This window comes from Sphingosinicella ginsenosidimutans, from assembly GCF_007995055.1.
Classification (GTDB): Bacteria; Pseudomonadota; Alphaproteobacteria; order Sphingomonadales; family Sphingomonadaceae; genus Allosphingosinicella; species Allosphingosinicella ginsenosidimutans.
This window is the reverse complement of record NZ_VOQQ01000001.1, coordinates 1,325,178-1,438,690: the sequence shown is the minus strand read 5'-3', so window position 1 is coordinate 1,438,690 and position 113,513 is coordinate 1,325,178. Positions and strand designations below refer to the sequence as shown.

General features: G+C 67.3%; 105 protein-coding genes and 1 tRNA gene (2 of these 106 cut by a window edge). 48 read left to right on the top strand and 58 right to left on the bottom strand.

Annotated elements, in window-relative coordinates; all coding sequences use genetic code 11:
* Positions 1-759 carry the 5' portion of a LysR family transcriptional regulator gene (locus FRZ32_RS07135; RefSeq protein WP_147042863.1) on the bottom strand. 153 nt of this gene lie to the left of the window's left edge, so only the first 759 of its 912 coding nucleotides appear in the window; the start codon lies at positions 757-759; the stop codon falls past the left edge of the window.
* 382 nt (positions 760-1,141) lie between these two features.
* Between FRZ32_RS07135 and FRZ32_RS07130 the strand changes: the two genes are divergently transcribed.
* From FRZ32_RS07130 to FRZ32_RS07115, 4 genes are all read left to right on the top strand, one after another.
* Positions 1,142-1,546, top strand: a complete 405-nt coding sequence (locus tag FRZ32_RS07130; protein WP_243445218.1) for an RNA polymerase sigma factor — start codon at positions 1,142-1,144, stop codon at positions 1,544-1,546.
* The gene (locus FRZ32_RS07125; protein ID WP_147042861.1) at positions 1,543-2,526 is read left to right on the top strand and encodes a FecR family protein; all 984 of its coding nucleotides are present in this window, start codon (positions 1,543-1,545) and stop codon (positions 2,524-2,526) included. Before FRZ32_RS07130 ends, FRZ32_RS07125 begins: the two co-directional genes overlap by 4 nt.
* 81 nt (positions 2,527-2,607) lie before the next feature.
* Positions 2,608-5,514, top strand: a complete 2,907-nt coding sequence (locus tag FRZ32_RS07120) for a TonB-dependent receptor (RefSeq protein ID WP_147042860.1) — start codon at positions 2,608-2,610, stop codon at positions 5,512-5,514.
* Positions 5,515-5,609: 95 nt separating this feature from the next.
* The gene (locus FRZ32_RS07115) at positions 5,610-7,922 is read left to right on the top strand and encodes a prolyl oligopeptidase family serine peptidase (protein WP_158635859.1); all 2,313 of its coding nucleotides are present in this window, start codon (positions 5,610-5,612) and stop codon (positions 7,920-7,922) included.
* 542 nt (positions 7,923-8,464) lie between these two features.
* Here the strand turns inward: FRZ32_RS07115 and leuD are convergent.
* The 3 genes from leuD to FRZ32_RS07100 are packed head-to-tail and all read right to left on the bottom strand — an operon-like array spanning position 8,465 to position 11,636.
* Positions 8,465-9,106 carry a 3-isopropylmalate dehydratase small subunit gene (leuD, locus tag FRZ32_RS07110; RefSeq protein ID WP_147042858.1) on the bottom strand — a complete coding sequence of 214 codons (642 nt, stop codon included), beginning with the start codon at positions 9,104-9,106 and terminating at the stop codon, positions 8,465-8,467.
* Entirely contained in the window at positions 9,106-10,503 is a 1,398-nt protein-coding gene (locus FRZ32_RS07105; RefSeq protein ID WP_147042857.1) for a 3-isopropylmalate dehydratase large subunit, read from the bottom strand. The genes leuD and FRZ32_RS07105 overlap by 1 nt, the downstream gene beginning before the upstream one ends.
* Positions 10,500-11,636, bottom strand: coding sequence for a CaiB/BaiF CoA transferase family protein (locus FRZ32_RS07100; protein ID WP_341536576.1), 1,137 nt, complete (start codon positions 11,634-11,636; stop codon positions 10,500-10,502). The genes FRZ32_RS07105 and FRZ32_RS07100 overlap by 4 nt, the downstream gene beginning before the upstream one ends.
* 93 nt (positions 11,637-11,729) lie before the next feature.
* Here FRZ32_RS07100 and FRZ32_RS07095 point away from each other — a divergent pair, with 93 nt between their 5' ends.
* Genes FRZ32_RS07095 through FRZ32_RS07080 form a run of 4 tightly spaced genes read left to right on the top strand, consistent with a single transcriptional unit; the run spans position 11,730 to position 15,209 of the window.
* Positions 11,730-12,683 (top strand): hydroxymethylglutaryl-CoA lyase, encoded by a 954-nt coding sequence (locus tag FRZ32_RS07095; RefSeq protein WP_192901880.1) that lies wholly within the window; start codon positions 11,730-11,732, stop codon positions 12,681-12,683.
* Positions 12,683-13,363 carry an isochorismatase family protein gene (locus tag FRZ32_RS07090; RefSeq protein WP_147042854.1) on the top strand — a complete coding sequence of 227 codons (681 nt, stop codon included), beginning with the start codon at positions 12,683-12,685 and terminating at the stop codon, positions 13,361-13,363. The genes FRZ32_RS07095 and FRZ32_RS07090 overlap by 1 nt, the downstream gene beginning before the upstream one ends.
* Positions 13,360-14,286: a polysaccharide deacetylase family protein gene (locus tag FRZ32_RS07085; RefSeq protein ID WP_147042853.1), complete on the top strand. Its 927-nt coding sequence runs from the start codon at positions 13,360-13,362 to the stop codon at positions 14,284-14,286. Before FRZ32_RS07090 ends, FRZ32_RS07085 begins: the two co-directional genes overlap by 4 nt.
* The gene (locus FRZ32_RS07080) at positions 14,283-15,209 is read left to right on the top strand and encodes a polysaccharide deacetylase family protein (protein ID WP_147042852.1); all 927 of its coding nucleotides are present in this window, start codon (positions 14,283-14,285) and stop codon (positions 15,207-15,209) included. The genes FRZ32_RS07085 and FRZ32_RS07080 overlap by 4 nt, the downstream gene beginning before the upstream one ends.
* 6 nt (positions 15,210-15,215) lie before the next feature.
* Here FRZ32_RS07080 and FRZ32_RS07075 read toward each other — a convergent pair whose 3' ends face one another.
* The 4 genes from FRZ32_RS07075 to FRZ32_RS07060 form a co-directional block, all read right to left on the bottom strand.
* Positions 15,216-15,524 (bottom strand): hypothetical protein, encoded by a 309-nt coding sequence (locus FRZ32_RS07075; protein WP_147042851.1) that lies wholly within the window; start codon positions 15,522-15,524, stop codon positions 15,216-15,218.
* On the bottom strand, positions 15,524-16,645 hold the full coding sequence (locus tag FRZ32_RS07070) for a class I SAM-dependent methyltransferase (RefSeq protein WP_147042850.1): 1,122 nt from the start codon (positions 16,643-16,645) through the stop codon (positions 15,524-15,526). Before FRZ32_RS07070 ends, FRZ32_RS07075 begins: the two co-directional genes overlap by 1 nt.
* A 47-nt stretch (positions 16,646-16,692) precedes the next feature.
* On the bottom strand, positions 16,693-17,625 hold the full coding sequence (locus FRZ32_RS07065; protein ID WP_147042849.1) for a VOC family protein: 933 nt from the start codon (positions 17,623-17,625) through the stop codon (positions 16,693-16,695).
* Between the two features lie 75 nt (positions 17,626-17,700).
* The gene (locus FRZ32_RS07060) at positions 17,701-18,483 is read right to left on the bottom strand and encodes a GntR family transcriptional regulator (RefSeq protein ID WP_147042848.1); all 783 of its coding nucleotides are present in this window, start codon (positions 18,481-18,483) and stop codon (positions 17,701-17,703) included.
* 98 nt (positions 18,484-18,581) lie between these two features.
* Between FRZ32_RS07060 and FRZ32_RS07055 the strand changes: the two genes are divergently transcribed.
* A complete protein-coding gene (locus FRZ32_RS07055) occupies positions 18,582-18,989 on the top strand; it encodes a GlcG/HbpS family heme-binding protein (protein WP_147042847.1) in 408 nt (135 codons plus the stop codon).
* 8 nt (positions 18,990-18,997) lie between these two features.
* Here the strand turns inward: FRZ32_RS07055 and FRZ32_RS07050 are convergent, their stop codons facing one another.
* From FRZ32_RS07050 to FRZ32_RS07015, 8 genes are all read right to left on the bottom strand, one after another.
* On the bottom strand, positions 18,998-19,849 hold the full coding sequence (locus tag FRZ32_RS07050; RefSeq protein ID WP_147042846.1) for an SDR family NAD(P)-dependent oxidoreductase: 852 nt from the start codon (positions 19,847-19,849) through the stop codon (positions 18,998-19,000).
* A 14-nt stretch (positions 19,850-19,863) separates the two neighbouring features.
* Entirely contained in the window at positions 19,864-21,843 is a 1,980-nt protein-coding gene (locus tag FRZ32_RS07045; RefSeq protein WP_147042845.1) for an oxidoreductase, read from the bottom strand.
* Complete coding sequence (locus FRZ32_RS07040) at positions 21,840-22,142, bottom strand: hypothetical protein (protein WP_147042844.1); 303 nt, start codon at positions 22,140-22,142, stop codon at positions 21,840-21,842. Before FRZ32_RS07040 ends, FRZ32_RS07045 begins: the two co-directional genes overlap by 4 nt.
* A 63-nt stretch (positions 22,143-22,205) precedes the next feature.
* Entirely contained in the window at positions 22,206-24,572 is a 2,367-nt protein-coding gene (locus tag FRZ32_RS07035) for a TonB-dependent receptor (RefSeq protein ID WP_147042843.1), read from the bottom strand.
* Positions 24,573-24,763: 191 nt separating this feature from the next.
* Positions 24,764-25,603 carry an alpha/beta fold hydrolase gene (locus FRZ32_RS07030; RefSeq protein ID WP_158635858.1) on the bottom strand — a complete coding sequence of 280 codons (840 nt, stop codon included), beginning with the start codon at positions 25,601-25,603 and terminating at the stop codon, positions 24,764-24,766.
* Positions 25,600-27,042, bottom strand: a complete 1,443-nt coding sequence (locus tag FRZ32_RS07025; RefSeq protein WP_158635857.1) for an FAD-dependent oxidoreductase — start codon at positions 27,040-27,042, stop codon at positions 25,600-25,602. Before FRZ32_RS07025 ends, FRZ32_RS07030 begins: the two co-directional genes overlap by 4 nt.
* Before the next feature lie 162 nt (positions 27,043-27,204).
* Positions 27,205-28,539, bottom strand: a complete 1,335-nt coding sequence (locus tag FRZ32_RS07020; RefSeq protein WP_158635856.1) for an MFS transporter — start codon at positions 28,537-28,539, stop codon at positions 27,205-27,207.
* A gap of 58 nt (positions 28,540-28,597) precedes the next feature.
* Positions 28,598-29,806, bottom strand: a complete 1,209-nt coding sequence (locus FRZ32_RS07015; protein WP_147042839.1) for a class I SAM-dependent methyltransferase — start codon at positions 29,804-29,806, stop codon at positions 28,598-28,600.
* A 123-nt stretch (positions 29,807-29,929) separates the two neighbouring features.
* Between FRZ32_RS07015 and FRZ32_RS07010 the strand changes: the two genes are divergently transcribed.
* From FRZ32_RS07010 to FRZ32_RS06990, 5 genes are read left to right on the top strand one after another with little or no spacing between them, the layout of a single operon-like run.
* On the top strand, positions 29,930-31,123 hold the full coding sequence (locus tag FRZ32_RS07010; protein WP_147042838.1) for an FAD-dependent oxidoreductase: 1,194 nt from the start codon (positions 29,930-29,932) through the stop codon (positions 31,121-31,123).
* Positions 31,120-31,875, top strand: a complete 756-nt coding sequence (locus FRZ32_RS07005; RefSeq protein ID WP_147042837.1) for a maleate cis-trans isomerase family protein — start codon at positions 31,120-31,122, stop codon at positions 31,873-31,875. Before FRZ32_RS07010 ends, FRZ32_RS07005 begins: the two co-directional genes overlap by 4 nt.
* Positions 31,872-33,347, top strand: coding sequence for an aldehyde dehydrogenase (locus tag FRZ32_RS07000; protein ID WP_147042836.1), 1,476 nt, complete (start codon positions 31,872-31,874; stop codon positions 33,345-33,347). The genes FRZ32_RS07005 and FRZ32_RS07000 overlap by 4 nt, the downstream gene beginning before the upstream one ends.
* Positions 33,344-33,835, top strand: coding sequence for a YybH family protein (locus FRZ32_RS06995; protein WP_147042835.1), 492 nt, complete (start codon positions 33,344-33,346; stop codon positions 33,833-33,835). The genes FRZ32_RS07000 and FRZ32_RS06995 overlap by 4 nt, the downstream gene beginning before the upstream one ends.
* A 9-nt stretch (positions 33,836-33,844) precedes the next feature.
* Positions 33,845-34,399 carry a glutathione peroxidase gene (locus FRZ32_RS06990; RefSeq protein ID WP_147042834.1) on the top strand — a complete coding sequence of 185 codons (555 nt, stop codon included), beginning with the start codon at positions 33,845-33,847 and terminating at the stop codon, positions 34,397-34,399.
* Here the strand turns inward: FRZ32_RS06990 and FRZ32_RS06985 are convergent.
* The gene (locus FRZ32_RS06985; RefSeq protein ID WP_147042833.1) at positions 34,396-35,367 is read right to left on the bottom strand and encodes a methyltransferase; all 972 of its coding nucleotides are present in this window, start codon (positions 35,365-35,367) and stop codon (positions 34,396-34,398) included. The two genes, FRZ32_RS06990 and FRZ32_RS06985, sit on opposite strands and share 4 nt — an antisense overlap.
* Positions 35,334-36,224, bottom strand: a complete 891-nt coding sequence (locus tag FRZ32_RS06980; RefSeq protein ID WP_147042832.1) for an iron-containing redox enzyme family protein — start codon at positions 36,222-36,224, stop codon at positions 35,334-35,336. The genes FRZ32_RS06985 and FRZ32_RS06980 overlap by 34 nt, the downstream gene beginning before the upstream one ends.
* 146 nt (positions 36,225-36,370) lie before the next feature.
* Between FRZ32_RS06980 and FRZ32_RS06975 the strand changes: the two genes are divergently transcribed.
* Positions 36,371-37,690: a phosphoribosylglycinamide synthetase C domain-containing protein gene (locus tag FRZ32_RS06975; protein ID WP_158635855.1), complete on the top strand. Its 1,320-nt coding sequence runs from the start codon at positions 36,371-36,373 to the stop codon at positions 37,688-37,690.
* A gap of 13 nt (positions 37,691-37,703) precedes the next feature.
* On the opposite strand, the gene FRZ32_RS06970 is transcribed toward FRZ32_RS06975, so the two are convergent.
* Genes FRZ32_RS06970 through FRZ32_RS06960 form a run of 3 tightly spaced genes read right to left on the bottom strand, consistent with a single transcriptional unit; the run spans position 37,704 to position 39,801 of the window.
* Positions 37,704-39,038, bottom strand: coding sequence for a hemolysin family protein (locus FRZ32_RS06970; protein WP_147042830.1), 1,335 nt, complete (start codon positions 39,036-39,038; stop codon positions 37,704-37,706).
* Between the two features lie 36 nt (positions 39,039-39,074).
* Positions 39,075-39,509, bottom strand: coding sequence for a nucleoside deaminase (locus FRZ32_RS06965; protein WP_147044376.1), 435 nt, complete (start codon positions 39,507-39,509; stop codon positions 39,075-39,077).
* 55 nt (positions 39,510-39,564) lie between these two features.
* Positions 39,565-39,801: a hypothetical protein gene (locus tag FRZ32_RS06960; protein WP_147042829.1), complete on the bottom strand. Its 237-nt coding sequence runs from the start codon at positions 39,799-39,801 to the stop codon at positions 39,565-39,567.
* A 168-nt stretch (positions 39,802-39,969) separates the two neighbouring features.
* Between FRZ32_RS06960 and rpmB the strand changes: the two genes are divergently transcribed.
* Positions 39,970-40,266, top strand: a complete 297-nt coding sequence (gene rpmB, locus FRZ32_RS06955; RefSeq protein ID WP_147042828.1) for a 50S ribosomal protein L28 — start codon at positions 39,970-39,972, stop codon at positions 40,264-40,266.
* Here the strand turns inward: rpmB and FRZ32_RS06950 are convergent, their stop codons facing one another.
* Positions 40,267-41,271, bottom strand: a complete 1,005-nt coding sequence (locus FRZ32_RS06950; RefSeq protein ID WP_158635854.1) for an esterase-like activity of phytase family protein — start codon at positions 41,269-41,271, stop codon at positions 40,267-40,269.
* A 137-nt stretch (positions 41,272-41,408) separates the two neighbouring features.
* Here FRZ32_RS06950 and FRZ32_RS06945 point away from each other — a divergent pair, with 137 nt between their 5' ends.
* Positions 41,409-41,786: a glycine zipper 2TM domain-containing protein gene (locus FRZ32_RS06945; RefSeq protein WP_147042826.1), complete on the top strand. Its 378-nt coding sequence runs from the start codon at positions 41,409-41,411 to the stop codon at positions 41,784-41,786.
* Between the two features lie 79 nt (positions 41,787-41,865).
* Here the strand turns inward: FRZ32_RS06945 and FRZ32_RS06940 are convergent, their stop codons facing one another.
* From FRZ32_RS06940 to FRZ32_RS06925, 4 genes are read right to left on the bottom strand one after another with little or no spacing between them, the layout of a single operon-like run.
* A complete protein-coding gene (locus tag FRZ32_RS06940) occupies positions 41,866-42,531 on the bottom strand; it encodes a Fe2+-dependent dioxygenase (protein WP_147042825.1) in 666 nt (221 codons plus the stop codon).
* A gap of 16 nt (positions 42,532-42,547) precedes the next feature.
* Positions 42,548-44,380, bottom strand: a complete 1,833-nt coding sequence (cobT, locus tag FRZ32_RS06935; protein WP_147042824.1) for a cobaltochelatase subunit CobT — start codon at positions 44,378-44,380, stop codon at positions 42,548-42,550.
* 9 nt (positions 44,381-44,389) lie between these two features.
* Positions 44,390-45,394, bottom strand: a complete 1,005-nt coding sequence (gene cobS / locus FRZ32_RS06930) for a cobaltochelatase subunit CobS (RefSeq protein WP_147042823.1) — start codon at positions 45,392-45,394, stop codon at positions 44,390-44,392.
* A gap of 20 nt (positions 45,395-45,414) precedes the next feature.
* On the bottom strand, positions 45,415-46,002 hold the full coding sequence (locus FRZ32_RS06925) for a J domain-containing protein (RefSeq protein ID WP_243445217.1): 588 nt from the start codon (positions 46,000-46,002) through the stop codon (positions 45,415-45,417).
* 39 nt (positions 46,003-46,041) lie between these two features.
* Here FRZ32_RS06925 and FRZ32_RS06920 point away from each other — a divergent pair, with 39 nt between their 5' ends.
* From FRZ32_RS06920 to FRZ32_RS06860, 13 genes are all read left to right on the top strand, one after another.
* Positions 46,042-46,326 carry a BolA family protein gene (locus FRZ32_RS06920; protein ID WP_147042821.1) on the top strand — a complete coding sequence of 95 codons (285 nt, stop codon included), beginning with the start codon at positions 46,042-46,044 and terminating at the stop codon, positions 46,324-46,326.
* Positions 46,327-46,400: 74 nt separating this feature from the next.
* Positions 46,401-47,300 (top strand): pirin family protein, encoded by a 900-nt coding sequence (locus FRZ32_RS06915; protein ID WP_147042820.1) that lies wholly within the window; start codon positions 46,401-46,403, stop codon positions 47,298-47,300.
* Positions 47,301-47,400: 100 nt separating this feature from the next.
* Positions 47,401-48,300 carry an alpha/beta fold hydrolase gene (locus FRZ32_RS06910; protein WP_147042819.1) on the top strand — a complete coding sequence of 300 codons (900 nt, stop codon included), beginning with the start codon at positions 47,401-47,403 and terminating at the stop codon, positions 48,298-48,300.
* Between the two features lie 14 nt (positions 48,301-48,314).
* On the top strand, positions 48,315-48,770 hold the full coding sequence (nusB, locus tag FRZ32_RS06905) for a transcription antitermination factor NusB (RefSeq protein ID WP_147042818.1): 456 nt from the start codon (positions 48,315-48,317) through the stop codon (positions 48,768-48,770).
* A gap of 100 nt (positions 48,771-48,870) precedes the next feature.
* Entirely contained in the window at positions 48,871-49,818 is a 948-nt protein-coding gene (thiL, locus tag FRZ32_RS06900) for a thiamine-phosphate kinase (protein ID WP_147042817.1), read from the top strand.
* Between the two features lie 115 nt (positions 49,819-49,933).
* Positions 49,934-52,060, top strand: a complete 2,127-nt coding sequence (locus tag FRZ32_RS06895) for a sodium-translocating pyrophosphatase (RefSeq protein WP_147042816.1) — start codon at positions 49,934-49,936, stop codon at positions 52,058-52,060.
* A gap of 116 nt (positions 52,061-52,176) precedes the next feature.
* Positions 52,177-54,168 carry an alpha/beta hydrolase family protein gene (locus FRZ32_RS06890; protein ID WP_147042815.1) on the top strand — a complete coding sequence of 664 codons (1,992 nt, stop codon included), beginning with the start codon at positions 52,177-52,179 and terminating at the stop codon, positions 54,166-54,168.
* 32 nt (positions 54,169-54,200) lie between these two features.
* A complete protein-coding gene (gene infA, locus FRZ32_RS06885) occupies positions 54,201-54,419 on the top strand; it encodes a translation initiation factor IF-1 (protein WP_147042814.1) in 219 nt (72 codons plus the stop codon).
* Positions 54,420-54,473: 54 nt separating this feature from the next.
* Positions 54,474-55,040: a Maf family protein gene (locus tag FRZ32_RS06880; RefSeq protein ID WP_147042813.1), complete on the top strand. Its 567-nt coding sequence runs from the start codon at positions 54,474-54,476 to the stop codon at positions 55,038-55,040.
* A gap of 6 nt (positions 55,041-55,046) precedes the next feature.
* Complete coding sequence (locus tag FRZ32_RS06875) at positions 55,047-56,027, top strand: ribonuclease (protein WP_147042812.1); 981 nt, start codon at positions 55,047-55,049, stop codon at positions 56,025-56,027.
* A complete protein-coding gene (locus FRZ32_RS06870; RefSeq protein ID WP_147042811.1) occupies positions 56,005-56,196 on the top strand; it encodes a DNA gyrase inhibitor YacG in 192 nt (63 codons plus the stop codon). Before FRZ32_RS06875 ends, FRZ32_RS06870 begins: the two co-directional genes overlap by 23 nt.
* A 26-nt stretch (positions 56,197-56,222) precedes the next feature.
* Positions 56,223-56,298: transfer RNA gene (locus FRZ32_RS06865), tRNA-Phe, on the top strand.
* An 89-nt stretch (positions 56,299-56,387) separates the two neighbouring features.
* On the top strand, positions 56,388-56,819 hold the full coding sequence (locus tag FRZ32_RS06860) for an OsmC family protein (protein WP_147044375.1): 432 nt from the start codon (positions 56,388-56,390) through the stop codon (positions 56,817-56,819).
* Positions 56,820-56,831: 12 nt separating this feature from the next.
* Here the strand turns inward: FRZ32_RS06860 and FRZ32_RS06855 are convergent, their stop codons facing one another.
* The 5 genes from FRZ32_RS06855 to FRZ32_RS15640 all read right to left on the bottom strand — a co-directional run bounded on the left by FRZ32_RS06855 (position 56,832) and on the right by FRZ32_RS15640 (position 69,361).
* On the bottom strand, positions 56,832-59,924 hold the full coding sequence (locus tag FRZ32_RS06855; RefSeq protein ID WP_147042810.1) for a CHAT domain-containing protein: 3,093 nt from the start codon (positions 59,922-59,924) through the stop codon (positions 56,832-56,834).
* Positions 59,914-66,693: a hypothetical protein gene (locus tag FRZ32_RS06850; RefSeq protein WP_147042809.1), complete on the bottom strand. Its 6,780-nt coding sequence runs from the start codon at positions 66,691-66,693 to the stop codon at positions 59,914-59,916. Before FRZ32_RS06850 ends, FRZ32_RS06855 begins: the two co-directional genes overlap by 11 nt.
* Complete coding sequence (locus FRZ32_RS06845; RefSeq protein ID WP_147042808.1) at positions 66,690-68,537, bottom strand: ShlB/FhaC/HecB family hemolysin secretion/activation protein; 1,848 nt, start codon at positions 68,535-68,537, stop codon at positions 66,690-66,692. Before FRZ32_RS06845 ends, FRZ32_RS06850 begins: the two co-directional genes overlap by 4 nt.
* 91 nt (positions 68,538-68,628) lie before the next feature.
* Positions 68,629-69,153 carry a hypothetical protein gene (locus tag FRZ32_RS06840; RefSeq protein WP_243445216.1) on the bottom strand — a complete coding sequence of 175 codons (525 nt, stop codon included), beginning with the start codon at positions 69,151-69,153 and terminating at the stop codon, positions 68,629-68,631.
* 73 nt (positions 69,154-69,226) lie between these two features.
* The gene (locus FRZ32_RS15640; protein WP_279379215.1) at positions 69,227-69,361 is read right to left on the bottom strand and encodes a hypothetical protein; all 135 of its coding nucleotides are present in this window, start codon (positions 69,359-69,361) and stop codon (positions 69,227-69,229) included.
* Positions 69,362-69,515: 154 nt separating this feature from the next.
* On the opposite strand from FRZ32_RS15640, the gene FRZ32_RS06835 reads away from it, so the two are divergent.
* Entirely contained in the window at positions 69,516-70,292 is a 777-nt protein-coding gene (locus FRZ32_RS06835; protein ID WP_147042807.1) for a metallophosphoesterase family protein, read from the top strand.
* On the opposite strand, the gene galE is transcribed toward FRZ32_RS06835, so the two are convergent.
* Complete coding sequence (gene galE / locus FRZ32_RS06830; protein WP_147042806.1) at positions 70,289-71,290, bottom strand: UDP-glucose 4-epimerase GalE; 1,002 nt, start codon at positions 71,288-71,290, stop codon at positions 70,289-70,291. The two genes, FRZ32_RS06835 and galE, sit on opposite strands and share 4 nt — an antisense overlap.
* 72 nt (positions 71,291-71,362) lie before the next feature.
* Positions 71,363-72,358, bottom strand: coding sequence for a M48 family metallopeptidase (locus FRZ32_RS15230; protein ID WP_158635853.1), 996 nt, complete (start codon positions 72,356-72,358; stop codon positions 71,363-71,365).
* 87 nt (positions 72,359-72,445) lie between these two features.
* Here FRZ32_RS15230 and FRZ32_RS15225 point away from each other — a divergent pair, with 87 nt between their 5' ends.
* The 3 genes from FRZ32_RS15225 (at position 72,446) to FRZ32_RS06815 (ending at position 75,258) form a co-directional block, all read left to right on the top strand.
* A complete protein-coding gene (locus FRZ32_RS15225) occupies positions 72,446-72,844 on the top strand; it encodes a hypothetical protein (protein ID WP_158635852.1) in 399 nt (132 codons plus the stop codon).
* A gap of 121 nt (positions 72,845-72,965) precedes the next feature.
* Positions 72,966-74,243 carry a nucleotide sugar dehydrogenase gene (locus FRZ32_RS06820; protein ID WP_147042804.1) on the top strand — a complete coding sequence of 426 codons (1,278 nt, stop codon included), beginning with the start codon at positions 72,966-72,968 and terminating at the stop codon, positions 74,241-74,243.
* A 10-nt stretch (positions 74,244-74,253) separates the two neighbouring features.
* The gene (locus FRZ32_RS06815) at positions 74,254-75,258 is read left to right on the top strand and encodes an SDR family NAD(P)-dependent oxidoreductase (protein WP_147042803.1); all 1,005 of its coding nucleotides are present in this window, start codon (positions 74,254-74,256) and stop codon (positions 75,256-75,258) included.
* Here FRZ32_RS06815 and FRZ32_RS06810 read toward each other — a convergent pair.
* The gene (locus tag FRZ32_RS06810; protein ID WP_205008246.1) at positions 75,230-75,895 is read right to left on the bottom strand and encodes a class I SAM-dependent methyltransferase; all 666 of its coding nucleotides are present in this window, start codon (positions 75,893-75,895) and stop codon (positions 75,230-75,232) included. The two genes, FRZ32_RS06815 and FRZ32_RS06810, sit on opposite strands and share 29 nt — an antisense overlap.
* Positions 75,896-75,948: 53 nt before the next feature.
* Positions 75,949-77,361: an exopolysaccharide biosynthesis polyprenyl glycosylphosphotransferase gene (locus tag FRZ32_RS06805; RefSeq protein ID WP_205008245.1), complete on the bottom strand. Its 1,413-nt coding sequence runs from the start codon at positions 77,359-77,361 to the stop codon at positions 75,949-75,951.
* A 290-nt stretch (positions 77,362-77,651) separates the two neighbouring features.
* Between FRZ32_RS06805 and FRZ32_RS06800 the strand changes: the two genes are divergently transcribed.
* The 3 genes from FRZ32_RS06800 (at position 77,652) to FRZ32_RS06790 (ending at position 79,525) form a co-directional block, all read left to right on the top strand.
* Positions 77,652-78,083, top strand: a complete 432-nt coding sequence (locus FRZ32_RS06800; RefSeq protein ID WP_147042801.1) for a glycosyltransferase family protein — start codon at positions 77,652-77,654, stop codon at positions 78,081-78,083.
* Positions 78,080-78,553: a glycosyltransferase gene (locus FRZ32_RS06795; RefSeq protein ID WP_147042800.1), complete on the top strand. Its 474-nt coding sequence runs from the start codon at positions 78,080-78,082 to the stop codon at positions 78,551-78,553. Before FRZ32_RS06800 ends, FRZ32_RS06795 begins: the two co-directional genes overlap by 4 nt.
* A gap of 90 nt (positions 78,554-78,643) precedes the next feature.
* Positions 78,644-79,525, top strand: a complete 882-nt coding sequence (locus FRZ32_RS06790) for a heparin lyase I family protein (RefSeq protein WP_147042799.1) — start codon at positions 78,644-78,646, stop codon at positions 79,523-79,525.
* A gap of 11 nt (positions 79,526-79,536) precedes the next feature.
* Here the strand turns inward: FRZ32_RS06790 and FRZ32_RS06785 are convergent, their stop codons facing one another.
* A complete protein-coding gene (locus FRZ32_RS06785) occupies positions 79,537-80,619 on the bottom strand; it encodes a glycosyltransferase family 4 protein (RefSeq protein WP_147042798.1) in 1,083 nt (360 codons plus the stop codon).
* 219 nt (positions 80,620-80,838) lie between these two features.
* Here FRZ32_RS06785 and FRZ32_RS06780 point away from each other — a divergent pair, with 219 nt between their 5' ends.
* The 3 genes from FRZ32_RS06780 (at position 80,839) to FRZ32_RS06770 (ending at position 84,892) form a co-directional block, all read left to right on the top strand.
* Entirely contained in the window at positions 80,839-82,221 is a 1,383-nt protein-coding gene (locus FRZ32_RS06780) for an O-antigen ligase family protein (RefSeq protein WP_147042797.1), read from the top strand.
* 58 nt (positions 82,222-82,279) lie between these two features.
* Positions 82,280-83,344, top strand: coding sequence for a hypothetical protein (locus FRZ32_RS06775; protein ID WP_147042796.1), 1,065 nt, complete (start codon positions 82,280-82,282; stop codon positions 83,342-83,344).
* Positions 83,345-83,605: 261 nt separating this feature from the next.
* Positions 83,606-84,892: an MATE family efflux transporter gene (locus FRZ32_RS06770; protein WP_147042795.1), complete on the top strand. Its 1,287-nt coding sequence runs from the start codon at positions 83,606-83,608 to the stop codon at positions 84,890-84,892.
* 20 nt (positions 84,893-84,912) lie between these two features.
* Here the strand turns inward: FRZ32_RS06770 and FRZ32_RS06765 are convergent, their stop codons facing one another.
* The 6 genes from FRZ32_RS06765 to FRZ32_RS15220 all read right to left on the bottom strand — a co-directional run bounded on the left by FRZ32_RS06765 (position 84,913) and on the right by FRZ32_RS15220 (position 91,308).
* Complete coding sequence (locus FRZ32_RS06765; protein ID WP_147042794.1) at positions 84,913-86,148, bottom strand: tetratricopeptide repeat protein; 1,236 nt, start codon at positions 86,146-86,148, stop codon at positions 84,913-84,915.
* A gap of 45 nt (positions 86,149-86,193) precedes the next feature.
* The gene (locus FRZ32_RS06760) at positions 86,194-88,416 is read right to left on the bottom strand and encodes a GumC family protein (protein WP_147042793.1); all 2,223 of its coding nucleotides are present in this window, start codon (positions 88,414-88,416) and stop codon (positions 86,194-86,196) included.
* Between the two features lie 13 nt (positions 88,417-88,429).
* Complete coding sequence (locus tag FRZ32_RS06755; RefSeq protein WP_243445215.1) at positions 88,430-89,140, bottom strand: polysaccharide biosynthesis/export family protein; 711 nt, start codon at positions 89,138-89,140, stop codon at positions 88,430-88,432.
* A 61-nt stretch (positions 89,141-89,201) separates the two neighbouring features.
* Complete coding sequence (locus FRZ32_RS06750; RefSeq protein ID WP_147042792.1) at positions 89,202-90,668, bottom strand: O-antigen ligase family protein; 1,467 nt, start codon at positions 90,666-90,668, stop codon at positions 89,202-89,204.
* Positions 90,669-90,683: 15 nt separating this feature from the next.
* Positions 90,684-91,091: a hypothetical protein gene (locus FRZ32_RS06745; protein ID WP_158635850.1), complete on the bottom strand. Its 408-nt coding sequence runs from the start codon at positions 91,089-91,091 to the stop codon at positions 90,684-90,686.
* A gap of 64 nt (positions 91,092-91,155) precedes the next feature.
* On the bottom strand, positions 91,156-91,308 hold the full coding sequence (locus FRZ32_RS15220) for a hypothetical protein (RefSeq protein WP_158635849.1): 153 nt from the start codon (positions 91,306-91,308) through the stop codon (positions 91,156-91,158).
* A 187-nt stretch (positions 91,309-91,495) separates the two neighbouring features.
* Between FRZ32_RS15220 and FRZ32_RS06740 the strand changes: the two genes are divergently transcribed.
* Positions 91,496-92,338 carry a class I mannose-6-phosphate isomerase gene (locus FRZ32_RS06740; RefSeq protein WP_147042790.1) on the top strand — a complete coding sequence of 281 codons (843 nt, stop codon included), beginning with the start codon at positions 91,496-91,498 and terminating at the stop codon, positions 92,336-92,338.
* Here FRZ32_RS06740 and FRZ32_RS06735 read toward each other — a convergent pair.
* From FRZ32_RS06735 to FRZ32_RS06715, 5 genes are all read right to left on the bottom strand, one after another.
* A complete protein-coding gene (locus tag FRZ32_RS06735; protein WP_147042789.1) occupies positions 92,331-93,389 on the bottom strand; it encodes a mannose-1-phosphate guanylyltransferase/mannose-6-phosphate isomerase in 1,059 nt (352 codons plus the stop codon). The two genes, FRZ32_RS06740 and FRZ32_RS06735, sit on opposite strands and share 8 nt — an antisense overlap.
* Positions 93,390-93,428: 39 nt before the next feature.
* On the bottom strand, positions 93,429-94,226 hold the full coding sequence (locus FRZ32_RS06730; RefSeq protein ID WP_243445214.1) for a tryptophan 2,3-dioxygenase: 798 nt from the start codon (positions 94,224-94,226) through the stop codon (positions 93,429-93,431).
* A 109-nt stretch (positions 94,227-94,335) separates the two neighbouring features.
* A complete protein-coding gene (wecB, locus tag FRZ32_RS06725; protein WP_147042788.1) occupies positions 94,336-95,430 on the bottom strand; it encodes a non-hydrolyzing UDP-N-acetylglucosamine 2-epimerase in 1,095 nt (364 codons plus the stop codon).
* A 9-nt stretch (positions 95,431-95,439) separates the two neighbouring features.
* Positions 95,440-97,530: a RelA/SpoT family protein gene (locus tag FRZ32_RS06720; RefSeq protein ID WP_147042787.1), complete on the bottom strand. Its 2,091-nt coding sequence runs from the start codon at positions 97,528-97,530 to the stop codon at positions 95,440-95,442.
* Between the two features lie 78 nt (positions 97,531-97,608).
* Positions 97,609-97,905, bottom strand: a complete 297-nt coding sequence (locus tag FRZ32_RS06715) for a CC_3452 family protein (RefSeq protein ID WP_147042786.1) — start codon at positions 97,903-97,905, stop codon at positions 97,609-97,611.
* 116 nt (positions 97,906-98,021) lie between these two features.
* On the opposite strand from FRZ32_RS06715, the gene FRZ32_RS06710 reads away from it, so the two are divergent.
* Positions 98,022-98,489 (top strand): winged helix-turn-helix transcriptional regulator, encoded by a 468-nt coding sequence (locus FRZ32_RS06710; RefSeq protein WP_243445213.1) that lies wholly within the window; start codon positions 98,022-98,024, stop codon positions 98,487-98,489.
* Positions 98,490-98,549: 60 nt separating this feature from the next.
* Here FRZ32_RS06710 and rpoZ read toward each other — a convergent pair whose 3' ends face one another.
* From rpoZ to FRZ32_RS06690, 4 genes are all read right to left on the bottom strand, one after another.
* Positions 98,550-98,894, bottom strand: a complete 345-nt coding sequence (gene rpoZ, locus FRZ32_RS06705; RefSeq protein WP_147042785.1) for a DNA-directed RNA polymerase subunit omega — start codon at positions 98,892-98,894, stop codon at positions 98,550-98,552.
* Positions 98,895-98,992: 98 nt separating this feature from the next.
* Positions 98,993-100,105: a DNA polymerase III subunit beta gene (dnaN, locus tag FRZ32_RS06700; protein ID WP_147042784.1), complete on the bottom strand. Its 1,113-nt coding sequence runs from the start codon at positions 100,103-100,105 to the stop codon at positions 98,993-98,995.
* Positions 100,106-100,243: 138 nt separating this feature from the next.
* Positions 100,244-100,759 (bottom strand): outer membrane protein, encoded by a 516-nt coding sequence (locus FRZ32_RS06695; protein WP_147042783.1) that lies wholly within the window; start codon positions 100,757-100,759, stop codon positions 100,244-100,246.
* 253 nt (positions 100,760-101,012) lie between these two features.
* On the bottom strand, positions 101,013-101,591 hold the full coding sequence (locus FRZ32_RS06690; protein ID WP_147042782.1) for an outer membrane protein: 579 nt from the start codon (positions 101,589-101,591) through the stop codon (positions 101,013-101,015).
* A gap of 157 nt (positions 101,592-101,748) precedes the next feature.
* On the opposite strand from FRZ32_RS06690, the gene FRZ32_RS06685 reads away from it, so the two are divergent.
* The 5 genes from FRZ32_RS06685 (at position 101,749) to FRZ32_RS06665 (ending at position 107,477) form a co-directional block, all read left to right on the top strand.
* Positions 101,749-102,228 carry a hypothetical protein gene (locus FRZ32_RS06685; RefSeq protein WP_243445212.1) on the top strand — a complete coding sequence of 160 codons (480 nt, stop codon included), beginning with the start codon at positions 101,749-101,751 and terminating at the stop codon, positions 102,226-102,228.
* A gap of 62 nt (positions 102,229-102,290) precedes the next feature.
* On the top strand, positions 102,291-103,478 hold the full coding sequence (rlmN, locus tag FRZ32_RS06680) for a dual-specificity RNA methyltransferase RlmN (RefSeq protein WP_147044368.1): 1,188 nt from the start codon (positions 102,291-102,293) through the stop codon (positions 103,476-103,478).
* A gap of 45 nt (positions 103,479-103,523) precedes the next feature.
* Positions 103,524-104,783, top strand: coding sequence for an SAM-dependent methyltransferase (locus FRZ32_RS06675; protein ID WP_147042781.1), 1,260 nt, complete (start codon positions 103,524-103,526; stop codon positions 104,781-104,783).
* A 103-nt stretch (positions 104,784-104,886) separates the two neighbouring features.
* Positions 104,887-106,449: a hypothetical protein gene (locus FRZ32_RS06670; RefSeq protein ID WP_147042780.1), complete on the top strand. Its 1,563-nt coding sequence runs from the start codon at positions 104,887-104,889 to the stop codon at positions 106,447-106,449.
* The gene (locus FRZ32_RS06665) at positions 106,446-107,477 is read left to right on the top strand and encodes a glycosyltransferase family 2 protein (protein ID WP_147042779.1); all 1,032 of its coding nucleotides are present in this window, start codon (positions 106,446-106,448) and stop codon (positions 107,475-107,477) included. The genes FRZ32_RS06670 and FRZ32_RS06665 overlap by 4 nt, the downstream gene beginning before the upstream one ends.
* On the opposite strand, the gene FRZ32_RS06660 is transcribed toward FRZ32_RS06665, so the two are convergent.
* Positions 107,411-108,139: a class I SAM-dependent methyltransferase gene (locus FRZ32_RS06660; protein WP_147042778.1), complete on the bottom strand. Its 729-nt coding sequence runs from the start codon at positions 108,137-108,139 to the stop codon at positions 107,411-107,413. The two genes, FRZ32_RS06665 and FRZ32_RS06660, sit on opposite strands and share 67 nt — an antisense overlap.
* Positions 108,139-108,543 (bottom strand): GtrA family protein, encoded by a 405-nt coding sequence (locus FRZ32_RS06655; RefSeq protein ID WP_147042777.1) that lies wholly within the window; start codon positions 108,541-108,543, stop codon positions 108,139-108,141. The genes FRZ32_RS06660 and FRZ32_RS06655 overlap by 1 nt, the downstream gene beginning before the upstream one ends.
* A gap of 73 nt (positions 108,544-108,616) precedes the next feature.
* Here FRZ32_RS06655 and FRZ32_RS06650 point away from each other — a divergent pair, with 73 nt between their 5' ends.
* Complete coding sequence (locus FRZ32_RS06650; protein WP_147042776.1) at positions 108,617-110,398, top strand: AcrB/AcrD/AcrF family protein; 1,782 nt, start codon at positions 108,617-108,619, stop codon at positions 110,396-110,398.
* Here FRZ32_RS06650 and FRZ32_RS06645 read toward each other — a convergent pair.
* From FRZ32_RS06645 to egtB, 5 genes are all read right to left on the bottom strand, one after another.
* Positions 110,391-111,008 carry a MarC family protein gene (locus FRZ32_RS06645; RefSeq protein WP_147042775.1) on the bottom strand — a complete coding sequence of 206 codons (618 nt, stop codon included), beginning with the start codon at positions 111,006-111,008 and terminating at the stop codon, positions 110,391-110,393. The two genes, FRZ32_RS06650 and FRZ32_RS06645, sit on opposite strands and share 8 nt — an antisense overlap.
* Positions 111,005-111,892 (bottom strand): bifunctional methylenetetrahydrofolate dehydrogenase/methenyltetrahydrofolate cyclohydrolase FolD, encoded by an 888-nt coding sequence (gene folD / locus FRZ32_RS06640; RefSeq protein ID WP_424141285.1) that lies wholly within the window; start codon positions 111,890-111,892, stop codon positions 111,005-111,007. The genes FRZ32_RS06645 and folD overlap by 4 nt, the downstream gene beginning before the upstream one ends.
* Positions 111,893-111,902: 10 nt before the next feature.
* Entirely contained in the window at positions 111,903-112,205 is a 303-nt protein-coding gene (locus tag FRZ32_RS06635; protein WP_147044366.1) for a YggT family protein, read from the bottom strand.
* 75 nt (positions 112,206-112,280) lie between these two features.
* Positions 112,281-113,246, bottom strand: coding sequence for an L-histidine N(alpha)-methyltransferase (gene egtD / locus FRZ32_RS06630; protein ID WP_147042774.1), 966 nt, complete (start codon positions 113,244-113,246; stop codon positions 112,281-112,283).
* Positions 113,246-113,513, bottom strand: the end of a protein-coding gene (gene egtB / locus FRZ32_RS06625) for an ergothioneine biosynthesis protein EgtB (RefSeq protein ID WP_147042773.1). 998 nt of this gene lie beyond the right edge of the window; the window shows 268 of its 1,266 coding nt (coding positions 999-1,266); the start codon falls outside the window, past its right edge; it ends in the stop codon at positions 113,246-113,248. Before egtB ends, egtD begins: the two co-directional genes overlap by 1 nt.

The following is a 113,513-nucleotide window of genomic DNA, read 5'->3' as shown; positions in this document are numbered from 1 at the left end:
ATAGCGCGCGCCCGACGCGCACTCGCAGATCAGCGTCATTCCGCCGCCGACCCCGAGGAGGCTCAGCAGCGAATCCGGGCTGACATGCTGCATCCGTATCGTCGGGCTGATCCCGGCCACCCCGAAATGGGCGAGGATCAGATCGCGCGTATCGGGGCCGGGGCTTTCGGTGGTCAGCAGCACAGTCTCGTCACGCAGGTCCGTCAGCTCGACATGCTCGCGTTCCGCCAGCGGATGTGAGGCCGGCAACGCCGCCAGCAACCGCTCGCTCCAGAGCGTCGCGCGACGCATCCCCGCATAGCGTGCCTCGCCGCTCAGGATGGCGAGATCCACCACGCCGGCATCGAGCGCGGCAATCAGTGACTCCCGCTCATCCTCGACCCGTTCCACCTCCACGTCAGGATGAGTCTCGCGCCATGCGACCAGCGTGGCGCGCAGATGACCCGCAGAGATCGGATGCTTGTAGCCGATGACAAGACCGCCGGCGCGACCTTGGCCGGCCGCGCGCATCGCCGTGACGAGTTGGTCGGCCTTGGCGACGATATGGCGCGCGGTGCGGATGAACTCCGCCCCGGCGACGGTTGGCGAAGCGCCCGCGCGCGAGCGCTTGAACAGCTTTACTCCGACGATCCGCTCCAGCTTGAGAATGTTGCGGCTGAGCGTTGATTGCTCGATGTCGAGCGCGACCGATGCCCGATGAAAGCTGCGATGATCCGCAGCCGCAATCGCGTAGCGCAACTGGCGAATGTCGAAAGACATGGGCGGATTACTCCATATTGCGTGCCCGTCACCGCAAGAGAAGCCATTCCCAATAGGGCTGAGACAACCGAAGGCCGCTAAATTGTAACCTGATCGCGGCCGTCACCTTCGTTCCGCTCGGTCGGCTCGTGAAATCGGGTTACAAGCATTCGCCGTCCGATTGTCTTGCATTCACGACACGGTTGCAGGCGCAAGGAGAAACCCGACCGGCTAGATGGTGGATGATGGCGCCCTTGAGGAATGGTTCTGCCGGGAGGTCCTTCCTCTCGAACGATCCCTGACGCATTTCATCCGGCGGAACTGGAGGGTGGCGGACGACGTGATCGATCTCAGGCATGACGTGTACGAGCTGGCGATCTCCGGCGCGCGGGACGGGCTTCCGATGGACACGCGCGCGTTCCTGTTCACGATCGCGCGCAACCACCTGATCAATCGCGCCAAGCGGGCGCGCATCGTCTCGTTCGATCTCGTGGTCGATCTCGAAACGGTGCGCCGCGATGTTGATTTGTTCGAGGCCGAACGGCTTCTCGACGCGCGCGAGATGCTGCGCCGGACTCAAGCCGGCCTTGCGAAACTCTCCCCGCGCGTGCGGGAGATCGTGGAGCTGCGCAAGATTGAGGGACTGAGCGCCAAGGAGACGGCCGACCGGCTGGGCATCGGCAAGGATGCGGTCAATCATCAGCTCTCGATGGGGATGAGGGCGCTGGCAGATTTCATGCTGGGCGGCCCCGGCCGGATCGTGCGGCGCAGATATGCGGCACGCCGAAACGGGGAGCGCGAACCATGAGCCGCGCGAACCAGGCCGGCGGCCGCGCGGCAGACTGGATCATCGCCCAGGAGGACGGCGAGTGGAGCGAGGCCGATCAGGCCACGTTCGAGGCGTGGCTGGCCGAATCCGACGGCAACAAGGCAGCCTATTGGCGGCTGAAGCATAGCTGGCGGGAAGCTGACCGGATTGGCGCACTCGGCCGCGGTGCCGGGCCGGATGAAGGCCGAGGGACGGTGGCGCAGTATAGCAGGGCGCGCTGGTGGGTGCCGGCCTCGATCGCCGCCTCAATCCTGCTGCTCGTCGCGATCGGCTATACTCTGTGGCAACCCCTCTCCGCGCCCGCGCCGGCCGTGGCGGTCCAGAGTTTCGAGACGCCGGTCGGAGGCCGCAAGGTGATTGCGCTGGGCGATGGGAGCCGGGTGGTGATCAACACGGCCTCCCGTGTGCGGGCCGCAGTCAACGAGCAAAGCCGCGAGTTCTGGCTCGATCAGGGCGAAGCCTATTTCGAGGTGGCCCACAGTGAAACGGTTCCGTTCGTCGTATATGCCGGCAACCGGCGGGTGACGGTGCTCGGCACAAAGTTCTCTGTGCGTCGTGATGGCGACAACGTTGCGGTCTCGGTCGTCGAAGGGCGCGTCCAGGTCGATGAGGTCGAAGGTGGACGCACCGTCAGGTCCACCGTCATCACGGGCGGCGACATCGCGCGCACCAGCGGCGCGGCCACGCTCGTCACCTCGCGTTCGGACGAGCGCGTTGCGAATGCCCTCGCCTGGCGCGAGGGCATGCTGAACTTCGACCAGGCTCGGCTGTCCGACATCGCGGCAGAGTTCAACCGCTACAACCGCAAGCCAATCGTCATCACCGACGCCGAGGCCGGCGACATGCGGATCGGCGGCAGGTTCCCCGCGAATGATCCGGATGCCTTCGCACGCCTGCTCCGGGACGCTTACGGCCTCAAGGTCGAGGAGACGCCGGAGGCGATCAGAATCTCCAGCTAGGGATTACAAATTTGTGTCGTTCGCTTGTCTTGAATCCCCGACGAGCCGTGTGGGAGCGGCCGGACGAAGAGGGGGGACAACATGAAGATCGGAACCTTGGCGGGGGCATTGGCGTCCAGCGTGTGCATCGTGGCGATCGCTACGCCGGCGCAGGCGCAGGAGCGCGCGTTCGACATTCCGGCCGGAAGCCTCCGCGCCGCGCTCGACGCCTACAATCGTCAATCGGGACGCCCGCTCATCTACCGCGCCGAGGACGTGCGGGGCGCTCGCTCGCCGGGCTATCGGGGCACTGCTTCACCGGAAGCGGCGCTCGATGCCGTTTTGACGGGGACGGGCTTCTCGGCTCGGATGGACAGTTCGGGCGCCATCGCGATCGTTCGAGCTGGTGACAGATCGGGGACAGGCCCTTCGGAGGTAAGGGCGGAGGCACCGCAGGTGTCGGACTCAACTGACATCGTGGTAACTGGCTCCCGATTGCGGAGGATGGGCAATGACAGCCCGTCGCCGGTCACGACATTTGATCGTGCGGAGATCGACCGTCTGGGCAGCGCGACGGTCTCTGAAGTGTTGCGATATTTACCCCAGCAACCTTATGCGCGCGCCGAAACCTATAGTTCGACCGGTGCGCAATTTGTTGAGTTGAGGGGCTTGGGTCTGGATTCCACGCTCGTCCTCCTCAACGGTCGCCGTCTCGTTCCCTCAGCTGCTGATGCCCTCTTCAACGCGGTCGATCTGAATGCCATCCCGCTCGCGGCGGTCGAGCGGATCGAGGTTCTTTCTGATTCCGCTTCAGCGGTCTATGGCGCGGATGCGGTGGGCGGCGTCGTCAACGTGATCCTCAAGAAGTCCATCGATAGGCCTTCAATCACCTTGCGCTATGGCGGCGCCGACGGGGGCGCCAACGAATATCGTGTCTCGGGGGCCGCCGGGATCGACACCGGTACTCTACGCCTCTCTCTGGTCGCCGACTATTTCCGGCGCGATACCCTGTTGGGACGATCCAGATCGCTCTTTTCCGATCAGGACTATCGCCGGTTCGGGAGCATAGACCAGCGCAGCACCTCGGCCAACCCTGGTAACGTTTACTCCCTGTCTGGCGGGAACCTGCCGGGCCTGACGTCAAGTTTCGCCGCCGTTCCGGCGAGCGGCAGCGGGGGCAACCTTACGCCGGCCGATTTCTCCGCGACGGCCGGACAACTTAATCTCGAAAGCACCGGCGTCTACGAAAGCATCATCCCGGCATCCCGGCGGGCATCTATCTTCGCCTTTGGTGAGATCGATATTTCTCCGATCGTCACCCTTTTTGCCGAGGGCCTATATGGCAACCGACGCACGGATTCTCTATACGATCCCTCATCCCTCTTTCAAGAGACCGTTCCGGCGGACAATATCTACAATCCCTTCGGTGAGGACGTGCTTGTCGACTATCTCTTCGCCGGAGTTGGACCGACGGACACCATCAATCGATCGAATATGCTGCGAGGCGTACTCGGGCTGCGCGGCCGGGTGTCCTCCTGGGATTGGGAAGTTTCCGGTCTACGATCCCATGAAGATGGCTACAACGTTACGACAAACAGCGTGGACTTCGCTCAGGCTGACTGTCTACTCACCAATCCCGCCGCGCGCGTCGGCGGCGCCTGCAATGGCATCACCGGTTCCCTTAACGTGTTTCAGAGCGGCCCCGGCGGCGAAGCGACGCTTCTGGCATCACTCGTTGCCAACCCGGCGCGCGTTCACTACTCGTCGGACGGAACCCAACTTCTGGCGTTTGTCCGAGGATCCCTCTTCAGCCTGCCTGGCGGTGCAGTCGAGGTCGTGGCCGGCGGTGAATGGCGTCGTGAAAGCATCTCGAACAGTCGGTCCCTGACGATCCGGCCCGACCGAGAAGCCATAGGCCTGTTCTCCGAAGCACATGTTCCGTTGGTTGGCTCCGGAATGAACGTGCCGGGGATTTATGAGCTGGGCCTAACCGGCGCAATTCGGTACGATCATTATACCGACTTCGGCGACACCCTTAATCCCGAGGTGGGCGTCACTTGGCGGCCGATGCCCGACCTCCTGTTTCGAGGCTCTTACGGCACGAGCTTCCGCACACCCTCCCTATTCGAACTCTATGCGCCGAGAACGACGTTCGTCACGAGCGTGCGGGATCCCCGTCGGAACAATCAGTTGACCAGCGGCGTCACACGTTTCGCCGGCGGCAATCCCGATCTCGACCCGGTGTCCGGCAAGTCCCTGACCGCTGGCATCGTCTGGACCCCACGTTTCGTTCCCCGGCTACGGCTCTCCGCTAGCTATTGGTCGGTGGAAATGAAAAACCGTGTCGGAGCCTTCCCAGTTGCGGTTCTGCTGGCCACTGAAGCCGATTATCCCGATCGGGTGATCCGGGCGGATCCCACCCCGGCGGATATCGCTGCCGGTCTGCCAGGAGTCATCCGAAGTATCGATATCAGCCGGATCAATTATGGCAGCTTGAAGACGAGGGGCCTGGATCTGTCTTTCGATTATGGTGTGATGTCTCGCCTTGGCGACATCAACCTATCGTTGGCCGCAACGCGCGTGTTCGCATTTGACACGATCACACGTCCGGGCGTGGTCGATCTGGAGCGGCTCGGCGTCGCGAGCGGCCAAGGAACCATCGCAAAGTGGCGCGCGACCGGCGGACTGCAATGGTCCCGCGGCGGTATCAGCTTGGGAACAACCACGCGCTTCGTGTCCGCTTATGACGATGTAGATCCGGGGTTGCAGGCGCGCAATGGCCGAATCATTCCTGCCCAATTCTATGTCGACTTCCAATTTTCCGCGGACTTGGAACGAATTTTTACATCTCAAGCCAGTGGGCGTAGCGTGCAGCTCACGGCCGGGCTCGTCAATCTATTCAACAGGCTCCCGAGCTTCTCCGAGGTCGGCTTTAACGTTGGACATGATTTCAGCCAGAGCGACATGCGCGGCCGCTTCGGTTATATCAGCCTATCCTATCAGTTCTGATGCGTGCGCTGAGAGTTGCCCTGATAGCGGCCTGCTTGTGCGGCCACAGCTACGGCGCGCCGCCGATTCTCGCCAGCGATGGGCCTCGTGGGGCCTTGATCCCGCAGGCCGCTGTCGAGACCGCGCGTTTCATCGGCAATCCGCTCGACATCTCGCCCGCCAATCCCGACGGTGCCGTATCGATCTCGCCGGACGGGCGCACTTACGTTTTTCGTCTCCTGCGCGGCGAAGTCAGCCGCAACGATGTGCGGGTCGATATCTATCGCGGATCGCTTGCATCCATGGATGTGGCCGCACATCCTGTCCTGGTCGCCCACCTATATTCCACCGGCCTCGGCGGCGGTGTTGCCAGCTATCTGAGCCCGGTGCTCGATCTGTGGCCGGAGACCAATCCGATCCGCTGGTTGGGCAATGACCGGATCGCTTTTCTGTGGAGCGACGGACGGGGCGTTCGGCAAGTTGTCATGCTCGAACTCTCCAATGGCGCGCTGACGACCCTGACCGACCATTCAACGTCGATCGCCGCCTTTGACGTCAGCACGAAGGGAGATGTCCTGTACAACGCGGCGGCCTACGATGGCGCAGCGGCCACGTCTGCGCTTCGTAGCGACTCGCACGGCATGATTCTGTCCTCGACAGTGGACGCCTACGGCATTCTTATCGGCGATCTGTCTGGGCCGCCCCTCATTGACCGGCGCATGAACACGCGCTGGTTTCTCCGACGAGCCCGCGACCGATCTATCCCTGTCGTGCCTTGGATAGAACGCGAAGACAGGGATGTCAGGCATGTCGTGGCCTTCGCTCCCGACGGTCGGCACGCCGTGTTCGACCCGGTGCCGTTTTCGGTCCCCGCCGGTTGGCGCAACTATCGCGATACCGATCTCGCGTCTTGGGTGGAGGGAGCTCGGACTCGACCCGACCAATGGATGTCGCGTAATGTCCACCAGCTCTATCTACTCAACGTGGCGACCGGGGCGGCCCACCCGCTGCTCAACGCGCCGGTCGTTGCGGCCGAAGTGAAGCTCGCTTGGTCACCCGACAGCCGTTCCGTCTTGTGTGCACCCTGCTTTTTACCCGCCGATACCTCCGACGCCGATCGACCGCGCAGCGGCAGGGCGGCGATCGTCGACGTGCAGTCGGGCCGCGCGATCCCTTTGCCTTTTCAGATCGCGTCCAATCGGACGGTATCCGGGGTCCGCTGGGATTCATCAAGTTCCGTCGAAATTTGGCAGCGGGATGGAACGTCAACGGAGATACACCGCTTCGTCAGAACGGAGCGAGGTTGGGGATTGGCCGCCACACATGGTCCGGGCGTCGCTTTGCCGCTTGGGGTGGTCCTGACGATTGAACAGGACGTACGCACTCCACCGAGGCTTTATGCCGTCGACCGGCGAAGTGGAGGGAGACGACTTGTTCTCGACCCCAATCCCGATCTCGTGTCCAGTTATGCACTCGGTCGGGCACAGCGGCGGGAGGGCCGGGTGGATATCGGCCTTCGATGGACCGGGTCTCTGTTCTATCCCCCAAATTTCATTGCCGGACATCGCTATCCACTGGTGATTCAAAGCGCCTATGGCCAATCCACGGATGGAGTTTTCTCCCTCTATGGCGATGCAATTGGAACCGGGCCTTCCGCAATTGCCGCCTATGGCGGTCGCCTGCTTGCGAACCAGGGCATGTTTGTCCTGCATATGAATCTCACCGGCAATTCGGGGTTCGGCACAGAGCGGGAAGGTGATGCGCGCCGTCGGGCTTTTGAGGACGCCGCCGAGCAACTTGTAGCCGCGGGCCTAGTCGACCGCGAGCGAGTCGGGCTCCTCGGGTTCAGCCGTAATGGCTATTATGTTGAATATACCCTAACCCATTCAGACTTTCCCTTCGCGGCTGCGGTCGCTGCCGACAATTGGGATCCCAGCTACTTCCAACAAACTCTGCTGGGCTATGGAACCGGAGCCGAAATGGTGAATGGTGGCGAGGCGTTTGGTGAAGGCCTGTCGCGCTGGCTTCGCAATGCGCCCGGATTCAACATCGAACACAATCGCACGCCACTGCGCTTGATCATCCAGTCCAGCGGACGCTTCGGCGTTCTCACGCACTGGGAGAATTTTAATCGCCTGCGCTATCTCAACCGTCCAGTCGAACTTTATGTGATGCCGCAGGCTGAGGCTCATGGGGCTCACAACAGCCAGAATCCCCGGCAGATCATTGCGGTGCAGCAGGGCGTCATCGACTGGTTCCGTTTCTGGCTACAGGATTATGAGGATCCGGATCCCGCCAAGGTGGAGCAATATGCGCGCTGGCGGGCCATGCGGAGCGAATGGCGTCGTCAGCAAGCATGGGAGGCCGCCGGCCATTCCGTCGGCTCGACACCCTCGTCCGACTTCCAGCCGGCGTCGGCGCTGCGATAGCCGGGCATTGTCCACGATAAGGGAATTTCGATCGGCTCGATTTCCTGCCGTTTGGAGCGAGAACGACATGCCTAATCGGCCAGCCGAATATGCCCGCTGGCGAGCATGGCGTGACGATCAGTACCGTCGGTCGCCGCGTTAGCAAAGGAGTGCGCCGCCGCCTCAAAATGGTGCGCTGAAGAGGGTCGGGAAGCGGTCGATATGCTTGAGCGAATCGTCACCAGCGGTGAGCGTTCGTTGGGCTCGCTGTGCGGTCGGCGGGCGGTGGGGCGTCTTAGAGGGGGAGGTGTCAGCTTGCGGCTTTGGAGAACTTAATCTGCTGAATGTTGCCGTAACCCGCGCGAAAGAGGTTCTCTACGTCATCGGCAATCGCGGCCTCTGGCGAACGGCCGGGGTATTTAGCGACTTTGATGCGATGCTTGTCGATAAGGGTAGCGCTACAGCGAAGACGTAGTGCTCGTCATCATCTGGCGCGGCCCGCCACTTGGCCAATTCGCGCAAATGTCTGCCCTTGCGCCGGCACTGGCGGGGACGGCCCTCGTCTAGCGTCCCGCGTCCGCCTCGACGGGCGCGTAGAGCCAGGGTTGTTGGCGCCGATGCTCTTCCCGGAAGGCGCGGATCTGGTCTTCGGCGCGAAGCGTCCGGTCGATTGGGTCGAGGCCGGCGATCAGGGACGCGCGTGCTTCGGGGTCGATTTCGAAGGCCCAGTGGGCGCCGTCATCGATCTTCACCTCGCGGGCCGGCAGGTCGACTGTGACCACCGCGGCGGGGTGGCGTTCGACATGGGCGGCGAGCGCGTGCACCAGATCGTGCGGCAGGATGGCGGGGACCAGCCCGTTGGCGACGCAATTCGCCTGGAAGATCGGCGCGAAGGAGGGCGCGATAATGGCGCGGATGCCATATTCGGCCAGCGCCCACACGGCATGCTCCCGGCTCGATCCGCATCCGAAATTGGCGCCGGCGATCAGGATCCTGGCGCCTTTCCGGGCCGGATCGTTGAGAACGAAGCCGGGATCGGGATCGCGTCCGCCGATCTCGCGATAGCGCCAGCCGGCGAAAAGGCCGTCGGCGAGCCCCCTCTTGGAAACGGTCCGCATCTCGCGCGAGGGGATGATCGCGTCGGTATCGATATTGTCGCGCATCAGCGGCAGCGCCGTCGCGCTGAGCGTGGTGAACGGTTCCATCAGGCCACCTTGCGCGGATCGGCGATCCGCCCGGCGATGGCGGAGGCCGCCACGGTTTCGGGCGAGGCCAGATGGGTGCGCGTGCCGGGCCCCTGCCGGCTCTCGAAATTGCGGTTGGTGGACGAGATGACGCGGGCCTGCGGCGCGAAGCTTTCGCCGCCCGCATAGAAGCACATCGAGCAACCCGATTCGCGCCATTCGAAACCGGCCGACAGGAAGATCTTGTCGAGCCCCTCCGCCTCGGCCTGTTGCTTGACCTGCGTCGAACCGGGCACGCAGATTGCCTTGATCCCGGCCGCGACCTTGCGCCCGTCGAGCAAGGCCGCCGCGCGCCTCAGATCACCGATCCGGCTATTGGTGCACGAACCGATGAACGCGGCGTCGATCGGAAGATCGGCGAGCGGAGTGCCTGGGGTCAGGCCCATATAGGCGAGCGCGCGCTGGCCATTTTCGTCCGATCCCTGCCCGACCCCCGGCTCCGGGACGGCGCCGTCGATCGGCACGACCTGCTGCGGGCTGGTTCCCCAGCTGACCATCGGCGCGACCTCGCGCGCGTCGAAGGCAAGCTCACGGTCGAACACGGCGTCATCGTCGCTGGCGAGCGCGCGCCAGCTTTCGACCGCCCGGTCCCACGCCTCTCCCGACGGCGCGAAGCGGCGGCCCTTCAGATAATCGATGACCGCTTCGTCGGGCGCGATGATCGCGGTGAAGGCGGCGGATTCGGTTGCCATGTTGCACAAGGTGAGCCGGCTTTCGACATCGAGCGCGCGCACCGCCGATCCGGCATATTCGACGACATGGCCCTTGCCGCTGCCCACACCGAACCGGCCGACGAGGGCGAGCGCGAGATCCTTGGCGGTGACGCCGGGCGCCAGCGCCCCATCCACAGTGACGCGCATCGTCGGCGGCCGCCGCAGCCGCAGCGTCGAGGTGGCGAGCGCATGTTCGGCCTCGGTCGATCCGATCCCCCAGGCAAGCGCGCCGAGCGCACCTTGCGAGCAGGTGTGGCTGTCGGGGCAGACCAGGGTCGCGCCGGGCAGGACGAGCCCAAGTTCGGGCGACATCACATGGACGATTCCCTGCGCGGGATCGTCGAGATCGAACAGCCGGAGTCCCGCCGCCCTCGCCCCCTCGCGCGTCGCGCGGATGAAATCGGTGCCGGTGGGCATCAGCGTCCGGTCGGTCCGGCCGGGGCGCGTGTCGACGATATGATCCATGACCGCGAAGGCCTGATCCGGCGCAAGCACCCTGCGGCCGCGCTCGGCGAGGCTCTTCAGCGCGACGCCGCCCGTCCGCTCGTGCAGGAGGATACGATCGATCAGGATGAGATCGCCACCACCGGCGTTGGAGGCGATCCGGTGGGAGTCCCAGATCTTGTCGAAGATCGTCCGGCTCAATGCGCGCCCGCCCCGCCAAAAACGTCCGCATCATGCTGCCCCGCTTTGGGGAGATCGCGGCGCACGCCGGCCTTGCGCCCGTCGATCTCGATCGGGAGCGCGGGCAGCATCGCGGTCGTGCCATCCTCGAGCGTGACCTCGACAAGCCCGTTCGCGGCGCGCAGATGCTCGTCCTCGAACAGGTCCTCCGGCCGCGTGATCGGCGCGAAGGGAAGGGAGATCGCGCTGAGCCGATCGATCAGCTCGTCGCGCGTCATCCCGGCGAAGAGCTCGCGCAGGACCGGGATGATGCGGTCGCGCTGGAGAACCCGATCGTTGTTGAGGGCAAGCGCGGGATCTCTCCCGAACTCGTCGAGGCCGAGCGCCTCGCAGAACGCAGCCCATTGGCCGTCGCTGACCACGCCGACGAACAATTGCTCATCGGGCCGGGCCGTCTCGAACACGTCATAGACGGCCCATGCGGAGACGCGCGCCGGCATCGGCGCGGCCGGCGTGCCGGTGACCGCCTTTTGCGCCATATGCTGGCCAACGAGGAACGCTGTCGTCTCGAACAGCGAGCATTTGACATGGCCGCCCCGGCCGGTGCGGTGGCGCCGCTCGATCGCGGCGAGGATGCCGATCACCCCGAACATGCCGCCGGCAATGTCGATCACCGATGCCCCCGCGCGCAACGGGCGTCCCGGCGGGCCGGTCATATAGGCAAGGCCGCCCATCATCTGCGCGACCTCGTCGAGCGCCGTCCGGTTCTCATAGGGACCCGCCAGGAATCCCTTGGCGCTGCAATAGATGAGCCGCGGGTTGCTCTCGGCGAACGCATCCGGCCCCAGCCCGATCTTTGCCAGCGCGCCGGGGCGGAAATTCTCGATCATCACGTCCGCCTCTTCGACCAGGCGGCGGGCAGCGGCGTTGCCGGCCTCGCTCTTGAGATCGAGGCAGATGCTGCGCTTGTTGCGGTTGAACATCGGGAAATAACCGGCGCCCGAGCCGAGAAGCCGGCGGGTATGATCCCCACCCTCCGGCTCGACCTTCACCACGTCGGCGCCCAGATCGCCGAGGATGAGCCCGACCGACGGGCCCATGACCATATGCGTGAATTCGACGACCTTGAGCCCCTCAAGTGGCAATGGATCCATCATCCCCGGCTTTCCGCTTTATCGCGCCGCCATGTCTCGACAACGTCCGGTGATTTGATATAGATATATGACAATAAAGCAAGCAGAGGTTTGATGCGGACCGATATTCTGATCAGCGAAGTGGGCCCGCGCGACGGTCTCCAGAGCATCTCCGCGGTCATGCCGACGGAGGCGAAAAAGGCGTGGATCGCCGCCGAGGCCGCCGCCGGCGTTCGCGAGATCGAAGTCGGCAGCTTCGTCCCCGCGACGCTGCTGCCGCAGCTGGCCGACACCGCCGAAATCGTCGCCTTCGCCAAGACCATTCCCGGCCTGACGGTCGCGGTGCTGGTGCCCAACCTGCGCGGCGCCGAGGCGGCGATCGAGGCGGGCGCGGACAAGATCACCCTGCCCCTCTCGGTCTCCGAATCGCACAGCATGGCGAACCTGCGCCGCAGCCATGGCCAGGTGCTTGCCGAAGCGGCGGCGATCGCCACCCTGATCGCGGCGCAGCCAAGGGCGAAGCGTCCGCATTTCGAGGGCAGCCTCTCGACCGTTTTCGGCTGCACGATCGAAGGCGCGATCCCGCTGCGCCAGATCCTGAGACTCGCCGAGCAGCTGATGGCCGCCGGCTGCGACGAGGTCGGCCTGTCGGATACGACCGGCTATGCCGATCCCCGCGCCGTCAAGGAGATGATCAGGGAAGTGCGCGGGGTCGTCGGCGCCAACGCGCTGACCGGCATCCATCTGCACAATACGCGCGGCCTCGGCCTCGCCAACGTGCTCGCGGCGCTGGAGATGGACATCGAGACGATCGACAGTTCGCTCGGCGGCATCGGAGGTTGCCCCTTCGCGCCCGGCGCCAGCGGCAATGTCGTCACCGAGGATCTCGTCTTCATGCTGCAGGCGATGGGGCTTCGCACCGGCATCGATCTCGAAGAATTGCTCGGCGTGCGTCGCATTCTCGCGGACGCGCTGCCCGGCGAACCGCTCTACGGCTTCACCCCGGATGCCGGCCTGCCGCTTGGATTCGTCCCGGAGCCGGCTTCGATCCCACTGGAGACCATTTGATGACTCTCGGCACCAAGATGATCCGCGAAGACAAGACCGCGCGCGAGCTGTTCGAGGCGGTGATGGCCAATCCGGCCCGCAACAAGTTCGGGTTCGGCGAGAAGCTCGCGATCGTCAATGTCGACCTTCAGCAGGCCTATACGCGGCTCGACCTGTTCAAGACCGCCTATGAGACCGACCCGCGGCAGATCGAATATATCAACATCATCTCGCGCCTCGCGCGCGCTGCGGGGATGCCGGTGATCTGGTCGCGCGTCGCCTACAAGGAGGACGCCGCGGACGCAGGCGTCTGGGGCACGCGGACCGACACGCCCGATTCGCTCCAGAACATCAAATATGACAGCGAGCGCCACGCCTACGATCCGCGTTGCGACATCCAGGAGGGCGACCTCACCTTCACCAAGCGAATGCCCTCGGCCTTCTTCGAGACGCCGCTGGCAAGCTATCTCGTCTGGCACAAGGTCGACACGGTGGTGGTGACCGGCGGATCGACCTCCGGCTGCGTGCGCGCGACCGCGGTCGAGGCGCTGAGCCACGGCTACCGCACGATCGTCCCGATCGAGACCTGCGCCGACAAGCATGAAAGCTATCATTTCGCGAACCTCACCGATCTCCAGCTCAAATATGCCGATGTCGAGCCGGTCCAGTCGGTGATCGACTGGCTGGAGGCGCGGCAATGAACGAAGGCGCGGCCGATCCCGGCCTTTACGATTTCCGGCCCTATCGCGACCGCGCCCGGATCGAATGGCCGAACGGCAAGGCGGTCGCGGTCTGGGTGTCACCCAATCTCGAATTTTACGAGATCGATCCGCCGGCCAATCCGCAGCGCAAGAGCTGGCCGCGGCCGCATCCCGACGTGGTCGGCTATGGCCATCGCGACTATGCCAACCGGGTCGGCCACTGGCGGATGGCCGAGGTGATGGAAAAGCACGGCTTCAAGGGCTCGGTCTCGCTCTCGGTCGCGCTGTGCCAGCATCATCCCGAAGTCGTCGCCGACGCCAATGACCGCGGCTGGGAGTTCTTCAGCCACGGCATCTATAACACCCGCTACAGCTACGGCATGGACGAGGCGCAGGAGCGCGCGATCATCGAGGATTCGATCCGCACCGTCCGCGAGGCGACCGGGCAGACGATCAAGGGCTGGCTCGCCCCCGCCCTCACCCACACGCCGCGCACGCTCGATCTCATCGCCGAATATGGCATGACCTATACCTGCGATCTCTATCATGACGATCAGCCGGCGCCGGTCCATGTGAAGAGCGGGCGGCTCGTGTCGATGCCCTACAGCATCGAGGTCAACGATCATTACGGCTTCTTCGTCTACAATATGAGCCCGCGCGAATATGCCGAAACGCTGATCCGCCAATATGACCGCCTCGCCGCGGAAGGGGAAAGCAACGGCACCGTCATGTGCATTCCCCTCCATTCCTATCTGATCGGCCAGCCGCACCGGATCGGCCCGTTCGAGGAGGTGCTCCGCCACATCGCCGCAGACGGCCGGGCCTGGATCACTCGCTCCGGCGACATCGCCGATCATTTCCTGGCGAACGGCTATGACGCCGTCGCCGCCGACGCCTCCCGTTACGCAAAGGCCGACGCATGAGCCTCGATCCCGCCTATCTGGAATATCCCAGGCGCCGCCTGGGCATGGACCATGACCTCTATGCCGCCTCGCCGATGCCGACGCGCAGGCCGGTCGCCTGGCCGGACGGCAAGGCCGTCGCGGTCGCCGTGCTGGTCAACCTCGAATGGTTTCCGATCGTGCCGTCGGACAAGCCGTTCCGGGCGCCGGGCCACATGCAGACGCCCTATCCCGACTACCGCCATTATACAGCGCGCGAATATGGGACGCGGGTCGGCTTCTATCGGCTGCTCGACGCCTTCGCAAAGGCGGGCGTCGGCGTCACCGTCGCGGTCAATGCGGCGATCGCCGAGCGCTATCCCACGATCATCGCCGACATCCGCGCCGGCGGCCACGAGATCATCGCCCATTCGACCGACATGAACGGTACGATCGCGACCGGCCTTCCCGAAGAAGAGGAGCGCGCGCTGATCGAGAAGGCGCGCGACACGCTCGCCGCCGCGATCGGAAGCCGTCCGCGCGGCTGGCAGTCGATCGCACGCTCGCAGAGCTGGAACACCCCGCGCCTGCTGGTCGAGGCTGGGTTCGACTATATGTGCGACTGGGTGAATGACGACCTGCCTTACGTCGCGACGACGTCCGCTGGCACGATCGTCAGCCTGCCGTTCAACCACGAGCTTTCGGATCGCCAGCTGATCGCGGTGCAGCAGCAATCGATGGACAGCGTCGCCCGACAGGTGGAGGACGCGTTCGACTGGCTGGCGGCGGAATCGACCCAATATGGCGGGCGCGTGCTGCCGCTGACGCTCACGCCCTACATCACCGGCCTGCCCTATCGCATGGACGCATTCGAAGCGCTGCTGGGCCGAATCGCGGCCCGTCCCGAGGCCTGGTTCGCGACCGCGGGCCAGCTCGTCGACAACTGGCGGGCGCAGCAGGGCTGACGAAGGTCAGTCCTGCCCGCGCGGGTCGAGCATGATCCGCAGCGCGCGCATCAGCAGGGCGTCGGTCGCCGCCTGGCGCTCCTCGGCGACTTCCCCGTCGTAACGCAGGTCGCGCAGCGCCTCGACCGGCTCGCCGCGGAGCTCGGCAACCAGTCGCTCGAGCCGGTCGATCCGGTCGTTGGAGACCGCGAGCTCGATCAGCAGCGCGAGCGTGACGTTCAGCACCTCCTCCGCCTCGCGCGAGGCGAGGCTTTGCGGCCGGTTGCCGCGGGCGGTCGCGATAAGCTGCGAGAGCGCTTCGACGGAGCTGGTCATCAGGCGGGCTTGCGTCCGCTGATCGCATACCAGCGATTGGCGCCGTGGATCGCCGCGAGATCATGCTCGACGATCGTCTCGCCGAAGCCGGCCGCACGCATGTCCGCGATCAGGTCGGCCGTCTGATAGGTGTTCCAGTGGACCTCGCCGTTGAAGTGCGTGTCCCAGTCGCGCTCGACCTCGTGGACGATCGTCGGCAGGTTACGGATGGCGACGTCCTGGTGGATCACGACGCCCCCGGGCTTCGCGACGCGGCGTGATTCGCGGATCATCGCCCGGCGCTTCTCCTCCCCGATCTCATGCATGAGATTGTGCGACACGACGAGATCGAAGCTTTCGTCGTCGAACGCCATGGCGGCGGCGTCCATCTGGTGGAAATGCACGGCGACGCCGAGCGATTCCGCGCGGGCATGGGCATAGCGCAGCATCGCGCTGCCGATGTCGATCGCGTGAACCTCGGCATCGGGGAAATGGTCCGCATAAGCGGCCGACGCAGCCCCCGCCGAGCAGCCGATGTCGAGGATCTTCTTCGGCCGGAAGCCGCCGAACGCCTCGTCGAGCAACCGCACGACGACGCCCGCCTTGCTGTCGCCGCGGCCGATTCCCTGCCCGAAGGAGAAGACATTGCCGCCGCATTCGTAGAGCGCGCCGGCAGCCACGTCATAGCCGCCGCGATCGAAGGCATAGCCGCCCGGCTGGAGATGGATGTCGACCCCCGCCACCTCCGGCGACGGATCGTAGGCGGCATCGAGATTGAGGCTTCCGAGCTTTTCAGGCGCCTCGACCAGTTCGCGCGTCGCCTCGGTCATGCGATCGAGATCGCGATAGACCGGCTCGCCGACCGAAACCCAGATCATTTCCTGGGCCGCGCGGTTGGTCGCGCTCCACAGGCGATAGCTCGGCGAGAGCAGGAAGGCCTGCTGGACCTCCGCGGGGGATTGCGGGGCGCGGCCGTGCAATTCGCGGAAGGCCGGCGCCGCCTCGCTGTCGAACACCTCGACATTGCGCGGCCGGACATGGCGATTGAGCAGGCGCCGCAGCGCGACTACGGCGCCCTGACGGCTGCGCTCTTCGGCGGTGGCGCGGGGCAACACCGCGTGATCAAGATCGCGAACCTTCATGTCCAGGCCTCCTGTGCCGCTGTTTTTATGTCCTAGTTATAATACAATTATTCCGTCTCGATCAACTCGATCAGCTCACCTGCCGGGCCGCGCAGGGTGAAGGCGCGACGGCCGTTATAGGGGGCGCCGGCGCGGCGCGAGGGCGGCGTCAGCGCCAGCGCCGCATGCGGTTCGAGATCGGCGATCTCGATGCTCACCATTGCATTGCCGGGGGGCAGGTGCCCCGGCGCGCGCGGGCGCGGCGCGGCGATCCTGTTCGGGCCTGTCGGGTAGCCGTCCAGCTCGATCAGGTTGCCGCGCTCGCGCATTCCGATGGCGCTGAGCTCGATCGTCTCGTCCGGACCCAGCCCCTGCGCCTGCTGGATGATCTCCACCCTGCTCTGCCGAACCGGGCGCTCGCGAAGCGCGAAGCGGTCCACATACCAGCGTAGCATCGTCGGAAAATCCTCGCCCGCGGCGACGACGATGAAGGTGCGGCCGACAAAGCCGCTCGGCGGCGGAAGGATCGACGTCGCGCGATCGCCGCTTTCCATCGTGAAATAGAGGCATTCACCGGCGCGCCCAGCCACCTGCATGGCCACGATCGACGGCATGAACTGCAGCGCGCGCGGGCCGCCGAGATGGCGAAAGCCCGACTCCGCGAGCTGCGCCGCGAGCGTGTGGACATCATCGACGATGATCTCGAAGGCGTTCCAGCCGAAGGTCGTCAGCGGCCGGTATCCGGGCACCGCAGGGGCCTCGACCAGCCGCATGAACACATCGTCCTCCCCGGCCGGCACCAGGACGCAGGTCCGCTCGCCCGCCGCCGCCGGCGTGCCCCAGCTTTCGGCAAGCGCCGCGTCGACGGTGCCGCGCTCGATCGTCCGGTAGCCGAGCCACCGCGCATAATCGGCTTCGCTCGCGTCGAGATCCGGGGTCGCGACGGTCGTCGCGGCGATCCTGAGCAGCAGCGGATCGGTGGAGGTGGTCCAGTCGCCCAACAGCGTTCCTTTCAGGCCGATGGCTGGACGTAGCAAACGATTTGTTATATTTCTATATCAAAATGACGCGGGCGGTCAGATGAGCTCCGGACCGATGTTGGAGGAGGAATTGAGATCGAGCCTGATCTGGTAGCGGTCCGGCCTGAACTGGCCGAGAATGTGCTGGACGGGCCGCCCCCTGGTGTCGAGCACCGTGCGGCTGACGCGGAGCACCGGCGATCCGATGTCGACGTGCAGGCTCGACGACAAAGCGGCGTCGGCGAGCGTCGCGGAGATGGTCTGCGTCGCCGAACCGATGGTGACCCCGGCCTCGGCGATGAGCGTCAGCATCGGCGTCGACTTGAGCTTGGCGCGGGTCATTCGTGCGCCGATGTCCATCGGGGTGTAGCTGACGAAATGGGCCAGCGGCTGGCCGTCCAGCCAACGGTCGCGGACCACGCGGAGCACGGTCGTGCCCTCCGCGAGGCCGAGCGCCTCGTCGATCGGCGCACGCGCCGGCACGCGATCGACCTCGAGCAGCTTGACCTGCGTCGCGCGACCGAAATTGAGCAGCGATTCGAGCGCCTGGGCGATGTTGCCCTGCAACGGCTTCACCGGCGAGCGGAAGATGACATGCGTGCCCACGCGGCGCTTGCGCTCCACGAGATGATGCTCGGCGAGCTCATCGAGCGCCCGGCGCGCGGTGATCCGCGACACACCGAACTGGGCCGACAATTCCTGCTCGGTCGGCATACGCGAGCCATAGGTCCGCTCGCCGCTCGTGATCTCCTCGCGCAGCTGCAGGAAGATCTGATGATAAAGCGGCACCGCCTGCATGCGGTCGATCGCAACCGCCGATTCGCCTTTTTCGACGAGCACCCTGTTTCTCCCCTCTCGGCTCGCGCGGCTATATCAAAGAACCGCCGGCGCGCTCCTTTTTTTCACCGTTTCCATCCGCCGATCGCAAAGGATTTCCGATGAGACACAAAGCCGTGCTGGGCGAGGCCGAAGCCCGTTCCATTCTCGATGCCGCCGCCGCCGCGGCCCGATCCGATGGTCTCGCCATGTCGATCGCCGTGACCGACGATAGCGGCCACCCGCTCGCGCTGCTGCGCCTCGATGGCGCCGGATTGATGACCCCGAAGGTCGCGGAACAGAAAGCGCGCACCGCTGCCTTGATCCGCGCACCGAGCCGCCGCCTGGCCGACCGGATCGCGGCGGAGCCCGCGCTGCTGCGGCTGACCGACTATCTCCCGATGGCCGGCGGGCTGCCGATCGTCGTCGATGGCCAGTGCGTCGGTGCGATCGGCATTTCCGGCGGCACGCCCGACCAGGACGAGCGGATCGGCGAGGCCGGTCTGGCGGCGCTCGCCGAGACCACGTGATTGTGGCCTCAATGCATTTCCTCGCCGCCCGAGACGTTCATCGCCTCGCCGGTGATGAATTGCGCCTGGCCCGAGCAGAGGAAGGCGCAGGCACTGGCCGTGTCGTCCGGCGTGCCCGTCCGGCCCAGGGGGATGCGTGACCGCATCGCCGCCAGATACTCCTCGACGCTCTGACCGCGCGCCTTGGCCATATATTCGTTCTGCCACGCGCCGAGCCCGGTCGTGACGTGATTGGGGCAGACGGCGTTGACCGTGATCTGCTCCGGCCCGAGCTCGATCGCGGCCGAGCGGGTGAGGCCGACAAGGCCGTGCTTGGAGGCGATGTAGGACGAGGTCAGCGCGGAGCCCGATTTCGAGCCGCGGCTCCCGATCGAGACGATGCGGCCCCGGCCCCAGCCTTCCTGGACCGGCTGGGTCAGCATCTGGCGCACCGCATATTTGGTCGCGAAGAAGGCGCCGCGCAGGTTCACGTTGAGAACGGTGTCCCACATCTCCTGCGTCGCATCGACGAGCGGCCCGAAGAGATAGCCGACGCCGGCATTGTTGATGAGGATGTCGAGCCGCCCGAAGCGCTCGACCGCATGAGCGACAAGCGCCTTCACCTCCTCCTCGACCCGCATGTCCGCGGCGAAGGTGGCGATGTCTGGATGGATCGCGCGCAGATCCTCGGCGACCGCTTCCAGCTCGTCCACCGCCCCGATCCCGTGCTCCGGCGCGAGAGCGCCCTGCGTGCGTCCAAGATCATGGATCAGCAGCCGGACGCCGTCCGCGGCGAGCTTGCGCGCGATCGCCTCGCCAAGGCCCTTGCGGCGACCGGCACCGGTGACGATCGCCACCTTGCCTTCGAGATCGGGATACATGCGCGTTTCTCCTGTCAAAGCTCGTTGCCCGCCCGGTGGCCTTCCATCGTGGCGCTGAGCAGCGCGCGCGGGGCCCGGCAATCCCCGACCACCCTCACCTCGATCCCGGCGGCGCGCAGCGGCGCGGCAAGCGCGTCGTTCGGCACGCGGGCCGTCGCGTAGGTGAGGAAGGCGACATCGTCGATCCGGCCGGTCGCCCCGCTATAGACGTTCGCATAAGCGACCTGCCCGTCCTCAAGCCGCGAGTCCGGCAGCGGCCGGACCGAGGTGAGGATGAGCGCGCCCCGTTCATAGAGCCGTCGATAGACGCCCTGCCGGACGACCAGTGATTCGTCGCTCGCCAGCCGTTCGCGCGGCGTCAGGATCGCCACGCGCTCGAACCGGTCGAGCAGCATTTCCGCCGCATCATAGGTGAAGGCGCCATGATCCTCGTCATAGATCACCGCGGTCCCCGGGTTGCGTGCGCGATGCGCGTCGAACAGCCGCACCGCGGCGCGCAGATCGGGGACGAGCCCCTCGTCCAGCCATTCACGCGGGAAGCAGGCCGGCCAGCTCGGCGTCGCGCCGGTCGCAAGCACCACCGCGTCCGGCGCCAGCGACAGCAGGCTGTCGAGGTCCGCGCTTTCGCCCAGGCGGAGCTTCACGCCATGGCGACCGGCGGCAAGCGTCTGGTAATCATAGACGCTGCTCAGTCCCTCGCCGCCGGGAAGCAGGGCGTGGAGCCGCGTGCTCCCGCCGGGCGCGTCCGACGCGCCGAAGACATGGACGTCGTGCCCGCGCGCCGCGGCGACCCAGGCCGCTTCCAACCCGGCCGGCCCCGCGCCGACGACCGCGATCCGCCTTCGTTCCGGCGCCGGCGCGGGGCGCCAGTCCGCCTCGTCCGCTGCGCCGACACGCGGATTGTTGTCGCACAGGAGACCACGTCCCGACGTGATCATGTGCCAGCAGGTGTTGCACGAGACGCAGTAGCGGATTTCGGCCTCGCGCCCCGCGCGCGCCTTCGCCCCCCAGGCCGGATCGGTGACGAGAGGCCGCGCGAGCATCACGAGGTCGCCGAGACCGTCGCGAACGATCCGCTCGCCCTCGTTCGGATCGGTGATCAGGCCGAGCGCGCCGAGCGGGATTCCGGGCGCCGCCGCGCGGCCGAGCCGGTGGATCGTCTCGACATAGGGCATGCGCGGCCCATGATTGTCGGGAAGGTGCGTGTAGAGCGTGTCCGAATGGCTCCCCCAGCAATAGGTGAGATAGTCCATGTCGCCGGCGGCATGGATCAGCGCGGTGATGCGCTCGGCCTGGTCGAGATCGATCCCGCCTTCCATTCCGTCCTCGGCGGGCAACTTGACGCCGATCAGGAAATCCGCGCCGCAGCGTTCGCGGATCGCGCGAATCAGGAGCAGCAACAGCCGCGCCCGGCCTTCGAGGTCGCCGCCGAACTCATCCTCGCGGCGATTCGATCGGGCGGCGAGGAACTGGTGAAAGAGGTGACCGTGCCCCGCGGAAATCTCGACGCCGGCGAAGCCTGCCCCTGCGAGCGTCGCGGCGGAGGTCGCGAACTCGTCGATCATTCGATGGACCTCGCCGGTTTCCAGGACTTGCGGCACCGTCCAGCTGAGATCGTCGGGCAGGGCGGAAGCGCCGCGCGCCTCCAGGTTGCGGTGCCCGGCGCGAAAGCCGCGGCCATTGTCCTGGATCTGGCCGAGCATCAGGCCGCCGGCCCTCGCCACCGCCTCGGCCCAGCGCGGCAGCAGGTCGGCATTGACGCCCGAGAGGACATGCGGCCGGGTCGGCTGCGCCTGCCAGCTCAGCATCGCCATCGGCTCGCTGACCAGCATCGCCGCGCCGCCGCGCGCGCGATTCACGTAATAATCGATCAGCCGGTCGGTAACGCGGCCGCCCACCGCATAATGGGTCGAGGTCGAAGCATGGACGATGCGGTTGGGAAGGGTGTGGGTGCCGACGCGAACCGGCGAGAACAGGGATGGATAGCTGGTCACGACGCGCCTGGTTCGTGGAACCGCATGACCCGCTGGATGAACGCCTGTGCCCAGGCCGATCGTTCCGCCTCGCCGGCCGCGTCGGGCCGATAGGCTTCAATATCGGCGCGCGCCACAAAACCCCTCTCGTCGAGCAGCCGTTCGATCGTGTCGGTCCGCTCGCGCAGCGCCGTGACCTCGCTCATCAATTCGAGCATGAAGGTCATCATCTGGTCGATGGCGGGATCGTCGAAGAAGCGCGGGCGCTTGCCCTTGCTCACCCGCGGCAGCTTCACGCCGCCTTTGCCTGCATCCGCCATGACACCTCTTCAGCGCGGCGCGGAAGGCCCCTGCCTCCCGCGCCTGCCCATTCGAATGATATCCTAGAACTCGTACCGCGCCCTGACCATCCAGCTGCCCGGATTGTTGAGATAGGGGTAGATCAGGAACGAGGTGATGTAGGTCTTGTCGAAGCAGTTGTTGCATTCGACGCCCAGCGACCAGCCGGAGCCCGACCGGAGCGTCAGGCCTGCGTTGAACAGGCTGTGCGCCGGCTGGAACCCGCGCGGATCGTTCGACGTCGCGACCCAGGTGCCGCTGGTATAGTTCCAGTTGACCGAGGGCTGGAGCGACAGACGGTTGCCGAGATCGAACGAATAATTGGCGCCGAGCGTCGACGTGAAGTGCGGCGCGCGGGTCGGCTTGGCGATGTCGCCGGTCGGCGTGATGATGCCGGCGTTACAATTGTTGACGATGATCCCCGACAGGCAGCGGTCCTGCTGGTCGAGCGTCAGCTGGTTGATGTTGTGATAGCTCGCCCGCTGAATGCCCGCCGACCAGAAGATGTTGAGGCGCCGGATCGGGTTGACCGAGATTTCCGCCTCCAGCCCGTAATTGCGCTGATCGGCGACATTGCGCGTCAGATAGGTGATCGTGTTGGTCGTCGGATCGAAGCCGCCGCCCGGAAGCTGCGTGTCCTGATCATTGTAGTAGAAGCCCGTCAGGTTGACGCGGACGCGGTGGCCGAAGAATTCAGAGCGCAGGCCGCCTTCGAACGACCAGATCGTCTCCGGCCTGAACGCCTGGGCGCCGGTCGCGTAATAAGCGCGCGAGTTCCAACCGCCCGACTTGAAGCCCCGCGTCGCCGAAACGAAGACGTTGATGTCCGGCGTGAAGGCATATTGCAGAGCGAAGCGCGGCGTCCACACCCGCGAGCGCAGCTCGGTCGGGATGCCGGCGTCGATCAGGTCCTGGGTGTCGAACGGCTGGTTGACCGCGGACGAGCGCGGCAGCGGGCTGTCGTTCGGCGTGAAGGCGATCGTCTTCTTCTCGTCGGTATAGCGGATGCCGGCGGTGAAGGTCAGCTGCCGGGTGAGGTGGAGATCGCCCTGGAAGTAGCCGGCATAGGCCTCGGTATCGTTGTACATGATCCGGTCGCCGCTCACGACCGGCTGCCCGGCGAGGGGAATGGAGATGTTGGCGAAGTTGGTCTCGTTGTCCTCGTGGATGTAATAGATGCCGCCGACATAGGTGAGCAGGCCGTTGAAGGCGTTGCCGGAGACCTTGATCTCCTGGCTGAACTGCCGCGACCAGCTGTCGTTCACCAGCGGCGTCGCGGTGCCGCGATTGCCGCCGAGGAAGTTCACGCCGTCGAACGTGACCGACCCCGAATTGAGGCCGGCGAAGCTCTCGGTGATATATTCCTGATAGAGGTGGAGATAACCGGTGATGACGTTGATCGTCGCGTCGCCGGCTTCGACCTCGAGATTCGAGGTGAGCATATAGGTCCGCGCATCGTTGCCGAGCGTGTTGTCGGCGAGCTGGCTCGAGACCAGGCTCGACCCGATCGGGGTATCGGTGCGCAGCGGCGTGAAGCTCACCCGGCGATCGGTGGTCGGATCGTAGAAGTTGGGAAGGTTGGAGCCCCTGGCCCGGATATAGTCCGCGCTGAGATCCCAGTGGACGGTATCGGTGAGGAGGGCGCGAACCGCGCCGCGCACGCCCCAGCTATTCTCGCCGTTGAGGCGCTGCCCGGTCACCTCGTTATGCACATAGCCGTCGGCGGAGACATAATAGCCCGAAATCTTGGTCAGGAGATGGCCGCCGGCGAGCGGCACGTCGACCGAGCCGCGGAGCTGGACGCGGTTGTAGCGGCCATAGGATGCGTCGGCATAACCGCCGAACGTTTCGCCGGGCGCGCGCAGCACGACGTTGATCGCGCCGCCGGTCGTGTTGCGCCCGAACAGCGTGCCCTGCGGCCCGCGCAGCACCTCGACCCGCTCGACGTCGAACAGCTGGAAATTGTTCGCCGCCTGCCGCGAGATGTAGATGTCGTCGATATAGGTGCCGACGGGCGGATCGAAGGTCGAGATCGACTCGGTGTTGGCAAGGCCGCGCAGCGCGTAGGTGTTCGCCGTCGCAAGGCCGGTATTGTTGTGGCCGATCAGGTTGGGAACATAGTTCACCAGATCGAGCGTCGAATTGATCTGCCTGGTCTCGATGTCACGATCGGTAAAGGCGCTGATCGCGAGCGGGACTTCCTGGAGCCGCTCGGACCGGCGCTGCGCCGTGACGACGATGTCCTCGAACCCCTCGCTCTGGGCCGGAGCGGCCGCCTGCCCCGACGTGTCGGCCTGCGGCGCCGGATCGGACGGCGAGGCCGCCGACGGCCCAGCCTGGGCGAAAGCCGATGTCGACGACAAGAGTCCGACGCCGACGAACAATGCGATCCTGGAATTCCGGAGATTCATGATTGCTGCCCTTTCGCTCCCTCAGCCGCGGCCCACACTGCGCCCGATCCCTTGGCCGGATGCGGGCGCCTGCCGTTATAATTGTCATATTTCTATATCAAATAATGCGGCTGTCCACCGATTTTTGCATTGACCTTTCAATCTCGGGGCCGACCATGGTCCGTCCATGCTCGATCGGCGCGGGGGTCGGCTCAACCGGCATCCGGCCGCAGGCCCGCGAACAGCCGGTCCACGAACGGAATCACGACCGCGCACCACTCGTCCGGGCGATCGAGCACCATTCCAGGGCCGCCCGGAAGTTCCGAATATTCCCAATCAGGTCTGACATTTAGCAGGCGTGCGCCGGATCCGAACAGCGGATCGGTGCGGCTCGCGATGACCAAGGTCGGAGCGGCGACTGCCGCCATGTCGGGCGCCGGATCGTGCAGCGGTATCGCGCCGTGGCCATGTTCCTTCCAGGGGCCGTGCGCGAAATAGGTGAGCACGGAAATATGGACCGTCTCGTCGCTCCAGTCCGGGTCGCCGACACGCCGGACCCAGGCCCATCGCTCCACCAAATGACTGCCATCTGGAGCAATATCCTGCCGGTCCGGGAAGCGGCCGATTCGGGCGGCGCGCTCCTCAGCGGACAGATAAGGCGCATTATCGAGCACCAGCCCCGAAACCATTTCGGGATGCGACGCGGCGAGATTCGCCGCCGCCAGAGCGCCGCCGCGATGGCCGATCACCGCCGCGGCGCCGAGCCCGAGGCCCCGCAGGAGCGCGGCGAGGCTCTCGCCATAGGCCGCGATCGACGGGTGGGCCGGCGGGTCCGACATGCCGTGGCCCGGCAGGTCGATCGCGATCGCGCGAAAGCCCGCCGCCGCCATCCGGGGCAGCGCGTGGCGATACTGGATCGACGCCCAGGGCGCCTGATGGACGAGCAGCACCGGCGGTCCTTCGCCGTGGCTGCGATAGTGGATCTGGCCGTCGGGGCCATCGACATAGCCGCGGCGCTCGCCCGGCAGGGCGGTGAGGATCGGCAGAGTCACTTGCGGCCTCCCTTCGCGGCCAGCCGTTCGCCGAGCAGCCGCCCGAACGTCATCGCCGGCGTCACCATCATGCCGCCGCAGGCCGCCTTGCCCATGGTCTGGCTCGACCCGAGCGCCTCGCCCGCCGCGTAGAGATTCGGGATCGGGCTGCCGTCGCGGCGCACGACGCGCAGCTCGCCATCGACCGCGAGCCCGACCGTGCTGGAGATCGCGCTCGCCTGCATCCGGATCGCATGGAATGGCGGCTCCGCGATCGGCCGCGGCAGGTGCCTCCGCCCGAAAAAGTCGGCGCCGGTCGCGACGCCGTAATTATAGCCGGTGACGGCTCGCTCCAAGCCGGCGGCATCGATGCCCGCCCTGGCGGCGAGATCCGCGAGCGTGCCGGAGGTGAGGAAGGCCGGGCCGCCGCGCGCGAAGGCGTCCGCGACCTCCTCCTTCGTCCATCCGACGACGATCGGCGGCGCTTCGGCAAGGATGCGGCTGTCGAGGATGATCCAGTAGCGATAGTCCTGCTGGTGAAACAGCGCCATTTCGCGCGCATCGACGCTGTCGATATCTTCCCGAACGAAGCGGTCGCCGGCAGCGTTCACATAGATTTCCCAGGGCTGGCGCCGTTCCGGGAAGTGCTCGATCCGCCCGGTCGCCTTGGCCGGGAATTCGTCGGTGTCGAACAGGGTCCCGAAATTGACGAACAGGTTTTCGGCGCCCCGCGCGAAGCCGCCCACGGCCTCCCCCAGCTTCAGCGCCGCGCCCCGGCACCAGGGGTAGGGCGCGGCGTTATATTGGGGATAGCCGTTCAGCCGTTCGAACAGCGCCGGATCGCCGGCATAGCCGCCGGAGGCGAGCACGACCGCGCCGGCGGCGAACTCCTGTGTCGCGCCATCGGGTCCGCGCGCCCGAAGGCCGGTCACCGCGCCGCCCTCGTCCTGGACCAGCTCGGTGACCTCATGCCCCAGTCGCATGTCGATCCTGCCCTCGGACGCCAGCCGCTCGACGATCGGGACAAGCACCTCCTTGATGCTGAGCGCCCCCTTCTCGCCCCAATAATAGCGGGCGACACGATAGGGTTCATGGCCAAAGCCGGTGACCGGATGATCGGGCAGCGGCTCGAAACCCTCGTCCATCAGCCAGTCGAAGGTGGCAGCGGCATGATCGACCGCAAGGCGCACGAGCTCGGCATTGGCGGTGCCGCGGCTGATCCGCATCACGTCCTCGAAATGGAGGTCGGGCGTGTCCTCGATCCCGCGCGCCTTCTGCAGCCGGGTCCCGGCCGCGCTCATCTGCCCCGTGGCGACCCACAGCGACCCGCCGGGCTGGTCGGCATGATCCAGCAACAGCACGCGCGCTCCGGCCCTCGCCGCGAATATGGCGCAGGGAAGCCCGGCCGATCCGGCGCCGACGATCGCCACATCCCAACTCTCGCGCGATCCGTCCGCCAATGACTCGTCCTCGTCCGACGAAATGTCCTATCTTTATATCAAATCAGCTGAGCCGCGCGAAATCAAGCGGCATGTTCAGCGGCTCGGGCGATGGGGCGCATGATGATGGATCCGGCGCGTGGGCCGCGATCGTCGCCGGCGTCGTCGGGAGCTGCCGGCCTCCTAGGCCGCCGCCGTCGCAGGCTTGCGATCGAGCCGCCCGGCCAGCTCGGCCGCGGTCTCTCGATAATGTTTGAGGCCGATGCACACGAGGATGAGCGTCGGCAGGCCGATCAAGAGGACAAAACCGCTCAGCACGATCCCGATCGAGGCGGGGTTGCCCGTCCAGTCGGTCGCGGCGCCGATCAGCGGCGGCCCGAGCAGCGGACCGATCAGTGTGATGATCGTGTTGAAGATCGCGACCGTCCGTGTGCGCAGCTCACCCGGCGTGATCAGCGAGAGCGCCGCCGGCCCGCCCGCCGTCGCCGCAGCCTTGCCGATGAAGGCGATGAACATGAGGATGATCGATAGCTGCGCGGTCGGCATCACCGGGTAAAGCGCGCTCGCCGGGACCGTGATGAACAGGCCGAGGATCAGGACGCGCATCGCCCCGTCACCATGCTTGCGCCCAAGCGCGTTGCTGGCCCAGAGCGCGAGCGCCGTCCCGATCGGGCCGGCGGTGAAGTAGAACAGGCCGGTAACCGTGCCGATCGCAACCACGTCCCAGTGGTAGACGCGCTGGAACAGGGGCACGTTCCAGAAGGTGAGCGTACTCATCGCGAAATTGCAGGTGGCGCCCAGGGTGAGCGCGCCGAAGCCGCGCCACCGCGCCATCATGTAGCGCAATGCGCTGACCCGCGCCTCTTCCTCGGCGGAGGTGGTGATCCTCTCGGTGCGCGGCGGCTCGACAACGGTCAGCATCAGGAGCGCGAAGATAATGCCGGGTGCGCCGACCAGCAGGAAGGCCGCCTGCCAGGGCTGGAACGGGCCGAGCCCAAACAGCGTCCTCGGCCCGATCTCGTGGAGCCAGCCCACGAGATGGCCGCCAACCAGGAAGGCGAGGCCGGCGCCGAGATAGGGTCCGGCCATGTAGACGCTGATCGCCCTCGCCCGCCCCTCGCGGCTGAAATAGTCGCTGATCATCGAGACCGAACAGGGGCTCACCACCGCCTCGCCGAGACCGAGGCCGAGGCGGAAGACGAGCAGCGGCACGAAGCTCATCACGAAGCCGCTCGCGACCGTCATCGTGCACCAGATGACGATGCCGGCAATCAGGAGCCATTTGCGGCTCGATCGATCGGCATACCAACCGAGCGGCAAGGTCACCGCGACATTGAACAGCGAGAAGGCGGGGCCGAGCAGCAGGCCGATCTGGAAATCGCTGAGGTGCATCACCTCCTTGATCGGATCGACCAGCAGCGAGAGGATGTAGCGATCGAAATAGGAGAGGATGAAGACGAGCAGGAGAAGGAAGACGACGTACCAGCGATAGACCGCGCTCTTGGTCTGCAAACTCACTTGGATCCTCCCGGGAAGGCGCCGCTGCGCCAATGATCTTGGTCGGCGCCGGCCGGGCTCATTCGGGCAGGCTGCTGCCAAACACGTACCAGCCGCCCTTGCCGTGCCGCGGCCGGCCCGGCTCGTCCCAGCCGAATTCGGCATGACGATCGGGATAGGCGTTCACGTCCGGCAGGATCTGGGCGAAGCTGCGGGCGGCGTCGAACCCGGCCTCGGCGCACAAGGCGATCGGATCCTTCGCGCGAAAGGCGGTGTAGAAGGGCTCGTTATTGTTCTCGGTGTCCCAGTTCCAGAAATAATCCTCCCAGGCATCGACAAGCCCGGTCGCCGGCAGTTCCTGGTGGACCATCATTCCGCCCGGCCGCAGCAGGCGCCGGCATTCCTTCAGGACGTTGCGCGTCGCCGTCGTCGGAATCTCGTGGAAGAAGAAGCTCGAGACGATCAGATCGAAATGCGCGTCCGGGAAATCCATCGCTTCGGCGTTCTGCTGGCTGAAGTGCAGCGGCACGCCCTCATGCTCGGCAAGCGCATGGCCGTAGCGCAGCAGCGGCGCGCCGACATCGACGCCATGCGCCTCAACCCCCGGAAAGGCCTCGACATAGGGAAGCAGGTTCTTGCCCGAGGAGGTGCCGAGATCAAGGATTCTGAGCGGCCGGAAATCCGGCCGGACATGCTTCACCCAGCGGCTGATCACCCGCGCGACGCCGCCCCAGCTGCGATGGTTCATGCTCGCCGTGAACACGCGTGAGCCAAGGCTGACCACCGCGCCCTGCGCGACATCGTCCTCGACCCATTCGGAATGGAAGCAGCCGGGCGTCAGGTGGACGTCCAGCGCCGTCACGTAGCGCGGGACTTCAAGATCGGGGTTCAGCCGGAGCGTGCCGCCGGCCGGGCTGCGCTCCGCCGCGTCGCGCGCAACCGCGATCATCTCGGGCAGCGCGCGTTCGACCGGATCCTGCACCGAAAGGAAGCACATCTCCTGCGCGTTGTAGCGGAGCGTGCTGTAGAAACGGTAGGACGCCCGGCGCTCCATCGCCTCGTCGATCGCCCGCGCATCATCGAAGCGGGCGCCCTTGGCCTCCGCTGCCGGCTTCACCCGCGTTTCGAAATCGTCGCGGAGCCGTTCGGGCATGTCCTGGATCGCGAAGCGGCGCAGGGCGCTGGCGAAGCGCTGCCGGCCGCGCTCCTCAAGGGTCGGGCGGGCGAGCGACTCGATGTCCGGGATGGTGGAATTGCGCCGGTCCTGGGTGACGTTCGTCGAAGCCATGTTCCTCTCCCGCCGCTGCGGCCACCGGGATTATGCGTGCCCCGCATCCTTTTCGGCAAGGCATTTACGCCGGCTGAATAGTCTTATATCTAATACAAATCAGATGGCAAGGGAAGGTGTGGAGTGGGGCACAACGAGCAGGTGGTGATTGCGGGCGCAGGGCCGGTCGGCCTCACCGCCGCGCTGCTGCTGCAGCGGGCGGGCATCCCCTTTGTCCTGTTCGAGGCCGCCGAGACGCTGCCCGAGGATCTGCGCGCCTCCACCTTCCATCCGCCGACGCTCGACATGCTCGATTCGCTCGAAATCGCCGAGCCGTTGAAAGCGCAGGGCCTTGTCGGGTCGACATGGCAGGTCAGGATGCACCCGTCGGGCGAGCGGGCGGTCTTCGATCTCTCCGCCATCGCCGACGCCACCGGCCATCCCTACCGGCTGCAGTGCGAACAATCGAAGCTGTGCCGCCTTCTGCTTGATCGCGTGCTGGCCGGAGGCGGCGATGTGCGGATGGGCTGGGCGATCGAAGACGTGACCCAGGACGCCGACAGCGTCCATGTCACCGTGGCGAACGCCGAAGGACGGGAGTCGGTGTCCGGCGCCTTCCTTATCGGTGCGGACGGGTCGCGCAGCGCGGTTCGGCAGGCGCTGGGCTTTGCGTTCGAAGGCAAGACCTATCCCGAGACGACGATCCTCGCGACCACCCGGTTCCCGTTCGAGTCGCACCTGCCCGGCCTCTCCAACGTCAATTATGTCTGGAAGCAGGGCGGAACGTTCAGCCTGCTGCGCCTGCCGAACCTGTGGCGTTGCAGCCTCTATCCCGATGGCGACGAGACCATCGAGGACGCGCTGGCCCCGCAAAGCATCGCCCGCAAGCTCCAGGAGATCGCGCCGAGCGAGTGCGGCCATTCGGTCGACGAAGTCCGGCCCTACCGGATCCACATGCGGATCGTCGACGATTACCGCGCGGGGCGCGTGCTGCTCGCCGGCGATGCCGCGCACGTCAATTCGCCCTCCGGCGGGATGGGCATGAATGGCGGCATCCATGACGCGTTCGAGCTGGTCGCGACCGTGAAGGAGGTGATGGAGGGCGCGCCGCTCGACCGGCTCGATCGCTATACAAGGCGGCGGCGGCCGATCGCGGAGTCCGAGATCCTGGTCCAGGCGGATCGCAACCGCGCGCGGATGCAGGAGCGCGATCCCGCCCGCCGCCGTGCAATGCTCACCGAGCTGCAGCGGATCGCGGACGATCCCGTGGCGGCGCGCGCGCACCTGTTGCGCACGTCGATGATCGCCGGTCTCCAGCGCGCGGCCGCGATCGCATGAGCGCTCGCCGGGATTATGGCCGCGCCGGCTTCGTCGGCATCGGCGCGCCGCAGGCCAATCCGACCGTCGAGGCGGAAATGCGCATCCTGATGCCGCCGTCGGTCGCGATGGCGGTCGCCAGGCTCACCGCGTCCTCGCCGGACCCGCTGGAACGCCTGAGCCTCTATCTGGAGCGCCTCGAAGATACGCTCGCCCAATATGACAGCCTGCGCCCGCAGGCCTTCGGCTTCGCCTGCACCGGATCATCCTACCTGCTGAACCCCGAGCGGGTCACGCGGATCGTCGTCGGCGCGGAGCAGCGCTTCGGCTACCCCGTCGTCACCGCGACTGCCGCGATCTGCTGGCAGCTCCGCCGCCTCGGCGCGCAGAGGATCGCGCTCGCCTCGCCATATCCGCCGGCGCTTTCGGAAGCCGCAGTCGCGTTCTGGCGCAATGCGGGGTTCGACATCGTCGAGTCGCGGGCGATCGAGACCGGCAGCGGCGACACCCGCAGTATCTATGCGCTTGGCAGCGCCGATGCGCGCCCCGCGGTCGACGCGCTGCGCCGCGCTGAGGTCGACGCGGTCCTGCTGAGCGGGACCGGCATGCCCTCGCTCGCGCTCGTTGGCGGGGAAGCGGGCGGGCCGCCGGTGATCTCGTCCAACCTCTGCCTTGCGCTCCGGCTGTGCGACCTCATCGGTGCGACGCCGCCCGATTCCTCCGATTGGCGCGCACGCCTCACCCAGACCCTCAGTTCGGAAGGATCCAGATGACCAGCCCGGCGGCCGCGATCATTGACGGCGAGAATGTGAGCGGAAGCGGCGGCCCGATCGTCGTGGTCGACCCGTCGACCGAAGAGACGATCGCCGAATTCGCGGAAGCCGAGACAGCGCTGGTCGACCGCGCCGTCGCGTCGGCCCGCGCGACATTCGAGCGCGGGGACTGGCGCGCCGCCAGCGTCGAACAGCGGCAGGCGGTGCTCCGCCGATGCGCCGACGCGATCGACGCCCACGCCGACGAGATCGCCGACATCGAATGCGCCAATACCGGCATTCCCTACGCGCAGATCCGCAACGGCCAGATCGTCCGCGCCGCCGGCAATTTCCGCTTCTTCGCCGATTATATCGGGCAGGCGACGGCCGAGCTCTACGAACAGGAGCCCAATTATCTCACATATGTGCGCCGTGAGCCGGTCGGCGTCGCGGCGCTGATCGCGCCATGGAACTCGCCGCTCGCGCTCGGATCGATGAAGGTCGCCTCGGCGATCGCCTTCGGCAACAGCTGCGTGCTGAAACCGGCCGAGCAGGACCCGCTCGGCCTCACCCGCCTCGTCGAAGTGATCCAGGGCGCAGGCCTGCCGCCGGGAGTCGTCAACCTCGTCAACGGCGGCGGCGCGACCACCGGCGACGCCCTGGTACGGCACGCGGGGATCGACTGCGTCTCCTTCACTGGCGGCACCCGCACCGGCAAGATCATCATGACCGCCGCAGGCGCCGCCCTGAAGCCGGCGGTGATGGAGCTTGGCGGCAAATCCGCCAATATCATCTTCGACGATGCCGATTTCGAAGCCGCGCTGGACGGCGCCCTGATCGGCATCTTCTCGAACAACGGGCAGCAATGCCTCGCCGGATCGCGGGTGCTGGTCCAGCGCGGCATCTACGACCGCTTCATCGAGGCCTTCGTCGATCGCGCGAAGAAGGTCCGCGTCGGCGATCCGCGCGATCCCGCGACCGAGATCGGTCCGCTCGCGACGCGCCGTCATTATGACCACGTCATGGGCTTCGTGCCCGCGCCGGGCGACAAGAGCGCCCGAATCCTTGCCGGCGGCGGCCGTGCGCACGGATTCGATCGCGGTTTCTATTTTCAGCCGACCATCGTCGAGGTCGATTCGAACGCGCAAAGGCTCTGCCAGGAGGAGATTTTCGGTCCGTTTGCGACGGTCATGCCGTTCGACAGCGACGAGGACGCCTATGCCGCCGCGAATGACTCGCGCTTCGGCCTGGTCGGCTATGCCTGGTCGCGCGACATTGCGCGGATCATGGCGGCGCAGGAACGCATCAGCGCCGGCACGATCTGGTGCAACACGCCGATGATCCGCGATCTGCGCGCGCCTTTCGGCGGCTATCGCGAATCCGGTGTCGGCGCCGAGGGCGGCCGCGCCGCCGAAGCTTTCTACACGCGCCAGAAGGCGGTCAGCATTCCGCGCCGGCCGCTCAACCTGCGCAAACTGGGGATGAATGGATGACCACCGAACTGCATCGTGAACTGACCGAATTCCTCGACGCCTATTTCGACGCCTGGAACGTCTATGATCAGGCGCGGATGCGCGCATTGTGGGACACCGACGAAGCAGACGTCCTCTACCTCGCCGAGGAATGCGAGCCGCATATCGGCTGGTCCGCGATCGAATCCTATTGGGGTGTCGACCGGACCAAGGCGGAGCGGCTGCTGACCTGGCGCGATCTCCACGCCGTGCAGGCGGGCACCGATGTCGCCATCGCCTTCTTCCACTGCAACTGGAGCACCTACCTGCCCGGCAACCGGCTCTATCCCAAGCCCTTCGGCGGGCCGGTGAGGATCAGCATGGTCCTGCGCCGCAAGGCGGACGGGTGGAAGGCGATCCACTATATCGAGGCGCCGCTCGCCTCCCTCGTCCAGGTGCGCAAGGCGCATGAGGACGCGGTGGACCCGCGGCTTCACGAGCGGCTGGCCGCCAAGGGCATCACCTATTAGGAGCGCGCCGTGACGAGCATCCAGAACATCCCGCTGAGGACCATCGACGGCCGCGAGGCCAGTCTCGGCGATTATGCCGGCTCGGTCCTTCTCGTCGTCAACGTCGCCTCCAAATGCGGGCTCACGCCGCAATATGAGGGGCTCGAGGCACTCTATCGCGACTATCGCGACCGCGGCCTCGTCGTGCTCGGCTTCCCGGCCAACGATTTCCTCCAGCAGGAGCCGGGGACCGAGGCGGAAATCGCCGAGTTCTGCCGCACCACCTATGATGTCTCCTTTCCGATGTTCGCGAAGATCAGCGTGGCCGGCACGGAGCGCCACCCGCTCTACGCGGCGCTGACCGCCGCGCAGCCCGTCTCGAAAAGCCCCAATGGCTCGGCGATGCGCGATCGGCTCGCGAGCAAGGGCATCCCGATCCATCCCGAGCCGGAGGTACTCTGGAATTTCGAGAAGTTCGTGATCGGGCGCGACGGCGCGGTCGTCGCCCGGTTCGCGCCGGATACGCCGCCGGACGATCCGGCGCTTCGGGCCAGGCTGGAGGACGCGCTCGCGAAGGCCGGCTAGGAGGTCCGCGCCCCGGTCTTTTCGGCAACCAGCCCGACCGCGGCAATCCGATCGACGTTGCGATAGGCGGGGCGATCGAGCTCCTCTCCGAATATGTCGACGTCGATCACCTCGTAGCTGCAGGTGCAGCCGAGGCCGGCGAGCAGGGCGCAAAGCGCCGGCTCCATCCGGTCCTCGCCGCCGACGATCGCGGCGCCGGTATAAAGGATCAACCGCCCGCCAGGCTTGAGGCGCCGGGCCGCCTCCCCTGCCCAGGCGAGTGACAGATCCGCGCCATGCCGGCCACCGCCGTCGCGATAGGCGCGCCCGGCCGCGTCCGCCATGAAGGGCGGATTGGCGATCACCAGGTCGATCTCGCCATCCACGGCCGACAGAGATCCGGCCTCGACGAGGTTCACCGCGAGCCCGGCGGCGCGCGCGTTGATCCCGGCCAAACGCAGCGCCTCCGGATTGCGATCGACCAGCGTCAGCCGCGCGCCCGGGACGTGGCCCGCCAGCGCGATCGCGCCCGCGCCGCTGCCCGCGCCCAGATCGACGAGGTGGGAGACAGGGCGCGGATCGGCCGCCAGCACCTGGCCGGCGAATCGCACGAAGCGATGGGTGTCGGGACCAAAGAAGACGGCGTCGGGGCTGTCGGTCGGAAAGGCCGAGTGAAGGAAGAGGCGATCTCCAAGCCGGGCGACGCGCACCCCGCTGCGCACGCGATCGCCCTCGGCGGCGAGGGACCGCGCGGCCCGCAGCAGGGTCAGCACGGGTACGGGCAGCTGCTCCGGCCGGAAAGCGCGGTTCCACCCGAAAAAGGCGCGCAGCCTGTCGGCCCCGTCCGTCTCGTCGCGGGCGAGGACCCGCTCATGGGTCGCGGGTGTCGTCGCGACGAAATCATATCGCTGCGACTCGAGATGGCGGAGCAGCCCGAGCAGGGCCTCCTCGGCACTCACCAGAGCCAGCCGCGATAACGCTCGAAGCATCGCCGGCCCGCCTCGAGGCGGATCAGAGCGCCTTCGGCGATCGCGACCGCGCGGCGCGGATCTTCGGCCACCAGTGGAGCGATCGCCTCGCGATTCCACGCATCGCTGTGCTTGATGTCGAGCACGGCGTGCAGATCGAAATAATGTCGCGCCTTGCCGCTCACCCCCAATCGTCGCAGTCCGGCGGCCGTATGCGCGGAGCGGCCGGGTGCGGTCAGCTCGATCACGCCGAGCGCGCCGAGCGCATGCCAGGCATAGCGACGCGAGGTCGCCATCGCCGTCATCGCATTGGCGAGCGCAAGGCTCTCCCACACGGTGGTCTCGATCGTCGGCCGCAGCTCGAGCGCCGCGACCAGCTTGTTCAGCATCGGCCCATGCATGCCCTTGGCGGTGCCGCGGCCCATCTCGTCCCAGTAATTGCGGGCAAGCTCCAGCTTGGCGCGGTCCGGCAGCTTGACCTGGGTGTAGGCGACGAGATCGTCGAAGCCGGCCTCGCCGGCGGCCTCCTGGGTCAGGAACCAGCGCATGTCGTCGAGGCTCGCTTCCTCGGCGAGCCAGGGAAACAGGGGGTCGCCCTGGCCCGGTCCCTCCTCCTTCAGCGCTTCGAACCAGCGGACGAAATTGGCGGGATCGCGCGGGGCGGCCGAGGCGCGCTCGCGCACGGGGCCGCGCAGCGCTTCGATGAACGCGCCCTCGAGCTGAAGCATCGCATGATCGTTTGCCAGGGCCCGTTCCCAGTCGGGGCCCGGAAAGGCAGGCGCAAGCCGGCGGTGGTTCCACCGCGCAAGGCGCTGCTGGACATCATCATTGAGGAAAAGGGAACGCGGCTGGGCGTCGAAATCGGGCAAACTCGCCATCGGGATCGGTCCATTTCTGCTGGGCTTGCCCACTCAACCGTCGCCGCGGCGTCGTCGTTCCATCATCGTCCCACGACGATCCCCGTCGGATCGATGCGCCCATCTTCCGCCTTCGAATGTTATCGGCGGATCGAGTCGGAGCGGCCATGCGATTTCTGGGCGTCACGGAGACCTGCGATCTGGCCGCGCTCTACCTGCGCCTGCAGGCGGCGGGGCACGAGGTGCGCGTCGCGATCGCCGAGGAGAAGGCGCGCGGCACCCTCGCCGGGCTGGTCGCCCACAGCCCGGACTGGCGGCGCGAGCTCGACTGGATCCGTGCCGCCGGGCCCGACGGCATCATCCTGTTCGAGGCGGTGTCCGACGGCCTCGGGGCCCTTCAGGATTCGCTTCGCGCCGAGGGCTTCAACGTGGTGGGCGGCAGCGCCTTCGGCGACCGGCTCGAAAACGACCGGGCCTTCGCGCAGCAGCTTCTCGCGGACCTGGGGCTTGCCGTTGCCGGCACCTGGGAATTCTCAAGCGTGGCGCATGCGGACGCTTTCATCGCCGCCCGCCCAGGCCGCTATGTCCTGAAGTTCAGCGGACCCGGCTTCGCATCGAGCGACAACCATGTCGGCACTTGGCCGGACGGAGCGGACATCCGCGCGATCCTCGCGGCGCGCGCGCCCGGGATCGGGGAGGGGACCCGCTTCATCCTGATGGACCGGATCGACGGCCTGGAAATGGGGGTCGGCGCCTATTTCGACGGCCGCGATTTCCTGAGGCCCGCCTGCCTCGACTGGGAGCACAAGCGCTTCTTCACCGGAAATCTCGGCGAGCTGACCGGGGAGATGGGCACGGTCGCAACCTTCGATCGCAGCGACCGCTTCTTCGAGCGGTCGCTGGCCCGGGTCGGGCCGTTGCTTCGCGATCATGGCCATGTCGGCTATGTGAACCTCAACACGATCGTGAACGAGGCGGGGATCTGGCCGCTCGAGTTCACCTGCCGCTTCGGCTATCCGGGCTATGCCGTTCTCGACCCGCTGCAGGCGACGAAATGGGCCGAGCTGCTGGCGATGATGACGAAGGCGCGCGCCGCGGATTTCAGGACGCATCCCGGCTTTTCCGTCGGCGTCGTGCTGACCACGCCGCCTTTCCCTTACTCCCGCAAGGAGATTGACGCCCCCGTCGGGCTCCCCGTCTTCCTGCCGGACGATCTGACGCCCGAAGACCGCAGGCACATCCATTTCGGAGAGATCGGGAGTGCCGGCGGCCGGCTGGTGACCAGCGGCCTTTATGGCTGGACGATGGTCGTGACCGGAACCGCACCGACGATCGAACAGGCGCGCGACGAAGCCTATCGCCGCGTGCGCCGCATCGACATTCCCGATATGCGCTACCGCCTCGACATCGGCGAGGCGCTCATCGCCGGGGAGCATCGCGCGACGCCGGGCGCATCCTGGAGATCGGCCTGCGCGAAATGGTTGTGATAATCGTTGCCCGTCAGCGCGCGGCGCGCCGCGCCCGCGGCGCCTCGCTCGCCAGCAGCTTGTCGATCTTGCGCCCGTCCATGTCGACGACCTCGAACCGCCACCCGTCATAGCTGAATCGCTCGCCGACCTCCGGCAGGTGCTTCAGCACCGACAACGCGAAGCCGGCCGCGGTCGCATAGTCGCGATCGTCGGGCAGGCGGATGCACAGCCGGTCGGCGAGCTGGTCCGCGGGCGCCGCGCCGGCGACCCACCAACTGCCGTCGTCGCGCTCGACGAAGGGCGGATCGGTGTCGACATCCTGGTCGGAGACGAAGGCGCCGGCCAGCGCCGTGAGCAGATCGGTCGGGGTGATGATGCCTTCGAAATGGCCATATTCGTCGTGGACGAAGGCGATCGGCACCTCGGCGTCGCGAAGCGCGGTGAGCGCATCCATCGCGTCGGTCTGATCGGGAACGATCGGCACCGCGCGCGCCATCGCCCGCAGGTCAAGCGGAGCGCCGTCGAGCAGAGCCGCGGCGATGTCGCGTGCCTGGACGACCCCGATCAGCCGGTCCACCGATCCCTCGGCGACCGGGAGGCGGCTGTGCGGCATCGCAAGCAGCGCTGCGCGCAACGCCTCGCGATCCGCGTCGACGTCGATCCAGTCCACCTCCGTGCGCGGCGTCATCACCTCGCGCGCCGGCCGGTCGGCGAGCCGCACGACGCCGGAGATGATCGCCCGCTCGCTCTCTTCCAGCACGCCTGCGCTGGTCGCCTCGGCGACGACCATGTGGAGATCCTCGGCGGTGACCTGGTCCGCCGATTCGCGCGCGAGCCCGAGCAGTCGAAAGATGAGCGCACTCGTCCGGTCGAGCAGCCACACGAAGGGGGCCGTGGCGCGTGAAAGCCACAGCATCGGCACCGCGGCGATCGCGGCGATCGGCTCGGGCGATCGGAGCGCGAACTGCTTGGGCACCAGCTCGCCGATCACCAGCGAGACATAGGTGGTGAGGATGATCACGATGCCGAAGCCGACGGTGCGCGTGGTCTCCGCGTCGAGGCCGAGCCAGGCCAGCCGCTCGGCGACCGGGCCGCCAAGGCTGGCCCCTGAATAGGCGCCCGAGACGATGGCGATCAGGGTGATGCCGGTCTGAACGGTCGACAGGAACCGCCCCGGATCGGCCGCGAGGTCCAGCGCCGTCTGGGCGCCGCGCCGGCCCTGCTTGGCCATCGCCCGAAGCCGCGCCCGGCGCGAGGAGACGATCGCCAGCTCCGACATCGCGAACAGGGCGTTCACGACTATGAGCAGCAGGATGACGACGATGTCGATCCAGGGAAAGGGCGCTGGCGGAGGAACGGCGTGCATGGCCGGGTTTACCCTAGCCGCGACAGGGCGAGCGCATCAAGCGTCGCGCCGCGCCCGGAAGAAGTTGCGAAGCATCTCGCCCGCCTCGCCGTCGCCGATCCCGGCGTAGATTTCGGGGCGGTGGTGGCAGGTGGGCTGCGAGAAGAAGCGCGGCCCGTGCTCGACCGCCCCGCCCTTGGGGTCCGCCGCCCCGTAATAGAGTCGGCGAATCCGGGCGAGCGCGATCGCGCCGGCGCACATCGCGCACGGCTCCAGCGTCACCCACAGGTCGCAATCCTCCAGCCGCTCCCGGCCCATCCGGTGAGCGGCCGCGCGCAGGGCCAGCATTTCGGCATGGGCGGTCGGATCATGCAGCGCCCGCGGGGCATTGCCGGCGCTCGCAACGATTTCGCCGTCGCGCACGACGACCGCGCCCACCGGCACCTCGCCTTCGGCCGCGGCGGCGCGGGCACGGTCGAGCGCGGCGCGCATCGGATCGGGCAGCGGAAAGCTCATGCCTCCGCCTAGACGCTGATCGGACGCAAGGCTATTGGCTGTTGACGGGCGCGGCCTCGTTGGCGACGCCGACGCTGGGCACCGCGACCTGCCGGTTTTCCATACGCACGACCGGCACCTGGACGTTCTGGGTGGTGGTTCCGACCTCAACATCGTGGGTCTGCAGGGTGACCGCATTGTCCTGGCTGCGGACGGTGACCACCCCGAAATAGACGAGGCCGATCGCGACCAGGATCAAAAGGGCGACGAGCAGCAGGAAGGCGCGCATGGTCTTCTCCGTTCGGTTCGGCAGGGACAACGAGCGCGGGGCGACTTGGTTTCCGCCGCGCAACGAAACCGTGATGCGCGGGGCGGTTGACGAATCTCCGTATCCCCTCTATCTGCGCCCGGCTTTCAGGGGCCTTCTGGCCCCGATTTCCTTTGGAAGAGATTCGACATGTCGCGCATTTGCGAGCTGACCGGCAAGGGCCGGCAGGTGGGACACAATGTTTCCCACGCCAACAACAAGACCAAGCGCACGTTCCTGCCGAACCTGCAGAACGTCACGCTGATGTCCGATTCGCTGGGCCGTAGCGTCAAGCTGCGGGTCTCGACCGCCGGCCTTCGGTCGGTGGAGCATGTCGGCGGCCTCGACAACTGGCTCGCCAAGACGGGCGACGACAAGCTGAGCCTCAAGGCGCGCCGCCTGAAGCGCGAGATCGCCAAGAAGCAGGGCGAGGCCGCGGCGGCCTGATCAGCCGGGGCAGCGCCCCGCAAAGGGCGCCGCCAGCTCGAATTCCAGGAACAATGTCCGCTGGATCGGCAGCAGATTGTTGTCCGACACCAGATAGACGATCGTGCGGCCGCGATCGCAACCGACGCTCAGCGCCTCCATATTGTCGACCGTGAGCGGCGGCGCCAGCCGCGCCACTTCGCGCCATTCGATCGTCCCGCCCGGGCGAACGCCTGCCGGATCGGCGATCACCAGGCTTGCCCAGAGGCCTGTCAGCAGGCCGAAATGCCGGTTGAGGATCAACAGCCGCCCGTCGGGGAGCTGCGCGGTGTCCGTCGGCCGCGCCCCCGGCACCCTGCGATAGCGCAGCGTGCCGACACGGGTCCCCGGCTGGGTCGGATCGCCGCTGAACAGGGCCGCCTGGCTGAACGGTCGATCGTCGCTCGGATCCTCGGCGATCGCAAGGAAGCGGCCGTCGGCGAACCGGGCCAGCGATTCGGCCCCCGTATTTTCCCCCCAGCGGCGCATCGGCGGCGGCGCGGCCCAGCGCTCCGGCCGGAAGCGCGGGAGCCCGTAGCGCCAGACCTGGTTGGTGCCTTCGTAGCCGATCCACGCCTTGTCCCCGAAGACGGCGACCGATTCGGCGTCGCGGCTCCGCCAGCGCTGTCCCGCGCGATGATTTTGCAGCGAGGTGATCCGGACCGGCGCGATCCCGGCACGGTCGGGCAGGCGGAAGCGAAACGCGTTGCCGGTGTCCGCGATCGCCAGCACCGCGCCGTCGGCGACATGCATCGCCGAAATCCCTCCGAACCATGGATCGTCGCCAGTCAGCACCCAGCCGCGGCGGTAGATGAGTCCGCCGATCCGGCGGCGGGCGGGATCGGCCGGATCGATCGCGACCGGCTCGGCGAACATCGTCGCCACCCGGACGCTCGCCATATGCGGCCCGGTTTCCGGCGCGATGAAAGTCGCGAGCAGGCCGATCGCCGCGATCCCGAGCAAGAGGCGGAAGAACCTGACCGCCAATCCGTTCAGAAAAGTGGCTAGTTTCATGAACAATCGCTGACGATCACATTCAGTCCCGACTCAAGCGGTGCATGCGAGAAGCGCTGTCAGGTCGTCGCCGGCCAGTGCCTGCCGAAGCGACTGAAGGAGTAGATGACATGTTCAAGAAGATCGTTCTTTCCACCGCCATCGCCGCCACGGCGCTTACCGCCATGCCGGCCGCTGCCGTCGCCCAGCCCAATCGCGGCTATAATGGGCATGGCTATTATGGCCAGAGCTATCGCGGCCACCGGGCGCAGCGCTTCGACAATCGCGTTCATGCGCAGCGCCGTTACCAGGCTCGCGATTACGGCCGCTATTACGGTCGCCGCTGCACCAGCGACGGCACGACCGGCACGATCATCGGCGCGATCGCCGGCGGCCTGCTCGGCTCCAGCGTCGCCGGTCGCGGCGACCGCACGGTCGGCGCGCTGATCGGCGGCGGGGCCGGCGCCCTGCTCGGCAACGCGATCGACAAGGGCGATTGCCGCCGCTGAACCCACGAGAGGCGCCCTCCCGTTGCGTAACGAGGGCAGGGGCCGGCCGCAGCAGCCAGCGGCCGGCCCTTTTTCATGTTCAGTCGGGATCGGCCCAGCGCCGGAACAGGTTCTCCTCGACGCGCTGGAGTCGCGTATAGGTGTCGATATCCATCGCGGGGCCGGCGATGGCACCGATCTCCTTCAGTTCGTGGAGCAGGTCGCGGCGCTCGGCATCGGCGATGCGGCTTTCAATGAAGGTGAGGGCGACAAGGCGCTCGCCGCGAGTCACCTCCTCGACCCGGTGCAGCGTCGTCGAGGGATAGACGATCGCCGCCCCGGCCGGCGCGCGCAGCCGGACTTCCTCGGTGCCGAGTCGCACCACCAGCGCGCCGCCCTCATAATCCGCCGGGTCGCTGAGGAAGACGGTGCAGGAAAGGTCGCTGCGAAGGGACCGGCCGGGATGCGGCATGAACGCCGCATCGACGTGGGTGCCGTAATACATCCCCGCGCCATAGCGGGTGAGGATGGGCGGCATCATCGCCTTGGGAAAGGCGAGTACCCGGAAATCCTCATTCCGGAACAGGGCGTCGGCAACGATCTGCGCGGAGCGCTCGAGCAGGCCGCGATCGCCGACGACGAGATTGTTCTTGAGCGGCGCTCCCGGAGCGCTTGCGCGGCCGTCGATGAAGGCCGCACGCGCCGCGATCCCGCGGAGCTCCTCGATCTCGCGCTGGTCGAGCACATCGGGGATCGTGCTGAACATGGCCCCCCGCCTCCCCCTATTCGCCGTCGAACAGGCCGGCGAGCTGCTCGATCATCGTACCCCCCAGCTGCTCGGCGTCCATGATCGTCACCGCGCGGCTATAGTAGCGGGTGACGTCGTGGCCGATACCGATCGCGACCAGCTCGACGGGCGATCGAGCCTCGATCCAGCCGATCACCTGACGGAGATGCCGCTCCAGATAGGTGCCGCTGTTCACTGACAGGGTCGAATCGTCGACCGGCGCCCCGTCGGAGATCACCATCAGGATCTTGCGCTCTTCGGGCCGCCCGATCAGCCGCTCGTGCGCCCAGAGCAACGCCTCGCCATCGATATTCTCCTTGAGCAGTCCCTCGCGCATCATCAGGCCGAGGTTCTTGCGCGCGCGCCGCCAGGGTTCGTCCGCCTGCTTGTAGATCACATGCCGCAGGTCGTTGAGCCGGCCCGGCGCCGGCGGCCGTCCCTCCGCGAGCCATTTCTCGCGGCTCTGGCCGCCCTTCCAGGCGCGGGTCGTGAAACCGAGCACCTCCACCTTCACGCCGACCCGCTCGAGGGTGCGGGCGAGGATGTCGGCGCTGATCGCCGCGATCGAGATCGGTCGCCCGCGCATCGATCCCGAATTGTCGATCAGCAGGGTGACGATCGTGTCGCGGAACTCGGTGTCCTTCTCGACCTTGTAGGACAGGCTGTGGCCGGGGCTGACGACGACCCGCGCCAGCCGGGCGACATCGAGCAGCCCTTCCTCCTGGTCGAAATCCCAGGATCGGTTCTGCTGCGCCATCAGCCGCCGCTGGAGCCGGTTTGCGAGCTTGGTGACCGCGCCCTGGAGATGGGTCAGCTGCTGATCGAGATAGGCGCGCAGCCGCCCCAGCTCCTCCTCGTCGCACAGATCCGTCGCGCGGACGACCTCGTCATATTGGCGGGTGAAGATCCGGTAATCGAATTGCGGCGGCAGATCGGAAAGCGGCCGGTTCGGCCGGACGGGAACCATGCCCTCGTCGCCTTCCTCGCCGACCCCCTCCGCGCCTTCGGACAGCTCCTCCTCCGACCAGTCGCGCTCGGAGTCCTCGCCTTCGGCCTCCTCCTGCTCGCCGCGTATCTCGGCCTCGCCGCGCCCGGCCCCGTCCTGGCTCTCGTCCTCGTCGCCCTCGTCGCCTTCCTTCTGCTGGTCGTCCTCGCCCTCGCCTTCGTCGCCCTGTTCGGGCTCGGCCGGCGCGTCGGGCTCGCCCTCGACAAGATCGAGATCGCGCAGGACCTTGCCCACCAGATCGGCGAATGCCGCCTGATCGTCAAGCGCGAGGCCGAGCGCGTCGAGATCGGTGCCGGCCTTCTCCTCGATCCAGTCGGCCACCAGCTTGAGCGGCGCGCGCGCCTCTTCGGGCGGGGCCATCCCGGTCAGCCGCTCGCGAACGATGAGGCCGATTGCCGAGCCGAGCGGCACCTCCTCGCGCGTGCGCGCCCGCACCAGCGGATCGGTCCGCAGCCGAAGCTCGGTCAGGTGCGCGAGATTCTCCCGCACCCCCGCCATGCTGCGCGCGCCGAGCGCCTCGCACCGTGCCTGCTCAGCCGCGTCATGGATGGCCCGCGGCACATCCTCGATCGGCGCGCCGCGATCGTGCAGCTTCGCATTGTGATAGCGCAGGCGCAGCGCCGCCGCATCGGCGAACCCCCGCGCCTCCGCCACTTCCCTGGCGCCGAGCACCCGTCCCGGCATCGGCGCCTTGACGCTCTTGCCTGAAACCGACGGATTCTCGCTCGTGAACGAAAGCTCGACCTCCGCATCGCCCGCAATCGCGCGAGTCGCCCCGGCCAGCGCCTGGCGAAAGGCCTCAAGGGGGGAATTGTCTGACACGGGGCCGGATCAGGCCTTCCCGGCCACGCTTTCCGGCAGGTCCTTGCCGAACACCCGCTGGTAATATTCGGCGACGATCCCGCGCTCCGCCTCGTCGCACTTGTTGAGGAACGAAAGCCGGAAGGCGAAGCCGATGTCGCCGAAGATGAGCGCGTTCTGCGCCCAGGAGATGACGGTGCGCGGGCTCATCACGGTCGAGATGTCGCCGTTGACGAAGCCGCGGCGGGTGAGCTCGGCGACCTTGATCATCCGCTCGACCTCCTGGCGGCCGCCCTCATGATCATATTCGCCGGACTTCGCGAGGACGATCCGCGCCTCGGTCTCGGCAGGCAGGTAATTGAGCGTCACGACGATGTTCCAGCGGTCCATCTGGCCCTGGTTGATCTGCTGGGTGCCGTGATAGAGGCCGGTCGTGTCGCCGAGGCCGACGGTGTTCGTCGTCGCGAACAGGCGGAAATAGGGGTGCGGGCGGATCACCCGGTTCTGGTCGAGCAGGGTGAGCTTGCCCTCGGTCTCCAGCACGCGCTGGATCACGAACATCACGTCCGGCCGGCCGGCATCATATTCGTCGAAGACGAGCGCGGTCGGCGTCTGCAGCGCCCAGGGCAGCAGCCCTTCGCGGAACTCCGTCACCTGCTGGCCCTCGCGAAGCACGATCGCGTCGCGCCCGATCAGGTCGATGCGGCTGATATGCGCGTCGAGGTTGATGCGGATCAGCGGCCAGTTGAGGCGCGCGGCGACCTGCTCGACATGGGTCGACTTGCCGGTGCCGTGATAGCCCTGGATCATCACCCGGCGGTTGCGCGCGAAGCCGGCGCAGATGGCGAGCGTCGTATCGGGATCGAAGACATAGGCGGGATCGAGATCGGGCACGCGCTCGTCGGCCTCGGAGAAGGCAGGCACCTCCATGTCCGAATCGACTCCGAACAGATCGCGCACCTTCACCATCCGGTCGGGCGCGTCCATCACGGTCGCGGCGCGGCTGTCGGGGTTGACGTTGGGAATGTCTGCCATGTCGTTTCTCTTGATGTGGGTCAGGCGAAGGCCGGCCGGCTCTTGAGCGCCGTATAAGCTTCGATCACTTGGCTCAACGCTTTCTCGTGCGTCCGGTCGCCGCCATTGCGGTCGGGATGGTAGCGGCGCAGCAGCTCGGCATAGCGCGTGCGCAGCGCCCGGCGATCGACGTCGATCTCGAGGCCGAGGGTTCTGAGATGCCGGCGATCGGCATCGGACAATGGCCGACCGTCCCTCCGCTCCTGCGGACGCGACGCGCGGAAGCGTGCGCCGATCGCATCGAGCGGATCGGTGAAATCGGCCCATTTGGGTGGCCGGTCGGCGCCGTTCGACGCGAAGGCCCGGGTCTCGCGATCCCAGCCGCCATAGGGGTTCTGCGCGGCCGCGATCTCCTCCGGCGTCATGCCGTCGAACCAATTGTAGCCGCTGTTGAACTCGCGCACATGATCGAGGCACAGCCAGCGCCAGTCGCCCGGCCCGTCGAAGCCGGGGCGCGTGTCGCCCGGCGCGCGGAATTCGCCCGGCGCGTCGCAGCCCTGCCAGGCGCACCGATCCGATCGCCCTTCGACGCGGCCGTGAAATCTCTGCTTTCTCTCGCTCGTCGCCAAGCTCTGCCCTTTCTCATGCGACCCACTTATATAGGCGCGATGCCATCGACTTTCACCGGCGCCGTCGCCGCCGAAATCGCGACCCGCCTCAACGCCGCCCTCGCCCCGTCGCGCCTCGAGGTGGTCAACGACAGCGACAGGCATCGCGGCCATGCCGGCCATGACGGCAGCGGCGAGAGCCATTTCACCGTCATCATCGAATCCCCCGCCTTCGCCGGCAAGTCCCGCCTCGAACGCCAGCGCGCCGTCAATGCCGCGCTCGGCGATCTCCTGAAGGAGCGCATCCACGCACTGGCGATCCGGGCGAGCGCGCCGGGGGAGTGACCTCACCCTTGATCTCCGGACCGCGAGCGACACAGCCACTTCGCTTCGCCGCGCTGGGCGCGTAAGATGGTGGAATGAGCGACGATCCCTTCCTCCAGACCCTGCTGCCGTCCACCCATGACCTCGGCGGGTTCAAGGTTCATCGCGTGCTGCCCAAGCGCGAGCGGCGGACGATCGGCCCGTTCATCTTCTTCGATCAGATGGGGCCGGCAAAGCTCGCTGCCGGGACCGGGATCGACGTGCGGCCGCATCCGCACATCAACCTTGCCACCGTGACCTACCTCTTTGCCGGCGCGATCGACCATCGTGATTCGCTCGGCACCTTGGCGACGATCGAGCCCGGCGCCGTCAACCTGATGACTGCCGGCAAGGGGATCGCGCACAGCGAGCGCTCGCCCGCCTCGCTCCGCCCGGAGGGACCGGACCTCTCCGGCATCCAGACCTGGCTCGCGCTTCCCTCGGACAAGGAAGAGATGGACCCGGCCTTTGAGCATGTCGCGAAGGATGATCTTCCGCTCGTGGAGGGCTCCGGCGCGAGCGCCCGGATCGTGATGGGGAGCCTGTGGGGCGCGACCTCGCCGGTCACCGCGCACAGCCACACCATCTACGCCGATATCGCGCTTGCCGCCGGCGGCGCGATGCCGATCGATGACGAGGCGGACGAGCGCGCCGTCTTCCTTGCCGAAGGCGAAGCCTCGCTCGACGGAATGCCTTTGTCGCCGAGCACGCTATATGTCCTGCGGCCCGGCATCGCCGCCACCCTTCGCTCGGCCAGCGGCGGCCATGTCATGCTGTGCGGCGGGGCGCCGCTCGACGGACCGCGCCATGTCTGGTGGAATTTCGTCTCCTCGCGGCCCGAGCGCATCGAGCAGGCCAAAGCGGACTGGCGTGCCGGCCGTTTCGCGCTGCCGCCCGACGACCATGACGAGTTTATCCCGCTCCCCGAGGTGCCGCTGACGGTCACCTATCCGTGAGGGCTGGAAGGCACAAAGCCCGCTCGTCCCGAGCGAAGCGGAGCGGCGCCGGCACGGATTCATCGCCTAGATCGACGCGGGGGACGCGCGGAGGCCTTGGGTGACAAGTCTCCAGGCCAACCGCATCGCCCTCCCGACCGGGGTCACGCTCAACGTCCAGACTGGCGGCACCCGGGACGGCGAGCCGATCATCCTCCTTCACGGCTTTCCCGAATCGCACCGCACCTGGCGCGCGGTCGCGCCCGATCTCGCGCGCGACCATTTCGTCGTCGCGCCGGACCAGCGTGGCTTCGCAGGATCGGACAAGCCGGAAGGCGTCGACGCCTATCGGACCGAGACGATCCTCGCCGATCTGATCGCGCTTGCCGATACGCTCGGCGTCGATCGCTTCACCCTCGTCGGCCATGACTGGGGCGGGGCCATCGCCTGGCTCGCCGCGCTGCGCCATCCCGATCGGATCGCGCGCCTCGTCATCGCCAATTCGCCGCACCCGCTCATCTTCCAGAAAAGCCTGATCGAGGATGCGGACCAGCGCGCCGCCTCGCAATATATCCGCGCCTTCCGCGATCCGGGGATGGAGCGCGCCATCGCGGCGATGGGCATCGAAACCTTCTACGAAAAGACCTTCGGCGCCCACACGGATCTCACCCGGATCCCCGCCGAAGAGCGGCAAGCCTATCTCGACCAATGGTCCGCGCCCGGCGCGCTGACCGCCATGCTCAACTGGTATCGGGCGAGCGAGATCGTCGTCCCGGCGATCGGCGAGGCGGCCGGGGCGCCGGCCTGGACGCTCGCACCGTTCCCGCACCTCACCATGCCCGTCCTCGTGATCTGGGGGCTGCGCGACAAGGCGCTGCTCCCCGTCCAGCTCGAGTCTCTCCACGAGCTGGTCGACGATCTCGCCCTCGCCGCGACTCCCGATGCGGGCCATTTCATTCCCTGGGAGCATCCCGCCTTCGTCATTGCGGCGATCCGGGATTTCATCGCCGAGACGGCTTAGCTATGGCCCGGGCCATGTCCACGACCCCGAAACGCTCGCAATCGCGCTCCGCCGCCCGCCTCGCCGCGGTGCAGGCGCTCTATCAGCAGGAGATGGAGGGCACGCCGATCGCGAGCCTGCTCCACGAATTTCACCATCATCGCCTCGGCGCGACCATCGACGATGTCGATTATGCCGAGGCGGAGGTCGATTTCTTCGACGATCTCGTGACCGGCGCCGATGCCCGCCGCGAGGAGCTCGACGCCCTGATCACCGGCAAGCTCGCCCCCGGATGGACGCTTGCGCGGCTCGACAAGCCGATGAAGGCGATCCTTCGCGCCGGCGCCTATGAGCTCGCCGCGCGCGCCGATGTGCCCGTCGCCACCGCGATCAGCGAATATGTCGACGTCGCCAAGGCCTTTTACGACGCGCGCGAGACCGGCTTCGTGAACGGCCTCCTCGATGCGATCGCCAAGGAGGTGCGGACATAGGCCGACGCCGCTTGTCCCGAGCGAAGTCGAGGGGCGTATATGATCACTCCGTGCCGGCGCCCCTCGACTGCGCTCGGGACGATCGAAGACAGGACGAAAGCTGATCGCCGAAGCCGCCTTCATCGATTCGCTTCGGGCGCTCGCCCACGATCCGGCGGCGCGCGGGCTGATGGACGATGCCGCGGTGCTCGACATCGGCGGCGTCTCGCTGGTGTTGACCCACGACATGATCGTCGAGGGCGTCCACTATCTGGCCCACGATCCCGCCGAGGAGGTCGCCTGGAAGCTGCTCGCGGTGAACCTGTCCGATCTCGCGGCAAAGGGCGCGCGGCCGATCGGGGTCCTGCTCGGCTATGCGCTCGGCGAGGCCGGTTGGGACCGCGATTTCGCCCGGGGCCTCGGGACCGCGCTCGCCGCCTTCGATCTGCCGCTCCTTGGCGGCGACACGGTGGCGATGCCCGGCGGCGCGCCGCGCGCCTTCGGCCTCACCGCGATCGGTCGCGCCGACGGCCCGGCGCCGAGCCGGGCGGGCGCGAAGGCCGGCGACGATCTGTGGGTCAGCGGGACGATCGGCGATGCCGGCGCGGGCCTCGCCCTGCTCCAGACGGGCGAGGCCGGGCCGCAGGGCCTCATCGAGCGATATCGGACCCCGCGCCCGCGGCTCGAGGCCGGCCTGCGCCTCGCCCCGCTCGTTTCGGCGATGATGGACGTTTCGGACGGTCTCCTGATCGACGCGAAGCGCATGGCCGTGGCGAGCGAATGCGCCCTGACCCTCGCACTCGACGCCATGCCGCTTTCCGAAGACTATCTGGCCCTGCGCGGCGCGGATCGGGACGCGCGGCTCGACGCCGCGGCGGCCGGCGACGATTATGAGCTGCTTTTCGCCGCGCCCCCCGGCATGGCCGCGCGCCTGCTCGCGCTCGCCGAGGAGATCGGCCTTCCGCTCACCCGCATCGGCCGCTTCGCCAGCGGGGCCGGCCTCACATTGATCGATGGCGGCGAGGAGCTGGCGCTGCCGGCGCGGCTTGGCTTCGAGCATGGCGCGTGAACGGGGCGCTTGCGCGATTGAATTTGCCGTGCTTCCTCTCTACACCGCGCGCCACTACCGGGCACGCCCGCTCTGCGGCGCTGCACCATTTTTACGAAATCCAGGGGGTCGTTGAATGAACGTCGTGTACATCGCCATCGCCTGCGGCCTGCTCGCAGTGCTTTATGGCATCGTCACCATTCTGCAGGTCCTGAAGGCGCCTGCCGGCAATGAGCGGATGCAGGACATCGCCGCCGCCGTCCAGGAAGGCGCGCGGGCCTATCTCGCCCGCCAGTATCGCACGATCGCGATCGTCGGCGTGATCGTCGTCGCCCTCGTCGCCTGGTTCCTCGGGCCGATCTCGGCCGTCGGCTTCGCGATCGGCGCGATCCTTTCGGGCGTCACCGGCTTCGTCGGCATGAACGTGTCGGTCAAGGCGAACGTGCGCACCGCCGAGGCGGCCCGGACCTCGCTCCAGGGCGGGCTCACCATGGCCTTTCGTTCGGGCGCGATCACGGGCCTGCTCGTCGCCGGCCTGGGCCTGCTCGCGATCTCGGGCTTCTTCTGGTACCTGATCGGCCCGGGCGGCCACGCCCCCAACGACCGCACCGTGGTCGACGCGCTCGTCGCGCTCGCCTTCGGCGCCTCGCTCATCTCGATCTTCGCGCGCCTTGGCGGCGGCATCTTCACCAAGGCCGCCGACGTCGGCGCCGACCTTGTCGGCAAGGTCGAGGCCGGCATTCCGGAAGACGATCCACGCAATCCCGCGACGATCGCCGACAATGTCGGCGACAATGTCGGCGACTGCGCCGGCATGGCCGCCGACCTGTTCGAAACCTATGTCGTGACGCTCGGCGTGACGATGGTCTCGGTCGCGCTCACCATCGCCGGTGAATCCTCCGATCTGCTGCTCAAGCTGATGACGCTTCCGCTGATCGTCGGCGGCGTGTGCATCGTCACCTCGATCCTCGGCACCTTCATGGTGCGCCTGGGCGGCAAGCAGTCGATCATGGGCGCGCTCTACAAGGGCTTCTGGACCGCCGCGATCCTCGGCGCCATCGCCGTCTATTTCGCCACCCAATATGTGCTTGGCGACATGGACGCGACGATCGCGACCATCGCCGGCGTCGGCGGCGCGACGATCGCGCTCACCGGCACCAAGCTCTTCATCTGCATGCTGATCGGCCTCGCGCTGACCGGCGCTCTCGTGTGGATCACCGAATATTATACGGGCACCAACTTCCGCCCGGTCCGCTCGATCGCGCGGGCTTCGCAGACCGGTCACGGCACCAACGTGATCCAGGGGCTCGCCGTCAGCCTCGAATCGACCGCGCTGCCGACGATCATCATCGTCGTCGCGGTGATCGCGGCCTATCAGCTGGCCGGCGTCATCGGCGTCGCCTTCGGCGCCACCGCGATGCTCGCGCTCGCCGGCATGGTCGTCGCGCTCGACGCCTATGGGCCGGTCACCGACAATGCCGGCGGCATTGCCGAAATGGCCGGCCTGCCGGATGAGGTGCGCGATCGCACCGACGCGCTCGACGCGGTCGGCAACACCACCAAGGCGGTGACCAAGGGCTATGCGATCGGTTCGGCCGCGCTCGCCGCGCTGGTGCTGTTCGGCGCCTATACGACCGATCTTCGGGAATTCTTCCCCGGCGTCCCGGTCGATTTCTCGCTCTCCAACCCGTACGTCATCGTCGGCCTCCTGCTCGGCGCGCTGCTGCCCTATCTGTTCGGCGGCATCGGCATGACCGCGGTCGGCCGCGCTGCCGGATCGGTGGTGGAGGATGTCCGGGCGCAGTTCCGCGACAATCCGGGGATCATGGAGGGGACGGCCCGGCCGAATTACGGCCGCACCGTCGATCTCGTGACCCGCGCCGCGATCAAGGAGATGATCGTGCCCAGCCTGCTGCCGGTGCTCGCGCCGATCGCGGTCTACTACATCATCACCGCGGTTGCCGGTCAGGCCTCGGGCTTCGCTGCGCTCGGCGCGCTGCTGCTCGGCGTGATCGTCTCGGGCCTGTTCGTCGCCATCTCGATGACTTCGGGCGGCGGCGCCTGGGACAATGCGAAGAAGTATATCGAGGACGGCCATTACGGCGGCAAGGGCTCGGAAGCCCACAAGGCCGCGGTGACGGGCGACACGGTCGGCGATCCCTACAAGGACACCGCCGGCCCGGCGGTCAATCCGATGATCAAGATCACCAACATCGTCGCATTGCTCCTGCTCGCGGCGCTGGCCGGTCACGCCGCCGGCTGATCTGTTCTTCCGCTCTGTTGCGAGGGCCTGCGTTCCGGAAGGGGAATGCAGGCCCTTTTCTTTTCCCTTTCAGGCTCTAATCATCGCATCGGTCCTGGCAAAAGGATCGGGGGCAGATGATCTATCGACTGATGGCCTGCGCGGCCGCACTGCTGCTCGCCTGCTCGGCGACGGGAGCGGCCGAGCCCCCGACACGACCGCCGACGGCGGAGGAGCTCGCGGCGGCCCCCTTTATCAGCGATGCCGCCCTGTCGCCCGATGGCCACAGGATCGCCGCGGTCGTCAGCAACGGCGACGCCAATGCGATCGCGATCTACGACGCCGACGGCGACGCCAGCCAGACGCCGCGGTTGGTGCAGTCGAACGGCTACACCTTTCTCGACGTCGATTGGGCCGGGGACTCCCGGCTGCTGATCAAAGCGACGTCCGTCGCGCGCTTCCAGGGGACGGGCCTCCGCGTTCCCGTGATTCGGGTGCTGCTCGACGATCTCGACGCCCACCAGGATCGCATCCTGGGCCCAAACGGCGGTCTCTTCGATCAGGTCATTCACCTCGATCCGGCGCGTCGATTCCTGCTTCTGTCCAGCCAAACGGGCGCGCTCGACTGGCCCGGCGTCTACCGCGTTGATCTCGCCACCGGTGACTCGACGCTCGTTGAGCGGCCGCGCGACGGCATCACCCAATGGTTCGCGGATCGCACCGGTACCGTCCGAGCGGGCACGGAGGATCGCGATGGGCGCACGCGAATCCTCTACCGCGCCAGCGCCGACGCGCCGTGGCACCGCTATCCTTTCGGCCGGGCCGACGATGAGGACGTCATTGTGGAAAAGGCGTTGTTCCTCGCTTCGGGCGAGAACGGCCTCGTCCTCACCAACGGCCCCACCGGTCGTTTCGCGGTGTTCGAATATGACTTTGCCAGCGGCCAGACCGGTCGCGAGGTCTTTGAGGCGCCGGAAGCCGACGTGACCGATCTGGTGACCGATGAAAATGGCACGCTGCTCGGCGTGCGTTACGAGGACGCGACGCCGCATATCCGCTGGCTCGATCCCGCACGCGCCTCCTTGCAGCGCGAGATCGACGCGACCTTTCCGAACAGGATCAACGTCCTCGCTGGCCGAAGCCGCGACGGCAACCGGCTGCTGATCCATTCCTCATCGCCCGACGATCCGGGTACCTATTATGTCTTCGACCGCGTGTCGCGCAGGATGAAGATCTTTGCGAGCCCCTACGGTCGCCTCGTCGAGCGACAACTCGCGCCGATGCAGGTGGTCAGCTATCGGGCCCGGGGCGGCGAGACCTTGCGCGGCTACCTCACGCTGCCGGTAGGCGCTGCCCCGCAGCGGCTCCCGCTCGTTCTGCTTCCGCATGGCGGTCCGTTCGAGCGCGATCATTGGACCTTCGACCCCGAGGTCCAGTTCCTCGCCGCCCAGGGCTATGCCGTCTTCCAGCCGCAATTCCGCGGTTCGACAGGCGCCGGTCGAGCCGAGGTGGAGCGGGGCATCGGGCAGTTCGGATCGGGCATGATCGACGACATGGAAGACGGGGTGGACTGGCTCGCCAGCGCGGGAACGATCGATCCCGCGCGGGTCTGCGTCATGGGAAGCTCCTATGGCGGCTATGCCGCCCTGTGGATGCCGATCCGCAAGCCCGAGCGCTATCGCTGCGCGATTGCCTTCGCCGCGCCAACCGACATGGAGACGATGATGCGCCATGACCGGTCGCTCTTTTCGGCGCCGCGCTACTTTCGCCGCTTCCGAGACCTGATCCGGGGCGATCCGCCGGTCGACCTCGGCACGATCTCGCCGCTCCAGCACGCCGAACGAATGCATGTGCCGGTGCTTATCGCTCATGGAGAACTCGACAGTCGCGTCCCGATCGATCAGGCGCGGCGGATGGAACAGGCGCTTCGCCGCAACGGCGCAACGGTTGAGGCGGTCTATTATCCGCAGGCGGGCCACGGCTTCCAGCGCTCGCGCGACCTCAACGATTATTTCGAGCATGTCGCGGCGTTTCTGGCGCGTTACAATCCCGCCCGCACCAACGCGCCGCAAGTCGCAGCGACCGCCAATGGGCAGTCGCGGCTTCCCATTTCGGCGCCGACCCGTTAAGGGCGTCCGTCCCCTCAGACCCAAGGATGTGAATGGCCAAGGAAGAACTTCTCGAAATGCGCGGCCGGGTGGTGGAGCTGCTGCCCAACGCCATGTTCCGCGTCGAGCTGGAAAACGGCCATGAAATCCTTGGCCATACCGCCGGCAAGATGCGCAAGAACCGCATCCGCGTGCTGACCGGCGACGAAGTCCTGGTCGAGCTGACCCCTTATGATCTCACCAAGGGCCGCATCACCTATCGCTTCAAATAAGCGCCGCGGGGCCCGTGTCGGGCGCGCGGGCGCCGTCGGGACAAGGCAGGGCATGTGCGGCTGATCCTCGCTTCCTCTTCCCCGCGACGGCTCGAGCTGCTGAGGCGCCTCGGTGTCGAGCCCGACGCGATCGTGCCCGCCGACATCGACGAGACGCCGCTCGCCGGCGAGCTTCCGGCGCCCTATGCGCGGCGCGTCGCGGCGGCCAAGGCGGCGACGGTGGCCGAGCCGGGCGCGCTGACGCTCGCCGCCGACGTCGTCGTCGCGGCCGGCCGCCGCATCCTGCCCAAGACCGAGGCCGAGGCAGACGCCCGCGCCTGCCTCGCCTTGCTGTCCGGCCGCCGGCACAAGGTTCATTGCGCGATCACCCTGATCGACGCCGACGGCCGCGCACGCCACCGCCTCTCCACCACGACCGTGGCCTTCAAGCGGCTGTCCTCCGAAGAAGTCGACGGCTATGTCGCCGGCGGTGAATGGCGTGGGAAGGCTGGCGGCTACGCCATCCAGGGGCAGGCCGAGGCGCTGATCCGCGCCATCAGCGGCTCCTTCTCGGGCGTCATGGGCCTGGCGCTGTTCGAGACGCGCGCGCTCCTTCGCGCCGCCGGCTACCCGCTGGACTGATCGGCCATGGCTGAATGGCTCTACGAGGCCGGGATCGGCGAGAACCGCGCGATCCTGGTGGAAGATGGCGCGATCGTCGAGGCGGCGATCGAGCTGCCCGGCGCCGTGCGCGCCGGTGCGGTCTGCCCCGCCCGGCTCACCACCATCCTCATCCCCCGGCGCCGCGGCCTCGCCGTCCTCGACCACGGCGAAGAGGCGCTGATCGAACCGCTCCCCAAGATCCTGACCGAAGGCGCCGCGTTTCACGCCGAGATTCTTCGCGAGGCAGTTGCCGAGCCTGGCCGGCCCAAGCGGGCGAAGGCGCGGGCGACCGACGCGCCGCTCCATCCGGGCCCGACCCTGCACGACCGGATCGGGGCGCCGGAGCCCCTCCCGCCGCACGGCCCCGATCGCTTCGAGGCGTCGGGCTGGTCGGAGCTGCTGGAGGAGGCGGCGCGCGGCGAGATCGCCTTTCCGGGCGGCGCGCTTCGGATGAGCCTGACGCCGGCCATGACCCTGTTCGATGTCGATGGGACGCTCGATCCGGCGGCGCTGGCCGTCGCCGGCGCGGCGGCGGCGAGCCGCGCGATTCGCCGTCTCGGGATCGCCGGATCGATCGGCATCGATCTGCCGACCGCGGGCGGCCGCGCCGATCGGCAGGCCGCGGCGGCGGCGGTGGACCGCATCCTTGCCCAGCCCTTCGAGCGCACCGCGGTCAACGGCTTCGGCTTTCTCCAGATCGTGCGCCGACGCACCCGCGCGTCGATCCCCGAGCTCATCCGGGCAGACCCGGCCGGCGCGGCGGCGCGCGCGCTCGCGCGGCGCGCCGGGCGGATCGACGGGCGCGGGCCCGTCACCTTGAGTGCCGCCCCGCCGGTTATCGCCAGGATCGAGGCACAGCCGGAGTGGATCGCCGCGCTGGAACGGCAGGCGGGGGCGCCGATCGTCTTGCGGGCCGAGCCCGCGCTCGCCATATCCGCCGGGCATGTCCACCGCGCCCAAAGCTGACAAAAATGCCTGCCCGCTGTGCGGCAAGCCGGCGATGCCGAAGCACAAGCCGTTCTGCGGCCAAGGTTGCCGCGACCGCGATCTGCTGAACTGGCTCGGCGACGCCTATCGCGTGCCCGGACCGAGCGCCGACGAAATACTGGACAGAGAGCCCGACGCCCCTCTATAGGCCGCGCTTTCCGCATTCGCGGAAATGCCCAGGTAGCTCAGTTGGTAGAGCACGTGACTGAAAATCACGGTGTCGGTGGTTCGATTCCGCCCCTGGGCACCACTTCCCCTCTTTGATTTCATCCGCGCGGGCTGCGTCGCCCGGGGTTATGATCCTGCTCCCGATTCGCGAGGAGGAAGGGCGTTGCCATGTTGAAGATCAACCGGAAGGCGTCGGTCGGCTGGGAAGGCGGGCTGAAGGACGGCCGTGGGACGATTTCCACCGCGAGCGGCGCGCTCGCCGATTATCCATACGGTTTCGCCAGCCGGTTCGAGGGCGTCGCCGGATCCAATCCCGAGGAGCTGCTCGGCGCCGCCCATGCCGCCTGCTTCACGATGGCGACCTCGCTCGCGCTCGGCAATGCCGGCTATACGGCCGAGCGGATGGACACGAGCGCCGAGGTCACGCTCGAACAGGTCGAGGGTGGCTTCGCCATCACCGGGATCAAGCTGGTGATGCGCGCCCGCGTGCCCAATATCGAGGACCGCCAGTTCCGCGAGCTCGCCGAGACCGCCAAGGCCAATTGCCCGCTGTCCAAGGCGCTGGCCAGCGTTCCGATGACGCTCGACGCCGAGCTCGTCTGAGGGCGCCGCCGCCTAGCGGGCCGACGCGGTCTGCTGGCGGACGGGCCGGATGACCGGCGCCGCGCCGTCACCGATCACCGCAAACGCCGCCCAGTAGAATGGGTGCGACGTCTGCGCCTCGTCCATCAATCCGCGCTGTGCGGTGCGCAGCGCCGCTGCCGTGCCGGTCCCGGCCGGCGCTGTAAACAGGCCGGTGATCAATCGCTGGGTCGCGTTGAAATCGTCCGGGACGGGCCAGTGGCTGGCGACGATCATCCGGCCGCCGGCGCCGACAAAGGCGCGCACCAGGCCGTCCAGGGCGAAGCCGCCACCGGTCGTGAGGCCCGCTTCCGCGGTCGCCGCGACGCTGGCCCGGCCGGCGGTGTCGCAGGCCGACAGGATGATGAGATCGGCGTCGAGTCTGAGGTCGAAAATCTCCGAGAAGGTGAGCAGACCGTCCGAATCCGTGCCGCCGAAGCTGGTGAGGAGCGCCGGGCGAGCCGGGCATTCGGGCCGCGGCGCGCTGACCAGGCCATGGGTCGCGAACTGGAGGATGCGATATTGATCGAGGTCGCCGCGGGCCTTGATCGAGGTGTCGCTGAACGCTTCGCCGGTCACGATGTCGCTCGGCCCCACCGCATCGGCGCTGATCGCGCGCTGGGCCGTATAGAGCTCGTCGGCGGAGATCGGATGGCTCCACGCGGCGAGCGGCCAGGAGCAATCGTCGCCGCCGCCCGCGCCCAGGATACCGCGGGTGCCCGTGGCCGTGGACAGCAGGTTCGTCGCCGGCGCATTCTGGCCGAAGCCGAGGAACTCGCCGCGCGCCCGGCTGGGCGGCGCACGCCTCACGTCGCGGAACGAGCGGGCGGACACCGCGGTGCTGATGTCGCGGTCGCGCCCGAGCCAGGGCACGCCGCGGAAATCGAAATCGTCCCCGCCGGCGGCGACCCGGGCCCGGTAGGCCGCGACGGCCGCATGATCCATGACCAGAAGATTGGGCGGCAGGCGCAGCAGCGCGCCGTCCGGCTCCATGATGAGATGATGGACGCCGCCGACGCTCGCCGCGACCGGCGCGAACAGCTCGTCATAGAGATTGGAGGCGAGCTCGAGATTGAACGGATAGGTCAGCTGCTGGCCGTTCTCGACGATCGAGATGGTCGCGCGAAGCTGGTCCACCTGCCGATCGAGCGCCGCTGGCGAGGCGGGAATCCGGAAGGCGCGCGACGAATCGTGGGTGACGAAGATGCCGTAGCTGTCGTCGTCGAGGACGATCATCTTGTAATAGGCCTCGCCCGGCGCCAGCAGCGACTGGAGATCGCCGAGCGTCACAGCATTGTCGGAAACGGCGCGATAGCGCGGGAATTGCGCGAGGCTGGCCTGCGTCGCCGCCTGCTGTTCCTGGAGCTGCTGGAGCGAGGCGCGCAAGGCCGCGGCGCGATCGATGTCCGCCGCGGTCGGGCTTTGCGCCGAATCGAACCGGGCCAGCTCGACGCGCGCCCGCTCGATGTCGCGGGTGAGGTTGACCGACTGGCGGAACAGGCGCGACGCCTCGTCGCTCCCCCCGGAAAGCTCGCGCGCCAGCACGGCCTGGGTCTGCGCGACACCGGGGCGGATCAGCACCTGCCCTGCGGCGAACATGTCGGCGACCGCGGTGGCATCTTCGCCGCGCGCGGCGAGCAGCCGGAAATAGGGCGTGAGCGCGCGGCGCAGGGCCGGTGAGGATTCGTTGCGATCCTGGCTCGCCGCGACGATCTGGCGGTAGAGGTCGATCGCATTGGCGGAATCGCCGGTGCGGGCGTAGAAGCCCGCGAGCCGGCCCTGCGCGCTGAGCACGGCGGCCGAGCCCGGATAGGCGGTCTGGAGCAGCGCGATCGCTGCCTGATATTGCTGTTCGGCGGCTGCGCGATCCCCCCGCGTCTCCGCGATGGCGGCGAGCTCGTCGAGGATCTGGGCACGCATCCAGACGGTCGCGGCGATGCGCCCGCCGCGGATCGCGACCAGGCGATCGAGCGCCTCGGTGAACGGCTGGACGGCCTCGGCATTGCGGTTCTGCAGCCTCAGCACCGTGCCGCGCAGTTGCAGCGCCTGGCTGTCGAGGATCTGGATGCGATCCTGATCGGAGAGACCTTCGCCGACACCGGTCAGGCGCCGCGCGCCGGGTGCCTCCGCGCTGAGCCGCCGGGCGGTGTCGCCATCGATGACCAGTTCGCTCACGCCGGCATTGACCGGCGGCGGCGGCAGCGGGCGATCGAGTTCCGCCGTCGCGGCGTCAACCCGTCCCTGATTGAGCAGGTGGATCACGCGATAGTTGCGGAAACGGCGCGCCGTCACCGGATCGCTCGCCGCCATGCCCTGGGCCTGCGCGAAGAGCACGTCGGCTTCGCCGAAGCGGCCGAGATTCGATTTCTGCAGCGCCTCGTTCACCAGCGCTTCGGCGCGGTCGGTATCGCTCCGGTTCTGGCCGATGACCGAGAAGAATTCGGCCGATTCCGCGTAGCTGCCCGCATTGTTGCGGCGATAGGCTTCGGCGAGCGCCGCCTCGCGGTCGAGCGTCCCGGCCTGGAGCCGCGCGAAGGCCGCCGGATCGCCGGCGCCGGTGGTTGCGATCGAGACCTCACCGGCGACGGGGCGATCGGTCACGACGCTGCGCAGCGCGAGCCGGACCGCGCTGTCATAGCCGCCCAGGCCTTCGCCGACATAGACCGTCCCGCCGCGCCGGATCGAATAGACGTTGTAGGTGACGTCTCCGGACTTGAGCCGGCACGAAAGCGTGTCGACCGAGCCGACATCGGCAAGCGCGGTCTGGGCCGCTGGCTGGCAGCTGGCCTGCTCGTCGCGGATCGCGGCGAGGCGTGCCACGGGATCCCCGCTGCGGGCGCGCAGGGCATAGACCCGGCCGACCGGAAGCGCTGCATCGCGGCAGACGATCGAATAGCCCCTGTCGAACATGTCGACGAGGCCCCGATCGGTGACCATCGACTGGGCGGAGCAAAGAACGTCGCCGCCGCCGCCAATCGGGAAGCCGTCCCGAACGCTGATCGGTTGCGCCTGGGCCGGGGCTGCCCCGACGATCGAAGCCAGAAGCGCGCCGAGCGCGATTGCCGGCCGGATGAGCCTAATTGCCATTGCTGCCCCCACCGGGATTGCCTGAACCCTGACCGTTGCCGTCCTGGGCGCAATTTTCGTCGCGTTCGCCACAATCACGATTTTCGGACCAGAGGCCGGTGTCCCCGCCGCTGGTCACCGGCTCTTCGATCAGCTCGTTGCTGTCGAAGACGCTGTTCTCGTCGAACTCGGCATTGACGTTGACGACGGGCTGGGTCGGCTCGTCGCCGGTGCCCTCGACCGGCTCCTCGATCTGGTCGGACGTCGGCGGCTGGATCGGTTGCTCGGGCTCAACCACCTCGCCGGGGCAGACGCCCGACGCGATTTCGCACAGGTTGAACTGCGCGCCGCTCGTGAAGCCGCCGCCATAACCCTGCTCGAACGCGACGGTGCGGAAGAAATCGCTGTTGGTCTCGAAACTGCCGTCCGGATTGAGCCGCCGTCCGAAGGCGCGCACATCGAGCGGAGAGCTGCCGGACGGCGTGATCGCAAGATCGCCGGTGACGGTGATCCCGCCGAACGTGTCGGCATTCCCGCTGTTCTGGACGAAGAGCGTATCGCGAACGAACATCTGGACGTCGCCACCCTCGATATAGCCGCGCGGCACTTCCTCGCCGTCATTGGTGAGCAGCGCGGTGTCGCGGCCGGAGAAGTTCGCATCGGCGGCGAGCTGGTCGAGAAGCCCCTGCGTCCCGACCCAGATATTGTTCGACGCGAGGCCGATGAGCCCCGTCGGATTGCCGGCGCTGTCCTGGATTCTCAGGCTGCCGTCCGGCGTGACCATGGTGAGCAGCCCGTCCGCCTCGATGAGGATACGGTTGTCCGCGGTCGCGTTGCGGATCAGCACATCGCCCTCGATCCGCGCAATTCCTTCGCCAGGCTGCGGCGCCGCCGCGGGGCGAATCCCGCTGGAGCCCGAGGCCAGGCCGCCGCCTACATCGATTTCGAGCGTCCCGATCGCACCGTTTCCGGTCTGCGACGGCGTGCCGTTGAGCGTGAGATCGCGGATCAGGACATCGGGCGCCCGCGTCGGGCTCGTGCCGGTCACCGGCACGGTGATCCGAAGCGTCGCCGCGCGGATTCGCTGCGCCTCGCCATTGTCGAGCGTGTAGCCGGGCCCATCCTCGTTGCCGCCGATCACGGTCTGGCCGCCGCCCGGATTGACGTCGAGGTTGATCGTCCCGGTGCCGGCGCCGCCGAGGAAGCCGGAATCCACGATGTCGATGTCGGCCGAGCTGATGTTGATCCCGTCGCCTGAAACACGGCCCGCGATCTGCGCGGTGCCGCCGGCGAAGAAGTTGACATTGCTCGCCGCCTGCACGGTCGCGCCTTCGCCGACGACGATGTCGCCAAAGGCTGTCGCGTCGATGGCGCCCAGATTCACCGTCGCGCCGTCGGAGAAGCTGATCCGATCCGCGCTGAACAGGGCGTTGCCGGCCCCGGAGACCGTGCCGTTGCCGCTCACGTCGATCTCACCCGGCGTGCTCAGGCTGAGCGAGTCGGTGATCGTGACCTGCCCGCCATTGACCGAGAGTCCCGAAGGACCGGAAAAGTCCTCCGACGGCGATTGCCCGAAGGCGCTCAGCACGGCCTGGCCGAGCGTGAGGCTGCTCGAATCCACACCGATCAGGATCTGGCCATATTGGGAGCCGTCGCTGGTCGTGCCGCCGCCGGCAAGGCCCGAGGCCGAGACGTTGAGCGAATCGACCGTCGCGTCGGCGCCGCCGGTGAGGTCCGTTCCCGCCAGGCCGCCGGCGCCGACGCCGCCGATCCCGCCGGCACCGCCGGTTCCGCCCGCGGTCAGCTCGACATTGCCGGCGTTGATCGTGCCGCCATTGGCGACGAGCTGGACCACTCTGGCCCTTCCATCGCCGCCGCGACCACCGCCGTCGGCCGCACCGCCGTCGCCGCCATTGCCGCCCCTGGCACTCCCATCGAGCGAGGCGATGTCGAACGCCGCATTGCCCGTCGCGGCGCTGGTTCCGACCAGGATCGTGCCGCCCGCGGCCGAGCCGCCCGCTCCACCGGTGCCCGGACCAGCCGGCGTCACGACGCCGTCGCCTCCCTGTCCGCCAGTCGCGGTGGCGACGACATTGAGGGACCCGATCCGAAGCGTTCCATTGGCCGCCAGGACGCGCACGTCGCCGCCAAGCGCGTTGCCGCCGTCAGCGCCATTGCCTTCGGACTCCAGGCCGCCCGCGCCGCCGAAGCCGGACAGGTCGATCGACGCCGCACCGATATCGATGTCGCTGGCCATATCGCCGCCGAGATCGCCGAGCTGCGCGAAGCCGCCAAGGCCGTCGCCGCCCGCACCGCCGAGCCCGTCGCCGCCGATGCCGGCCGCGGCGAGGGTCACATTGTTGCCGGTCGCCGTGCCGCCGGCGACCAGGAAGAAGGCGCCGCCGGCAATCTCCTGCGGCGCGGCGTCGCTGAAGCCGCCGAACCCGGCGCCGCCCACCGATCCGTTGCCGCCGATACCGGTTGCGTCGATGACCAGCTGGTCGAAGGTCAGGCTGCCGCCCTCGTCGACCCGGACTTCGGCGAGATTGCCGACGCCGCTGCCGCCGGCGCCAGGAGAACCGCCACCGCCGATGCCGGTTGCCGCGAGCGAGACCGTTCCTGCGAAGTCGAGCGTGCCGCCGCTCGCCTGGACCAGCACCGTGCCGCCCAGGCCACCGCCGCCGCCGAAGCCATTGCCACCGATGCCGCTGGCACTGAGGCTGAGACCGGTCGCGGCGACCGTGCCGCCGGTGAGCGCGGTGACAAGGATGCTACCGCCACGGCCGTTGCCGCCCGCGCCGCTGCCGCCATTGCCGCCGATCCCGTTCGCGGTGATCGAGCCGCCGCCAAGATCGACGGTGCTCCCGGATCCGGCGGTCACCAGGATCGAACCGCCGGTGCCGAAGCCGCCGCTCGTGCCAGTCCCGACCGCGCGCCAGTTCGACGTGCCGGCTGAAAACAGGCTGTCGTTGCGTGCCTCGACCGAGATCGATCCGCCGTCGCCGTTGCTGCCGGTGGCGCTCACGTCGATGGCGAGCTGTCCCAGGAAATCGACCGAGCTTGCGTCGGCGACGAGCGTGAACGCATTGCCGGTCAGCGGCTGTCCAAGCACGCCGCCGGCGAGATTGAAGCTGGCGTCGCCTTGCACTTCGAACGAGCTGGTGAGTGCGTTGAAGGTGACGCCGCGCGCGCTGACGTCGAAATCGCCATTGTCGGTGGCGAGCGAATTGACGACCTCGATGTCGACGAGGCCGGGCGTCGTCAGCGAGAAGCCATCGGTGATGTCGAACTGGCTGTCATTGACGTTGATCGTCGTCGTGTCGGCCGGATCCGCCGGCCCGTCGCCGACCAGCGACAGCGCGATCGTGCCGAATTGGACGCGGCTGCTCGTCACGTCGAAGCCGAGCGTCCCGTAGGTCGAAACCCCGTCATTGAGACCGGTACCGGCAATGCCGTTGGCGCTCGCGGTATAGCTCCCGATGATCGCGCTGACGCCGTCGCTCGACGCCTGCGGTCCGATCCGGAAGCTTGGTGGGTTCTGCGCGGTTCGCACCGTGAGATTGAGGTTGGCCGTGCCGCCGGCGCCTGCGCCGCCATCACCGCCGGCGCCGGCATTGCCGCCGGTGCCGGTCGCGGTGAGGACGACGTCGCCGGTGGTCATCACCCCGCCTTCGCCGGAGAAACTGAGGTCGCCGCCGACGGCGCTGCCGCCGCTGCCGCCATTCGCGGTGGTCGAGCCGTTGCCGCCGGCGCCGCCGGTCGCCGACGCATCGGCGCTCGTCGTCCCCGTCGCGACGAAGGCTCCATCCGCCGCGCCATCGCCGAACCCGCTGAGCAGGCCGATCTGAATACGGCCGCCGGTGGCGTCACCGCCGGCGCCGCCCGCCCCCGTCGCACTGGCGCCGCCCGCGCCGCCGCGCGCCGTCGCATCGATGGAGAGGGAGGTCGGCGTCAGCGATCCGTTGAGCGATTCGGCGATCGCGCCCGCGCTCCCGCCGACTGCGGAACCGCCGGCCCCGCCATTGGCGCCGCTGCCGCCAACAGCGCTGACGTCGATCGTCCCGGAGGTCAGCGTGATCAGGCTCGGGGAGTCGCCGTTGAATGCGTAGAATTCGGCGGTGCCGCCGGTCGCGCGGCCGCCCGAACCGTCGCTCGCCGCGCCGCCGCGCCCGTTCGCCGTCAGGGTGGCGAAGCGACCGCCGAGGACGCCGCCGTTCGAGGCGTGGAAGTAGATGCCGTTCGATCCCTCGAACTGCGGGCCATCGCCGCCGCCGAAGCCGTCGCCGCCGGTGGCGACGCCGTTGCCGCCGATGCCGCTGGCGTCCGCCGTGATCGTGTCGAAGCCGATTCCACCGCTGTCGGCCGAGAAGGACACGAAGCCGCCGAGGCCGTCCCCGCCGTTGGACGCGAGCCCCTGCCCGCCTTTGCCGCTTGCGTCGATTGCGATCAGGCCGCCGAGCGTGAGGTTCGCGCCGGGGCTCTGCGCGGTAGCGATCGTCGTTCCGCCGAAGGCGCGCCCGCCGATCGGGCCGTCGCCGCCATGGCCGGATACGTCGATGGCACCGATCCCGTTATTGAGCGAGACGGTGCTGCCATCGTCACGGGCGCTGATGGCGACGAATCCGCCACTGCCCTGGCCGCCCTGGTTGTCGGAGCTGGAACCCCCGTCGAGCGCGCCGCCGGTGCCCGAGGCGAGAATCGTCGTGGAGCCGTTGACCGTGATCGCGCCGTCCCCGGTGGACCGGACGGTGACGCTGCCGCCGGATCCGTAGGCCCCGGTCCTGGACCCGCTCAGCGGGCCCGGCGCGGCGCCGCCGGTGCCGGTCGCGTCGATCGCCAGCGCACCGCCGATCGTCACCGTCCCGCCGTCGCTGTAGACGCCGACGATGCCGCCGCGTCCGTCGCCGGCATAGCCATAGGTGTAGCCGGTCGATGGCGCGCCCGTTCCGCTCACGTCGACATCGACGCTGCCGGAAATCTGGACGGTCCCGCCGGCCGCGGCCGACAGGAAGACCCCGCCGCCACTGGCGGAGCCGCCGCTGCCATAACCGAGCTCGACCCCGATCGCCGCCGCGTTGAGATGAGCATCGCCATCGACGCGGATGCTGCTGCCTTCATCGGCAGAAATATCGATCTCGCCGCCAAAAGCGCTGCTGCCCGAGCCGGATGAGCCTTTGGAGAGGATCGAAAGATCGCCGCCGATATGGATCTCGCGGCCATTGTTCGCCGTGAGCCGGGCGAAACCGCCATAGCTGTCGACGTAGCTGTAGGGATTGAACTCTCCGCCGACCGTGACGCTGAGATTGCCGCTGAAGTCGATCGGGGCGTTCGCGGTATCCGCAAGAAAGGCTTCCGGATTTGCAGGATCGGTACTGCCGGCCGCGCGCGCGGTCATGTTGGTGAATGTGCCGCCGTGGATCGCGATCGAGCCGTAAGCGGCGGCATCGACATCCGAGGTGAAGGTGCCGCCGTCGATCCGGATGTTCCCGGGCCCCGGCGGCGCGGTGCAGCAGGGCCCGTCGATTTCCTGGCGGGTGACGTCGGGGTTGATCGCGCCGTCGGTGACCTCATAGCCTGAGGAGATCACGATCTGGCCGTTCTGGACGCTCGCGCCCGCCGGATCGAAGCCGATCGATCCGTTGAGCAGGATCGTGATCGGATCTTCATCGAACGGCCGGGCGATCCCGACGACATAGATGCGGTGCGGATCGCCCGCGCCGGTGCTGGCCGGCCCTCCGATCGAGCCGGTGACGTTGATCGAGCCAGGATTGTCGCCGGACGTCGAGACTCCCGCGGGCACGGCGATGTTGAACAGCCCGTTGGCCGCGCTCAATGAAATTTCGACCGATCGGCCCGACACGAGCGCAGCCTGCCCATCGACCCGGATCGCGCCGCCATGGTCGATGATCGGGGCGACCAGCGCGACCCGGCCGCCCGGCGCCGAGGTGACGTCGATCAGCGAGCCCGAGCGGGTGATCACGGAATCGCTGCTGTAGCTGTAGCTCGTCGAGATGCGGAACTGGCCAGGCGTCAGGTTGATCGTCGCCTCGTCCGCGCCGAGCAACGCCGCCGCGCCGCTCGCCAAGATCGATCCGGAATGATCGATATTGGGGGCGATCAGGGCGGTGAAGCCGCCGGGCGCGCCGTTCGTGCGGATCTGCGAGCCCGCCTCGGTGAGGATCCCGCCGGCGCCCTCCGGATTGAAGAAGCCGATCGACCCGTCGGCGTTGACGAAGTCGAAATTGCCATAGCCGTCGTCGCCGCCGAGATTGTTCACCTCGAGCGTGGTGAGCACGAGGCTGCCGACGTCGAAAACGGCGCTGCTGCCGATGATGATTCCCGATGGCGCCGAAAACAGGATCGTCCCGCCGCGAGTCCCGGCGCCGCTCAGCGGATCGATGATCTGGCTGATGACAGTGCCGTCGAACCGCACGCGCTGCGGAATGTTGATCCGGTTCAGCACCGCGAAATCGCCGCCGCCATGCTGGAAGGTGACGGTGTTGCCCGCGGGCAGGAATTCATAATCGCCGGTCGGCGTCGAGGTCGGCGACCAGTTGATCACCGTGCTCGGGTTGCTGACGCTGATCGTCTCCGAAGTCCCGCTCGTCGTGATGCGGGTGGCGTTCGGGTTGAAATCCATGTTGGCCTGGATCGCCTGTGCGCTCGCCGCGTCGGGCTGCGCCGCAAGCGCCACTGCGGTGCCGAACGCGCAGCTCAGCAGGAGCCCCTTGCGCCGGGCGTTCAGCCGGCGCAGGCGTTCGGCGGAAGTGCGGGACTGGAAAGCCGTCATCGCAGACTCCATGGCCACAGGCGCGTGGTGAGCGTGATCAGGAAGCGCGTGTCGCCGCGCCGAAGCTGGGACTCGGTCCGCTGCAGCGGCACCGCGAGCGTCGCGTCGAGGCGGAAGAGATTGCCATAGGCGGCCCGGACGCCGAGCCCGGCCGAGGTGAGCTGATCGTGACGGATGGCAAGGACGCGATCGCGGTTCCACACCCAGGCCTGATCGAGGAACACATAAGGTTCGAGCGCGAGATCGTTCACGCGACGCGGCTGGCTGCGACCGTAGCGAAGCTCGGCCTGCACGCCGACGCCGCTGTCGCCGAGCACCGCGCCGGGATCGTAGCCGCGGCCGATCGTGTAATTGCCGCCCGAAAACTCCTCGAAGCTCAGCAGCGGATGGCGGCTGTACTGGCCGCGGAGCCCGACCGCCATGGTGAACATCGGCGCGGGCCGATATTCGGCATCGAACGTGCCGCGCAGCACCGTCGCGGTCGGATCCGCCTCGAACCGGGTCGGCGGAACGACACCGGGCTGGAGGCAGTTGACGAAGGCGGGTCCGCATGGATCGGTGGCGTTGAAGATGTCGAGCCCCTGGCGAAGCTCGGCGCTCGCATTGATCCGCCACAGCGGCGTCGCCGCATTGTACCTGGGATCCGGATTGTCGGTCGCGGCGGCGTCATAGGTCAGCCGCGCGAAGGCAACACGCAGCCGGTCGCGATTGATGGGGATGCCACCGAACTTGACGTCCTGGTCGACGATGTCGAGCCCGCCGAAGCCGCGCAGGCTTTGCGACTGACGGCGGATGAAGGGATAGCTCGCCTGCACCGTCGCGAAGAGGGTGTTGGAATCGATGTCGATCGCCGGATTGCCGAGATCGGGGCTCGCCCAGGCATAAGTGAACTGCCCGCCCAGGGTGAGGCCCTGGCGGCCGAGGCGGAATTCGTGGGCGATCTGAACGGTGTTCTGCTCGTCCCAATCCGACGTGCTGAACAGCGAGATGCTGGTGCGGTCGCCAAGCCCGGTCAGGCCGAAGAATTGGGCGCGCAGCAGGGCGCCCCAGGGGCCCAGCGCGTGCGATCCGAGGTTCTGGATGGTGAGATCGACGACGGCGGGAACATGCTCGACCGTCACGTCGCCGACCACCTCGCCCGGCGCCGTCCCCGCGGATCGCAGCGTCAGCCGGACGTTGTAGCCCGGCAGGTCGCTGGCGAGGAGGAGGGCGCGCTCCGCCTGGTAGCGGTTGAAGACGTCCTGGTGGGTGAGCGGATCGAGATAGGAGGCGATCAGCCGCTCGGCCCGCCCTGCATTGCCGCGCACGCGAAGCGCGACCAGCTTGGCCATGAGGACATGCAGGTGGATGGTGCCATCGGCGATGCGCTGCTCGGGCACCTGGACCGTGGCGATATAGCCGCGATCCCGAAGGATGCGGATCGCGCGGTCGCGCACCGCGCAGATGACCGAGACCGGCTGTTCGGTGCCGACATAATCGGCATAGGCCGGCCTCAGCTCGTCGGCCGACAGGCCGCGCAGGTCATCGAAGACGGCTTCGCGGAAGGTGAACCGGATGTTCTGATATTCCGGCCGATCGAGCGCGCAGGGTCCGCGCTCCAGCCCGCCGTCGACGGTGAGGCGTGGCCGGCTGTCCTGCGCCTGCGGCTGGGGCCGCTCGATCTCCTCGCGCGTCGGCGGGGTTGTCGGCGCCGGGGGCGGCAGGGCCTGGCCGTGCGCCGCGGTGGCGAACATCAGGGCTTGGCCGGCCCCCAGCGCGGCACGCGTCGTCCAGCCACGGGCGCGCACCGGGCGGACCCTGTCGGACTCATCACCGCCAAAACTCAACCCGGGCACCAGAACCATCCATGCCCCCCATGTTCTTATGGAATCCGGAATTTGTGCGATTCATAGCAGATCGGTCGGCCGGTCCAACCAAGAAAAGCGCGACGAAAAGTCACCTGGGGGCGACGAGCCGAGGATTGAGGTCGCGAATATGCTCGAGATAGGATCGGGGGCGCTTCATCAGCCGGCGCGGATAATCGACCGTCACGCCTGCCGCCGCCGCAAGCGCGGCGACAAAGTGGATGCAGTTGCGGCGATTGAGATTGTAGGAAGGCTGCGGCCGGTTCCGCCACTCCTCCACCACGGCCATGACGGCACGGTACTGATCGTCGGAGAGCGTGAGGTCGAACTGGCGGATGCTGCGCGCAACCTGGCGCGGGCTTTCGTCGATGACCTCCCCGGCGACCGATCCGAAGAGCAAGGCCGGCGTGACGGCCTTTGCGGTAAAGCCATAGCTCGCGTGGATGCGCTCGCCGGTCGCATCGAGCGTCCCGTCGAGCACGACGAAGGCATGGGGAAAATTGTTGCCGCCGAGCTCACGCGAGTAGAAGGCGATATCGACGGCCGCGCCGGCCGGGGACGCGAGCGACCAAAGCGCCAGCCAGGCCAACAGGATACGTGCGACGAAGGAGGACAAACGGCGACTCCCTGACCGGTGCCGCCGCGCTAGCCCGATCGCCGGCCGGAAACAATGGCGCCTGGACCGCGGCTCAGGAACGGCCTTTGGGACGGCGCGCAAGGGCTTCGGTGCGCCGCCGGCGCATCATCGCCATAAATTCGAAGATACCGAATATGACGAACGGCGTCGCGCAAAGCGCCGCCACCAGGATCCAGTCGTCGCTCAAATTGCCCCTCACCCGGCATCTCAAGTTGCCGTGAGTTACGGATAATCACGGAACAGTGGCGGTTCAAGTCGTGGCGCGTTCAAATCGGAAGCATTTGCAGTTGGCGCCATCGGGAACTATCAGCCGCTTGATCGAGTTTCCCTCCCCCCATCCGATGCCTGTCCGCAAACTCTTCCGATATTTCTCGGCGCCCTCGCCGCTCCCGGCAAGCCTGCCCCAGGGCCGCCGCTTTTATGCGGTGGGCGACATCCATGGCCGGCGCGACCTGCTGGACGAATTGCTCGCGCGGATCGAGGACGATGCAGCCGCGCGCGGACCGGCTGACACACTGGTCATCTTCCTCGGCGACCTCATCGATCGCGGCCCCGATTCGCGCGGCGTGGTCGAACGGCTCATGGCGTTTCGCGACGGGCCGGTGCCGAGCCGCTTCCTCATGGGAAATCACGAGGAGGTCTTCCTGAAGGCCTTGAAGGGCGACCTCAGGGCGCTGCGGTTCCTGATCCGCATCGGCGGGCGCGAGACGATCCTGAGCTACGGATTCAGCGAGGAGGAGTATCGCGCGCTCGATTTCGAAGCGCTGCTGGCGCGGCTGCACCGCGCCGTGCCGCAGGACCATGTCGACTTCCTTGCCGGCTTCGAGCGCTGGATCGAGGCGGGCGACTATCTGTTCGTCCATGCCGGCATCAGGCCGGGCGTTGCGCTGGAGGAACAGACCGACGCGGACCTGCGCTGGATCCGCGACGATTTCCTGCAGCACCGCGAGGATTTCGGGCGGATCGTCGTGCACGGCCATTCGATCGCCGACGAGGTCGATCTGCGGCCGAACCGCATCGGCATCGATACCGGCGCCTATGCGAGCGGCCGCCTGACCGCGATCGGCCTCGAAGGCAGCGAACGCTGGTTCCTGTCGACGGGGCCGATGTCGGCCTAGCCGCGTTCGGCGAGCTTGCGCTCCCAGGCGAGCGCATCGGCCACGATCGTGTCGAGATCGTCGCGCCGCGGTCGCCAGGGCAGGGTGGCGAGGATCCGCCCATTGTCGGCGACGAGCGCCGGCGGATCGCCCGCGCGGCGCGGCGACACCCGCCGATCGATCGTCATGTTGGTGACTCGATCGACCGCATCGAGCACTTCGATCACCGAAAAGCCGCGGCCGTAGCCGCAGTTCATCACGTGGCTTGCGCCGGGCTCGGCGACGAGCCGGTCGAGCGCGTCGACATGGGCGGCGGCGAGGTCGCTCACATGGATGTAATCGCGCACGCCGGTGCCGTCGGGCGTGTCGTAATCGGTCCCGAAAATGTCGACATGGTCGCGCTTGCCGGTCGCCGCCTCGACCGCGACCTTGATGAGATGGGTCGCGCCCGCGGTGGACTGGCCGGCCCGGCCCGCCGGATCGGCGCCGGCGACGTTGAAATAGCGAAGCGCGACATGATCGAGATCGTGCGCGAAGCTCGCGTCCCGAAGCATCTGTTCGGTCATCAGCTTCGACCAGCCATAGGGATTGATAGGCCGGGTCGGCGCGTCCTCCTTCACCGGTACGGTTTCGGGGATGCCATAGGTCGCCGCCGTCGAGGAAAAGATGAACCGCTTCACGCCGCCGCGAACCGCGCTTTCGATGAGCGAGCGGCTCTTGACCGTGTTGTTCTCATAATAGCCGAGCGGGTCCGCCACTGACTCCGGTACGACGATCGAACCGGCGAAATGGAGGATGGCCCCGATGCCGTGATCGGCGATCAGGGCGCCGACGAGCGCGCGATCCGCAATGTCGCCCTGAACGAAGGTCGCCTCGGCCGGAACGGCCCAGCGGAAACCGGTGGTGAGATTGTCGATCACGACGACCGGCCAGCCCGAATCGAGCAGGGCGAGAACGGCATGGCTGCCGATATAGCCGGCCCCGCCGGTCACGAGCACCGGGAACTTGTCTTGCGTCATCAAATGGGTCCTTTGGCGGGCGCATAGCGGCTTCACGGCCCGACCGGAAGCCGCGCCGCGCCGCGGCCGGCCTCACCCGCCCGATGGCAGCGGCAGATGGACGAAATCCGGGTCGGGCGGCCGTCCGGCGATTGCCGCCGCGCGAATCTTCGCGATCTCCGCCTCGAACAGCGCGATGCGCTGGCGCCAGTTCGAATGGGTGGGGGCCGACAGGAAGCTGAGGCCGCGGCGGCCGAATCGTGTCCAGAAGCGCACCGCCGCCTGCGGATCGTAGCCGGCACGCGCCATCAGATAGACGCTGAGCCGGTCCGCATCGTCCTCCGTCTCCCGGATCAGCCGCGCGTTGCGGCCGAAATTGCCGAGCAGCCCGCGCGAGATATGCGCGGCATCGAGCCGGGCGCGGTGATGCAGGAGATTGTGCGCGAATTCATGCGCCAGCACCGCGGCGAGCTCGTCGTCGTCGGCGACATAGTCGGCGAGCGCGGTCGTGATCTGCACATATTGGCCGTCCGCCAGCGCGTTCAGTCGCGCCGCGGGGATCAGCTGGAAACGGGTCGGGCAGCCGCGGACCGCCGCGACCTCGATCGCCAGGGTGCGATCGCCGCGGCGGACGGCGAGCGAGGCATGGCCATCCGCGAAGGCCGCATCCAGCGCGTCGAGGATTCGCGCGCCGCGATCGAACGATCCCTGCGCGACCCCGGCCGCGCCCGGCAGCGGCGCGCCGTCGATGCTGGTCACATGATCGTCGAGCTGGAGACCGGCACCGGCCGCCGGGCCGTTTGCGGCCAGCGCGAGCACCGCGGGATCGTCATCGAGGCCGAACGCCTCGACCGCCGCCGCGCGCCAGTCCGCGCCATATTGGGTGATCTCGTGAAGTTCGAGACCAGGCAGCCAGGCGGGATCGGCGCACCAGCCGTCGCTCGCGGCGGCGAGTCGGAAGCCGATCGTCGTCACGCGCTGGTCGAACCCGCGCATCGCCGTCAGCGACTGGGCCAGCGGGCTTTCGGCCGCCACCGGCGCGGCGGCCAGCAACGAAGCGATCAGGACGGCGAGAAATCGATATGACAACTGATTCTTTCTGGAACCGAATCGGCGGATCACCGTTGGGCGTCGGCAAGCGAACATAAACCACTTGCAGGTCAGGAACCCAGTCCTGTGCTCAACCGGAAGACCGTAATTGCCGCAGGTACGCAATCCGGCAACAGTCGCATGGTCTTCACGGGGCGGCGCGGAATTGGGCTTGTCATCAAAGGGACGCTGTGGCAGTTCGGTAACCGCCAGCTCAACAGGGAGTTTGACATGAGTTTCAAGAAGGCATCTTTGGCGGCGATGCTCGCGGTGTCGATGGCCGGCACGCCGGCGCTCGCGCAGACCGCGGCCCCCGCCTCCAAACTGTCCGTCGCGACGGCCCATTCCGCCCGCGCTGGCGCGAACGCGACCGACGCGAATGAGCTCGCCGGTGGCTGGGTCATTCCGCTGCTTGCGGTGCTTGCGGCCATCGCCGGCATCATTGCCCTCGCCTCCGATGGTGGCGACCGCCCGTCCAGCCCCTAGTCGGCTGAGCGATGAACGAAAAATAGCGGCTCTCGGGCCGCTATTTTTTTGCCCGGCGCCCGGGAAGCGCCGGCTCATCCTCCTTTGATCTTGGCCGAAGGCTTCTGTAACGGTCCCCGCAATGTCGACTGCTGCGCCCACCATTGCCGTCATCGGCCTCGGCTATGTGGGCCTGCCGCTGGCCGTCGCGCTTGCCGAGCATTTTCCCACCGCCGGGCTCGATATCGACGCGCAGCGCATCGCCGAGCTGCGCGAAGGCCACGACCGCACGGGCGAGATCGGCGCCGAGCGGCTGCGGCAGTCCGCCTTGCGGCTGACCTCGGAAGCCGCCGAGCTGCCTCCCGCCGACATCTACATCATCACGGCGCCGACCCCGGTGGACGACGCCAACCGGCCCGATCTGTCGCCCTTGCTGGGCGCCGCCGAGACGGTCGCCCCGTTGCTCGATCCCAAACGGCGGCCGATCGTCGTGTTTGAAAGCACGGTCTGGCCCGGCGTCACGGAGGAGGTTTGCGGCCCGGCGATCGAACGGCTTTCGGGGCTGGTGCGTGGCCGCGATTTCTTCCTCGGCTACTCTCCGGAGCGGATCAACCCGGGCGACCGCGAACATACGGTCGACCGGATCATCAAGGTGATCGCGGGCGAGAATGACGACGTCGCCGCGCGGCTTGCCGACATGTACGGGCGGGTGACCAGCGGCGGCACCTTCACGGCCGCCTCCATCCGCACCGCCGAGGCCGCGAAGGTGATCGAGAACGCCCAGCGCGACATCAACATCGCCTTCGTCAACGAGATCACCCAGATTTTCGGCAAGCTCGGCCTGTCGGCGCTCGACGTGCTCGACGCCGCGGGGACGAAATGGAACTTCCTTCCCTTCCGGCCAGGGCTGGTCGGCGGCCACTGCATCGGCGTCGATCCTTATTATCTCAGCCATTGCGCGCAGAGCGTCGGCCACCTGCCGCGCGTCGTGCTGGCGGGCCGATCGATCAATGACGGCATGGGCACGTGGCTTGCCGATACGCTCCACACACGGCGCGCGAGCCGGACCGGCAAGGCGCTCGTGCTCGGGCTCACCTTCAAGGCCGACGTGCCGGACCTTCGCAATTCCAAGGTGGTCGATGTCGTGCGGCGGCTGGCCTGGCTCGGTCACGACGTCACCATCCATGACCCGCTCGCCGATCCGGACCATGCCCGGCACGAACACGGGCTGGAGGTCAGCGCCGAGATGCCGTCCGGCTCCTTCGACCTGATTCTGGCCGCGGTGCCGCACCGCAGCTACCGGATCATGACCGGCGCCGCAATCGAGGCGCTGGCGGCGGAGAATGCGCTGGTCGCCGATCTCGGCGGCATCTGGCGCGACATCGATCTGCGCGCCGACCTCGATCGCTGGATCCCGTGAGGGCCGCGGCGTGACCATTCTCGTCACCGGCGCCGCCGGCTTCATCGGCTACCACGTGTCCCGCCGGCTCATGGAACGCGGCGAGGCCGTGATCGGCATCGACAATCTCAATGATTATTACGATCCGACGCTGAAGCAGGCGCGGCTTGCCGAGCTGGAGAAGGTGAATTCCGGCCGATTCGCATTCCGCCGCGTCGATTTCGCCGACGCCGCTGCGCTCGACGCGGCGATCGGCGGCGCCGATTTCGACCGCATCGTCCATCTCGGCGCCCAGGCGGGCGTCCGCTACTCGCTCGAAAATCCGGCCGCTTATGCCGCCTCGAACCTGGTCGGCCATGTCAACATGCTCGAACTGGCGCGGCACCGGCAAGCGCGCCACTTCGTCTACGCCTCCTCCTCCTCGGTCTATGGCGGCAATGAACGCCTCCCCTTCCGCGTGGAGGACCGCGTCGATCATCCGGTCTCGCTCTACGCCGCGACCAAGAAAGCGGACGAGCTGATGAGCGAGACCTACGCCCATCTCTACCGGATCCCGGCGACTGGCCTGCGCTTCTTCACCGTCTACGGCCCCTGGGGACGACCCGACATGGCGGTGTGGGGATTCACCAGGAACATCCTCGCAGGCGAGCCGATCCAGGTGTTCGACGAAGGCCGGATGAAGCGGGACTTCACCTATATCGACGATGTCGTCGATGGCGTCGTCGCCAGTCTCGACAGGCCGCCGGCGGACGACGGTTCGACCAAGCCGGGCGGAAGCGTTGCGCCCCACGCGCTCTACAATCTCGGCAACAGCCGGCCCGAGGACCTGACCCGCCTGATCGCGCTGATCGAGCTGGGCTGCGGCCGGCCAGCGATCCGCCAGCCGATGCCGATGCAGCCGGGCGACGTCGCCCAGACCTATGCGGACATCGCCGCCAGCCGCCGCGACCTGGGCTTCGAACCACGAACCACACTGGATGAAGGCATTGCGCGCTTCGTGGAGTGGTTCAGGGGTTATCGTTCGGCGCGCGACTGAGGCCGGGGCCTTCGAACCGCTCTGCCACCAGCGACTTGGTCACGCCCAGCACGCGCTCGCGCCAGATCCGGGCATCTGGAAACAGACAGCGGACCTGCGCAGCGCTGAGCAGCGAGATTCGCTGCACATATTGAGTCGCCTCGCCGGCATCGGCGAACTTCTTGGACCGCCCGGCCGCCTGGACGAGCGCGGCGCGGGTCTGTTCGGGCAGCCAGTGCACGAACGGCAGCTTGAAATGCGGTTCGATCGGGAACCAGATGTTCGGCGTCTGGACGAAATAGTTCGGCGCGAGCCGCCGCACCTCGCGCGCCATCATCTCCATCTCGCGCCAGTGGCCGACATGCTCGATGACGCTGTTGGAGTGCACGACATCGAACGAATTGTCGTCGAATGGAAGCGCGCAGGCATTGCCTTCGACGACACGGACATTGGCCTCCTGCCGCTCATCGGCCCCGAGATTGACAACGGTGATTGTCACGATGTCGTCCCCGTAAAGGCCCGGCAGGGCACGCCAGAAGCCGAGCGTGCCGCCGATATCGACAATGCGGAGCGGTCGCGCACGGAGCGGCGCGATATGGGCAAGGAATCGCTGCATCCGCTTCTGCCTGAAGCGGTTGGCGAGATCGTGCTGCTTCATGCTTCGGCTGGCCTCGCGTGAGGCGCGCGAGAACCGGAACTCATTGCCGAGGCCTAGAAAGCATTACGGTGGATGAGGACGCGGAAGGTCGCCGCGATGATCTTGATGTCGCGCCAAAGCGTCCAGCCGGCGAGATATTCCAGATCCGCGTCGAGCCGGTTGGTCAGATCCTCGCGCTTCTCGGTCGCCCCGCGATAGCCGCGCACCTGGGCGAGGCCGGTCAGCCCCGGCTTCACCGCGTGACGCTGCCAGTAGGTCGGGTCGATGTCCCAGAAGAGGCGGTCACCGGCGCGCGAGCCCAGCGCGTGCGGCCTCGGCCCGACGATGCTCATCGCCCCGGACAAGACATTGAACAGCTGCGGGAGCTCATCGAGGCTGGTGGCGCGGATGAAGCGTCCGACCCGGGTGATTCGCTCATCGTCGCGGCCCGTGGAACGCCGGCCGTCGAGATCGAGCCGGTCCACATACATGCTGCGGAACTTGTACATCCGGAACCAGCGGTTGCCGAGGCCGACGCGTTCCTGCGCGAACAGGATCGGGCCGCGCGAATCGATGCGGATGGCGATTGCGACCAGCGCCATGAGCGGAAGAACAAAGGGCAGGACGAGGATGGTCAGCGCGAGATCGAGCGCGCGCTTGAGGAAGCGGTCGACGATGCCGAGCGGCGCGGCCGCCACGACCAGCGTGCTGCGTCCTTCATAATTCCCGATCCCGAGCGAACCGAGCGCGTCGAGCTCCGGCGCGAGCACCTCCGCGCGAACGTCGGCGCCCTTGAGCACCGTGGCCCAGTGCATCCGCCGCTCCGGCGGGCACGCCACCAGCACCTCATCCGCCGCCTCAAGCGCCCGGCCAAGCCGGTCGAGCAGGGTCGGATCGTCCAGGCGAGGCTCGAGATTCTCGCGCTTCGCATCGAGGACGACGACGTCCTGGCTCGCCGGCAGGCGGGCGCCGTCCTGGATGATGACGCGGTTGAGCGGCGCGCCGCCGAGCGTGCGGCGTGCCAGCGCGCCGATCCCGTAGCGGGCGGCCGGAACGAGCACCAGCGCGATTGCGGATCCGAGGCCGAAGGTGGCCCGTGAAAATTCCGCGCCAACCTTGAGGAAGAAGACGGCCAGGGCCACCACGCTCAGCGTGATCAGGAAGGCGACGATCGCGCCGCCCCCGCCTGTGCGCGGCTCGACCACAGAGGAGATATTATAGGTCTTCTGCCCTGCGGAGATGACGACGAAGGCCGGGAGGACGACGCCGAGAATCATCAGCGCCTGATCGTGCAGGGTGCCGAACCGGATCAACGAGGCGAGCGAAAAGGCGAGCGAGATAGCCGCGATATCGGCAAGGGCGGCGCCGACCCGAAGACAGGCGCGCCAGGCCCGGCGGGCGCGGAGACGCTTGAGATCGGGACTGCTCGGATCTGCGGCCAGCCCGCCGTGCGCGGCGGGCACATAGGCGTCGGCCGCATCGGACATGGGTGAGAACAGATACGCCTGCTGTCGCACTCGCGTCACCTCTACTCCCGGTCTGCCGGTTCGCACATCACGTTGAGGCCTAGTATAGGCAAAGGAAGGATGCCAGAGCGCGACTGCATTTCCTCGCTGAATTGGCTCGACACGGCTCGAAAGCGCCCGGCGCGACAATGATCGTGAGGCACAATTGTTCATAGGAAAAACGTGCGAACCGACAAAACCGTATTTTTACTGGGCTGGATTCTGAGGTGACTAGTCCTATTAGCACCACTTTCGGGCGGATCGATGTTCTGATGGTGGCGTCGGCAGGCGGCCATTGGCAGCAGCTGATGCTTCTACGGGAGGCCTTCGACGGGCGCGACGTTCACTATGCGACCACCCTTCGCGGGCTCGCGCTGCAGTCGGGAGCGACGCCCGCACATCTCATTCCGGATTGTAACCGGAACGCCCCGATTGCGACCCTCCTTGCAACCTTTCACATCGCGCTACTTCTCGTGCGGCTTCGCCCGCGAATGATCGTGACCACCGGGGCGCTCCCTGGCCTGATCGCCATCGCCGTGGGGCGCCGGCTTGGCGCGAGGACGGTGTGGATCGACAGCATCGCCAATGCCGAGGAGATGTCGCTCGCCGGAATGAAGGCACGAACCCATGCCGATCTGTGGTTGAGCCAGTGGCCGCAGGTGGCACGCGACACCGGCGCCGACTATGCTGGATCGGTCCTATGATCCTTGCAACCGTCGGCACCCAATTGCCCTTTCCCCGGATGATCGAGGCACTCGATCGGATCGCGGGCCGCCATTCGTTCGCGGTGTTCGCGCAAACCGCCGACCGGGCGTGCGGCGCGCGCCATCTCGATCACGCGCCCTTTCTCGCGCCGGACGAGTTCACGACGCGCGCGCGCACGGCCGATCTGCTTGTCGGCCACGCCGGGATCGGCACGGTGCTGACCGCCAAGAGGCTGGGCAAGCCGCTGATCGTCTATCCGCGCCGCTTCGCGCTTGGCGAGCACCGCAATGACCATCAGATGGCCACGGCCCATGCTCTGGCGGAGGTGAAGGGGATTTACGTTGCGTGGGACGATGCGGGATTTGAAGACCTGCTGACCGCCGGCCCGCTCGCCCCGGCATCGATGGAGGAAAGCGATGCGCGGCGCGCCCTCGTCGCCAGGCTGCGCGCCTTCGCGGCGGAGATCTGAGCGCAGTGCGGGGGAAACCAGCGGCGCGCAGCAGCGTTGTGGGTCCGCCTCGCGCTGACGGCGCAGGGACGGCGATATCGGAGGCGGCGAATGGCCCGGGGATTTTCAACGACGAGCCGGATCGACCGGCGCCTTATCCTCGGTGGCCTGGCGAGCCTCGCCTTTTCCGGAGCGACCGCCGCGCCGCCGCGCACGATCAGCCACCAGGGCGACGGCCGGACGCCTTTTGCCAATCGGGGGCGCCTCACCCTGAGGAGCGGCATTGCTTACGGCGCCGAAACGCCGCAGCAGGCCCACAATATCCGGATCTTTCCCCAGCGCGATATAAACAACCCGCTGATAAGAATAGAACTGCGGCCCGGCGAACGCCGATCCAACGAAAGCGCCACCCGCGAACGGGTGGAAGTCCGTTCTGACCACAGTGGGCGCAACGGCAGCGAAAGGTGGTATTCGGGCGCCTTCTGGATCGGCGATTTCGTCCCCGATTCGGTGTTTAACATAATCATGCAGTGGCACAGCGATGCCGCGTCCAGCCGGATCGGCCCATGGCTCCGCTTTTCCTTGCCGACCGGCCGGGTCGGTCAGGTAACAATCGCCCATCGCGGAACCGATACACAAGGCCATGATCGCCCGTTGACGGGCGTGACTCTCGACCTTCCGACCCAGACCTGGCACCGATTCGTGGTGCAGGCGCGCACCGGTGTCACAGATGGCCTCTTGCGAGTCTGGATCGATGGCCGTCGTGTCATCGACTGGTCCGGGGGTCCGCTCGGCGATTTTCTGCCGAGCGGAAACCGCCGCGCGAGCATGGGTTTCATGAAGTTCGGATTTTATCGCTGGGCACTTCGCCCGGACCGGGAGCCAGTCCGGTCCACAGCTCTTCTATGGTTCGCGAATATGGAAGAAGGTACCAATCTCTCTTCCCGTATCCATGACCCGTTGCCGCTGCCTCGAATTCCCGCCGTCGATTGATTTCGTCGGCCTCACCCGGCGGTAGCGCGTCGATAGACAGCGATAATCTTGGCGGATGCCGTCTCAAGCGAGAAGTGATCCCTCCAACGATCAAACCCCCGCGCACCCATGTCCCTTCGCAGGTCCGGCGCACGGCAAAGTTTCTCCAGTGCCGCGCCGAGTGGTTCAACCTCGCCGGGCGGAACAAGGAACCCTGTTTCCCCGTCGACGACCTGACTGGGGATGGAGCCGACTTCGCTGGCAACGACCGGTAGTCCGCACGCCATGGCTTCCAGAATCGAAATCGGCTGGTTTTCTACAAGCGACGGCAGGACAAAGACGTCGGCACGGGCAAGCAACTCGGCAACATCTCCCTCGCCTAGCCAGCCGGGAAATTCGACTAAGTCGCCGATCCCGGCCTCATTTGCCGCCCGTCGATAGGTGTCGAGATCGCCATTTCCCCCAATAAGCGCACGAAAGCGAGATCCACGAGCCTTGAGCAGAGCCAGCGCGTCGAGGAGGATGTCCACGCCCTTAAGCGGGCCCAGACGGCCAAGCATTACGATCAACGGCACTTCGTGGGTCGGGTCGGCGCGCCTCGCCGGTTCGGGAACCCCATTTTCGACCACGACAATGCGCTGCGATTCCACTCCCAGCCTGGCGGTCACGAATGCACGCGAGTGCTCACCCAGGATGATGACCGTATGGGCCTTCCGGAACATCGAACGAGTCGCGCGCGCCGCAAACCGAGGCAGGCGATCGTAAAAGGGCTCGAAGCCGCCTCCATGCAGGTGCAATATCACCTTCGCTCCGGCCCATCTCGCCGCAGTCGAGAAGACGATCTTACGGAAGGTCGAGGCGCGGGGCGCCACGTTGATATGGGCCACAGCGACGCGATGCAGAGCCAGTCGGCCCAAAAATTGAGCGAAGCCCGCAAGCACGGTAACATGCTTGACCGGGCCGAGCACAGCCCAGCGCGAAGTCTGCACGATCAACGAGATATCCGCCGCGTCTTTCGCGACCTGCCGACACAGATATAGCGTCGAACGTTCGATCCCGCCTTTTCCGGCAATTCCGTTCGCAAGAACGATCGCGACTGATTTGGACTTGGGCACGCCTGACTTTCGCTTCCCTGCCGTTCCGAGCGTCCGCTGGGCGATAAACGGCTACTGCCCCGCGAGCAACCGAGCCAGGCGCGCCTTGTTGGCATCCCGGCGCCTTGCTACGGCGATCTGCCGAAATGATTGATCGGCGTCGTGTCGACTGGAATGCCTTTGCCTCGCGCTCACACCCTTCCGCTTTCAGTTGCGCGCGCGCAGCGCCCCGTCGGCGGAATGTCCACGCGCATCACCTGGCTCGGCGGACTGGTCGCCGCCTTCCTGGCCGCGCGCCTGATCTACCAGTTGTTCCAGAGCGAGTATAATTCTTCATTCCTGGACGAAGGGTTGGTTGCGGTGCTGGGGCTCTGCGCGCCACTCGGTGTCATGCGTGCGGGACGAACGCTCAACGGCTTCGCCTATCTGATCGCGATGGCGCTTTTTATCGGCTGCGTGCTCGCCTCCAGCCTGCTCCACGATTACTCATTCGAGCGCGGCAACAAGGTTTTCTATATCGGTCTGTTGCTCGACGGGAAATTTCTTGCGCTCTTCCTAGGGGCCTACGCGCTCGCCGCGGGACCGAACGCGTATCAGCGATCCAGGTGGACGCTGGAATGGATCATGCTGGGCCTGATCGCGATCGCGTTAATCAATTCGCTGCAGGTCCTGCGGGACGCGTTCGGAAACGGCGTCAGCATCGACGGGACCGACCTGCGCATACGAGGCCCCTTCTTCCGGCCCAACGGCTTCTTCCATCATCCGGTGGCCAGCGCGCAGGTGACACTCATGGGGTTCATTGCAGCGTTGGGACTGCTTGCCCGACGCTTCTCGCCCACGCGCGTCGCGCTCGCCGGCTATCTGCTCGCAATCCTGCTCGTCCACATCTCGGTGAAGGAGATCATCGTCGGAGTGCTCGCCACCGCGATGTTCGTTCTGGTCTATGTGCGCAACGACGCGTTCACCAAGACAATCGCGGTTCTGCTGACGCTTTGCGCGGCGGGCGTCATCATCGCCTCACCGGTCGGTGATCAAATTACCGACCGTGTGACCTTTTATGCCGGCGACGAAGGGTCGGATTCGGTCCGCCGCGCACTCTATCGAGGCGCATGGGACATCGGCAAAGAACTCGCACCCTTCGGCAGCGGGACGAGCACCTTCGCCAGCGAGGGATCGCGGATCGACGGCTACAGCAGCCTCTATTTCACCAATGACGTGTTCGGACGATGGGGCGCATCCTACAAGAACGACCGTTTCCTCGTCGACGTTTTCTGGCCGAAGATTCTCGCTGAAGACGGGTTTTTCGGCCTGCTCTTCTTCCTGGCAATGGTCTATCTGCCGCTCAGCGGCGCGGCGCGGCTCCTCATCGCCGACCGCAAGCCGGAGGACTTCGTGCTCCTCTCGGGTCTGGCGGGCGTGCTGGTGATCTCGATTGCATCGCCGGCCTTGAGCGAGGAATTCACCGGCGTCCTGTTCTACGTGTTTTCCGCGCTCGCCATGGTTCGCGTAGCGGTGCGCTTCAATCTTCGCAGGATCAGGCGGGCCAGGGCCCAGGCCCGATGGTCGGCGGGGCGCGTGCCGAACGCGCCGATAAACTATGCAAGGAAAAACCATGGACGCTAGGCGCATTCAAATCGGGCGCCTCACGGTCGAGCTTTCGGGCTCAGGCCCTCTTTTCGACGTGGCTGTCGAGGAACTCGAACGCCAGCCCGTCGCATCGGCGGAGCGGCCGGCCGATCTCGTCTTCAATTTCGGCCCGGTGGAGTTGCCTGACGGGGCTTATGTCGACCTTGGGCCGTTCCGCGTCGGAAAAGGGTGGATATTCGTCCGCGACAAATATCTTCCGCACCTGATCGACTGCACGGCGTCGCGGACGCGCGTGACCGTCGAGGCGAAGATCAGATATCTTGGATCGACGGTCGTTCGACAGCTGATCCGCCCGATCGACCATTCATATAACGACGTCTGGCGCCGCATCTCGAAGCGCTTCTATTATGTCGTATTCAACCAGGCCCTCCAGCTTCACCAGCTTCAGCGAGGACAGACTCTGGTTCACGCCAGCTCCTGCGCCAACCGCGACGGCGCACTATTGCTGATGGCCTGGGGCGGGATCGGCAAGACGTCCAGCCTGATCCAGCTGCTCAACGAAGGAAGCTGGCAATTCCTGTCCGACGATCTCGGTATCATCGATCGCGAAGGACAATTGTTCAGAAGCCCGCTCAAGATGCAGATCTATCCGTACAGCCTCGCGGGTGAGGACGAATTGTCGCGTGGGCTCATGCGAGGCAGATCGATCATGGACAGGGCCCAATGGGTTGCGCGGCGACGCCTTCTCGGTCCGAAATCGGTCCGCCGGCGCGTTCATCCCGAAGATCTTTTCGGGAAGGATCGCGGCGCCGTCTCGGCGCCGGTCACGCGCGCGATCATGCTGCGCCGCAGCAACGTGTCGCAATGCGTCTTTCGCGCGATGCCGATCGCCTCGGCTGCCGAGATGAGCGCGCACATCCTCGAATATGAGCTTCAGCTGTTCGGCGCCATTCTGGCCGCGTCGGCAGCTGCGGGAACTGCGGAGGAGGGATTCGGGATCGGGCTGGACCAGACCCGGGCCACCGCTCTCGCAGCGGAGACGATCGCGTCCGGTCTCGCGAAAATGAACGCCCGCGTATCCCTGCTCGACATTCCGTTGCAGGCAAAGCCGGCGGACTTGTTGGCGGCGCTCACACAGTATCTCAATCCGGCTCGGTAGCGTCGGCGCCGGCGACAACTGCGTAGATATTGACAGTAAGATTTTTCTCCAGAAGTCCGACCCGCCGCGCGCAATCGGACAGAACCCCCAGGGGCCTATCCGGGACCCGTATCGCGGGCGCGACGGACACTTTTCAGGCCGGCCTCGCAAAGCCGCCGCGCCGACATGCTCTTGCGAGAAATGTTGGCACGCGCCTAAGTGGCCGGATGTCCGCGCCCTGACTGGGCTCGCGGACGCAGGCAAGGCGGGCCGAAACTTCACTTGAGCAATCCCTTCAGGACATTCGTTCGCGCCGCGCACCGGGTCGGGCTGGTCAGCCTGGATCAGGCGATTTCGAGCGTCACCAATCTGGCGGCCTCGCTGATCGCGGCCCACGCCCTGCCGCCGGCCGAATTCGGCGCGTTCGGCATCGTCTTTGCCACCTACATGCTGGTCATCTTCCTGGTGCGCGCGGCAACCGGCGAGGTGCTGCTGCTCAGCGGCGAGGACCACGCGAAGCGCGAGTCGACGACAAACCTGGTCATCGCGCTCGCCGGCGGGCTGGCCGGCGGCGTCGCCATCGCCGCCGCTGCGCTCGCGGTGGGCGGACCCACCGGCCGCGGACTGCTGCCGCTCGCGATCGGGCTGGCGGGGCTCACGCTCCAGGACGCGATCCGCTATGTCGGCTTCGCGACACGCCGGGTGCGGCTCGCCCTGATCAGCGACCTGCTGTGGCTCGGCCTCATGCTCGCCTTTTTCGCGCCGGCGCTATGGCGCACGCTCGACATTGGCGAGGTCTCCGCGCTCTGGGTGGCCTCGGGCGTCGCCTCGGCGATCGGGACGCTGCCTTTCGCCCGGCTTGAGCGCCCATCGACGGCGCGGATGCGAGGCTGGCTGCGCGCCAAACGCGGCCTGATGCTCAACCTTGTCGTCGACCGCGGGCTCGTGTCCGGATCCCAGCAGGGAGTCATCTACATCATCGCCCTGCTGATCGGCCTCCAGGGCAATGCCGCCTATCGCGCCGCCCAGATCGTGATGGGGCCGGTGAATGTGCTCGCGGCCGGCATCATGACATCAACCGTTCCCTATCTCGTCCGCATCTGGCGCGATCGACCGTCGCATTTGATCACGCGCGCCGCTGCGATCGCCGCCGCCACCGGCGTCGGCTTTCTGATCCTCACCCTGACCATCGCCGCCATGCCCGATTCGATCGGCCGGCCGCTGATCGGCCGCTCCTGGGCACTGGGCGCGCCGGTCCTGCCGATCATGGCGGTCATCGTGTCGGTCCAGGCCCCGAATTTCGCGGCGCTCGGCGCGCTTCGGGCGATGGGAGGGGCCGGATCGGCGCTGGCGATCCGAATCCTCGTCGTCCCGGCGACGCTGGCCGCGGTGGCGATCGCGGCGCTTTCAGGATCGATCGCGGCGGTAATGTGGACCCAGGCCGGCTGCGTCGCCGTCGCCACGACCTTGTGGTGGCTGCTGGCGCGGCGCGTTCAACGGCGGGCGCTGGCCGAACGCCCCCGCGGCGACGGGGCGGGCGCGCCGGCGGTGCTCGCGGCTGAGGAGTGAGGCGGCGCCCGCCGCTTCAGCTAACGCGCGCGGATCGAGATATCGTCCAGCCACGGCGTTTCCGGCTGCGTGTCGAGCCCGGCGCCAGCCTGCAGATAGACCCATTGCGCGGGGCACCGCGCGGCGGGCACTTCGAAACCGAAGGCGACCGCCTGGCCCCCGGCGGGGGCGGGCGCCAATCGCCCGTCGAGCAGCACCTCTCGCGCATCATTGGCGCACACGATCCGGACGTTGGGTCGCGCGATCGCTTCGCCGGCAATGGCGCCGGCCCGCATTCCGATCTGGTATCGGCCCGGCGGCATCATCGTGAGCTGACCTGCGACGTTGCCCGACCGGCCGTTGGACGAAATCAGCAAGAGCGCGACGCGGCCCGCCTGCCCGCGGCGGACCCCGGCAAGGTCGGGCTGGTTGGTCAGCCGCCAGTCGAATGGACCGAAGCCATCATTCTCCTCGAAGCCGCCGTTGCGGATGAACTCACCCGCCGCCGGCCGTCGCCGGCCCAGCCGGGCATCGAGCGCGCGCGCCGCATCGAAGGCGCCGATATCAACCATCCGGCGAAGCGCGCGTCCCAGATCGTCGCGCTCAGCCGGATCGGCCGGGTCGAGCCGGAGCGCGAGGACGGTGCGGGTCAGCGCGGCAGGTGAATCGCCATCGGCGATGAGCCGATCGAGAAAATAGCTCCACCAGGGCGGCCGCTGGGCGATCAGCCGCGTCAGCGGTGGCGAGATCGCCGGATCGGCCGCGGCCTGGACCAGGATCGGGAGCAGGACGTCGCGAGCGCGTGGCGAGGTGCGCAGCGCGCGATCATAATGGGTGAGGGCGCCGTTGATGTCGTTGCGCTGGACCCTGTCCTCGATGAACCACAGCTGCGTCGCGAGGTCGCGCCGCGACAGCGTCTCGGCATAATGGAGGAGCCGGTCCGACGCGGCGTGATCGCCCCGCTGCGCGTAGACCAGGCCGAGCGTCCGCGCGGCGATGACATTGGTCGGATCGCGCTCCAGCGCGCGGATTGCGAGCGTCTGCGCGTCGCCCAGGCTGGCCGGGCTCTGCGGGACGACCGACAACTGGTTTGCCGCGGCCGCCGCGAGCCCGGCGCTGCCCGCCGGCCACCAGGACAGGGTGGTTTCGAGGCGCCGAGAGCCCAAAACGGTCGAGATGGTCGATGCCTGCGCGATCCACCCGAGGATCGCGGCGCCGATTACGATCGCGGCGCCGCGCATCCATTGGGCCATCGGAATCCGCGCAATGGCACTCACGATCACCTCCTCAAGGAACGGACCGCGCCAGCGGCATGGGATGGATCAGGCCTGATCCTTGGCGACCTCGCCGTAACCATAGCCGTAGCCGTAATCGTATCCGTAGCCGTAATGGGCGCGCTTGGTGTCGAACTTGGTGAGCACCGCGCCAACGATCTGCGCGTTCGCCGAACGCAGGCGGCTCAGCGCGAAGGAGGCGGTTCCGCGATGGGTGCGGTGCGCCTCGACGACGAAGACCATTCCCTCGACCGCGCTGCCCAGCATGAGCGCATCGGCGAGGCCCATGACCGGCGGCGCATCGAAGATGATCTGATCGAACTGCTCCCGAAGCCGCTCAATCAGCTGCGGCAGACGCTCGCCCGAAAGCAGCTCGGGCGCGCTCGGCGGCTGCGGGCCCGCGGTCATCAGCGACAGGCCCGGATAGGCCGTCGCATGCACCATCTTCGCCAGATCGTCGTCGCCGGCCAGGAAATTGCTGAGGCCCGCCCCGTTCGCGACGCCGAAGGCATGATGCATCGATGGCGAGCGCATGTCGGCGTCGATCAGGAGGATGCGACGGCGCGATCGCGCGACCGATCGGGCCAGCGCATAGCTGGTGATCGATTTGCCCTCCGCCGGCCCCGAGCTGGTCACGGCAAGGCTGCGCGGAATGCCGTGATCGGTCGCGAAGGACAGGGTCGTCATCAGCGACAGATAGGCCTCGGATGCCATGGACTTGCTGTCGTCGAGCGTCTCCAGCGGATCGCTGTCCTCGATCTTCGGAACCGATCCGAGCAACGGCACCTTGAGCTCGCGCTCGACATCGGAAGGATCGGCGATGCCCTGGTCGATCTGCTCGAGCGCGAAGGCGCCGCCGATTCCGACCATGAGGCCCGCGAGCAGCGCGATCGCCATGTTGAGCAGGAGCCGCGGGCTGGACGGCTTTTCCGGGACCTCAGCCTGATCGACGATCGAGATGTTGTTCACCCCGACCCCGCCGGCGACGCCGATCTCCTTGTAGCGCTGAAGCAGCGCGTCGTAGAGCTGCCGGCTCGTGTCGACGTCGCGCTGGTAGATATTGTACTGGATGCTGCGGCGGCGAAGGTCGAGCACGCCGCCCTGGAGCTGCTCGACCATCCGGCGCAGGCCCTGCTCGCGCGCGACGGCGGCGTCATAGGTCTGCCGGAGCGTCTGCTGGACGCGCCCCTCCTCCGCCGCGATCGCCTGATCAAGCTGCTGGATCTGCGTGCGCAGCGCGACGGCGGGCGGATAATTGGGTTCGAACTGCACCATCATCTGGGCATATTGGGCGTTGGCGAGCGCGCGTTGCTGGCGCAGGCCGTTGATCGCCACGTTGTTCAGCGCCTCGTCGACCGCGCCGTTCGATGCGTGAAGCCGGCTTTCGGCCTGCATCCGGGCGACGGTCGCCTGGGCCAGCGCCTGGTTGATCGTTCCCAGATCGTCTTCGACCAGCGAACGCTCCGGCGCCGTCGCGCCGGGCGTCTGTGGCGCGGTGCCGGTGGGCAGGTTGATGATGTTCTGCTGCGCCGCATAGCCGACGAGCTGGCGCTCGGATTCATCGATGCGCCCGCGCAGCTGGGCGAGGCGCTGCTCAAGGAAGGTGCGCGCGTATGAGGTCGCCTCGAACCGTCGCTCCAGCGTGATCCGGATGAAATTGGCCGCCCAGGAATCGACGATCCGCTTCGAGAGCACCGCGTCCGGGCCGGTGAATTCGAGCGTGACGAGCCGCGACAGCCGCTCCGGCGCGATGTCGAAATTGTCGAGCAGCACCTCGCCGGCCTTGCGGATCCGCTGCTCGCGCGTGGAGGCGGACTGGACCGGACGGCCATCCTCGAACCAGCCCGACGTGCCCGGCGCGTTGAATTCGTCGAAAAAGGCGGCATTGTCGAACAGCTGCAGCTCGGTCGCGACCCGCTCGGCAAGGGCGCGCGACTGGAGCAGGCCGTATTGGGTCTGGTAGAATTCCTGGTCGACCGACGTCGTCGCCTGCGGCTCGGCACCTTCGATATTGGTGAAATCATTGCCCTCGCGGCGGATCTCGACCATCGCCGAGGCGGTATATTTCGGCGTCATCAGAAGCGTGACGGCGAGGCCGGCGAGCAGCATCCCGACGATCGCGCCGATGATGAACCACTTGCGCCGCCGGGCGACGGTCATGATCTGCGTGATCAGCGGCGGCGCGCCGTCGTCGAGGCCCGCCAGAGAAACCTGGTCCCCTTCGGCTCCGGCGAGGAGCGGCGTTCCGTGGCGGAATTCCATGTCGTTCATGCGAAATCTGCCCTCAGCGCCGGATTGCCGCGACGATCGGCGTGGTCAGGAGGTTGGAGCTGCGAAGGACGTCCTGGAAAATTCGGCGCGCCTGGTTTTCGCCGACGACGACGATGTCGTTGGGATAGATTTCCGGATCGGCGTAGATGCCGCGCCGGATCGCCCGTAGATCGTAGAGCGCCGCCATGTCCTGGCCGTTGACCTGGCGAAAGACGACGACATGCTTCTGCCGGGCATATTCGGTGACCCCATGGGCCTGGGCGAGCGCGCTCATCAGCGTCACGCGGCCGAGGAAGGGATAGACGCCAGGCTGCGTCACCTCGCCGTCGACGGTGATCCGCAGGCTCTGGGTCTCGACGACGTTGACGCTGACCTGGGGATTGCGGACATAGCGCGAGCCGAGCTGCTGCTGCACGAAGGAGGCGAGTTCCGGCGGCGTGCGGCCCGAGGCGGCGACGACGCCGATCAGCGGCAGCTGAATCTGCCCCTGGGCATCGACCTCGACGGTGCGGCTCAGCTCCTGGATGCCGAACACTTCGACGGAAATCTTGTCGAACGGCCCGATCAGGTGGACACGGGTCGCGGCCGTCAGGTCCTCCCGCGTCGGCGGGGGCAGCGGCGCTTGATGGACGTAGTTCAGATCGGCGCGCCCGACGAACCGCGAAGGTGCGCATCCCGTTGCCAGGAGAGCCGCTCCGGCCGCCAGGAACATCCCAAACTTCATCACGCATCACCCTCATATACACGCCGGGGCGTCCGGCGGTGGCGCTTAGTGCATCGGTCCATCACGGTAAAGTGGCGGGCCCGGGATGTTCGGCATCCTCGCTCCCCCTGCGACGAACCGATCCTGCGGCAAGCCAGCCGGCGGCGAAAACGAAGATCACGCCAAGGAGCGGGGTCCGTAGCGGGTAATCGACGATGCTCGCAAGCAGGAACTGGAGAATCATCACCGCGCCGAGCCGCCCGAGCAGCGTCTTCGGCGATGGATGGCGATAGGGCCTGATCGTCCGCAGCGCCGCGCGCGCGAACCAGATCAGGAAGGCGGCGATCAGCAGCAGCGCCGGAATGCCGCCGGTCAGCGCCATTTCGACCAGCTCGTTATGGGCATGGTTGAAATATTCGACCGACAGCCACGGATCCGGCTCATACATGCGGAAGACCGGATCGAAGGAGCCGAAGCCCGTGCCGAAGGGCATGTAATCGCGCACGATATCAAGCATCAGCGGAAAGTTGCGGATGCGAAGCTCCGTCTCGCTGTCGTCGACAAGAAGCCCGACCCGCTGGAACGACCAGGCCCGGCCGAGGATCGCCACGAGGGCCGCCACGACAAAGGGCAGAACCCACATGCCGGCCCAGATCAGACGCCCCTTTGCCGTGTTCCAGAATTGGCCGAGGCGGGACCAGGGCGCGATGAAATAGGCCGCCGCGATGCCGAGCAGGGTCAGCGCCATGCCGGCGCGCGATCCGGTGATCAGCACCATCGGGATCAGGAACAGGCCGATGCCGACGGCGATGAAACCGCGGGCGCGACGATATTCCGGGCTTTTGGACGGCATCATCGTCCACACGCGGAGCATCGGATAGGTCGCCGCGAGGAGCGCCGCTTCGTGGTTGCGGTTGGCGAAGAACCCGACCGCGACCCCGCTATGGGTGATCGCGTAGAGATAGGCGCCGCTGTGCGCGCCGCCGGCGATCTGCGCCGCGCCGAGCAGCGAGCACAGCACGGAGGCCCCGATCAGCACCGGGAGCAGGGAGGCGCGCTGTTCGTCGCGAAGCGCGGTGAAGCCGATCAGGGCGGCGAGCGGCGGAAGGCAGGCGACCAGGCTGTTGATGGTGAGATCGGGCGTGAGGCTGAGCGGCCGCCACGGCTGGGCCTGGCCGAGCGCGGCCGCCGCCTCGCCGAAGCGCGCGCGGCCGGGCAGGCCAAGGAACAGATCCGGCGGCAGCGGAACGAGCTGGATCGCGATGATGAGCACAAGCGCGGCGAACAGCGCGAACAGCGGCTTGAGCTCTCCCGGGCGCACCGGCTTCAGCAGCAGGAAGGCGGCGAGCGCGGCAACCGCCGCGGGACGCAGATAGAGAAGCGAGAGCACATCGGGTCGCGACGCGCCGCCACCGAGCACGCACAAGGCGAAGAAGGCGACAAGGACCGCGAACGGCAGCAGCGGATAGCGCTCGACCAGGGGCGGCAGAGCGCGCGGATGATGCCGGCGGCGGCTCCTGCCATGGGATTGGGTCCGGCTGGCGGTCATCGGGCGGGCGGCGTCCTAATCTTCGACGATCTGGATCGGGAAGGCGCGCGCCCTCGGGGAGCGCGCCTGATCGAGGCAGCTGTTCAACGCCGCACGCGCTTCCGGCGGCAGGCGGCGCCACTTCACGCTATCCACCTGCACCAGCGACGGGTTCGAGCGATCGGTCACGAGCCCTCTCGCCTCGGCCTGGGCGATGGCCGCGACGCAGGGATCCTGCTGCTGCGCCTCGATCGGCACGGCCGGCGCCTTGGCCAGCACGACCGGCTCGCCAAGCCCGGGCAGGCCGAAATAACGGACGGCGAGCGCAAGGAAGAAGATCGCGTATATGGCCCGGATGGCAACAATCGCCTTCGGTCGCAACAGAGCAGCGGCGGCCGGCGCGAACAAGAGCAGGTAGAGCGCGCTGATCGCGAGAATCGCCATGGCCGCCGACATCGCGCGGTCATAACACGATGGACGTGCCCGAACTCAAGAGAATCGATCGGCGTCAATCGAGCAGGCTGAGCACAAGCCTCGGAATAAGCAATCCGAGCGCGAGAATAAGCAGCGCGACGAGGACGAGACCCTTCCGCCGCCGCGCGATTCCGATCGATGCCAGCGCGATCACCACCGCCGCCCAGACCAGGACGAGCGCGCGCATCACCATGAAATAGCCTGGGGAGTTGATCAGAATTGCCGGCCTCCGGTGCGCGTCGCGGGCCCTATAACACGGGCACGACCCACGGGTTCAAGCCGCGCGGCCGCCGATTGCGGCTGCGACGGGCTGGCAGGTCGCGGCCGCCTCGCCTATTGCCCGCGCGACAGGCGACGACGGAGGCGCGGGAAGAATGACCGGCATCGCTCTTGAGGTTCGGCCCGTCGCGCGGGTCTGGGGCCGGCGCGATCTTCCCGACTGGGCGGGCCCGCCGCCCGCAGGCGCGGATCCGATCGGCGAATTGTGGCATGTCGATCGTCCGGGACGCGACGACGCGCTGCTGGTCAAGCACATCTTCACCGCCGAGCGTCTGTCGATCCAGGTCCACCCGAACGACGCGGACGCGCATGCCCGCGGCCTGCCGCGCGGCAAGGACGAGGCCTGGTTCATCCTCGAGGCCGATCCGGGCGCGGTGATCGGCCTTGGTCTCACCCATGCCGTCACTGGCGAGGCGCTGCGTGCCGCCGCGCTTGACGGCTCGATCGAGCGGCTGATCGACTGGCGGCCGATCCGGGCCGGCGAGCTCATCTATTCTCCCGGCGGCACCATTCACGCGATCGGCGGCGGCATTTCGCTGGTCGAGATCCAGCAGAATCTCGACCTCACCTATCGGCTCTACGATTATGGCCGCCCGCGCGAACTTCATCTCGACGATGCGGTGGCGGTCGCCCATGCCGGGCCGTATCGGTTCGCCTTCGATCCGGTCGAGATCGCGCCGGGGCGTCGGGCCATCGTCGCCGGGGCATTCGTTGTCGAGCGCTGGACGTTCGCGAACCAAGCGCGGCTCGCGGACGAGACCGGTGAATTGCTCCTGATCCCGATCGCAGGGAGCGGCGCGCTCGACGGCGACCAACTCGCACCCGGATCGGTCCGGCGCGTCGAGGGCGGCGCCGAACTGATGGCGGGCGCCGGCATGGACCTGCTCGCCGCCTATCCGGGGAGCGCCGTGCGCGGCGATATTTGCAGCTTCAAATAAGCGATCCGCGGCCGTCCTTGCCCAGCGCGTCGACAATCTCCTTGACCCGCTGCGCCTGATCGCGCGGCACGACGAGCACCGCGTCCGCGGTGGCGACGATGACGAGATCGTTCACGCCGATCGCGGCGATCACCGGCCCGTCCGAGCGGATCAGGCAGCCGCGCACGTCGAGCGCGACGACATCGCCGGCAATCGCGTTACCGCCCTCATCATGGGGGAGTCGATCGTGCAGGGCGTCCCAGCTGCCGATGTCGGACCAGCCGATCGAGACCGGCATCACCGCGACCTTCCCGGCCTTCTCCATCAAGGCATAGTCGATCGATTGCGAGGGGGCGGCGCGAAAGGCGGCGGCTTCCGGCACGATCCGCACCCCATCGCGCGCGGCGCGATCGAACGCCTCCCTCGCCGCGGCGAGGATTTCGGGCGCGTGCGTCCGCAGCCCCTCGATCGCCACGTCGGCCCGCAGCAGGAAGATGCCGCCATTCCAGTCATAGCCGCCATCGGCAAGGTAGCGCACGGCCGTTTCGGCATCGGGCTTCTCGACGAATCGTTCGGCCGCGAAGACGCCTTCGCCGATTGCCGCGCCGCGCCGGATATAGCCATAGCCGGTCTCCGGCCGGTCCGGCGCCATGCCGAAGGTCACGATCCATCCCTCGCGCGCGAAGGGCAGCGCGCGGCGGACGGCCTCGCGAAAGCCCTCCGCGTCGGCGATGAGGTGATCGCTCGGCAGCACCAGGAGCACGTCATCCCCCGCCGCATTGAGCGCCGCGAGCGCGATCGCGGGCGCGGTGTTGCGTTGCGCCGGCTCCAGGATCAGCGCGCCGAGCTGCTCGACTTCGCGCGCGATCGCATCGGCCTGGGCGGCCGCGCCGACCGCGACCGGGGCGGCGAAGACCTGCGGATCGCCGACGCGCGCGACTGTTTGGCGGAGGAGCGAATCCGGGCCTGCGAGCGCAAGCATCTGCTTTGGCCGGGCGGCTCGCGACAGCGGCCAGAGCCGGGTGCCGGAGCCGCCGCACAGGATGACCGGGGTAATTCGTGCTTCGCTCATCAGCCCACTTAGCCGCGCAGGCGGCGCGCGTGAAACCCGCTAAAGCCGCGTGCGCACGCTCCACAGCTCGGGGAATGCACGCTTGGAGAGGGTCGACTGGAGATAGGGTACCCCGGGCGTGCCGCCGGTGCCGCGCTTGAACCCGATCACCCGTTCGACGGTGACCACATGCTTGTGGCGCCAAGACGCGAGCGCATCGTCCACGTCCATCAGCTTCTCGGCGAGCTGATAGAGCGGCCAATATTGCTCGGCATCGCGATAGATCGTCGCCCACGCCGCCTCGACCTCGTCGAAGGGGCGGTAGGGCTGGCTCCAGTCGCGGGCCAGCGCAGCGCCGGGGATGGCGAAGCCGGCGCGGGCCAGCGCGGCATTGGTCTCGTCCCACAGGCTCGGGCTCTCCAGCGCCGCCGCCAGCAACGCACGCCCCTTCGATCCTTCCTCCTGGAAGCGAAGGTGTCCGGCCTCCTTGAGGCCGAGGCGGAATTCGAAGGCTCGGAACTGCGCGGACTGAAACCCGCTCGAACCGCCGAGCACATGGCGGAAGGTCAGGTAATCGGTCGGGGTCAGGGTCGCGAGGACGTCCCACGAGAGGGTCATCACCGCCTGGATTCGCGACACGCGCGAAAGGATCTTGTGGACCTCGATCAGCTTGTCGCCGCGAACCAGCGCCGATGCGAGATCAAGCTCGTGCAGGATCTGCTTGAGCCACAATTCCTTGGTCTGATGGATGATGACGAACAGCAGTTCGTCATGGTGATCAGACACCGGATGCTGGGCGGCAAGAAGGCGGTCCAGCGCGAGATAGCCGCCATAGGTCATGTCGTCGGGCGCACCCATCGCGCCGGCTGGTAGCATGGGTGGCGGTGCATCCAAAGGCCGTTTCGCGCGGCGGCCCGCTCTCCGTGGATCGTCAAGCTCGGCTGTGGATTTTCGAGGTCGTCCCCGCCTAGCTGGCGCGGGCGCCACGGCGACGAAGGTCCTCGAGGCAGCGTGCCGCGGTTTGCCCATCCCACAGATCGGGCCGGCGTCCGGCCGGCGGATCGGCGAGCGCGCCGTGCAGCGCGGGCAGCAAGGTCTCGACGTCGACCAGGCGATTCGTGCCCTCGGTCACGGTGATCGGTCGCTCTGTGTTCTCGCGCAGGGTGAGGCAAGGCACGCCGAGATAGGTCGTCTCTTCCTGCACGCCGCCGCTGTCGGTGACGAGCGCGGCCGCGGCCGTGACGAGGCTCATGAAGCGGATATAGGGGAGCGGCTCGGTCAGCCGGACGCCGGACGATTCCAGCCGGGCACGAAGGCCCGCTGCCTCCAGCCGCGCGGCGGTGCGCGGATGGACAGGGAAGATAACCGGCCGGAACGCCCGCACCTCCTCCAGCGCCTCGACCAGCCGCCGCAGCTGTTCGGGGTCATCGACATTGGATGGCCGATGGAGGGTCACGGCGACATAGCCGGGCGCGAGGCCGAGCTCGCCCGGCACATCGGCACGTTCGATCTCACCCCTCGCCATTTCGAGGCTGTCGATCATGATGTTGCCGACGCGCGAGATCCGTTGAGGATCGACACCTTCAGCCACGAGATTGGCATCGGCATCCGGCGAGGGCGTCCAGAGCACATCGGCGATCGCGTCGGTCGCGAGGCGGTTGATCTCCTCCGGCATCCGCCGGTCGCGGCTCCGCAGGCCGGCTTCGAGATGGACGACGCGCACGCCCGCCTTCGCGCCGACCAGCGCCGCGGCGACCGTCGCATTGACGTCGCCGACGACGATCAGCCAGTCGGGCCGATCCTCGGCGAGCACGGCTTCATAGGCGATCATCGTCCGGCCGGTCTGCTCGGCATGGCTGCCTGAGCCGACACCGAGATGATGGTCCGGCTCCGGCAATCGCAGATCCGCGAAGATGCGGTCGGACAGGTTGGGATCGTAATGCTGGCCGGTATGGATCAGCACCGGCGCAAAATCCTTCGATCCGGCAAGCGCATGCCAGAGCGGCGCGACTTTCATGAAATTGGGCCGCGCCGCGGCGATCAGGTGAACGCGCTGGATCATCCGCGCGCGCTAGAGCCTCTCGGCGGTCGAGACAACGTCGCTGGCGCGAAGCGCGGCAAGGATCCGCATGAGATGCTGAAGATCGTGCACCTCGATATCGAACTGGAAGGTATGGAAGCTTCCGTCGCGTGCCGTCTGGTCCATTGAGACGATATTGGCGCCATGGCTGCCGAGCACGCCGGCGATCGCGGCGAGCGCGCCCGGCTGGTTCTTGATGACGATGGCCAGGCGGGCGTTCCCGCCGTCGGTCTCGTCGCCCCAGGCGAGATCGACCCAGTCGGCGTCGATCCCGCTCGCCAGCGCGTCGCAACCGATCGTGTGCACCTCGATCCCCTCGCCCTCGCGCCTCAGGCCCACGATCCGGTCCCCCGGGATCGGGTGGCAGCATTCGGCGAGCTGGAAGGCGACGCCGGGCGTCAGGCCCTTGATCGAGATCGCGGTGCGTTGCGGCGGCGGCTTGGCGCCGGTGCCGGTGGTCGATCCGGGATTGAGCGCCTCCATCACCTGGAGGTCGTCGACCCGCTTGAGCGCAATCGCCTCGAACAGCGCCTCGTCATCAGCGAGGTTCAGCCGCCGCAGCGCCTCCGCGATCGCCTCCCAACCGGGCGCCTCGGGCAGGCGCGCGACGATCTCGTCGAAAATCTTGCGGCCGAGCGCAACGGTCTCCTCGCGCTCCTTCGATTTCACCCAGCGCCTGATCTTCGCGCGCGCCTTTCCGGTGACGACATAGCCGAGCCACGCCGGCTGCGGATGCTGCGCCTTGGAGACGAGGATCTCGACCTGGTCGCCATTGTTGAGCGGGGTCCTGAGCGGCATCACCCGGCCGTTGATCTTCGCGCCGACCGTCTGGTCGCCGAGGTCGGTGTGGACCGCATAGGCGAAATCGACCGGCGTCGCACCCTTGGGAAGCTGGATCAGCTCGCCCTTGGGCGTGAAGGCGAAGATCCGGTCCTGGTACATCGCCATCCGGGTATGTTCGAGCAGCTCTTCCGCGCTCGCCGCATGTTCGAGAATCTCGACCAGATCGCTGATCCAGGGATGATCGGTCGAAACCTCGCTCGCGCCCTCCTTGTAGGCCCAGTGGGCGGCAAAGCCGTTTTCGGCCTGGGCATGCATCTCGTGGGTGCGGATCTGGACCTCGATCCGCATCTGCTCGTCATGGATGACGGTGGTGTGGAGCGAGCGATAGCCGTTGCGCTTCGGCGTCGAGATGAAGTCCTTGAACCGGCCCGGCACCATCGGCCAGCGCTGATGGATGAGGCCGAGCGTCCGGTAACAGTCCTCGACCGATCCGACGATGCAGCGAAACGCCATGACGTCGGACAATTGCTCGAAGCTCACATGGCGCTCGGCCATCTTGCGCCAGATCGAATAGGGGTGCTTCTCGCGCCCGGTGACCTCGGCTTCGACGCCATTGGCCTCGAGATGCGCCTTGAGGCCGCGACCGATGCGCTGGATGAGATCGCCGCCGCCTTCCTTGTTGAGCTGGGCAAGCCGGCGCGTGATCGATTCATAGGCGGCCGGCTCGATCTCGCGAAACGCCAGCGTCTGCATCTCGGTCATGAACTCGTACATGCCGATCCGCTCGGCGAGCGGCGCATAGATATCCATCGTCTCGCGCGCGATCCGCCGACGCTTCTCCTCGTTCTTGATGAAATGGAGCGTGCGCATGTTGTGCAGCCGGTCCGCGAGCTTCACCAGCAGCACCCGGATGTCGTCGGACATGGCGAGCAGGAACTTGCGCAGATTCTCGGCGGCGCGCTGGCTCTCGCTCTGCGCCTCGATCTTGGACAATTTGGTGACGCCGTCGACCAGGCGGGCGACATTCGGCCCGAAATGCTTCTGGATCTCCTCGGGCGTCGCCACCGTATCCTCGATCGTGTCGTGGAGGATCGCGGTGGCGATCGTCTCGTCGTCGAGCCGAAGATCGGTGAGGATGCCGGCCACCTCGATCGGATGGCTGAAATAGGGATCGCCCGATGCGCGGGTCTGCGACCCGTGCGCCTTCATCGAGAAGACATAGGCGCGGTTGATCAACGCCTCGTCGGCGTCCGGGTCATAGCCCTTGACCTTCTCGACCAGTTCATACTGCCTGAGCACAGGTCAAGGATGTGGTGACACCCGCCTCCGATGCAACCGGAATCACGCGGTCGGCCGCGTATTTGCCCGGCGGTGTGCTCAGTCGGCCCGTGCCCGACGGTTGCAGGCGGCCAGCTCCTCGGCCCCGAAGGCGCGATCCTGGGCGCTGAAACTGGCCAGCTGACCGATCTCGCGGACCAGCGCCGCGCAGGCGATCGCCGGCCGGCTCGACGCGCGCTCCGCCGCGCAGCCTTCGGCCCCGCAACGCCACACATTGTCGCGCGTGACAACGACGGAGCGCGCCGGCGCCGCGGTCGGCTCGGCCCGATAATAAGGGGCAGCGCCAGCGGGGACAGCGGCGGTCAGCAGCGAAGCGGCGAAAAGGGTGCGAATCATGGGATGGACCCCTCATTAATTGCGATTCGCAACCTATGTCACTGTCGATTGCGATTTGCAACCTTATTGCCCTTCGCCTATGAACATGACCGAAATCAGCGTAGGATCGGATCAACGTGCTCGACGTCGAACATCATCGGGAGCTGCTGCGGCACTGCTCGATCGCCGCCGCCCTTGAGGCGGTGGGAGAGCGCTGGTCGTTCCTGATCCTGCGCGGGGCCTTCAACGGCCTGCATCATTTCGAGGAATTCCAGTCGACCCTGGGGATCGCCCGCAACATCCTGTCGAACCGCCTGGTTCGCCTGGTGGAAAACGGCATATTGGAGCGGGTGCCGGATCCGACGGACCGGCGCAAAGTCTCCTATCGGCTGACCGAAAAGGGACTGGACCTGCTTCCCGTCCTCCTGTCGCTGCGCCAGTGGGGCGAGCGCTGGGTGTCCGGGCGGCCGAGCAATCCGGTGCTCGTCGACCGCGCCAATCGCCAGCCGATCGCGCCGATCGCGGTGCGCTCCGCAGACGGACGCGTCCTGTCGCGCGCCGACATGGAATGGATCGACCGCGCAGAACTTCGTCCGCCGGCCTAAGGCCGCCGGGTCGCTTCCCGGTCCTTTGGAGCAGCGGGAGGATTGCCCCCGCCACGGCGATCAGCCGTCGTAGTCGGCGCCGCTGTTCGTGTTGCGTTGGGGCGCGGCGGCGGTGAGGCGCAGCGCTTCCGCCGATGCCGACAGCGAGCCGACCTCGTCAGCCACATCGTCATCGTCGATCTGAACGCGCTGAAGGCCGCCGATCAGCGCCTCTTCGAGATCCGCCGGGCGGATCGTCTGCTCGGCGATCTCGCGCAGCGCGACGACCGGATTCTTGTCGCGGTCGCGATCGATCGTGAGCTCGGCGCCGCCCGACACCTGCCGGGCGCGCTGCGCCGACAGCAGCACCAGATCGAAACGGTTGGGAATCTTGTCGACGCAATCTTCGACGGTCACGCGCGCCATGAGGCAGCTCCAGCTTTGAATCTTCGCCCTGCGGGAAAGGGCGCGCGACTAGCAGCGCCCCTCTCGCGAGTCAATGTAAGGACGGGTCGCCCGCCTTTCTAGACCCGCATCGGCATCAGCACGTAAAGCGCCGGCGCCTTGTCGTTCTCGCGAAGCAGCGTCGGGGCCGCGGCATCGGCCAGATGGACCTCCACGCTGTCGCCCTCGATCTGGTTGAGGATGTCGAGCAGGTAACGGGCGTTGAACCCGATTTCGAACGAATCGGCGGCATAATCGCCGGAAATCTCCTCGGCCGCGGTGCCGTTTTCGGGCGAGGTGACCGACAGCGTGATCTTGTCCCGGTCGAGCGCCATCTTGACGGCGCGGGTGCGCTCGCTCGCGATGGTCGAGACGCGATCGACCCCCTCCTCGAACGCGCGCGGATCGAGCTTCAGCAGCTTGTCGTTCGCGGTCGGGATCACCCGGCTATAGTCCGGGAAGGTCCCGTCGATCAGCTTGGAGGTCAGCACCGCGCTGCCGAGATCGAAGCGAACCTTGGTGTCGGACAGCGACACCTGGACGGTGCCGTCGACCTCGTCGAGGAGCTTGCGCAGTTCGCCGACGCATTTGCGCGGGATGATGACGCCGGGCATCCCCTGTGCACCATCGGGCCGCGGCACCGTCACGCGCGCGAGCCGGTGGCCGTCCGTCGCCGCCGCCTTCAGCACCGGCTGCGCCTCGTCGGACACGTGAATGTAGATGCCGTTGAGATAATAGCGCGTCTCTTCGGTCGAGATCGCGAAGCGGGTCTTGTCGATGATCTGCTTGAGCGTCGCGGCCGGCAATTCGAAACGGGTCGGCAGCTCGCCTTCCGCGATCACCGGGAAATCGTCGCGCGGAAGCGTGGCGAGGGTGAAACGGGCGCGGCCGGCATTGACCTGCATCCGGTTCTCCGCGGCGATCAATTCGACCTGGCTGCCCTCGGGGAGCTTGCGGACGATATCGAAGAGCGTGTGGGCTGAGACGGTGGTCGCGCCCGGATCGGCGACATTGGCCTCCACCCGCTCGTTGATCTGGAGATCAAGATCGGTCGCCATCAGCCGGATTCCGCCATCCTCGTCCGCCTCGATGAGCACGTTCGACAGGATCGGGATGGTGTTGCGGCGCTCGACCACGGAGTGGACGTGGCCGAGACCCTTGAGGAGGGTCGCCCGCTCGATCGTCGCTCTCATCTTCTACCCCTGTATTCCCGCATGTCCGGTTGGACGAACGGTTATAGCGGCTCGGATCGCGCCCGCCAGTGGGGGGCGACAAGAAAATGGGCCGAAGCACGCGGCCCCGGCCCGATTTTCAGGTCGGAAACGGTCCGATCAGAAGCGATAGCTGAGCCCGAGAATCCCCTGGTTGCGCGACACACCGTCCTCGTAGTTGGAATAGCGATATTCCGCGCGGACCGAGACGTTGCGGCCGACCATCCATTCGATGCCCGCGCCGGCGCGGATGCCATCCAGATTCACGCCTGCGCCAGGCGCGCTGAGCCGCGCATTCGTGTAGCCGAGCTTGGCATAGAGCAGGCCGCGGCCGCCGACGACGGCACCGATGCGGCCGCCCGCGTAGAGATCGCGCCCGGCCTCCACGGGGCCGCGATCGGTGCTCGATTCGGCCGCTTCGGCCTCGAGCCCGAGCACGGCGCCGCCGAGCCGGAAATCATAGCCGCCCTGGACGCCATAGGCGATGCCGTCGGAGGTGACACCGGCGCCATGAAGCGAATCATAACCGGCGACGACGCCGATATGGCCGCCATCGAACGGCTGGCGCGATTCCTCGGCGAAGGCCGGGGTGGCGGCAAAAGCGACGAGCGCGGCGGCGGCGTAAATCATACGCATGGAAAGTCTCCTGCCTGTGGGCCCCGGATCGGGGCGCTGGTGATCGATCGTTGCAACACGGCGCGTCGCCGCGCCTGTGTTGCGGCCCTAAAACAGCTTCGGGCCGCCCGGTTCGAGCCTCGTGAGACGAATCCGGCGACCCGCTCGACGCTGCGACGAAAATGACATTCCGGCGGACGAGCGATGGCGCGCGCCCATGAAAAAGGCCGGGGCGGACATGCCGCCCCGGCCTCCCCTGGACGTTTGCCGCCGTTTAGAAGCGGACGCCGAAGCCGCCCAGCACCTGATTGCGGCTCACGCCATCCTCGTAATTGGAATAGCGATATTCCGCGTTGACGAAGGCATTGCGGCCGATCGCATACTGGATTCCGGCGCCGACGCGCACGCCATCCAGGTTGCGGCCGTCGTGGAAATTGGCCGCGCCGGTTCCGCCGTCATTGTAATCGAGCGTGATCCGCCCGTTGGTATAGCCGGCGAGGCCGTAGATCATCGCATTGCGGCTCAGCACCGCGCCGACACGGCCGCCGACATAGAGGTCGCGACCCGCATTCGCGCAGAGCCGGTCTCCAGCGACGGTGAACCCGCTGATGCACTCGTCGGTGGTCGAATCGGTGATCTCGCCATCGATGCCGAGCACGGCCCGACCGGCGCGGACATCATAGCCAACGCGCGCGCCGTAGAGCACGCCATCGCTGTTTTCGCCCTCGACATGGGCACGGTCATAGCCGACGATGCCTTCCACCCGCGGTCCGGAAAAGGTGGACCCGTCCTGGGCGTAAGCGGGCGCGGCCACTGCGCCGGCGAGAAGGATGGCGACGAGATACTTGGACATAAATACTCCATTGACTTCATTCATGGACCCCCTGCTTACGGGCCCCTCGGGACTGCTCCCGAGCGCGCGGACCTGCCTTCGGTTGCCTGAACCGGCGCTAAACAGGACGGGCCGTGGCGGGCCTGCCGCGAGGCGAACGGCTCGTTTCGCCGCAATTTTGTTCCTTTTCCCGCTGTTTTCCGGCTTTTTTTCGGGACCTGTTGTAGCGCAGCAACACAGTCTCGGCACGTTCGGCACCTGGGGCGCCTTTGCGAGCGTCCGGCGCTGCTATGCCATCGCTGCGCCCTACCAGGCGACGGCGTCGGCCGCGGGCGCGCGCCCGTTCGCGTCGATCGGCCACTGGCCCGGACTCCACATCGCGGGCCAGGTCCAGATCCGGCTCAGCCGCCCGGCGCGCGCCGGCTCCGCCGTCCTGCTCAGGATCGACGGCCGCGTCTTCCAGCTCGCCGCCCGCGGCGCGGACGCGTGGGCGGCGGACACGGCGGCCGACGCCCAGATCGCCGACGCGATGCGGACCGGCATCGAGATGAGCGTCGAAACCCGCGCCGAAGGCGGCCGCACGGTGCGCGATTTCTATCACCTGCGCGGCGCCGCGACCGCCATGGATGCCGCGGCCATCGCCTGCCGCGCGCGCTGAGAGTGGAAAAGACGGGCGCGATCGCCTACATGCGCGCGATGCAGAACAGCGCGACCGCCCCGATGCCCATCCCAGGGCATGTCGATCCCGTGCCCGTGCCCCGCGCGCGGACGGCGCGCGCGGACGGCCGCATCGATCTTGTCGGCCTGTCGAAGGCGGAGATTCGCGAAGCGCTTGAGGCCGCCGGGCTCGATGCACGGCAGGCGAAGCTTCGCGCCAAGCAGATCTGGCACTGGATCTACAATCGCGGCGCCACCGACTTCGCGGCGATGACCGACATCGCCAAGGCGCAGCACCCCTGGCTCGCCGAGCGCTTCGTCGTCGGCCGGCCCGACGTGGTGGTCGAGCAGGTGTCGACCGACGGCACCCGCAAATGGCTGCTGAAGACGCCGGACGGCCACGACTATGAGATGGTGTTCATTCCGGACGCCGATCGAGGGACGTTGTGCGTGTCGAGCCAGGTCGGCTGCACGCTGAACTGCCGCTTCTGCCACACCGGCACGATGCGCCTGGTCCGCAATCTCGAACCGGCCGAGATCGTCGGCCAGGTGATGCTGGCGCGCGACAGCCTCGGCGAATGGCCTTCGCAGCCGGACGGGCGGATGCTCTCCAACATCGTGATGATGGGGATGGGCGAGCCGCTCTACAATTTCGACAATGTCCGCGATGCGCTCAAGATCGTGATGGACGGCGACGGGCTTGGCCTGTCGCGGCGGCGGATCACCCTTTCGACCTCGGGCGTCGTGCCGATGATGGCGCGGGCCGGGGAGGAGATCGGCGTCAACCTCGCCGTCTCGCTCCATGCGGTGACCAAGGAAGTGCGCGACGAGATCGTCCCGCTGAACCGCAAATATGGCATCGACGAGCTGCTCGCCGCCTGCGCCGCCTATCCGGGCGCCAATAATGCCCGGCGCATCACCTTCGAATATGTGATGCTGAAGGACAAGAACGACAGCGACGAGGATGCGCGCGAACTGGTCCGCCTGATCCGCAAGTACAAGCTGCCCGCAAAGGTGAACCTGATCCCGTTCAACCCCTGGCCCGGCGCGCCTTACGAATGTTCGGACGAGGTGCGGGTGCGGCGCTTTTCCGAAATCGTGTTCGAGGCGGGCATCTCGGCCCCGGTGCGCCGTCCGCGCGGCCGCGACATCATGGCCGCCTGCGGCCAGCTCAAGTCGGCGGCCGAGAAGAAGAGCCGCGCCGAGCTCGACCGGATCGCCGAGGAGAAACAGGCGGCGCTCGCCGACTGACCGCCCGCGGTTGCGCCCGTGGGGGACTCGGCTATTGTCGCGCGCATGTGGCTCCTCGACAAAGGCTTGAAGCGCCTCGTTACGCGCGGCGAACTCACCATCATCGATGAAAAGGGCAAGAGCTGGCGCTATGGCGCGCCCGAGCCCGATCTCAATCCGGTGACCGTCCGCTTCACCGACGGCAAGGTCGCGAACGAGATCGCGCGCGATCCCGGCCTCGGCGCCGCCGAGACCTATATGGACGGCCGCCTGATCCTCGAGCAGGGCGACATCCTCGATCTCGTCCTCGTCATCCGCCGCAACGGTCGCTGGGAGGACAAGGGGCCGGGCAAGACCGGCTTCCTGAAGAAGGGCAGCGCGATCAAAAGCCGGCTCGACCGGATCAACTGGCATCGCCGTTCGAAGCAGAATGTCGCGCACCATTATGACATCGGCAACGCGCTCTATGAGCTCTTCCTCGATGCCGACATGCAATATAGCTGCGCCTATTACACCGATCCGGCTAACAGCCTGGAGCAGGCGCAGCTCGACAAGAAGGCGCATATCGCCGCCAAGCTCGACCTGAAACCGGGTCAGCGGGTGCTGGACATCGGCTGCGGCTGGGGCGGGATGGCGCTCTACCTGAACCGGGTCGCCGGCGTCGAAGTGCTCGGCGTCACCCTGTCCGAGGAGCAGATCAGGACCGCCAAGGCCCGGGCGGAGGCCACCGGGGTCGCGGACAAGGTCAAGTTCGAGCTGATCGATTATCGCGACGTCACCGGCACGTTCGACCGCATCGTTTCGGTCGGCATGTTCGAACATGTCGGCCCGCCCTTCTACCGCGCCTTCTTCCGCAAGTGCCGCGAGCTTCTGGCCGAGGACGGGGTCATCCTGCTGCACACGATCGGGCGCATGGGCAAGCCCGGCACGACCGACCGCTTCACGCAGAAATATATCTTCCCGGGCGGCTATATCCCGGCGCTGTCCGAGGTGCTCGGCGCGAGCGAGCAGGAGCGGCTGATCCTCTCCGACTGCGAAACGCTGCGGCTCCATTATTACTACACGATCCGCGAGTGGTATGAGCGCACCAAGGCGCGCCACAACGAGGTGGTCGCCGCCTTCGACGAACGGCTCTACCGGCTCTGGCTGTTCTACCTCGCCGGTGCGATGACGATGTTCAGCGAAGCCAGCATGGTGAACTATCAGTTCCAGTATATCCGCAACCGGCGGGCGTTGCCGATCACCCGCGACTATATGTTCGAGGCGGAGGCGCGGCTGCGATCGCTTGAGGAGGCGCCGGCGGCGCCCAGGATCGCGGCCGAATAGCCTGAACGCTTTTTAAGTTGAAAGCCGCCGCGGAGTCGGCGAGTCCGGCGATGGCTTTCGCGGCTGGCCGCGGACGGCGAGGTTGCACAGGGGAGACCGACCTTTGGGGGACGCCGCGCCGCGTCCGTTCTGGACGAATCCGGCCATCCTGGCCGCACTCGTGATCGCGAGCGCGGTGCCGCTGCTGTGGCCCGACATTCCCCCGCTCGTCGATCTCCCCGGCCATATGGGCCGCTACCGCGTCCAGCTCGATATCGATCAGGTCCCCGTCCTGCGGCATTATTATGATTTCAGCTGGTCGCTGATCGGCAATCTCGGCGTCGACCTGCTGATCGTCCCCTTCGCCAAGCTGTTCGGGCTGGAGCTCGGCGTGAAGCTGATCGTGATCGCGATCCCGGCGATGACGACCGCCGGATTTTTGTGGGTGGCGCATGAGGTCCACGGCCGGGTGCCGCCGACCGCGCTCTTCGCCCTCCCCTTCGCCTACAATTTCCCCCTCATCTTCGGCTTCGTCAATTTCGCCTTGTCGATGGCCTTCGCCTTCCTCGCCTTCGCGCTGTGGCTGAGGCTCGGGCGGCTCGGCCGGCTGAAGCTGCGCGCGGCGCTGTTCGTCCCGATCTCCATCGCGATCTGGGTCGCGCACACCTACGGCTGGGGGACGCTCGGCGTGCTCGCCTTCTCGGCGGAGCTGGTGCGGCAGCACGACCGGGGCCGGACCTTCCTCCACGCCGGCCTTCATGCCGCCATTCAGTGCCTGTCGTTGTCAGTGCCCTTCCTGCTCATGCTGCTGTGGCGCAACGGCGCGGTGAGCGGATCGACCGGGGACTGGTTCAACTGGACGGCGAAGTTCCAGTGGCTGGTCATGGCGCTGCGCGATCGCTGGCAATGGTTCGATCTCGCCGCCCTCGCGCTGGTGCTTCTGCTGATCCTCGGGGCGATCGGGAACCGGCAGATCGGATTTTCGCGCAATCTCGCGGCCTCTTCGCTCTTCCTGCTGCTCGTCTTCGTCCTCCTGCCGCGGATCGTGTTCGGCTCGGCCTATGCAGACATGCGGCTCGTCCCTTACATGATGGCGGTCCCGGTGCTCGCCATTCGCGTCCGCCCGGCAATGAGCCTTCGCGCCCAGCGCGCCCTCGCCCTCGCCGGTCTCGCCTTCTTCGTCGCGCGCACCGCCGGCACGACGATCAGCTTCTACCTCTACGACCGCGACTATGATCGCGAGCTCGCCGCGCTCGATCATCTGCCCAGGGGCGCGCGCCTCGTCTCCTTCGTCGGGGTGCCCTGCATCCAGCCGTGGACGATGTCGCGGCGCGAGCACCTGCCCGGCCTCGCCCTGGTCCGGCGCGAAGCCTTTTCGAACGATCAATGGTCGATGGCGGGGGCCCAGCTGCTGATGACCGATTATCCGGCCGGCCACGGCTTCAGCCACGATCCGACCCAGATCGTCACCCTCAACCCCTGCCGCGGCGAGATCTGGCGGACCGTCAGCGAAGCGCTGTCCGAATTTCCGCGCGATGCGTTCGATTATGTCTGGATGATCCAGCCCCCGCCTTATGATCCGCGTCTCGCCGAGGGCCTCCGGCCCATCTGGCGCAGCGGATCGAGCGTCCTCTATAGGGTCGTCGATCGCTCGCCGCCCCTGGCGGGCCCGAAGGACCGTGGATGACGCGCCCAACGCTCTCGATCGTCGTGCCCTGCTACAACGAGGAAGCCTGCCTCGAGCAGCTTCACGCGCGGCTGTCCGCCGCCGCCGGCGCGGTCGCGCCCGGGGCCTATGAGATCATCCTCGTCAATGACGGCTCGCGCGACCGGACCTGGACGATCATGCAGGCGCTCGCGGCGGCCGATCCGCGGCTCGTCGCGATCAACCTCTCGCGCAATCACGGCCATCAGCTCGCGCTCACCGCCGGGCTCGATCTGTGCGCCGGCGAGCGCATCCTCATCATCGACGCGGATCTTCAGGACCCGCCGGAACTGCTCCCCGACATGATGGCCGAGATGGACCGGCAGCAGGCCGATGTCGTCTATGCCGTCCGCCGCGCCCGCGCCGGGGAGACCGCGTTCAAGCTCGGTTCGGCCAAGCTCTTCTACCGCGTCCTCTCCCGGCTCGCGGAAATCGAGATCCCCGTCGATACCGGCGATTTCCGGCTGATGAGCCGGCGCGCGCTCGATGCGCTGCTCGCCCTGCCGGAGCAGGCACGCTTCATCCGCGGCATGGTCGCCTGGATCGGCTTCCGGCAGGTGCCGATCGTCTACGACCGCGCCGAGCGACTGGCAGGCGAGACCAAATATCCGCTCGCCAAGATGATCCGCTTCGCACTCGACGCCGTGACCGGATTCTCGACGGCGCCGCTGCGGTTCGCGAGCCATATCGGCCTGTGGCTGGTCGCCGCCTCGGCGCTGCTCCTCGCCTATATCGCGATCGGCTTTTTCACCGGGACCGCGATCCAGGGCTGGACCTCGCTGATGCTCGTCGTCGTCATCCTCGGCGCGGTGCAGATGTTCGTGCTCGGCATGATCGGCGAGTATCTGGGGCGGCTCTACATGGAATCGAAGCGGCGGCCGCTCTACATCGTTGCCGAGATCGCTGGCCGGGCCGAAGGCGCCGCCCGGCTGGGCCACGTCGCTCAGGGCGCCGAGACGATCGCCGCGAGCGAGACCCCGGGCGGCAAGGGCAATCGCCCGAGGAAATAGCGTTCAAGGCCGAACACCCGCTCGAACAGCGCATTGACCGGCGCCGGCGGCAGCCTGTCGTCGCTGTCCTCCTTGCCGGTGAGGCGCCCCGCGATTCGCGCCCCTGCGGCGAGCGGGAAAAGGAGGCTGTTGAACCAGCCCATCATCTCGATCTTCAACCCGGCCGATTCGACCGCCGCGCGCAGCGTCCGCCGGGTGTAGCGGCGCTGGTGATGGTTCACGACGTCGTGGGCGCTCCACATCCAAGGATGGGCGGGCACGGTGATCAGGATATGGCCGCCGGGGCGCAGCTTCGTCGCCATCGCCGCGAGCGCCGCGCGATCGCCCTCGACATGTTCGAGCACGTCGAGGATCGCGACCAGATCATAGGCGCGCTCGGGGACGCCCGTGAGCCGCGGCAGCGGCGCCTTCATCACCGGGCGGCCGAGCCGGCGGGCCGCGACCTCGCGCGCCGCATCGTCGATCTCGATCGCGTCGACCGTGCCGAACCGGCCCAGCATCTCGAGATTGTGGCCGGTGCCGCAGCCGATTTCGAGGATCTTCGCATCCTGCGGCAATTCGATCCGGCGCCGGATGAGATCGGCGAGGATTTCGCGCCTGGCGCGATACCACCAGTGGCGCTCGTCCAGTTCGGCCATCCGATCGTAGACGATCCGTTCCATCAGGCGAACACCCACCAGCGATTGAGCGAGAAGGTGAGCAGCGGCGTCACGAAGACGATCGGGATCAGCGACCACCAGACCGGCCCGCCAAGCTCCTTGACCAGCAGCCAGATGAAGAACTGGCTGGTGAGGAAGCCGAGCGTGTTCACCATGAAGAAGCGGGCGGTGCGCTGCGCGGCCTTGTCGCGCGCGCCGTGGCCGCGGAAGCTGAACCGGCTGTGCAGGACATAGCCGAGGCCGGTGAAGACGAGGAAGTTGAGCGTGAAGGCGATCATCGGTTCGACGTGAAGCACCGTGGCGACGATCCAGTAGCCGCCGGCGACCAGCAAGGTGAGCAGCACGCCGGCGAGCCCGAAGCGCACCAGTTGCAGCGCCATTTCACCATAACGTGTCGGAAAGTTCATCGGTCCGTCGCTTGCCCTTTGCCAACGAGCGACTAATGCCCTCGCGAGGCATTGAAAAGCGAAGAAGGCGGCGATGGCGCAGGGACCGGACACAGTCAGGGATCTTGTCGAGCGCCGCTGGCGCCTGATCGTGCTGATCGTCTGGATCGCAGCCTGCGCCTATCTGCTGTTCGACCGCTGGGGCGCGATCCGCAGCTTCGCGCTTGGCGACACCGACGACAATATGCGGATCATGCAGGTCCGCGCCCTCTTGAACGGCCAGGGCTGGTACGATCTTCGCCAATATCGGATGGACCCGCCTTACGGCGCGGACATCCACTGGTCGCGGCTCGTCGACCTGCCGATCGCCGGACTGAAGCTCCTGTTCGCCCCGCTCCTCGGCGGCCGCAATGCCGAACAGGTCGCGGTCGCGGTCGCGCCGATGCTGCCGATGCTGGTCGTGATGGCAGCGCTCGCGGCGGCGACGCGGCGGCTGATCGCGCCTTACGCCTATCCGATCGCGGTCGCTCTCGTGCTGTGCTCGCCGACCGCGCTCAGCATGTGGACGCCGCTCAGGATCGATCATCACGGCTGGCAGCTTGCGACCCTCGCGCTCACCGTCGCCGGGCTCGCCGACGACAAGGCGGCACGGGGCGGCCTGATCGCCGGGATCGCGGCGGCGCTGTCGCTGGTGATCGGGCTCGAAATGCTCCCCTATCTCGCGGTCGCCGGCGCCGCGATCGCGCTGCGCTGGGTATGGGCGCGCGAGGAAGCGCCGCGCCTTGCGGCCTATGGCGCCAGCCTCGCCGGCGGCTGCGCGATCGGCTATCTCCTCTTCACCTCCTATTCCAACACGCGGCCGATGTGCGACGCGCTCTCGCCGGTCTGGCTTTCGGCCATGCTGGTCGCCGGCGCCGCTGCGGTCGCGCTGGCCGCGATCGGGCCGCGCGCGCGCGCCGCGCGCTTCGGCCTCGCGGCGGTCGCCGGCGCGCTGATCGCCGCCGCCTTCGCGCTGACCTGGCCCGATTGCCTCGGCCGCCTCGAACATTCGACGCCGCTGCTCGATCGCCTGTGGCTGAGCAAGGTGCGCGAGGCGATGCCGGTCTATCGCCACGGCGTGCGCACCGCCGTGCTCATCCTCTCGCTCCCGGCCTTCGGGGTCATCGGCTACGGGCTGATGCTGTGGACGAACCGGCGGGATGCGCCCCGCCTGATCGCCTGGGCCTCGATCGCAGCGGTCGCGATGACCGCGCTCGCGCTCCTGTTCTGGCAGACGCGCGCCGGGCCGGCCGCCCAGGTGCTCGCCATTCCCGGCGCGGCGGGACTCGCCTGGGCGCTGCTCGGCTGGCTGCTGCGGCGCAACTGGATGCTCGCCCGCGTGATCGGCGTCGCCGCCGCCTTCCTGCTCGTCTCCGGCCTCGCCACGGCCTATCTGACGACGCTCTTTCCCGACAAGCCCGACGCCTATCGCCGCTCGGTCAATCTCGCCAACGGCCAGTGCCCGACGCTGGCCGCGCTTCGGCCGGTGGCGATGCAGCCGCCGGGCCTCGTGCTGACCTTCGTCGATCTCGGCCCGCGGCTCATCACCGTCACGCCGCACGATGCCATTGCGGGCCCCTACCACCGCAATGCCCGCCAGATCATCGACGTCATGCTCGCCTGGCGCGGCAGCGCCGACCACGCCCGCGAGACGATCGCGCGCTATCACGTCGATTACGTGCTCATCTGCCCGAACATGTCCGAATCCACCATCTACCGGGCGGAGGCGCCGGGCGGTTTCTATGCCCAGCTCGCCAGCGGCAAGGTGCCGGCTTGGCTCGCGCCGGTCGCGCTCCCGGCCGGATCGCCCTACCGGATGTGGCGCGTGGTCAGCTGAAGGTGCGGTGGAGGCCGTCCAGCACGAACTGGACGGCGAGCGCGGCGAGCAGGACGCCGAGGACGCGGGTGATCATCGCCTCGGTCTTCCGGCCGAGCAGCTTCATCAGCGGCGCCGCCGCAAGCAATGCGAAGAGCGTCAGCACCATCGTCGCCGCGAGCGCGGCGAGCACGACCAGAGTTTCGGCCAGGCCCTCGGAGCGGGCCGTCAGCAGCATCACCGAGGCGATCGATCCGGGGCCGGCGATCATCGGGATCGCCATCGGAAAGACGGAGATGTCCTCGACCTCGCTGGCGCGCACCTCCTCGGCCCGGTGCTCGCGACGCTCGGTGCGCTTTTCGAACACCATGTCGACCGCGATCAGGAACAGCATGATCCCGCCCGCGATGCGGAAGGCGGAGAGCGAGATTCCGAGCGCACGCAGCAGATCCTCGCCGAGCAGGGCGAAGAAGAGCAGGATCGCGCTCGCGACCAGCACGGCGCGGATCGCCATCGTGCGACGATGGGCGCCGGTCGCGCCGCGGGTGAGGCCGGCGAAGATCGGCGCGCAGCCCGGCGGGTCGATGACCAGCAGGAAGGTGACGAAGGCCGAGGCGAAGAGCGCGCTCACAGGCCCGCCGGCGGCACAAGGCCCGCGCGGATATGCGCGGCGACGAGGGTATTGCGCAGCAGCACCGCGATCGTCATCGGCCCGACGCCGCCCGGCACCGGCGTAATCGCGCCCGCCACCTCGACGGCCGAGGCGAAGTCCACATCGCCGACGAGCCTGGTCTTGCCCTCGCCGGCGTCGATCCGGTTGATGCCGACGTCGATCACGGTCGCGCCGGGCTTCAGCCAGTCGCCCTTGACCATTTCGGGCCGGCCCGCCGCCGCCACGACGATATCGGCGCGGCGCACCAGCGACGGCAGGTCCCGGGTGCGGCTATGGGCGACCGTGACGGTGCAGCTTTCGTTGAGCAGCAGCCGGGCCATCGGCTTGCCGACGATGTTCGATCGCCCGATGACCACCGCGTCGAGCCCGGCAAGCTCGCCGAGCCGGCCCTTGAGCAGCATCAGGCAGCCGAGCGGCGTGCAGGGGACGAAGCCAGGAAGGCCGGTGGCGAGCCGTCCCGCATTCGCGATGTGGAAGCCGTCGACATCCTTCGCAGGATCGATGGCGTCGATCACCGCGCCCTCGTCGATCTGCGGCGGCAGGGGCAGCTGGACGAGGATGCCGTCCACCGCATCGTCCGCATTGAGCCGCGCGACGAGATCGATCAGCTCGGCCTGGGATGTCTCGACCGGCAGGCGATGCTCGAAGCTCGCCATGCCCGCCGCGATCGTCGCCTTGCCCTTGGAGCGCACATAGACCTGGCTCGCCGGATCCTCGCCGACAAGAACGACCGCGAGGCCCGGCGGCCGGCCAGCCGCTTCAACGAAGGTGGGCACCGCGGCCGCCACGCGCTCGCGAAGGCCCGCCGCGAAGGCCTTGCCGTCGATGATCGCCCCGCTCACGGTCCTGCCCTCAATAACCGGACAGGATGAGATCGCGCGCGACCCCGCCAAGCAGCGTCTGCAGCATGAAGATGATCAGGATCACGACCATGGGCGAGAAATCGAGGCCGCCGAAATCGGGCAGGATCCGGCGGATCGGTCGGTAGATCGGCGCGGTGATGCGATCCAGCGCGTTGAGGAAGGCGCGGACGAAATCGTTGTGCGTGTTGATGACGTTGAATGCCACCAGCCAGGACAGGATCGCCTGCGCCACGATGATATAGATGGCGACCGTCAGCAGCAGATTGACGATCTGGATCAGCGCAAGCAGCATCTGGGTCTCCGGAAGGAAGCTCGCCGCCGATGTAGCGACGCCGCGGCGCAGCGGCAATGGCGCCGCCGGGACCGGCTAGGGCGCGAAGCGTGGCGGCTCCGCTTCGGCGAGCAGGATCGAGAACCACTGCTTCGGATCCGTCCATTCGCGGATCACCCCCCAGCCGGCGGCGCGGAGCAGGAGGCGGCTGTCGCGATGGCCGTATTTGTGGCTGTTCTCGGTGTGGATCGTCTCGCCCGCCCGCATGGCGAACGTGGTGCCGGAGACTGAAAACACGACGTCGCGCGTCGCTTCCAGATGCATCTCGATCCGGCTGAGGTCGTCGTTCCAGATCGCCCGGTGGCGGAAGGCATCGACGGGAATGTCGGCGTCGAGCTCGGCATTGATCCGGTGGAGCAGGTTGAGGTTGAACGCCGCCGTGACGCCGGCGGCGTCGTCATAAGCCGCGCGAAGCACCTCGACGTCCTTGATCCGGTCCATCCCGATCAGCAGCCGCGATCCCTCGCCGAGCGTGTCCTTCATCGCGCGCAGCAGATCGACGGCGGTGCGCGCCACCATGTTGCCGATCGTCGATCCCGGAAAGAAACCGAGCCGTGGGAGCCCGGCGATCGAACCCGGAAGCGCGATCGGATCCATGAAATTGGCCTCGACCGGCAGGACCGGGAGATCGGGAAATTCCGCCCGCAGCGACTCTGCGGATTCGCGAAGGAAATCGCCGCTGATGTCGATCGGCACATAGGCCCGGGGCCGCACCGCGCGAAGCAGGATCGGCGTCTTGGCGGATGAACCCGATCCGAACTCGACGATCGCCGCGTCGGAGGCCGCGAGCGCCGCCATTTCCGCGCTGTTGGCCTCCAGCAAGGCGGTTTCCGTCCGCGTCGGATAATATTCCGGGAGGCGCGTGATCTCTTCGAACAATTGCGATCCGCGATGATCGTAGAGCCAGCGCGCCGGCACCGCCCGGATCGGCGCGGCGAGGCCGGCGAGCACATCGGCCCGGAAGGCGGGATCGGCGGCGAGAGCCACCCGGGGCGCATCCATCAAGCGTCCTTCGCAAGTCTCAGCCCGGAAAACATCCAGCGCTGATGGGGATAGAAGAAATTGCGGTAGGTGGCGCGCAGATGGCCGCGCGGCGTGGCGCAGCAGCCGCCGCGAAGCACCATCTGCCCGCTCATGAACTTGCCGTTATATTCGCCGACCGTCCCCTCCGCCGGGGTGAAGCCGGGATAGGGAAGGAAGGCGCTTTGCGTCCATTCCCACACATTGCCGACGAGGTCGTGCAGGCCCGGCCCGTCCGGCGCGGGGCGC

Excerpts from the sequence above, each read along its gene's own strand:
- FRZ32_RS07130 (WP_243445218.1), top strand. The coding sequence starts at position 1,142 with ATGGACACGCGCGCGTTCCTGTTCACGATCGCGCGCAACCACCTGATC.
- FRZ32_RS07125 (WP_147042861.1), top strand. The coding sequence starts at position 1,543 with ATGAGCCGCGCGAACCAGGCCGGCGGCCGCGCGGCAGACTGGATCATC.
- FRZ32_RS07120 (WP_147042860.1), top strand. The coding sequence starts at position 2,608 with ATGAAGATCGGAACCTTGGCGGGGGCATTGGCGTCCAGCGTGTGCATC.
- leuD (WP_147042858.1), bottom strand. The coding sequence starts at position 9,106 with ATGGAACCGTTCACCACGCTCAGCGCGACGGCGCTGCCGCTGATGCGC.
- FRZ32_RS07100 (WP_341536576.1), bottom strand. The coding sequence starts at position 11,636 with ATGGATCCATTGCCACTTGAGGGGCTCAAGGTCGTCGAATTCACGCAT.
- FRZ32_RS07095 (WP_192901880.1), top strand. The coding sequence starts at position 11,730 with ATGCGGACCGATATTCTGATCAGCGAAGTGGGCCCGCGCGACGGTCTC.
- FRZ32_RS07090 (WP_147042854.1), top strand. The coding sequence starts at position 12,683 with ATGACTCTCGGCACCAAGATGATCCGCGAAGACAAGACCGCGCGCGAG.
- FRZ32_RS07085 (WP_147042853.1), top strand. The coding sequence starts at position 13,360 with ATGAACGAAGGCGCGGCCGATCCCGGCCTTTACGATTTCCGGCCCTAT.
- FRZ32_RS07080 (WP_147042852.1), top strand. The coding sequence starts at position 14,283 with ATGAGCCTCGATCCCGCCTATCTGGAATATCCCAGGCGCCGCCTGGGC.
- FRZ32_RS07075 (WP_147042851.1), bottom strand. The coding sequence starts at position 15,524 with ATGACCAGCTCCGTCGAAGCGCTCTCGCAGCTTATCGCGACCGCCCGC.
- FRZ32_RS07070 (WP_147042850.1), bottom strand. The coding sequence starts at position 16,645 with ATGAAGGTTCGCGATCTTGATCACGCGGTGTTGCCCCGCGCCACCGCC.
- FRZ32_RS07055 (WP_147042847.1), top strand. The coding sequence starts at position 18,582 with ATGAGACACAAAGCCGTGCTGGGCGAGGCCGAAGCCCGTTCCATTCTC.
- FRZ32_RS07050 (WP_147042846.1), bottom strand. The coding sequence starts at position 19,849 with ATGTATCCCGATCTCGAAGGCAAGGTGGCGATCGTCACCGGTGCCGGT.
- FRZ32_RS07040 (WP_147042844.1), bottom strand. The coding sequence starts at position 22,142 with ATGGCGGATGCAGGCAAAGGCGGCGTGAAGCTGCCGCGGGTGAGCAAG.
- FRZ32_RS07035 (WP_147042843.1), bottom strand. The coding sequence starts at position 24,572 with ATGAATCTCCGGAATTCCAGGATCGCATTGTTCGTCGGCGTCGGACTC.
- FRZ32_RS07015 (WP_147042839.1), bottom strand. The coding sequence starts at position 29,806 with ATGGCTTCGACGAACGTCACCCAGGACCGGCGCAATTCCACCATCCCG.
- FRZ32_RS07005 (WP_147042837.1), top strand. The coding sequence starts at position 31,120 with ATGAGCGCTCGCCGGGATTATGGCCGCGCCGGCTTCGTCGGCATCGGC.
- FRZ32_RS07000 (WP_147042836.1), top strand. The coding sequence starts at position 31,872 with ATGACCAGCCCGGCGGCCGCGATCATTGACGGCGAGAATGTGAGCGGA.
- FRZ32_RS06995 (WP_147042835.1), top strand. The coding sequence starts at position 33,344 with ATGACCACCGAACTGCATCGTGAACTGACCGAATTCCTCGACGCCTAT.
- FRZ32_RS06985 (WP_147042833.1), bottom strand. The coding sequence starts at position 35,367 with ATGCTTCGAGCGTTATCGCGGCTGGCTCTGGTGAGTGCCGAGGAGGCC.
- FRZ32_RS06980 (WP_147042832.1), bottom strand. The coding sequence starts at position 36,224 with ATGGCGAGTTTGCCCGATTTCGACGCCCAGCCGCGTTCCCTTTTCCTC.
- FRZ32_RS06975 (WP_158635855.1), top strand. The coding sequence starts at position 36,371 with ATGCGATTTCTGGGCGTCACGGAGACCTGCGATCTGGCCGCGCTCTAC.
- FRZ32_RS06970 (WP_147042830.1), bottom strand. The coding sequence starts at position 39,038 with ATGCACGCCGTTCCTCCGCCAGCGCCCTTTCCCTGGATCGACATCGTC.
- FRZ32_RS06965 (WP_147044376.1), bottom strand. The coding sequence starts at position 39,509 with ATGCGCGCCGCGCTCGACCGTGCCCGCGCCGCCGCGGCCGAAGGCGAG.
- FRZ32_RS06960 (WP_147042829.1), bottom strand. The coding sequence starts at position 39,801 with ATGCGCGCCTTCCTGCTGCTCGTCGCCCTTTTGATCCTGGTCGCGATC.
- rpmB (WP_147042828.1), top strand. The coding sequence starts at position 39,970 with ATGTCGCGCATTTGCGAGCTGACCGGCAAGGGCCGGCAGGTGGGACAC.
- FRZ32_RS06945 (WP_147042826.1), top strand. The coding sequence starts at position 41,409 with ATGTTCAAGAAGATCGTTCTTTCCACCGCCATCGCCGCCACGGCGCTT.
- FRZ32_RS06940 (WP_147042825.1), bottom strand. The coding sequence starts at position 42,531 with ATGTTCAGCACGATCCCCGATGTGCTCGACCAGCGCGAGATCGAGGAG.
- cobS (WP_147042823.1), bottom strand. The coding sequence starts at position 45,394 with ATGGCAGACATTCCCAACGTCAACCCCGACAGCCGCGCCGCGACCGTG.
- FRZ32_RS06920 (WP_147042821.1), top strand. The coding sequence starts at position 46,042 with ATGCCATCGACTTTCACCGGCGCCGTCGCCGCCGAAATCGCGACCCGC.
- FRZ32_RS06915 (WP_147042820.1), top strand. The coding sequence starts at position 46,401 with ATGAGCGACGATCCCTTCCTCCAGACCCTGCTGCCGTCCACCCATGAC.
- nusB (WP_147042818.1), top strand. The coding sequence starts at position 48,315 with ATGTCCACGACCCCGAAACGCTCGCAATCGCGCTCCGCCGCCCGCCTC.
- FRZ32_RS06895 (WP_147042816.1), top strand. The coding sequence starts at position 49,934 with ATGAACGTCGTGTACATCGCCATCGCCTGCGGCCTGCTCGCAGTGCTT.
- FRZ32_RS06890 (WP_147042815.1), top strand. The coding sequence starts at position 52,177 with ATGATCTATCGACTGATGGCCTGCGCGGCCGCACTGCTGCTCGCCTGC.
- infA (WP_147042814.1), top strand. The coding sequence starts at position 54,201 with ATGGCCAAGGAAGAACTTCTCGAAATGCGCGGCCGGGTGGTGGAGCTG.
- FRZ32_RS06875 (WP_147042812.1), top strand. The coding sequence starts at position 55,047 with ATGGCTGAATGGCTCTACGAGGCCGGGATCGGCGAGAACCGCGCGATC.
- FRZ32_RS06870 (WP_147042811.1), top strand. The coding sequence starts at position 56,005 with ATGTCCACCGCGCCCAAAGCTGACAAAAATGCCTGCCCGCTGTGCGGC.
- FRZ32_RS06855 (WP_147042810.1), bottom strand. The coding sequence starts at position 59,924 with ATGGCAATTAGGCTCATCCGGCCGGCAATCGCGCTCGGCGCGCTTCTG.
- FRZ32_RS06850 (WP_147042809.1), bottom strand. The coding sequence starts at position 66,693 with ATGACGGCTTTCCAGTCCCGCACTTCCGCCGAACGCCTGCGCCGGCTG.
- FRZ32_RS06845 (WP_147042808.1), bottom strand. The coding sequence starts at position 68,537 with ATGGTTCTGGTGCCCGGGTTGAGTTTTGGCGGTGATGAGTCCGACAGG.
- FRZ32_RS06835 (WP_147042807.1), top strand. The coding sequence starts at position 69,516 with ATGCCTGTCCGCAAACTCTTCCGATATTTCTCGGCGCCCTCGCCGCTC.
- galE (WP_147042806.1), bottom strand. The coding sequence starts at position 71,290 with ATGACGCAAGACAAGTTCCCGGTGCTCGTGACCGGCGGGGCCGGCTAT.
- FRZ32_RS06820 (WP_147042804.1), top strand. The coding sequence starts at position 72,966 with ATGTCGACTGCTGCGCCCACCATTGCCGTCATCGGCCTCGGCTATGTG.
- FRZ32_RS06810 (WP_205008246.1), bottom strand. The coding sequence starts at position 75,895 with ATGAAGCAGCACGATCTCGCCAACCGCTTCAGGCAGAAGCGGATGCAG.
- FRZ32_RS06805 (WP_205008245.1), bottom strand. The coding sequence starts at position 77,361 with ATGTCCGATGCGGCCGACGCCTATGTGCCCGCCGCGCACGGCGGGCTG.
- FRZ32_RS06800 (WP_147042801.1), top strand. The coding sequence starts at position 77,652 with ATGGTGGCGTCGGCAGGCGGCCATTGGCAGCAGCTGATGCTTCTACGG.
- FRZ32_RS06795 (WP_147042800.1), top strand. The coding sequence starts at position 78,080 with ATGATCCTTGCAACCGTCGGCACCCAATTGCCCTTTCCCCGGATGATC.
- FRZ32_RS06790 (WP_147042799.1), top strand. The coding sequence starts at position 78,644 with ATGGCCCGGGGATTTTCAACGACGAGCCGGATCGACCGGCGCCTTATC.
- FRZ32_RS06780 (WP_147042797.1), top strand. The coding sequence starts at position 80,839 with ATGTCCACGCGCATCACCTGGCTCGGCGGACTGGTCGCCGCCTTCCTG.
- FRZ32_RS06760 (WP_147042793.1), bottom strand. The coding sequence starts at position 88,416 with ATGAACGACATGGAATTCCGCCACGGAACGCCGCTCCTCGCCGGAGCC.
- FRZ32_RS06755 (WP_243445215.1), bottom strand. The coding sequence starts at position 89,140 with ATGAAGTTTGGGATGTTCCTGGCGGCCGGAGCGGCTCTCCTGGCAACG.
- FRZ32_RS06750 (WP_147042792.1), bottom strand. The coding sequence starts at position 90,668 with ATGACCGCCAGCCGGACCCAATCCCATGGCAGGAGCCGCCGCCGGCAT.
- FRZ32_RS06745 (WP_158635850.1), bottom strand. The coding sequence starts at position 91,091 with ATGGCGATTCTCGCGATCAGCGCGCTCTACCTGCTCTTGTTCGCGCCG.
- FRZ32_RS15220 (WP_158635849.1), bottom strand. The coding sequence starts at position 91,308 with ATGCGCGCGCTCGTCCTGGTCTGGGCGGCGGTGGTGATCGCGCTGGCA.
- FRZ32_RS06740 (WP_147042790.1), top strand. The coding sequence starts at position 91,496 with ATGACCGGCATCGCTCTTGAGGTTCGGCCCGTCGCGCGGGTCTGGGGC.
- FRZ32_RS06735 (WP_147042789.1), bottom strand. The coding sequence starts at position 93,389 with ATGAGCGAAGCACGAATTACCCCGGTCATCCTGTGCGGCGGCTCCGGC.
- FRZ32_RS06730 (WP_243445214.1), bottom strand. The coding sequence starts at position 94,226 with ATGGGTGCGCCCGACGACATGACCTATGGCGGCTATCTCGCGCTGGAC.
- wecB (WP_147042788.1), bottom strand. The coding sequence starts at position 95,430 with ATGATCCAGCGCGTTCACCTGATCGCCGCGGCGCGGCCCAATTTCATG.
- FRZ32_RS06715 (WP_147042786.1), bottom strand. The coding sequence starts at position 97,905 with ATGATTCGCACCCTTTTCGCCGCTTCGCTGCTGACCGCCGCTGTCCCC.
- rpoZ (WP_147042785.1), bottom strand. The coding sequence starts at position 98,894 with ATGGCGCGCGTGACCGTCGAAGATTGCGTCGACAAGATTCCCAACCGT.
- dnaN (WP_147042784.1), bottom strand. The coding sequence starts at position 100,105 with ATGAGAGCGACGATCGAGCGGGCGACCCTCCTCAAGGGTCTCGGCCAC.
- FRZ32_RS06695 (WP_147042783.1), bottom strand. The coding sequence starts at position 100,759 with ATGCGTATGATTTACGCCGCCGCCGCGCTCGTCGCTTTTGCCGCCACC.
- FRZ32_RS06690 (WP_147042782.1), bottom strand. The coding sequence starts at position 101,591 with ATGTCCAAGTATCTCGTCGCCATCCTTCTCGCCGGCGCAGTGGCCGCG.
- rlmN (WP_147044368.1), top strand. The coding sequence starts at position 102,291 with ATGCCCATCCCAGGGCATGTCGATCCCGTGCCCGTGCCCCGCGCGCGG.
- FRZ32_RS06675 (WP_147042781.1), top strand. The coding sequence starts at position 103,524 with ATGTGGCTCCTCGACAAAGGCTTGAAGCGCCTCGTTACGCGCGGCGAA.
- FRZ32_RS06665 (WP_147042779.1), top strand. The coding sequence starts at position 106,446 with ATGACGCGCCCAACGCTCTCGATCGTCGTGCCCTGCTACAACGAGGAA.
- FRZ32_RS06660 (WP_147042778.1), bottom strand. The coding sequence starts at position 108,139 with ATGGAACGGATCGTCTACGATCGGATGGCCGAACTGGACGAGCGCCAC.
- FRZ32_RS06655 (WP_147042777.1), bottom strand. The coding sequence starts at position 108,543 with ATGAACTTTCCGACACGTTATGGTGAAATGGCGCTGCAACTGGTGCGC.
- FRZ32_RS06650 (WP_147042776.1), top strand. The coding sequence starts at position 108,617 with ATGGCGCAGGGACCGGACACAGTCAGGGATCTTGTCGAGCGCCGCTGG.
- FRZ32_RS06635 (WP_147044366.1), bottom strand. The coding sequence starts at position 112,205 with ATGCTGCTTGCGCTGATCCAGATCGTCAATCTGCTGCTGACGGTCGCC.
- egtD (WP_147042774.1), bottom strand. The coding sequence starts at position 113,246 with ATGGATGCGCCCCGGGTGGCTCTCGCCGCCGATCCCGCCTTCCGGGCC.